At 37.4% G+C, this 115,343-nt stretch carries 105 protein-coding genes, 1 tRNA gene, 3 pseudogenes and 2 riboswitches (2 of these 111 only partly in view); of the genes and pseudogenes, 50 read left to right on the forward strand and 59 right to left on the reverse strand.

All coding sequences use genetic code 11. The features are described from left to right. The 16 genes and pseudogenes from LC419_RS08465 to LC419_RS08540 form a co-directional block, all read left to right on the forward strand. On the forward strand, positions 1-777 hold the 3' portion of the coding sequence (locus tag LC419_RS08465) for an efflux RND transporter periplasmic adaptor subunit (RefSeq protein WP_185116534.1). 309 nt of this gene lie to the left of the window's left edge; only the last 777 of its 1,086 coding nucleotides appear in the window; its start codon lies off the left edge, out of view; it ends in the stop codon at positions 775-777. Between the two features lie 22 nt (positions 778-799). Beyond that, a complete protein-coding gene (locus tag LC419_RS08470) occupies positions 800-3,994 on the forward strand; it encodes an efflux RND transporter permease subunit (RefSeq protein WP_223606929.1) in 3,195 nt (1,064 codons plus the stop codon). After that, a complete protein-coding gene (locus LC419_RS08475; protein ID WP_223606930.1) occupies positions 3,981-5,423 on the forward strand; it encodes a TolC family protein in 1,443 nt (480 codons plus the stop codon). Before LC419_RS08470 ends, LC419_RS08475 begins: the two co-directional genes overlap by 14 nt. 261 nt (positions 5,424-5,684) lie before the next feature. Next, positions 5,685-7,250 carry a T9SS type A sorting domain-containing protein gene (locus LC419_RS08480; RefSeq protein WP_223606931.1) on the forward strand — a complete coding sequence of 522 codons (1,566 nt, stop codon included), beginning with the start codon at positions 5,685-5,687 and terminating at the stop codon, positions 7,248-7,250. 1 nt (position 7,251) lies between these two features. Continuing rightward, positions 7,252-10,779: a hypothetical protein gene (locus LC419_RS08485; protein ID WP_223606932.1), complete on the forward strand. Its 3,528-nt coding sequence runs from the start codon at positions 7,252-7,254 to the stop codon at positions 10,777-10,779. An 11-nt stretch (positions 10,780-10,790) separates the two neighbouring features. Then, positions 10,791-11,915: a hypothetical protein gene (locus LC419_RS08490; RefSeq protein ID WP_223606933.1), complete on the forward strand. Its 1,125-nt coding sequence runs from the start codon at positions 10,791-10,793 to the stop codon at positions 11,913-11,915. Between the two features lie 9 nt (positions 11,916-11,924). After that, the gene (locus LC419_RS08495) at positions 11,925-15,494 is read left to right on the forward strand and encodes a DUF6443 domain-containing protein (protein ID WP_223606934.1); all 3,570 of its coding nucleotides are present in this window, start codon (positions 11,925-11,927) and stop codon (positions 15,492-15,494) included. 12 nt (positions 15,495-15,506) lie between these two features. Continuing rightward, positions 15,507-15,797, forward strand: a complete 291-nt coding sequence (locus LC419_RS08500; protein WP_223606935.1) for a hypothetical protein — start codon at positions 15,507-15,509, stop codon at positions 15,795-15,797. Positions 15,798-15,893: 96 nt separating this feature from the next. Then, positions 15,894-16,337 (forward strand): annotated as a pseudogene (locus LC419_RS08505) (RHS repeat-associated core domain-containing protein); the annotation flags it as partial. A 279-nt stretch (positions 16,338-16,616) separates the two neighbouring features. Then, entirely contained in the window at positions 16,617-16,997 is a 381-nt protein-coding gene (locus LC419_RS08510) for an EndoU domain-containing protein (protein ID WP_223606936.1), read from the forward strand. Positions 16,998-16,999: 2 nt separating this feature from the next. Further along, the gene (locus LC419_RS08515; RefSeq protein ID WP_223606937.1) at positions 17,000-17,440 is read left to right on the forward strand and encodes a hypothetical protein; all 441 of its coding nucleotides are present in this window, start codon (positions 17,000-17,002) and stop codon (positions 17,438-17,440) included. Between the two features lie 239 nt (positions 17,441-17,679). Then, positions 17,680-18,036 carry a hypothetical protein gene (locus LC419_RS08520; RefSeq protein ID WP_223606938.1) on the forward strand — a complete coding sequence of 119 codons (357 nt, stop codon included), beginning with the start codon at positions 17,680-17,682 and terminating at the stop codon, positions 18,034-18,036. A gap of 431 nt (positions 18,037-18,467) precedes the next feature. Further along, positions 18,468-18,956: a hypothetical protein gene (locus tag LC419_RS08525; protein WP_223606939.1), complete on the forward strand. Its 489-nt coding sequence runs from the start codon at positions 18,468-18,470 to the stop codon at positions 18,954-18,956. A gap of 90 nt (positions 18,957-19,046) precedes the next feature. Beyond that, a complete protein-coding gene (locus LC419_RS08530; RefSeq protein ID WP_223606940.1) occupies positions 19,047-19,613 on the forward strand; it encodes a hypothetical protein in 567 nt (188 codons plus the stop codon). Between the two features lie 119 nt (positions 19,614-19,732). Beyond that, entirely contained in the window at positions 19,733-21,265 is a 1,533-nt protein-coding gene (locus tag LC419_RS08535; protein WP_223606941.1) for a M20/M25/M40 family metallo-hydrolase, read from the forward strand. 243 nt (positions 21,266-21,508) lie between these two features. Then, complete coding sequence (locus LC419_RS08540) at positions 21,509-22,210, forward strand: hypothetical protein (protein WP_223606942.1); 702 nt, start codon at positions 21,509-21,511, stop codon at positions 22,208-22,210. Positions 22,211-22,370: 160 nt separating this feature from the next. Here the strand turns inward: LC419_RS08540 and LC419_RS08545 are convergent, their stop codons facing one another. Next, a complete protein-coding gene (locus LC419_RS08545) occupies positions 22,371-23,279 on the reverse strand; it encodes a DUF2490 domain-containing protein (protein ID WP_223606943.1) in 909 nt (302 codons plus the stop codon). Between the two features lie 395 nt (positions 23,280-23,674). After that, positions 23,675-23,779: riboswitch (SAM-I-IV-variant riboswitch) on the forward strand. 104 nt (positions 23,780-23,883) lie between these two features. Between LC419_RS08545 and LC419_RS08550 the strand changes: the two genes are divergently transcribed. Genes LC419_RS08550 through LC419_RS08560 form a run of 3 tightly spaced genes read left to right on the forward strand, consistent with a single transcriptional unit; the run spans position 23,884 to position 26,927 of the window. Further along, positions 23,884-25,194 (forward strand): phage integrase SAM-like domain-containing protein, encoded by a 1,311-nt coding sequence (locus LC419_RS08550; protein WP_223606944.1) that lies wholly within the window; start codon positions 23,884-23,886, stop codon positions 25,192-25,194. A 17-nt stretch (positions 25,195-25,211) separates the two neighbouring features. Next, the gene (locus tag LC419_RS08555) at positions 25,212-25,487 is read left to right on the forward strand and encodes a helix-turn-helix domain-containing protein (protein WP_223606945.1); all 276 of its coding nucleotides are present in this window, start codon (positions 25,212-25,214) and stop codon (positions 25,485-25,487) included. Next, on the forward strand, positions 25,488-26,927 hold the full coding sequence (locus LC419_RS08560) for a hypothetical protein (RefSeq protein ID WP_223606946.1): 1,440 nt from the start codon (positions 25,488-25,490) through the stop codon (positions 26,925-26,927). A 112-nt stretch (positions 26,928-27,039) separates the two neighbouring features. On the opposite strand, the gene LC419_RS08565 is transcribed toward LC419_RS08560, so the two are convergent. Continuing rightward, on the reverse strand, positions 27,040-27,360 hold the full coding sequence (locus LC419_RS08565) for a hypothetical protein (protein WP_223606947.1): 321 nt from the start codon (positions 27,358-27,360) through the stop codon (positions 27,040-27,042). Between the two features lie 314 nt (positions 27,361-27,674). Between LC419_RS08565 and LC419_RS08570 the strand changes: the two genes are divergently transcribed. The 7 genes from LC419_RS08570 (at position 27,675) to LC419_RS08600 (ending at position 32,737) form a co-directional block, all read left to right on the forward strand. Next, the gene (locus tag LC419_RS08570; RefSeq protein WP_223606948.1) at positions 27,675-28,106 is read left to right on the forward strand and encodes a hypothetical protein; all 432 of its coding nucleotides are present in this window, start codon (positions 27,675-27,677) and stop codon (positions 28,104-28,106) included. 147 nt (positions 28,107-28,253) lie between these two features. Beyond that, positions 28,254-28,694 (forward strand): hypothetical protein, encoded by a 441-nt coding sequence (locus tag LC419_RS08575; protein WP_223606949.1) that lies wholly within the window; start codon positions 28,254-28,256, stop codon positions 28,692-28,694. A gap of 633 nt (positions 28,695-29,327) precedes the next feature. Continuing rightward, on the forward strand, positions 29,328-30,842 hold the full coding sequence (locus tag LC419_RS08580; protein WP_223606950.1) for a hypothetical protein: 1,515 nt from the start codon (positions 29,328-29,330) through the stop codon (positions 30,840-30,842). Between the two features lie 24 nt (positions 30,843-30,866). Next, positions 30,867-31,433 (forward strand): hypothetical protein, encoded by a 567-nt coding sequence (locus tag LC419_RS08585; RefSeq protein WP_223606951.1) that lies wholly within the window; start codon positions 30,867-30,869, stop codon positions 31,431-31,433. Between the two features lie 282 nt (positions 31,434-31,715). Then, positions 31,716-31,925: a DUF3606 domain-containing protein gene (locus LC419_RS08590; RefSeq protein WP_223606952.1), complete on the forward strand. Its 210-nt coding sequence runs from the start codon at positions 31,716-31,718 to the stop codon at positions 31,923-31,925. A 43-nt stretch (positions 31,926-31,968) separates the two neighbouring features. Continuing rightward, complete coding sequence (locus LC419_RS08595) at positions 31,969-32,379, forward strand: hypothetical protein (protein WP_223606953.1); 411 nt, start codon at positions 31,969-31,971, stop codon at positions 32,377-32,379. 127 nt (positions 32,380-32,506) lie between these two features. After that, the gene (locus tag LC419_RS08600; protein WP_223606954.1) at positions 32,507-32,737 is read left to right on the forward strand and encodes a hypothetical protein; all 231 of its coding nucleotides are present in this window, start codon (positions 32,507-32,509) and stop codon (positions 32,735-32,737) included. Positions 32,738-33,120: 383 nt separating this feature from the next. On the opposite strand, the gene LC419_RS08605 is transcribed toward LC419_RS08600, so the two are convergent. The 4 genes from LC419_RS08605 to LC419_RS08620 form a co-directional block, all read right to left on the reverse strand. Further along, positions 33,121-34,308 (reverse strand): hypothetical protein, encoded by a 1,188-nt coding sequence (locus LC419_RS08605; protein WP_223606955.1) that lies wholly within the window; start codon positions 34,306-34,308, stop codon positions 33,121-33,123. A gap of 148 nt (positions 34,309-34,456) precedes the next feature. After that, positions 34,457-35,221, reverse strand: coding sequence for a HEPN domain-containing protein (locus LC419_RS08610; RefSeq protein WP_223606956.1), 765 nt, complete (start codon positions 35,219-35,221; stop codon positions 34,457-34,459). A gap of 777 nt (positions 35,222-35,998) precedes the next feature. Beyond that, positions 35,999-36,085, reverse strand: a tRNA-Ser gene (locus tag LC419_RS08615). Positions 36,086-36,140: 55 nt separating this feature from the next. After that, complete coding sequence (locus tag LC419_RS08620) at positions 36,141-37,157, reverse strand: asparaginase (protein WP_223606957.1); 1,017 nt, start codon at positions 37,155-37,157, stop codon at positions 36,141-36,143. Between the two features lie 81 nt (positions 37,158-37,238). Between LC419_RS08620 and LC419_RS08625 the strand changes: the two genes are divergently transcribed. Further along, a complete protein-coding gene (locus LC419_RS08625) occupies positions 37,239-37,910 on the forward strand; it encodes an RNA methyltransferase (RefSeq protein WP_223606958.1) in 672 nt (223 codons plus the stop codon). Then, positions 37,907-38,554, forward strand: coding sequence for a hypothetical protein (locus LC419_RS08630; protein ID WP_223606959.1), 648 nt, complete (start codon positions 37,907-37,909; stop codon positions 38,552-38,554). The genes LC419_RS08625 and LC419_RS08630 overlap by 4 nt, the downstream gene beginning before the upstream one ends. 36 nt (positions 38,555-38,590) lie before the next feature. Here LC419_RS08630 and LC419_RS08635 read toward each other — a convergent pair whose 3' ends face one another. Genes LC419_RS08635 through tsaD form a run of 3 tightly spaced genes read right to left on the reverse strand, consistent with a single transcriptional unit; the run spans position 38,591 to position 40,758 of the window. Further along, positions 38,591-39,289: a 16S rRNA (uracil(1498)-N(3))-methyltransferase gene (locus tag LC419_RS08635; protein ID WP_223606960.1), complete on the reverse strand. Its 699-nt coding sequence runs from the start codon at positions 39,287-39,289 to the stop codon at positions 38,591-38,593. Positions 39,290-39,334: 45 nt separating this feature from the next. Continuing rightward, a complete protein-coding gene (locus LC419_RS08640) occupies positions 39,335-39,745 on the reverse strand; it encodes a hypothetical protein (RefSeq protein ID WP_223606961.1) in 411 nt (136 codons plus the stop codon). Then, a complete protein-coding gene (tsaD, locus tag LC419_RS08645; RefSeq protein ID WP_223606962.1) occupies positions 39,742-40,758 on the reverse strand; it encodes a tRNA (adenosine(37)-N6)-threonylcarbamoyltransferase complex transferase subunit TsaD in 1,017 nt (338 codons plus the stop codon). Before tsaD ends, LC419_RS08640 begins: the two co-directional genes overlap by 4 nt. Positions 40,759-40,762: 4 nt before the next feature. Here tsaD and LC419_RS08650 point away from each other — a divergent pair, with 4 nt between their 5' ends. The 3 genes from LC419_RS08650 to LC419_RS08660 all read left to right on the forward strand — a co-directional run bounded on the left by LC419_RS08650 (position 40,763) and on the right by LC419_RS08660 (position 46,607). Next, positions 40,763-45,553 carry a translocation/assembly module TamB gene (locus LC419_RS08650; protein ID WP_223606963.1) on the forward strand — a complete coding sequence of 1,597 codons (4,791 nt, stop codon included), beginning with the start codon at positions 40,763-40,765 and terminating at the stop codon, positions 45,551-45,553. Positions 45,554-45,687: 134 nt separating this feature from the next. After that, positions 45,688-46,158 carry an Lrp/AsnC family transcriptional regulator gene (locus LC419_RS08655; protein ID WP_034703315.1) on the forward strand — a complete coding sequence of 157 codons (471 nt, stop codon included), beginning with the start codon at positions 45,688-45,690 and terminating at the stop codon, positions 46,156-46,158. Positions 46,159-46,229: 71 nt separating this feature from the next. Next, positions 46,230-46,607 (forward strand): hypothetical protein, encoded by a 378-nt coding sequence (locus LC419_RS08660; RefSeq protein WP_223606964.1) that lies wholly within the window; start codon positions 46,230-46,232, stop codon positions 46,605-46,607. Between the two features lie 17 nt (positions 46,608-46,624). Here the strand turns inward: LC419_RS08660 and gwsS are convergent, their stop codons facing one another. From gwsS to LC419_RS08680, 4 genes are all read right to left on the reverse strand, one after another. Further along, positions 46,625-47,695 carry a grasp-with-spasm system SPASM domain peptide maturase gene (gene gwsS / locus LC419_RS08665; protein WP_223606965.1) on the reverse strand — a complete coding sequence of 357 codons (1,071 nt, stop codon included), beginning with the start codon at positions 47,693-47,695 and terminating at the stop codon, positions 46,625-46,627. Between the two features lie 175 nt (positions 47,696-47,870). Continuing rightward, entirely contained in the window at positions 47,871-48,773 is a 903-nt protein-coding gene (gene gwsG, locus LC419_RS08670) for a grasp-with-spasm system ATP-grasp peptide maturase (RefSeq protein WP_223606966.1), read from the reverse strand. 18 nt (positions 48,774-48,791) lie between these two features. Then, positions 48,792-49,673, reverse strand: coding sequence for a hypothetical protein (locus LC419_RS08675; RefSeq protein ID WP_223606967.1), 882 nt, complete (start codon positions 49,671-49,673; stop codon positions 48,792-48,794). A gap of 53 nt (positions 49,674-49,726) precedes the next feature. Then, positions 49,727-50,056, reverse strand: a complete 330-nt coding sequence (locus LC419_RS08680; protein ID WP_223606968.1) for a hypothetical protein — start codon at positions 50,054-50,056, stop codon at positions 49,727-49,729. 329 nt (positions 50,057-50,385) lie between these two features. Here LC419_RS08680 and LC419_RS08685 point away from each other — a divergent pair, with 329 nt between their 5' ends. Genes LC419_RS08685 through LC419_RS08695 form a run of 3 tightly spaced genes read left to right on the forward strand, consistent with a single transcriptional unit; the run spans position 50,386 to position 51,947 of the window. Then, positions 50,386-50,937, forward strand: a complete 552-nt coding sequence (locus tag LC419_RS08685) for a hypothetical protein (RefSeq protein ID WP_223606969.1) — start codon at positions 50,386-50,388, stop codon at positions 50,935-50,937. A 33-nt stretch (positions 50,938-50,970) separates the two neighbouring features. After that, entirely contained in the window at positions 50,971-51,435 is a 465-nt protein-coding gene (locus LC419_RS08690; protein ID WP_223606970.1) for a hypothetical protein, read from the forward strand. Further along, on the forward strand, positions 51,432-51,947 hold the full coding sequence (locus LC419_RS08695; RefSeq protein WP_223606971.1) for a hypothetical protein: 516 nt from the start codon (positions 51,432-51,434) through the stop codon (positions 51,945-51,947). The genes LC419_RS08690 and LC419_RS08695 overlap by 4 nt, the downstream gene beginning before the upstream one ends. Positions 51,948-52,240: 293 nt before the next feature. On the opposite strand, the gene LC419_RS08700 is transcribed toward LC419_RS08695, so the two are convergent. The 17 genes from LC419_RS08700 to LC419_RS08780 all read right to left on the reverse strand — a co-directional run bounded on the left by LC419_RS08700 (position 52,241) and on the right by LC419_RS08780 (position 68,097). Next, positions 52,241-53,188, reverse strand: coding sequence for a transketolase family protein (locus LC419_RS08700; protein WP_223606972.1), 948 nt, complete (start codon positions 53,186-53,188; stop codon positions 52,241-52,243). An 84-nt stretch (positions 53,189-53,272) separates the two neighbouring features. Beyond that, the gene (locus LC419_RS08705; protein WP_291875108.1) at positions 53,273-54,127 is read right to left on the reverse strand and encodes a transketolase; all 855 of its coding nucleotides are present in this window, start codon (positions 54,125-54,127) and stop codon (positions 53,273-53,275) included. Between the two features lie 106 nt (positions 54,128-54,233). Further along, a complete protein-coding gene (locus tag LC419_RS08710) occupies positions 54,234-54,752 on the reverse strand; it encodes a hypothetical protein (protein WP_223606973.1) in 519 nt (172 codons plus the stop codon). Between the two features lie 111 nt (positions 54,753-54,863). Continuing rightward, complete coding sequence (locus tag LC419_RS08715) at positions 54,864-55,553, reverse strand: SGNH/GDSL hydrolase family protein (RefSeq protein WP_223606974.1); 690 nt, start codon at positions 55,551-55,553, stop codon at positions 54,864-54,866. A 71-nt stretch (positions 55,554-55,624) separates the two neighbouring features. Beyond that, positions 55,625-57,064 (reverse strand): sodium:solute symporter, encoded by a 1,440-nt coding sequence (locus LC419_RS08720; RefSeq protein ID WP_223606975.1) that lies wholly within the window; start codon positions 57,062-57,064, stop codon positions 55,625-55,627. A gap of 112 nt (positions 57,065-57,176) precedes the next feature. Next, complete coding sequence (locus LC419_RS08725) at positions 57,177-57,464, reverse strand: GNAT family N-acetyltransferase (RefSeq protein WP_223606976.1); 288 nt, start codon at positions 57,462-57,464, stop codon at positions 57,177-57,179. Between the two features lies 1 nt (position 57,465). Then, the gene (locus LC419_RS08730) at positions 57,466-57,861 is read right to left on the reverse strand and encodes an OsmC family protein (protein WP_090023949.1); all 396 of its coding nucleotides are present in this window, start codon (positions 57,859-57,861) and stop codon (positions 57,466-57,468) included. After that, a complete protein-coding gene (locus LC419_RS08735; RefSeq protein ID WP_223606977.1) occupies positions 57,861-58,079 on the reverse strand; it encodes a (4Fe-4S)-binding protein in 219 nt (72 codons plus the stop codon). Before LC419_RS08735 ends, LC419_RS08730 begins: the two co-directional genes overlap by 1 nt. A gap of 1 nt (position 58,080) precedes the next feature. After that, positions 58,081-58,659, reverse strand: a complete 579-nt coding sequence (locus tag LC419_RS08740; protein WP_223606978.1) for a TMEM175 family protein — start codon at positions 58,657-58,659, stop codon at positions 58,081-58,083. Then, a complete protein-coding gene (locus LC419_RS08745) occupies positions 58,652-59,191 on the reverse strand; it encodes an NADPH-dependent FMN reductase (RefSeq protein ID WP_223606979.1) in 540 nt (179 codons plus the stop codon). Before LC419_RS08745 ends, LC419_RS08740 begins: the two co-directional genes overlap by 8 nt. Positions 59,192-59,214: 23 nt before the next feature. Beyond that, entirely contained in the window at positions 59,215-60,114 is a 900-nt protein-coding gene (locus LC419_RS08750) for a pirin family protein (protein WP_223606980.1), read from the reverse strand. A gap of 55 nt (positions 60,115-60,169) precedes the next feature. Further along, on the reverse strand, positions 60,170-60,481 hold the full coding sequence (locus LC419_RS08755) for a GNAT family N-acetyltransferase (RefSeq protein WP_223606981.1): 312 nt from the start codon (positions 60,479-60,481) through the stop codon (positions 60,170-60,172). A gap of 230 nt (positions 60,482-60,711) precedes the next feature. After that, positions 60,712-61,587 (reverse strand): pirin family protein, encoded by an 876-nt coding sequence (locus LC419_RS08760; RefSeq protein ID WP_223606982.1) that lies wholly within the window; start codon positions 61,585-61,587, stop codon positions 60,712-60,714. An 88-nt stretch (positions 61,588-61,675) separates the two neighbouring features. Next, on the reverse strand, positions 61,676-63,079 hold the full coding sequence (locus tag LC419_RS08765; protein ID WP_223606983.1) for an MFS transporter: 1,404 nt from the start codon (positions 63,077-63,079) through the stop codon (positions 61,676-61,678). 139 nt (positions 63,080-63,218) lie between these two features. Further along, positions 63,219-64,031, reverse strand: coding sequence for a hypothetical protein (locus tag LC419_RS08770; protein ID WP_223606984.1), 813 nt, complete (start codon positions 64,029-64,031; stop codon positions 63,219-63,221). A gap of 405 nt (positions 64,032-64,436) precedes the next feature. Then, entirely contained in the window at positions 64,437-66,110 is a 1,674-nt protein-coding gene (gene asnB, locus LC419_RS08775) for an asparagine synthase B (protein ID WP_223606985.1), read from the reverse strand. A 319-nt stretch (positions 66,111-66,429) separates the two neighbouring features. Then, the gene (locus LC419_RS08780) at positions 66,430-68,097 is read right to left on the reverse strand and encodes a GLPGLI family protein (protein WP_223606986.1); all 1,668 of its coding nucleotides are present in this window, start codon (positions 68,095-68,097) and stop codon (positions 66,430-66,432) included. Between the two features lie 126 nt (positions 68,098-68,223). Here LC419_RS08780 and LC419_RS08785 point away from each other — a divergent pair, with 126 nt between their 5' ends. Further along, complete coding sequence (locus tag LC419_RS08785; RefSeq protein WP_223606987.1) at positions 68,224-69,174, forward strand: hypothetical protein; 951 nt, start codon at positions 68,224-68,226, stop codon at positions 69,172-69,174. Positions 69,175-69,200: 26 nt separating this feature from the next. Here LC419_RS08785 and LC419_RS08790 read toward each other — a convergent pair whose 3' ends face one another. Further along, positions 69,201-70,406 carry an RsmB/NOP family class I SAM-dependent RNA methyltransferase gene (locus LC419_RS08790; RefSeq protein WP_223606988.1) on the reverse strand — a complete coding sequence of 402 codons (1,206 nt, stop codon included), beginning with the start codon at positions 70,404-70,406 and terminating at the stop codon, positions 69,201-69,203. A gap of 291 nt (positions 70,407-70,697) precedes the next feature. On the opposite strand from LC419_RS08790, the gene LC419_RS08795 reads away from it, so the two are divergent. Further along, entirely contained in the window at positions 70,698-71,042 is a 345-nt protein-coding gene (locus LC419_RS08795) for a zinc ribbon domain-containing protein YjdM (protein ID WP_223606989.1), read from the forward strand. 324 nt (positions 71,043-71,366) lie between these two features. On the opposite strand, the gene LC419_RS08800 is transcribed toward LC419_RS08795, so the two are convergent. Next, positions 71,367-72,302 (reverse strand): sulfate/molybdate ABC transporter ATP-binding protein, encoded by a 936-nt coding sequence (locus LC419_RS08800; RefSeq protein WP_223606990.1) that lies wholly within the window; start codon positions 72,300-72,302, stop codon positions 71,367-71,369. 75 nt (positions 72,303-72,377) lie between these two features. Between LC419_RS08800 and LC419_RS08805 the strand changes: the two genes are divergently transcribed. Both LC419_RS08805 and pheS read left to right on the forward strand, forming a co-directional pair. Then, positions 72,378-73,037 carry a YceI family protein gene (locus LC419_RS08805; RefSeq protein WP_223606991.1) on the forward strand — a complete coding sequence of 220 codons (660 nt, stop codon included), beginning with the start codon at positions 72,378-72,380 and terminating at the stop codon, positions 73,035-73,037. A 126-nt stretch (positions 73,038-73,163) separates the two neighbouring features. Further along, positions 73,164-74,174 (forward strand): phenylalanine--tRNA ligase subunit alpha, encoded by a 1,011-nt coding sequence (gene pheS, locus LC419_RS08810; protein ID WP_223606992.1) that lies wholly within the window; start codon positions 73,164-73,166, stop codon positions 74,172-74,174. Positions 74,175-74,512: 338 nt separating this feature from the next. On the opposite strand, the gene LC419_RS08815 is transcribed toward pheS, so the two are convergent. After that, entirely contained in the window at positions 74,513-75,283 is a 771-nt protein-coding gene (locus LC419_RS08815; protein ID WP_223606993.1) for a DUF3108 domain-containing protein, read from the reverse strand. 157 nt (positions 75,284-75,440) lie between these two features. On the opposite strand from LC419_RS08815, the gene LC419_RS08820 reads away from it, so the two are divergent. Together LC419_RS08820 and LC419_RS08825 are read left to right on the forward strand one after the other, a co-directional pair. Further along, a complete protein-coding gene (locus LC419_RS08820; RefSeq protein WP_034728627.1) occupies positions 75,441-76,496 on the forward strand; it encodes an NAD(P)/FAD-dependent oxidoreductase in 1,056 nt (351 codons plus the stop codon). A gap of 12 nt (positions 76,497-76,508) precedes the next feature. Beyond that, complete coding sequence (locus tag LC419_RS08825; RefSeq protein WP_223606994.1) at positions 76,509-76,838, forward strand: 2Fe-2S iron-sulfur cluster-binding protein; 330 nt, start codon at positions 76,509-76,511, stop codon at positions 76,836-76,838. A gap of 77 nt (positions 76,839-76,915) precedes the next feature. Here the strand turns inward: LC419_RS08825 and LC419_RS08830 are convergent, their stop codons facing one another. The 5 genes from LC419_RS08830 to LC419_RS08850 form a co-directional block, all read right to left on the reverse strand. Beyond that, entirely contained in the window at positions 76,916-77,284 is a 369-nt protein-coding gene (locus tag LC419_RS08830; protein ID WP_223606995.1) for a hypothetical protein, read from the reverse strand. Positions 77,285-77,303: 19 nt separating this feature from the next. After that, positions 77,304-77,885, reverse strand: coding sequence for a TIGR00730 family Rossman fold protein (locus LC419_RS08835; protein ID WP_223606996.1), 582 nt, complete (start codon positions 77,883-77,885; stop codon positions 77,304-77,306). A 204-nt stretch (positions 77,886-78,089) separates the two neighbouring features. Further along, complete coding sequence (locus LC419_RS08840; protein WP_223606997.1) at positions 78,090-79,532, reverse strand: aminoacyl-histidine dipeptidase; 1,443 nt, start codon at positions 79,530-79,532, stop codon at positions 78,090-78,092. 108 nt (positions 79,533-79,640) lie between these two features. Continuing rightward, positions 79,641-80,132, reverse strand: a complete 492-nt coding sequence (locus LC419_RS08845) for a hypothetical protein (RefSeq protein WP_223606998.1) — start codon at positions 80,130-80,132, stop codon at positions 79,641-79,643. A 19-nt stretch (positions 80,133-80,151) separates the two neighbouring features. Further along, the gene (locus LC419_RS08850) at positions 80,152-80,757 is read right to left on the reverse strand and encodes a hypothetical protein (protein WP_223606999.1); all 606 of its coding nucleotides are present in this window, start codon (positions 80,755-80,757) and stop codon (positions 80,152-80,154) included. 348 nt (positions 80,758-81,105) lie between these two features. Between LC419_RS08850 and recR the strand changes: the two genes are divergently transcribed. After that, entirely contained in the window at positions 81,106-81,717 is a 612-nt protein-coding gene (gene recR / locus LC419_RS08855) for a recombination mediator RecR (RefSeq protein WP_034728614.1), read from the forward strand. Positions 81,718-81,719: 2 nt separating this feature from the next. After that, positions 81,720-82,553 (forward strand): glycosyltransferase family 2 protein, encoded by an 834-nt coding sequence (locus tag LC419_RS08860; RefSeq protein ID WP_223607000.1) that lies wholly within the window; start codon positions 81,720-81,722, stop codon positions 82,551-82,553. Positions 82,554-82,604: 51 nt separating this feature from the next. Here the strand turns inward: LC419_RS08860 and secG are convergent, their stop codons facing one another. The 3 genes from secG to LC419_RS08875 all read right to left on the reverse strand — a co-directional run bounded on the left by secG (position 82,605) and on the right by LC419_RS08875 (position 86,497). Next, entirely contained in the window at positions 82,605-82,967 is a 363-nt protein-coding gene (secG, locus tag LC419_RS08865; RefSeq protein ID WP_223607001.1) for a preprotein translocase subunit SecG, read from the reverse strand. Positions 82,968-83,100: 133 nt separating this feature from the next. Continuing rightward, positions 83,101-85,131: a pitrilysin family protein gene (locus tag LC419_RS08870; protein WP_223607002.1), complete on the reverse strand. Its 2,031-nt coding sequence runs from the start codon at positions 85,129-85,131 to the stop codon at positions 83,101-83,103. A gap of 52 nt (positions 85,132-85,183) precedes the next feature. After that, positions 85,184-86,497, reverse strand: a complete 1,314-nt coding sequence (locus LC419_RS08875) for a pitrilysin family protein (protein WP_223607003.1) — start codon at positions 86,495-86,497, stop codon at positions 85,184-85,186. A 232-nt stretch (positions 86,498-86,729) separates the two neighbouring features. Here LC419_RS08875 and LC419_RS08880 point away from each other — a divergent pair. The 3 genes and pseudogenes from LC419_RS08880 to LC419_RS08890 all read left to right on the forward strand — a co-directional run. Further along, a pseudogene (locus tag LC419_RS08880) lies at positions 86,730-86,984 on the forward strand (thrombospondin type 3 repeat-containing protein); the annotation flags it as partial. 823 nt (positions 86,985-87,807) lie between these two features. Then, positions 87,808-90,138 (forward strand): ATP-dependent helicase, encoded by a 2,331-nt coding sequence (locus LC419_RS08885; protein ID WP_223607004.1) that lies wholly within the window; start codon positions 87,808-87,810, stop codon positions 90,136-90,138. Positions 90,139-90,429: 291 nt separating this feature from the next. Further along, positions 90,430-93,156 (forward strand): TonB-dependent siderophore receptor, encoded by a 2,727-nt coding sequence (locus tag LC419_RS08890; protein ID WP_223607005.1) that lies wholly within the window; start codon positions 90,430-90,432, stop codon positions 93,154-93,156. A gap of 49 nt (positions 93,157-93,205) precedes the next feature. Here LC419_RS08890 and tenA read toward each other — a convergent pair whose 3' ends face one another. The 8 genes from tenA to LC419_RS08930 form a co-directional block, all read right to left on the reverse strand. After that, positions 93,206-93,856, reverse strand: coding sequence for a thiaminase II (gene tenA, locus LC419_RS08895; protein WP_223607006.1), 651 nt, complete (start codon positions 93,854-93,856; stop codon positions 93,206-93,208). Then, positions 93,843-94,676, reverse strand: coding sequence for a bifunctional hydroxymethylpyrimidine kinase/phosphomethylpyrimidine kinase (thiD, locus tag LC419_RS08900; protein WP_223607007.1), 834 nt, complete (start codon positions 94,674-94,676; stop codon positions 93,843-93,845). Before thiD ends, tenA begins: the two co-directional genes overlap by 14 nt. Then, entirely contained in the window at positions 94,673-95,308 is a 636-nt protein-coding gene (gene thiE / locus LC419_RS08905; RefSeq protein ID WP_223607008.1) for a thiamine phosphate synthase, read from the reverse strand. The genes thiD and thiE overlap by 4 nt, the downstream gene beginning before the upstream one ends. Next, positions 95,305-96,102, reverse strand: a complete 798-nt coding sequence (thiM, locus tag LC419_RS08910) for a hydroxyethylthiazole kinase (protein WP_223607009.1) — start codon at positions 96,100-96,102, stop codon at positions 95,305-95,307. Before thiM ends, thiE begins: the two co-directional genes overlap by 4 nt. Before the next feature lie 61 nt (positions 96,103-96,163). Continuing rightward, a riboswitch (TPP riboswitch) is annotated at positions 96,164-96,257 on the reverse strand. Between the two features lie 42 nt (positions 96,258-96,299). Then, entirely contained in the window at positions 96,300-98,141 is a 1,842-nt protein-coding gene (locus LC419_RS08915) for a carbon starvation protein A (RefSeq protein ID WP_223607010.1), read from the reverse strand. Positions 98,142-98,352: 211 nt separating this feature from the next. Beyond that, positions 98,353-99,375 (reverse strand): alpha/beta hydrolase, encoded by a 1,023-nt coding sequence (locus LC419_RS08920; protein WP_223607011.1) that lies wholly within the window; start codon positions 99,373-99,375, stop codon positions 98,353-98,355. Between the two features lie 23 nt (positions 99,376-99,398). Next, positions 99,399-99,782, reverse strand: a complete 384-nt coding sequence (locus tag LC419_RS08925) for a DUF3037 domain-containing protein (protein ID WP_047455103.1) — start codon at positions 99,780-99,782, stop codon at positions 99,399-99,401. Next, the gene (locus LC419_RS08930) at positions 99,769-100,542 is read right to left on the reverse strand and encodes a HipA family kinase (protein WP_223607012.1); all 774 of its coding nucleotides are present in this window, start codon (positions 100,540-100,542) and stop codon (positions 99,769-99,771) included. The genes LC419_RS08925 and LC419_RS08930 overlap by 14 nt, the downstream gene beginning before the upstream one ends. 144 nt (positions 100,543-100,686) lie before the next feature. Here LC419_RS08930 and LC419_RS08935 point away from each other — a divergent pair, with 144 nt between their 5' ends. After that, entirely contained in the window at positions 100,687-101,526 is an 840-nt protein-coding gene (locus tag LC419_RS08935; RefSeq protein ID WP_223607013.1) for a S9 family peptidase, read from the forward strand. A gap of 365 nt (positions 101,527-101,891) precedes the next feature. Here the strand turns inward: LC419_RS08935 and LC419_RS08940 are convergent, their stop codons facing one another. From LC419_RS08940 to LC419_RS08970, 7 genes are all read right to left on the reverse strand, one after another. Beyond that, positions 101,892-102,713, reverse strand: coding sequence for a flavin reductase family protein (locus tag LC419_RS08940; RefSeq protein WP_223607014.1), 822 nt, complete (start codon positions 102,711-102,713; stop codon positions 101,892-101,894). A 145-nt stretch (positions 102,714-102,858) separates the two neighbouring features. Continuing rightward, positions 102,859-104,106: a fumarylacetoacetase gene (gene fahA / locus LC419_RS08945; RefSeq protein WP_223607015.1), complete on the reverse strand. Its 1,248-nt coding sequence runs from the start codon at positions 104,104-104,106 to the stop codon at positions 102,859-102,861. Positions 104,107-104,173: 67 nt separating this feature from the next. Next, complete coding sequence (locus LC419_RS08950; protein WP_223607016.1) at positions 104,174-104,632, reverse strand: hypothetical protein; 459 nt, start codon at positions 104,630-104,632, stop codon at positions 104,174-104,176. A 70-nt stretch (positions 104,633-104,702) separates the two neighbouring features. Then, on the reverse strand, positions 104,703-105,833 hold the full coding sequence (hppD, locus tag LC419_RS08955) for a 4-hydroxyphenylpyruvate dioxygenase (protein WP_223607018.1): 1,131 nt from the start codon (positions 105,831-105,833) through the stop codon (positions 104,703-104,705). A gap of 236 nt (positions 105,834-106,069) precedes the next feature. Continuing rightward, the gene (locus LC419_RS08960; RefSeq protein ID WP_223607019.1) at positions 106,070-106,864 is read right to left on the reverse strand and encodes a hypothetical protein; all 795 of its coding nucleotides are present in this window, start codon (positions 106,862-106,864) and stop codon (positions 106,070-106,072) included. Between the two features lie 139 nt (positions 106,865-107,003). After that, entirely contained in the window at positions 107,004-108,278 is a 1,275-nt protein-coding gene (locus LC419_RS08965; protein WP_223607020.1) for an acetyl-CoA hydrolase/transferase family protein, read from the reverse strand. Positions 108,279-108,305: 27 nt separating this feature from the next. After that, entirely contained in the window at positions 108,306-109,493 is a 1,188-nt protein-coding gene (locus tag LC419_RS08970) for a homogentisate 1,2-dioxygenase (protein ID WP_090023979.1), read from the reverse strand. 121 nt (positions 109,494-109,614) lie between these two features. Between LC419_RS08970 and LC419_RS08975 the strand changes: the two genes are divergently transcribed. Both LC419_RS08975 and LC419_RS08980 read left to right on the forward strand, forming a co-directional pair. After that, positions 109,615-111,684, forward strand: a complete 2,070-nt coding sequence (locus tag LC419_RS08975; protein WP_223607021.1) for a TonB-dependent siderophore receptor — start codon at positions 109,615-109,617, stop codon at positions 111,682-111,684. After that, a complete protein-coding gene (locus tag LC419_RS08980; RefSeq protein WP_223607022.1) occupies positions 111,681-112,142 on the forward strand; it encodes a thioredoxin family protein in 462 nt (153 codons plus the stop codon). Before LC419_RS08975 ends, LC419_RS08980 begins: the two co-directional genes overlap by 4 nt. Positions 112,143-112,292: 150 nt before the next feature. Here LC419_RS08980 and LC419_RS08985 read toward each other — a convergent pair whose 3' ends face one another. Next, the gene (locus LC419_RS08985; protein WP_223607023.1) at positions 112,293-112,763 is read right to left on the reverse strand and encodes a cupin domain-containing protein; all 471 of its coding nucleotides are present in this window, start codon (positions 112,761-112,763) and stop codon (positions 112,293-112,295) included. Positions 112,764-112,766: 3 nt separating this feature from the next. After that, positions 112,767-113,756, reverse strand: coding sequence for an NADP-dependent oxidoreductase (locus LC419_RS08990; RefSeq protein ID WP_223607024.1), 990 nt, complete (start codon positions 113,754-113,756; stop codon positions 112,767-112,769). 91 nt (positions 113,757-113,847) lie between these two features. Between LC419_RS08990 and LC419_RS08995 the strand changes: the two genes are divergently transcribed. After that, positions 113,848-114,225 (forward strand): helix-turn-helix domain-containing protein, encoded by a 378-nt coding sequence (locus tag LC419_RS08995; protein WP_223607026.1) that lies wholly within the window; start codon positions 113,848-113,850, stop codon positions 114,223-114,225. 156 nt (positions 114,226-114,381) lie between these two features. Here the strand turns inward: LC419_RS08995 and LC419_RS09000 are convergent. Then, positions 114,382-114,906: pseudogene (locus LC419_RS09000) on the reverse strand (IS982 family transposase); the annotation flags it as partial. Between the two features lie 85 nt (positions 114,907-114,991). Between LC419_RS09000 and LC419_RS09005 the strand changes: the two are divergent. Next, positions 114,992-115,343, forward strand: the 5' portion of a protein-coding gene (locus tag LC419_RS09005; protein WP_223607027.1) for a DUF6624 domain-containing protein. Its footprint extends 242 nt past the window's final position; only the first 352 of its 594 coding nucleotides appear in the window; its start codon is at positions 114,992-114,994; its stop codon lies off the right edge, out of view.

Genomic DNA, 115,343 nt, shown 5'->3' on the forward strand with positions numbered 1-115,343 from the left:
GAAGTAGAGCAGGCGAGCATTGAACTGAAAAATGCCAGCACACTTGCGAGTAACAACATTGTGTCTAAAAACGAAAGAGCAATGGCGAAAGCTAAGCTGGACGCCGCCAATGCCGAAATGAAGCTGGCTCAGATTCATTTATCTTTTACAGATATTAAAGCTCCGTTTTCAGGAGTGATCAACAGGATTCCTTTGAAATTGGGAAGCCTTGTAGACGAAGGAGATCTGCTGACTTCTTTATCAGACAACACCAATGTGTACAGTTATTTTAACGTTTCAGAGCCGGAATATTTAACCTATCAGACCCATGCTGCCGACAGAGGAAGCAAGGAGGTGTCTTTGATTATGGCTAATGGAGAAATGCTTCCGCAGAAAGGAGAAATCCAGACCATAGAAGGCGAATTTGACAACGAAACTGGAAATATTGCCTTCAGAGCAAAATTCCCGAACCCGGATAAACTCCTAAGAAACGGCGAAACCGGAAAAGTACAGATGACGATGCCTGTTCATAATGCGTTGATCATTCCGCAGAAAGCGACGTATGAAATTCAGGATCAGAAATATGTATTCATCATTGATAAAAATGGAAAAGCAAAATCCAGAAACATAAAAGTAGCTTATGAACTGCCGGATCTTTATGTGGTAGGTTCTGGGCTTGCCGAGGGAGATAAAATCCTTTTAGAAGGGGTACAGAAGGTAAAAGATGACCAGAAAATACAGTCCAAATTCCAGGATCCTAAAAAAGTTCTTCAGTCATTGAAACTAAAAGCAGAGTAGTCTACTCGTAAAACGAAGCAGTATGTTTAAGAAATTCATCCGCAGACCTGTTCTGTCTATCGTGATCTCACTGATCATCGTATTTATGGGAGTTCTGTCGCTGGTAAAACTTCCAGTGACCCAGTTTCCCTCCATTTCACCTCCTAAAGTAAATATCACCGCAGAATATCCGGGAGCTAACAACGAGCTATTGATTAAGTCAGTAGTGATTCCCCTCGAAAGAGGTCTGAACGGAGTTCCTGGTATGAAATATATGACGTCCGATGCCGGTAACGACGGAGAAGCATCCATTCAGATCGTATTTGATCTTGGAACAGATCCCAATGTAGCTGCAGTAAACGTTCAGAACCGTGTATCTTCCGTTGTTAACAAACTTCCGCCTCTGGTCGTGCGTGAGGGGGTTAAAATTACCCGTGAAGAACCGAACATGTTGATGTACATTAACCTGTACAGTGACGACCCTAAAGCTGACCAGAAATTCCTTTTCAACTATGCTGATATCAACGTGATGTCCGAATTGAGAAGGGTAAGTGGAGTAGGTTTCGCAGATATCCTCGGAACGCGTGAATATGCGATGCGTATCTGGCTTAAACCGGACAGACTTACCGCTTATAATATTTCCGCAGACGAAGTGATGGAATCCCTGAACCAGCAGAGTTTGGAAGCTTCTCCAGGTAAAACAGGGGAAAGCTCAGGAAAGCGCTCCCAATCCTTTGAATATATTCTGAAATATTCCGGACGTTTCAACAATGAAAAAGATTACGGAAATATTATCCTGAAAGCAAAACCGGGAGGAGAATTTGTAAGATTAAAAGATGTAGCGGATATAGAATTCGGTTCCTCAATGTATGATATCTATTCTACACTGAACGGAAAACCTTCAGCCGCAATTACAGTAAAACAGTCTTACGGTTCCAATGCAAGTGACGTTATCAAAAATGTGAAAGCTTTGATGAAAGATCTTGAGAAGAATAACTTCCCGAAAGGCATGCACTACGACATCAGTTATGACGTTTCAAGATTCCTGGATGCATCTATGGAAAAGGTTATTCATACGTTATTTGAAGCCTTTATTCTGGTGGCAATCGTGGTATTCCTTTTCCTTGGAGACTGGCGTTCGACCTTAATTCCTGCGCTGGCAGTTCCGGTTTCACTGGTGGGAACATTTGCGGTCATGTCCGCATTTGGAATTACGCTGAACATGATCTCCCTCTTTGCATTGGTAATGGCCATCGGGGTTGTCGTCGATGATGCAATTGTCGTGATTGAAGCCGTTCACGCCAAGATGGAAGAAAAAGGACTTTCGCCTTTAAAAGCTACTGAAGAAGCGATGCATGAAATCAGTGGGGCGATTATCGCGATCACGTTGGTAATGGCATCCGTATTCATTCCGATTGCATTTATGTCAGGTCCGGTTGGAGTATTTTACCGCCAGTTCTCTATTACAATGGCTTCAGCGATCATTCTTTCAGGGGTTGTAGCCTTGACACTGACTCCGGCTTTATGTGCTTTGATTTTAAGAAATCACCACGGAAAAGCCAAAAAGAAAACACCGATTACCATTTTCCTGGATAAATTCAATAATTTATTCACAAAAGGAGCCGGAAGATATGAGAAAATGCTTAACAAAACAGTTAAGAAAAAATCCATTACACTTCCTTTATTACTGGCATTCTGTGCCTGTACATTCTTCCTGAGCAACTCACTTCCTTCAGGATTTATTCCGGCGGAAGATCAGGGAATGATTTATGCGATTATCCAGACACCTCCGGGATCTACTCTGGAAAGAACAAATCAGATTGCGAAAGAATTATTAAGAGAATCTGAAGATATCGATGGGGTACAGTCTGTTTCTTCACTTGCGGGTTATGAAATCCTGACAGAAGGTACGGGGTCCAACTCAGGAACCTGTCTGATCAACCTTAAAAGTTGGGAAGAACGTAAAGAATCTGCGGCAGAAATCATTGAAAAGCTCGAGGAAAAAGCCAAGAATATTCCCGGTGCCAATATAGAATTCTTCCAGCCGCCTTCCATTCCTGGTTATGGTGCTGCGGGAGGTTTTGAACTCCGTTTACTGGATAAAGCAGGAAGTGGAGATTATCATAAAATGGAGCAGGTAAGTAATGATTTTGTTAAAGAATTAAAGAAACGTCCCGAACTGGGTTCTGCATTTACCTTCTATTCTGCCAGTTTCCCTCAGTACATGCTGAAGGTAGACAATGATCTTGCCGAACAGAAAGGAGTTACGATACAAAGTGCGATGGATAACCTTTCTACATTGATCGGTTCCAACTATGAGACCAGTTTCATCCGTTTCGACAGACCGTATAAAGTGATTGTACAGGCTGGTCCGCAATACCGTGCACTGCCTACCGATTTGCTGAAACTGTATGTGAAAAACGATAAGGAGCAGATGGTTCCGTACTCAGATTTTATGAAAATGCAGAAAGTATATGGATTGTCAGAGATCACAAGACACAATATGTATAACTCTGCCGAGGTGAGTGGAACTCCCGCGCCGGGATATAGTAGCGGACAGGCCATCAAAGCGATTCAGGAGGTGGCCGATAAAACACTTCCGAGAGGTTTCGGTATCGACTGGGCGGGGATCTCTAAAGACGAGGTGAGCAGAGGAAATGAAGCTGTATTTATTTTCTTGGTCTGTCTTGGATTTGTCTATCTGATCCTTGCAGCGCAGTATGAAAGCTTTATCCTGCCGTTACCGGTGATTTTATCTCTTCCTACCGGTATTTTCGGAGCATTCTTATGTCTGAAATTGCTAGGTCTTGAAAATAACATTTACGCTCAGGTAGCGATGGTCATGTTGATTGGTCTGTTGGGTAAAAATGCCGTATTGATCGTAGAATTTGCTGTTCAGAAGAAAGCTGAAGAAGGAATTCCAGTAGCGCAGGCAGCTATCGAAGGGGCGGCTATCCGTTTCCGTCCGATCCTGATGACTTCATTTGCCTTTATTGCGGGTCTTATTCCGTTGGTAATGGCTACCGGGCCGGGAGCTGTAGGAAACCGAACGATTGGTACGGCCGCAGCAGGAGGAATGCTGATAGGAACTATTTTCGGACTGATGATTATTCCGGGTCTGTATTATATTTTCGGAACCATCGCAGAGAAATCGAGACTGGCAAGATATGAAGAGGAGAATCCTTTAACAGAACAAACTGAACCTTATCAACACGATGACAAACATGAAGATTTATAATAAATATATAGCAGCCATTGCTCTATCGCTTGTGCTCACAGGCTGTAGAGCTCCCATGGCCACGGTGATAAAAGATGAGGTAAAAGAGAACCTGCCTCAGAATTTCAATCAGGAAGAGCAGCAGGATGCCAATGCAAACAGTGGCACAACTCCATGGAGACAGTTTTTTACAGATCCGAATCTGGTAAGCTTAATTGAAACCGCTTTAAAAAACAATCAGGAATTACTAATTACGCTTCAGCAGATCGAAATGGCGAAAAGCAGTGTTTTAGCGAAAAAAGGAAAACTGAGTCCAACCGTTTCAGCCGGAATAGGAGCCGGTCTTAAAAAAGCAGGCCGCTATACCAGCGAAGGTGCCGGTGATGCTACTACGGAGATAGAACCTGGAAGAGAAATGCCGGATCCGCTTGGTAATTTTGAAGGAGGATTGATGGCGAACTGGGAGATTGATATCTGGAAAAAACTCAGAACTGAGAAGGAATCAGCTGTAGCCCATTATCTTTCTACTGTTGAGGGGAAAAACTTCGTTTTGTCCAGCCTTGTTGAAGAAGTAGCAGACAATTATTATGAATTGCTGGCTCTGGATAATCAGCTGGATATTATTCAGCAATATATTAAATTGCAGGAAAGAGCATTGGAAATTTCCAAAATTCAGAAAGAAGCTGCTGCCGCTACGGAACTGGCTGTGAAGAAATTTGAAGCTGAGCTGGCCAAATCCAAGGCTGCAGAATATACCATCCGCCAGGATATCACGGAGAAAGAAAATGAGATCAATGCGCTTCTGGGAAGATATCCGCAACCTATTGTAAGAGCCAAAGAAAGCTTTATGTCTACGATGCCACAGACTGTGTATACGGGAATACCTTCTCAGTTACTGGCTAATCGTCCTGATATCAAACAGGCGGAACTGGAATTAAAGGCGGCAAAACTGGATGTACAGGCTGCAAGAAAGGAGTTTTACCCGTCACTGGAGATTTCTGCAACATTAGGACTGGAAGCTTTCAAGCCTTCTTATTTGGTTAAAATGCCGGAATCTGTTGCCTATAATCTGGCAGGAGAATTGGCAGGACCGCTGATTAATAAAAGTGCGATCAAAGCCAACTTTCAGACTGCGGATGCCAAACAGATCCAGTCGTTGTACGAGTATGACAAAACGATTTTGCATGCGTATCTGGATGTAGCCAATCTAATGTCAAAGGTTAAAAATATTGACCAATATTATCAGATGAAATCGCAAGAAACAAAAGCCTTGGATCAGTCGATTGACATAGCGAACCAATTGTTCAGGAATTCAAGAGCAGATTATCTTGAGGTTCTTCTGAATCAGAGAGATGCTCTGGATGCGAAAATGGAGCTGATCGAAGCCAAACAGCAACAGCTGAGTACCGTTGTAGATATTTACAAAAGTTTAGGCGGTGGCTGGAAATAAGAAATCATAATTCTATCAATATAAACAGTTAATGTTTTGGGCTGATCCTTTCGGGGGTCGGCTCTTTTTATTTTTATACGACGCGTTTTGTCGTGTCATGAGGTTAATTTTGTTCATCAATTAATGGCAAAGTGCTAATAATATATCGCTTAATTAAAAATTTACATTAAATCTCAATTGAGGGACTTGAAATGCGTTAAAAAGTGTTAAATTTGCCGCAAAATTATAAAAGCTAATCTTAAAACTAAAATACACAAACAGATGAAGAGATTCTACTCCGGTGCATTGACATTATGCACGCTTCTGGGATTTTCTGCCCAGCAAGTATTGTGGCAGAAGGATATCAGGTCTTCTACCCAGAATTTTCTAAGCCAGGTGACCACGACTATTGATCAGCAATATCTTATCTCAGGAAGCTCGATTCATCCTTCGACAAGCTCAGGATCCAGCCACACGCCGGCAGCTAATAGCCAAAAGCAAAACAACGGTTACGATTTCCATTTAATTAAACTTAATCAGCAGGGTGAGCAGGTTTGGGAAAAATATTTCTCAGGACAGAACCATGACTATCTCTCAGCTTCTGTAGCTACTCAGGAGGGAGGATTTCTTTTGTCTGGAACTTCTTATTCCGGAAAAGGACTGGATAAAAAAGAAGATTCCAAAGGAGGATCTGATATCTGGCTGATCAGAATCAATGAATTCGGAGATGAGCTTTGGCAGAAAACATTAGGAAGTGCTTCTGATGAGGAAGCCAGGTCAGTTATTCAAACTACAGACCTTGGATTTTTTGTTGCTGGAAATGTTCAAAATTCCTCTAAAGGTTACGGATCAAAAGATGTTTTGATTGTAAAGCTTGATAAGGATGGCAAAACTTTGTCTGAATCCGTATTGGGAGGAAAAGGACTTGATGAAGTTGAGAAAATAATTCCAACCAGAGACGGTGGAGCTTTATTGGGGATCTATTCCAGAAGTGGCTTAGGAGGTTCAAAAAAAACTGAAAACTTCGGTGAAGGAGACTACTGGATCGTCAAGCTCGACAAAACCGGAAAAGTAGAATGGGAAAAGAATTTCGGAGGAAAAGGCGATGATCATATACGAACATTAGCGTTAACATCTTCGGGATTTATTATCGGTGGAGAATCCAGATCAGAAAGGTCAGGAAATAAAACGGTAGGTATTGAAGAAGGTACAGACTTATGGTTGATTTCTTTAAATGAAAGAGGCGAAGAGATCTGGCAGAAATCTTTCAATTTCAAAAACAGAGATATTTTAATGGGAATGAGTGTGCTTCATTCAGCAGATGATAAATCTTCAAAAGGAATTCTTTTAGGTGGCTACACACAGGCAGAAGGAAAAATAGAAACAGATGACGAAACATTCTGGATGCTGTATTTGAATCAGGATGGAAATGAAGAGTGGAGAAAATATGTTAAAGGAGAATCCAGGAAAAAAGAAGAAAGACTTTCAGATATTAAGTTAAACAGAGATGGCTCAATTATCCTTGCAGGCACCAGTGCAGAAGAACTTGGAAAAGAGAACTGGAAGATTGTGAAATTGGGAGACAGCCAGATCAATACATTAATTGAAAAACAGGATATTAAAATTTATCCGAATCCGGTTTCAGACTATGCTTACGTAGAAATAGGCTTTGAATTTAAAGAAGCGGATATTTTGTTGTATGACATGGGTGGAAGACAGCTTCAGAGTTTGAAGACGAAGAATAAAGTGACGAAGATCAATACTCAGAATCTGATTCAGGGGGCTTATCTGGTGACGATAAAGACGGATGGGAATAAAACGGCGAATGCTAAATTAATAAAAAAGTAACATGAGAAAAATATATTTATTATTAACATTTATAATCTGTAATTTATATTTTCCGCAAACTCAAAATACAGTTAATTTTCCAACCTCACCAGAAGTGGCGATGTTTAAAAGATTTGGAGATATACCAGTAAGTCACTATACAGGCGTTTCGGGAACTGAAATATTACTTTATACATTGAATCAATATGGATTTAGTATACCAATATCACTAAATTATCAAGCTTCAGGTATTAAACTGGATGACCAGGCAACTTGGGTTGGACTAGGATGGAATCTTATGCCAGAAGGTATAATTTATCAAGATGTTAAAGGTAAAGCAGATCAATCAGATGGAAGTTATATAAGTCCAAATGATTATGCCGCTTTTTATAATAGATTGGAAGCCTATCCAGGAGGAACTGGTAGATATAAAATAGTAAAACAGAAGGGGTTTGCTGATTACAATTGGTGCATGCCGAGTAGTGGACCAGTCGTTTGCTTTCCGCCATTTGCTCCTACTGGCTCTGATTCTGATGTAATCGTAAATGACCTTGTTTATAGAAATTATGGGGAGGTAGATACTTTCAGATTTAATTTTTATGGACATACTGGAAGCTTCTTTATTAATCTTCAAACAAAGCAAGTATTTATTCTGGATAAAAGTGAAGATATACAGTTTCAAGTTACGGATGGAAAAATAATAGCAACTGATAATAAAGGTATAAAATATACTTTTGGTCAAAGAGAATTATTTACAAGTCATAATGGTAACTCATTATCTCCTGACTATTCAAGTAGAAGCTATAAGATTAGTGAAATTGAGCTTCCAACAAAACAAAAAATTCTTTTTGAATATGATGATGCCAATTACTATTTCCACACATTTACCCAAAGTAGGAATATATATAAATCAGGATATAACATGTCAATGGGAATGTGTGATGGCAAAATTAACTATCAATATCAAAATCCTCAATCAATTATTAATGTTAGTAGTGTCAAAATATTAAGAAGGATAAAGACAGATGACTTGCTTGCCCAGTTTAACCTTGAAGATCGTCAGGATATAAACGTGTATGATGGTAATAATTTAAAAAGATTGAAATCAATAGATGTATTTAACAATAGGAGTAATAAAAAAATAAAATCAATTGATTTTACATATACATATTTTCCTTATATAGATGATTTTCCAAGTGTTGTGTTTCCTGTTAATTCTTTAACCTCAACTCAAAAAGATGCATTAGGAAAAAGATTAAAATTAGATAAAGTATCAATGCATTCATATGATAACTCCAATAATAAAATTGATATTGGAGAAGATTATAATTTTGACTACAATATGACAACTACACTTCCTGCTAAAGTATCATTTGCTAAGGATTTTTGGGGCTTTTATAATGGTCATAGTAGTAATGTTCTTTTGCCAGATTTAAAGTTTTACCTTCAAGCAAATAGCGGTTTACCTATGAATTATGAGGGAAACAATAGATATTCTAATAAAGATTATGTTGATGCGTATATGTTGAGAAAAATTCAATATCCAACAAAAGGTTATACTGAATTTGCTTATGAAGTTAATTCTTTCAAAAATCAATTTATTCCAAGTCATGATCAATTATTTGACTTAACTAAAACAGAATTACTTAACAACACAGGAGTTGGTGGCTATAGTGCTCCTCATAAAGATACTTTATCTATAAAAATAACAACAGCACCAAAAACATTTAGGTTTACGAATATGTTTTCAGGAGGATTTGATGGTGGCCCCTCTGGACCTCAATCAAAACGGTATGATTATTATCAAATGATAAGTGCAGGTGCCTCAATTCAGTTTTTGAAAGTAAAAACTAATTCTAATGGAACTCCAAACATACAAGTTCTGAAGCAATGGAATCTTGCTAATGTTGTTAATGCTTCTACATTTCATCAAACTTACAGTTATCAATGGCAAGAGCTCTACACCGTTGATCTTGTAGATCCAGATCCAACAACTAAATATATGGTTAAGTTAAATCTTAACAATAACATGTATCATCCTGCTGATATTTATCATTCTGCAGGTGTATTTTCTACTGTTAGTTATGTTGATTCTCCAACTGTAGACAGTGATTTTACATCTTTTGGACATGGGCCACGCATAAAATCTGTAAAAAATTATTCAAATCAAGGAATTCTTGCAGATTGGAAAAACTATGAATATGATGAAGGTGTTCTACAGAATAGAATTAATCCTATTAACCAGAAAGATTATTATTGTTTTGATTGTAGTTCGAGTACACCATGTTCGGGGAATGTTAGTTATAATGAATTTTATGTTGTTAATGATAAGATTTCTTCAAGTGAATATGATGCTGTAGGCTATGGAAAGGTTACGGAAAAAATGGTTGACGTTAATAATTCAACCCAATTTAAAGGCAAAACAGAATATCATTATTATAATCTTGAAAATACAACTTCTAATTCTTTTCCTGTTATTAAAAAACAAACAAATGGGCTTTTATCAGCGAAAGTAGTTAAAGATAAAAATGACAACTTATTAAGATCTGAAACTTATAGATATAGTAATTTGATTCCTTTTAATCAATTTTATAGTGTTAGAGCGGAAAAGAAATTTCTTTTAGGTGGAAATGGGAAAGATCCGTATTTAACTACATCAGGAGAATATGATGGACTTTCAAAATATGTATATTATGTAAGTCCAATGATATCAGAATCATATAAACTAGATTCTTTAATAACTAAACAATATTTTGGAGATAAAATTATCACTACCAAAAAATTGGTTAATTATAATACTCAAGGATTAGTTAAAAAAGAAGATTTATTTTATGAAAATAATAATAAACTAATTTCAACAGAATTTAAATATGCTCAAGAAAAGGGTAATCAGCTAATGCTTGATAATAAAATGACAGGTATTCCTCTGGAAACTTCAACCTCTCAAACTATTGGAAGTACTACAAAAACATTATCAAGAACAGAAACCATTTATCCGAAAACTGTTGCAGAAATTACAAACAACAATGCTTCTCTGGTGCTTCCTTTATCATCAGTTTCCTATGACCTTCAAAACAATGCACCATCTACTGAAGCTACTTATGACAGATATGATTCTAAAGGCAACATACAGCAATACACAACAAGAAACGGAATTTCTACAACGGTGATCTGGGGCTACAAGAATAGCCAGCCTATTGTTAAAATTGAAGGCGCGAAACTATCAGATATCAGCCAGTCATTAATCGATAATATCGTTAGTGCTTCAGATAATGATGCCCAGTTGGGTACAGAGGCTTCCGAACAATCATTGGTTGCGGCTTTAGATTTGTTCAGAAACAATTCTGCTTTATCGGCTTATCAGATCAGCACCTATACTTACAATCCATTAATTGGTGTAACCAGCATTACCCCGCCATCCGGAATCAGAGAGGTTTATATCTATGACACCGCTAATCGATTGAAAGAAGTGAAACAACTTGATAAAGATGCTTCCGGAAATCCTGTTTACAAAATCATTAAAGAATTTAAATACAATTATAAACAATAAAAAACTCAATTATGAAAAAGACAATATTCATTGCAGGCCTTTTTGCTGCTCAATTTGCTTCGGCACAGTTATATACCTCTGCAGGTGTTGTAAACCCAACATCTACTCCTACATCCAAAAATGTGGGAATCGGGGTTCATGATCCTCACTCCAATTTAGAAGTTGGTGACCAGAATGGAGGTAAGATAACAATTTCTACCGGTGGATGGAGCGCTTCTTCTGCCAATCCAAAATATCCTACTTTGGAATTCGCTGGATACTTAAGTAATCCTAAAGCAAGAATAACAGCTACTGAAGAATCAGGAAATACGGTTGGGTCAAAATTTTCTATTTTACTTCAGGATAATACAAATAATGTAAACTTAGTTGAAAGATTTTCAATCCTCGAGAACGGAAATATTGGAATGGGAAATACACAGCCAAAGGAAAAACTGGATGTTTCAGGAAATATACTGGTTGGTGGTGGTAGTTCCACCGAGGGAATTAATGCTCTTGCAATACGATACGAAGATGGATCTTTAAGTAACTGGGGATCTTTAAGAAGTTCTGCGGCATCCTATATGAGTTTTGGCGTTAAGGCAGATCCCAATACAGCGGACGGTTGGTTGTCTTCCAATGGAACCTTAAATTTTTCTAAGGTGTCGATGATCATGAATGATGATGGGATCCGCTTTTTAAGTTCACCAAAGCAAATCATTGGAATGAATTCCCCGGTAACAATGCATGAAATCATGAAGATTAATCCAAATGGGAATGCTTTATTACAGGGTAAATTAGAGGCTAAAGAAATTAAAGTGACCCTGACTCCAACTGCAGATTTCGTATTTGAAGAAAACTATGACCTTCCAAAGCTGGAGGAAGTCGCAAAACATATTAAAGAGAAAAAGCATTTACCGGAAATTGCTTCAGCCAAAGTCATGGAAAAAGAAGGGGTCAATGTGGGCGAATTTCAGATTAAACTTTTGCAAAAGATCGAAGAGCTTACTTTGTATGTGATTGAACAAAACAGACAGTTAAAAGATCAGCATGAAAAAATTCAGAAATTAGAAACAGAAAATACGGATTTAGGAAAAGCAGTCTTAGAAATTAAGCAGCTGAAAGAAGAGCTTATTAAGATGAAATCCACCACCCATTAATTAAAAATTATGTATAAAAAATTATATATAAGTATTGGATTGCTATGGGGGATGCATCATTACGGACAGGTGGTGTTAACTTCTCCTCCTGCTCCCAATACAGAAGTGGCAGATCCCCAAAGTATACGGATGCTCCCGGGATTCAAATTTAATTCTGTCAATGGAACTTTTCGCGCCTATATCGGAGGGTCCAATCCTAATAACCCGGGGAATACCTATACCCCTATCACCGTTGATTATTCAGCTAATATCTCAAATACTGAAAATTATGTGTATACCAGACAGTATTTAGTGCCTACTGAAGTTTCAGATGGATCGCTGCAACAGATACAAAGTGTTCAGTTTTTTGACGGTCTTGGAAGACCTAAGCAAGCGGTTAGCATAAAATCTACTCCTACCGGGAAAGATATGGTGACGCATATTCCTTATGATGGATTTGGAAGGCAGATAGACAGCTGGCTTCCGGTTCCGATGTCATCGCAGAGTGGAAATATTCAGACCGGAGTGGAAGGAGCTGTCAATGCGTATTATCAGTCCAACGGGATTAATGATTCCTTTCCTTTCAGCCATAAAAATTTAGAAAACTCTCCGCTTGACAGGATTCTGAGCCAGAAAAATCCAGGGACCGACTGGCAGAGCAAACCTATTGTTTTCGGCTATGATACCAATACAGCAGGCGAGGTGAAAAAATATACCACAACAGCCACGAATTGGGCGGATGGAGTTACTTCTTCCGAATTACTTCTATCCGGGACCTACGGAGAAGCGCAACTGTATAAAAATACCGTTACGGATGAAGACAACAATAAAACCATAGAATTCAGGAATGGTAATGGACAGACTCTATTAGTCAGAAAAGTCATCAGTGCTTCAGAAAATGCAGATACCTATTATGTGTACAATGAGTATGACCAGTTAGCGGTTGTGGTTCCGCCGTTGGCTTCTGCTTCCACATCCGTATCCGCTTCCGCTTTGGAGCATCTGTGTTATCAGTATAAATATGATGGCAGAAGCAGATTGGTAGAAAAGAAGCTTCCGGGAAAAGGCTGGGAACAGATGGTATACAACAAAAAAGACCAGGTGATTCTGTATCGGGATACCGTTCTGAAAAATGGAATCGCCAACTTTACTGCCGACCAGTCATGGAATTTTACCAAATATGATCAGTTTGGAAGAGTTACCTACACCGGGATTTCAAGGGATGGTACTCTGAGACAGAACATCCAGAATTATGTCGATAATCAGGCTGCAAATGTTTCTTACGAAGCCCGTGGAGGCAGTTTTGCCTTAAGTGGAATGAATATAGAGTACGGAAACGTTTCCTATCCTACGAGTATTGATAAAATCCTTACGGTCAGTTATTATGATACCTATCCTCAGGGAGCACCGGCGGTTTCTGCGACCATCTTAGGTCAGGAAGTACTGCCTCAGTCTACCCAGTCCTCGAATGTGAGCACAAAAAGTCTGCCTACAGCTTCTTATGTGAAAAATATTGACAATGACAGTTGGACAAAAGCATATACCTATTATGACAAGAAAGGACGGGCAATATCCACTTATTCTGTGAATCATCTCGGAGGATACACCAAAACAGAAAGCTTCCTGAAATTTTCAGGGGTACCGGAATATACACTTACCGAACATAAAAGAGCTGCAGATGCCACTGAAGTCAACATCAAAGAAACTTTTGAGTACGATCATCAGGAAAGGCTGGTAAGACATTGGAATGAAGTAAATGGCGGTGTTAAGGAACTTCTTGCTGAAAATCTATACAATGATCTCGGACAGGTTCAGACCAAAAATGTAGGAAATACAACCGGCAGTCCGCTCCAAAGTGTCAAATATGCATACAATATCAGAGGATGGCTTACAAAGCTTAATGAACCTTCCAATCTGCAGAATAAACTCTTTGCTTACGAGCTGAGGTACAACAAACCGGACAGCCAGTTTTCAGGTTCTGCAAGGTACAACGGAAATATCTCACAAATGTCCTGGATTACCCAAAGCGATGCGGTACTGAGAAATTACTCCTATGAATATGATGGTCTCAACCGTCTTAAGGAAGGGCGTTTCTGGGATGCCATGAATTTAGACAGAGGAGAATACCATGAGCAGCTTACCTATGACCTGAACGGAAATATTAAATCCCTGCTCAGAAGAGGAAGACAGTTTCCCGGCTATACCGCTCCCGAAGTAATGGATGATCTGGAATACCACTATGAAAATGGTGAACAGAGTAATAAGTTAGCCTATCTTAAAGAAGTGGGAACGGGTAATGCTTTAAGTGGCTATCCGCTTTCATCAGGAAGTACCGGAAGTACGATCAGCTATGACCTGAACGGAAATATGACAGTTCAACAGGATAAAGGGATCTCTATTCAATATAATTATTTAAATTTACCGGGAAAGGTTACCCAGAATACCAAAGTAACAGATTACACGTATAGAGCAGACGGAGTAAAAGTAAGAAAGATCTTCGGTACAGACACCATAGATTATTTAGACGGTTTCCAGTATGAAAACGGGACATTGAAATTCTTCCCTACCGCAGAAGGTTATTTTAATTTTGAAACCGGGAAATATGTGTATAATTATACCGACCATCTTGGAAATACAAGGTTGAGCTACTTTAAAAACGGCTCAGGAGCAGAGATCATTGAGGAGAGTAATTATTATCCGTTTGGATTGAAGCATGAAGGATATAATGCTTTATCTGGAAATCCTGCGTATAAATATAAGTACAATGGAAAGGAGCTTCAGGAGAGTGGTATGTATGATTATGGTGCGAGAATGTATATGCCGGAGATTGGAAGATGGGGTGTACACGATCCTCTATCTGAAACGACTTTACAACCCTATAGTTATGCAGATAATAATCCTATTTTTTATAATGATCCGACAGGTATGATTGCGCAACAACCTGAAGCTATTGCAACAATTTATAAGAATAAAAGAACAGGAGAGGAGGTAAATGTTAACGACGGAGTCAATGAAACTGTTTTGGTCAATGGGTATGACTTTGCAAAAGCAAAAACATATGCTAAATATTATAATTCTGATAATGCTAATTTAAATGATAAGAATACCAATTATGAAGTAAATCAGGGCTATATAGATTTTTATTACAGTACAAGATATGGTGATGGATTTAGCTTTGCTTCTTTATTAGACTCAGGACCAGACAAACGTAGAATGCCTACGAGCGATAGTGATAACATGATATTGCTTGAAATGCCCGATATAAGTAGGGGACCGTTAAAAAGTAGTTTGAGGGCAGTAGGAAAAGCTGTTGGAAAATCACTTGCCAAAAAAGATGCTAAAAAAACTTCAGGCTGGGTAATCAGAAAAGTTTTTGATTCTTTAGATCCTAATATACAAAAAAAAGTTAAAAATGCAATTAGTAACGGAATAGTTGCCCCTGAAGGACAACAAGGTATAATAAGATTGTCAGCAACAGAAGCAGCTGCAACAGGATATAAATACAAATTAAAAGTATTAGGAAAAGGAGGCGATTATAGAATTTATGGTAATCCAAGTGCAAATGGACACATTGTTTTTGATAAAGTAATGGGTCATTAATACATTAAACTTATGAAAATATTAAATAGAAATATAGAAAATTTATTTGTGATTTCCTCAGAGTATATAAATAATGTTTTAAAGGATGAAGATGTTTTAAATGATTTAAAAGAATCTTGTGAAGGAGATTTAAAGCTAATAAACAAAAGTATTGTTTATGTTCTATACGAGAAAAATGAGCTGTATATTAATAGCTTTAAAATTGAAATAGATATAGAATGTAAAGGAAAAAAAATAGGTTTTTATATTCTATATTTAGATGAAGATGAAAATTTTATCGATGAATTTTTTGTTATAAAATGAGATACACTGCTGGCACGAGTGTTCTCGCTCGTGCCTATCAATAAAAATAGACCACTGTTTTTTACAGTGGTTTTATTATTTTAGCTTAGATTAAATAAAAAGACCTTTGGTACAGACACCACAGATTATCTAGACGGTTTCCAGTATGAAAACGGCACATTGAAATTCTTCCCTATCGCAGAAGGTTATTTTAATTTTGAAACCGGAAAATATGTCTATAATTACACCGACCATCTTGGAAATACAAGATTGAGCTACTTTAAAAATGGCTCGGGAGCAGAGATCATAGAAGAGAGTAATTATTATCCTTTTGGGTTAAAGCATGAAGGGTATAATGTTTTATCAGGAAATCATGCGTATAAATATAAATACAATGGAAAGGAGCTTCAGGAGAGTGGGATGTATGATTATGGTGCGAGAATGTATATGCCAGATTTGGGAAGATGGGGTGTACACGATCCTCTATCTGAAACGACTTTACAACCCTATAGTTATGCAGATAATAATCCTATTTTTTATAATGACCCGACAGGTATGATTGCGTAACAACCTGAAGCTATTGCAACAATTTATAAGAATAAAAGAACAGGAGAAGAGGTAAATGTTAACGACGGAGTCAATGAAACTGTTTTAGTCAATGGGTATGACTTTGCAAAAGCAAAAACATATGCTAAATATTATGATTCTAATAAAGCTAGTTTAGAAGGGAATTCTAATTATGAAGTAAATCAGGGCTATATAGATTTTTATTACAGTACAAGATATGGTGATGGATTTAGCTTTGCTTCTTTATTAGATTCAGGACCAGACAAACGTAGAATGCCTACGAGCGATAGTGATAACATGATATTGCTTGAAATGCCCGATATGGGCAGAAAGGGTCCTGCAAAAAGTTTATTAAAAACTCTAAAGACCATTAAACCAGCTAATCTTCCGGCTTGGAAGACTATTGCAGTAGATATTGAACATATTGCCTCTGGACATATGAAAGGAGGTTCACGTGTTAGTTCTATAAAGACTGTTTTTCCAGATAATCTATCAGAAGGACAAGTTGAAAATTTAGTTAGAAGTGCATATAAGAATAGTAAAAAAGTTAAAACACAGGGAGATAGGGTATTGTTAAGAGGAAATGATATAGAAATGTGGGTAAATACTAAGACTAAAACAATTGAAACGGCATATCCAATAATAAAAGAGTAGTTATGAATAAATTTATAATCTATATTGATAAAAATTCCATTTTTAAACATAAGAATAACATTACCGGAAATATATATTTTAATTTTGATGGTTTTTTTTTTCCGGAAAGAAAATGGAATGACTTTATTATTATTATTATCAATAATTGGATAAATTCTTCTTATAATATTTTAAGTGGATGTACCAAGTACGAAGAACTTTACTTTATGGATGGACCATTCCTTATGAAAGTGAGAAAGATTGATTCAGAAGTTTGTGTGATTGAACTTGTTGAAAATCATACTAATATATTGTTGAGTTACAGAATTAGTGCAAAAGATCTCTTTGAAGAGATTTTAAGAAATGTTAATTTATTGAGTAAGTATTGCACAGAGCAAGACTGGGAAACCGATGAGATTAGGAAGCTTCAATATTTAAATACTAAATTTTCTACTATATTTTAATTAGTCTGAATTTACTCGGTATTTAGATCCCTAGTTATTTAGAATTCCGCTAGTATTAATCAATAAAAATAGACCACTGTTTTTCGCAGTGGTTTTATTATTTTAGCTTAGATTAATGTGAAGAATTCCATCCTACCACTCAGGTCATTTTTTAAGATTAGAAGACACGTAAAAGAAATTAGCGCAAGCATAAAAGGAGTGGAAAAAGTACTTTTTTATAAACGACCTAAAACCTCTGTATGGGATTTTTTAAAAAAAATAGTAACAAAATTATTTTATTATTCTTCGGAATTATGTTTTGTGGGATCATTATAAAAAAAATATTTGATCCTAACTTATCCAAATATAAATATTTTGATCAGTCCTGTAATGGGCAAGTTATTTCAAACTCATATGATCTTACAACTCATTTCAATATTGTTAGATCATCAGATGGTAATAAAATTTATTTGGAAAACTTAAAAATAATTTCCTTAATTAAAATAGGAGATTCTATAGTAAAGAATAAAGACGTTACCTATTTTACCGTTTATAAAAAAGACAATACTAAACTAATTTATGATATGTACAATAAAAATTTGAAAATAATAAAATGAAAGCCAAGATGGCACGAGTCTTCCGCTCCTGTCCATCACTAAAAATAAGAGGCTGACTCACTTTTGAGACAGCCTCTTTTATTATTTTCATTTTTTTTTAAACGGCTATATTTGTCGACGATAATAAATATCTATCAAACTACAAATGCCTTTTAACCTAAAATAAGTTCAGTCAATCATATAGAATGATTTTTCCACAAGTGACTTCTCATTTTTCCAGTAAGTAATAATAAATAGATGAAAAAGAATACTAGAATAGTATTGATCGTTTTAAAATTTGTTTGCATTGCCTGCTTTTTATTTTCTATATTTTATCTACTCGTGATATTAGGGAGTAGTCATAAGATTTCCTTTTCAATATATTCTAAAATAATAATTTCAATATTGGTTTTAATGAGTCTTTATTTTTACATTAGTTTTAAGTTAAGAAAATGAAAAAACGAGTTGTAGTTTTAATTGGGATCATATTGGGAAGCATATTCTTATACTATGCTTTTGGAGTTTTTTCTTCATCGGTGGGATGGTATGGATATCAGAAGTGGAAATATAGAGTAGGCACTTCGACCATTGAAAAATCAAAACAAAGAAAAGTTTTCGTCAAGGAATTGAATTATAAAATCATTGATTCTGCTCATTTGAACGGATTTGATTTTAAACCTTATATTGAAAAAGGGTTTAGGTATGGGTATCACTCTATGGAAGATACGAGAATAGATAGGTTTTCACATTATCCATATAATTTAAGTTATGAGAAAAATAAAAAAGATTCTATTGTACTCAATATTTTTCCGGAGGATATCGAAAAATTAGACAGTTCTGATGTAGTGTGGGGGTATTTAAAACAACCTTATTTACGAGACACGATTAGAATTGAAATAGAAGGAGTTGGAAAACAGAAAGGAACCATAAAAATCTGGTAAGATTCATTTTTGCTTGGTCAACCATGCAGTAAAGAATAGAAATTTGAATCTTTAATTTGACATAGAAAAAACTAAATCCAAAAACAATCCATGAAAAAAACAATTTCCCACATCTTCACCATCACGCTCCTTTTCCTCACATTTTCCTGCACAAATTATATTAAACCCATCCACACAGAATCAGTATCGGGCTCCGAAAATATAACCAGAAAATTAGTCTTTCAGGATGGAACGCTGGATATCAATTTCTACGGTGACTATATATTTGATAAGGCAGACAAAAGCCTGATCTTTTTTACCAATAAAGATATCGGTAGCATTCTCAGCAATCTTACCATAAAGCCTTCATCCCAGATCCTTTTCACCTATACCAAATCCAGTATCTACAATAATATGCTGGGATTTTATTATGCCGAAAAAAGCCTGACTGATATAAAGACTAATTTCGCCATTAAAACTCCCGAAAAAGAAATGCAGAGCGGCCTTTTATACACCTATGAATACAAAGGCTACTACATTATGGAATGCTACAGACAGCAGGAGAAAGGAGTAGTCCGTTTCATTTCGGTAAACAATTCTGCAAAACAGGCTGTTGAGAAGTTCAGGCTGGAAAATAACAATGTATTTTTTGATATCAATGCCCAACTTTGGAATTAGGCGTAGTAATTTCCATTGATTTTATATCTGGATTAAGGGAAATACTTGGTTTTTACTGCGGTTATAGCCGTTTTGTTTGCTATATTTGTTAGACCATCACAACACAAAATCTTACCGCCATGAAAAAGTTCCTTTTAGCCGTTCTCGGCATTCTTGTTATTGTAGTTGCTATACTTTTGATTAAGATGTATACGTATCCGTTTAAAAAGAATGCGGAAGGAAGCTCTGAAGGATGGAAACCTGTTAAAAATGATTCAGCAGTACTGCGTCTGTCAGGCGGGATCAAAATCCCTACGGTTTCTACGGGGAGTCTGGGTGAATTCAATTATGCTCCGTTTGATCAGTTTAAAGAATATCTGAAAACATCTTATCCGCTGGTTTATCAATACACCGAAAACAATGAGGTCAACACCCATGCATTGGTATTTCGTCTTAAAGGAAGTGATTCTTCACTGGACCCGATTCTTTTCCTTTCGCACATAGATGTAGTGCCTCCCGGAGATGCAGATGTAAAAAATAAAGAACAGAATATTTTCAGACCCGATGATCAGCCATTGCCACCCGTTTCCAAAGTAGCGGAAGACTGGGATTTCGAACCCTTTTCAGGAACCGTCGCGAACGGAAGAATCTACGGAAGAGGAGCCATCGATATGAAAGGAATGCTCTTTTCCCTCATGGAATCAATGAGTATGATGGTTAAAAGTAAAAAAACTCCTAAACGTGACATCTACCTGGCTTTCGGTTTCGATGAAGAAGTAGGAGGGCAGAAAGGAGCCATACAGATTGCAGACTATTTAAAGAAAAAAGGATTGAAGTTCGATGCAGTCTACGATGAAGGTGGATTGATCATGCAGAAAGGAAACGTGGCAGGAATAGATTCCGATGTCGCTGTAGTAGGTTGTGCCGAAAAAGGCTTCTTATCAGCAAAAATTAAAGTCAAAGGACTTGGTGGACATTCCTCGATGCCACCTATGGAAAGTGCGATAGGAAAAGCTGCAGTCATTATGCAGCGCCTTGAAGACCATCAGATGAAACCTACGATTACCCCATTGATCAAAGAATTTTTTGACAATATCGGAGGAGCTATGCCATTTACGAACAGGCTTGCTATTGCCAACCAGTGGCTTCTAAAACCACTTTTGCTCTCTCAACTGACCAAAAATAATACCACCAATGCTTTGGTACGTACCACAACTGCTCTTACCATGATGAAAGGAAGCGACGGAACCAACGTCCTTTCTCCCGAAGTGGAATTTGTCGTGAATTTCAGACTTCTTCCAGGTGATACAGCAAAAGAAGTCCGTGATCATATTGCAAAAGCTACAGAAGGTTTCGATGTTGAAGTGGAAGAGATCGACAATACCAGAGAGGCTTCCGCAGTTTCTCCTACCAATACAAAGGCATATCAGTTAATAGAAGCCGGAGTCAGAGAGATTAATCCGGGTGCTATTGTGACCCCATACCTTACCATGGCCGGTACCGATGCCTACAAATACCAGATTGTAAGCAAAAATATCTACAGATTCATGCCCATCAAAATCAACAGCTCAGAGCAGCAGAGCATCCACAGCACCAATGAGTACATCAGCATTGAAAACTACATGAAGATGATTCATTATTTTGAGTTTATGATGCTCAACTACGACAAATAGTTTCGGGTTCCGTGATGCGGGGTTTGAGAGTCAGATAGTTTTAGTGTATTAGAGTTTCCGAAACATGTCTGAAATCTGGCATCTGCGATTCACCATTCACTTGCGAAGCAAAATTCACCATTGACATTTTTCTTATCTCATTCTAAGGTCTGATGTCTGTTATCTGAAATCTAAACAAAAAAATAACACGTCAAGTTTTGTCGCATTACCGCTATAGCTTTGTCCTATCAAAATTACAGAGCTATGGAATTGCCGTTTTACTTAACATTTACAGAATTTGAAAGCCATTATTACGATAATCTTGAAAAATGGTTTGAAGAATATCACAACGCCAGCGAGATCGATTATCTTAAGACGCTGGCAGATCTTTACAGCCCTTATCTGTATTACAGTTTTGCGGATGACAGACTGATGGCTGATGCTTCTATGGAGATTAAAGACTGTTTTTTTCCTTATCATGAAAAGATCGGGCTCTCTTTTTGTACAAGCTGTGAAAATGGAAAACATCCTAAAGTATCCAAAGGTATGAACCACATATTTGAGTGGAAAACCATTACGATGATGGAGTATGCGCAGCATATTCTGGACAAGATCAACAGGCATCTCTTAAAAAATAGCAGTTCTCTTGATAATAACAAAACAATTCCTAATTATATCAATGATCGGGACATTATCACTTCAAGAGAAGGGGCCGGATATTGCGTCAATTACAGCAGACATCAGGCGGCGGTTCCGTTTTTAAAGGCTTACCTTCCTTATTACGGACAGACTGTGAATATTGCCGTGTACAGAGACTTTATTTTCTCCATAGCACAGATCGCGGAATACATTGATAAAAAGCTGAGGTCTGTACAGGCTTTTGAACATACCATTTATGCGAAATTAAAATCAGAAGCCAAATTCAAAGTGCAGATGAGTCATCAGTTTCTGACGATCTGCAATTAAAATTTTCACCAACATTCATATCTAAATTATATTAACGGAATACCCTGACCGGTCTTCCAAACAAATCCTGACAGCAATGCCAGGATTTTGTTTAATTTTACCCATTACCCATTACTCATTACTCATTACTCATTACTCATTACTCATTACTCATTACTCATTACTGGACGGGTAAATTCCAAATTACATCCACCGCCAAATAATGTACTCCACCTTTCCTTACACTTCTGCTTCCCCGGATCAGATCATTCACATATCCAATGTCCACAGAGAAAGAAGAGTGGGGAATAGAAAACATATAATAAGCTCCGATACGCATTTCCCGGTATCCGAAAGGTGTCCATTTCTGTTCCGGTTCATTAAGGTAGCTTGTAGAAAACAGACCTTCGGCACTTAAAGCCAGCTTCTGATTGTTTTTGGGAGATAAATTATAGGTTAATTGACTTTTAATCCTTGTTCTCAATTGGAAATTCTCTTCAGCCTGACGGAAACCGGCATCAAAAAACTTTCGAAATTCCTGACGGACTGTACTCTTGAGTTTCCATCTGGTTCCCAGTTTGAAAGTATAAGCATATCTTCCGTAAATCCTGAACTCCTGCTCAGTCGATTCCTTTTCATAAGGCGCAGAGCTTTCATATTTGGGTTGCCGGCGGTAACTGACCGCATAACTATATTGTTGATTGGGCGCAAAAGAATGATACACCTCATGGTTCAGGACAATGATGGCCTGTTTTGAGACTAAATTATAATCATCAGTGCTGCTTTTCCTTCCCAAAGCAATATAACTTAATGCCTGTTTCTTTCCCAGTGAATCCAGTTGACGCCGTACTCCAAAAGCTGACCAGAATGCAGTATTCGCATCTCCAAGGCCCGGCGAACTAATCTGCGCATGTAATGACCCGCATAAGCTTACTAAAAATATCCCGATAATAATTTTTCCTGTTCCGAGCATTCTGTAAAATCTGTTGAATCGTATGTTGAGTATTTGTTCGGTAATAAGATGGAGCTGAACAGTAAGCGATACTGTAAAATGATGATTTGTCGTAGCCAATGTAGGTCCTTTATCCATTAAATAATGATGTAAATGATTTTAATACTGTTGATAAACAGGACAAATTAAATACATGATTTAGGAATGTTTTAGGAATAGAAAGAGTTGTAAAAAGTTTTTAAAGAAAAAAGGACAATAAAAAAAGCCTTAAACAATTAAGTTTAAGACTTTTACATTCTTGCAGAGAGGAAGGTTCTGGTATTGTGACATTTAATGCAATCTAATGAATTGAAATGAAGTGTATTTATTTTATTTACAGGTGTTTATAAGATCATTTATAAATACTATACTTTATAATCAATACATTACATTCTGCTTAGGTTTCATTAATGTGGGGAACATGTGGGGAATGATAATAATTAATTTGGCATCGAATTTGTAAATGTTAAAGTACGTTAATATTCGTTCTTTAATATTTGGATCTATAGAGTTTATTCTTTGAATAACACCAACCTGTCAGACCTTACTGATAAGGTGGTTCAATGATTCGGCTTCAAAGCAAAGCTAATAAGCTAAACAAAGGGTGCAGATATCTTTTCTGTAGAATTTCATACAAAATTGAATAATGTCACCTGTTTATTGAACAAAAAAACGGAGATGTATAATTTAATTAAAATAACGTATGAAAGTAAAATTCATTTTAAAAAATCCTAAAGAGGATAAGAATACAATTTATGTAAGAGTAAGAGTAGGAAGAGCCGTTGATTTAACAATGGCTACAAAGGAAACTGTTGATTTAAGTGATTGGGATATTATCAATGAATGTTTGTTAGAGCAATATGATGAATACAGGAATGGTAAACCTATTCTTAAGAGGGATGCAGAAACAAAACAGAAAATTCATGAAAATAAAATTGTGAATTATCGTTTGATTGAACTAAAGAAGAAAATAGAAGACTCTTATAAATCTACTGATAAATTCATTAATTCGGAATGGCTTAAAGATTTAATTTATCCAAAGATTAATGAACCAGCACCTGAAAATATTTTATTTACAGATTATTGTAATATTTTCTTGAAGTCAAAAGGAACTACAGTCAGTAAAGAGTATGGAACAAAAGTAAACAGCATCAAAGCAATTATTGAAAGATATATAATCAATAGGAAATTAAAGAAATTATTTTTAATTGACATTAATAATGACTTCAAAAATGACTTTGAAAACTACTGTAGAGGAGTGGAGAAATATTCAGTTAACTATTTTGAGAGGAATTTTAAATTTATTAAAACAATACTTTATCACGCTCAACAAAATGGACATCAAATTTATTCAGGCCTGAACAGAATTAAATGCAAGACGGAAAAAACAATGTTTGTATTTCTTTCTCAACAAGAATTAGAAAGAATAGAACGAACAACTTTTCAAGAGGAGCATTTTGAGACTGCTAAAGACTGGTTATTAATTTCCTGTTATAGTGGACAAAGAATTTCAGACTTTATGAGATTCAATACTTCAATGATTCATATAAGAGAAGTAAAAGAGAAAGAAAAATACTTTATTGAATTTACTCAGGAGAAAACTAATAAACAACTTTTGCTCCCTCTGCACGAAAAAATAGTAGAAATTCTTCATAAGAGGAATTGGTGCTTTCCTAGGAAAATGTCAGAACCAAGATATAATGAACATATAAAAAAGGTATGTGAGCAGGTCGGAATAGATGAACCAGTAGATGGAACTTTGGCAGTAAAGGACGAAACAGAACATATTAAGAATAGAAAGAAAAACAACAGAAGAAAAATAAAAGGAAATTTCCCCAAATATATGTTGGTAAGTTCTCATATAGGAAGAAGAACATTTGCATCTAATAACTTTGGAAGAATTCCGACACCTCTTTTAATGGTAGCAACGGGACATTCAAGTCCAAGTATGCTGATGAGATATATAGGGAAAATTGACGAACAACAGTCTTTAACCTTAGCAGAATATTTATAAAATTAAAATTGATTACAATGAACGATATAATAATTACAAATCATAATAATATTAAGGAATTAATTAGAGAAGTAATAAGCGAAGAAGCTTATAAATTCGCAAATTGGTTCAACTCCAAGTTAATTGATCAAGATAAAACGTTAACCAGAAAGCAGGCAGCAGATTATCTTGGTATGAGCACTAGTACACTATACCGCCATACTAAACAAGGTGACATCAAAGCTTATGGACTAGGTAACAGAGTTTATTATAAACTTACAGATATCCAAGATGCCATGCAGGCTATTAATTAAATGAAACCGTTTGCAGTTTTAATACCAGAAAGGATTGACATTGAAGGCATAGTAAATGTCAATCCTTCTCTTTTTGAAGAGGATTACTTACGATATTTGATTAATATGATAGTGATTAAGCAGGGGCGAATGATTGAGAATCATGAGTTAGAGATGGAACTAGTTTTTGATAAAAAACCTTATTATGGGTGTTCTGAAAGGTATGTTAAGATTGAGTCACTAAAAAAAGGAACCCAATACCCAAAACACAAAAAATTGTGTGAATACCTTTGCCGGGATAGCGTTATGGTGAATAGAAGCAGAACGACAACAAAGTTGGTGAGTATATTTGAGAGAATCCCATATATCCCAGAAAAGAACTCTTTTGAATATAGGATTGGGGCATATTATAGGAAAAGCAAGTTAAAAATAGAATTCATTCAGGATCAGCAAATCATTAAAGCAATCAAAGGGAATGAATCAAAGTGTGACAGCGAGTTAAAACGAGGTCATTATAAATTCTTCCAAAAATATTTTGATCAAAACAGGCTACAAATTGATTTACCAAAAGCAGTTGAATTATGTGAGTTGAGACATGAAGGTCATAAGCAGTATGATAAATACGTAAAAGAGATGACCCAAATCACAAACCTTTATAATGGTATTTATAGACTGACTTTTAAAAAGAATTCATTAGGAAGAATTTATACCAACCTTACCCAATTACCTAAAGTTTATAGAAGGTTTGTATCCTATAATGATAAGAAGTTATCCGAAATGGATGTATCTAATTCTGTAATCTTCTTTATGGGGATATTGTTAGAGAATATTCTTGATAAAGATTCTATTAAAGAATTATTTAATAAAGATATATATAATAATATATTAAATGGAGAGAGTTCTTTCCTCCTACTAATGTTTTATAAATCTTTTGAAAACCTTTCACAGAGGGAGGTTCAGCTGATACAACAACTAGGCAGGAATGGTACATTTTATGACGAGTTTGTTTTTTTATTTGATGAGTACTTTACTTTTGAAGAGATGAGAGATCTTTATGAAGAAGATAATGAAGATAGCTATGTAGGAACTGACAAACAAAAAAGAAAGATTAGCAAAAAACAATTATTGGCAATGCTCTTTGCTAAACCAATCCAGTATTTGAAAGAACAAGAGGTTTTTAAAATGAAGTTTCCTGAATTGTTGGACAGGATTAATAAGTTCAAAGATGAGGTTGGGCACGAAAAACTCTCATATCTTCTTTTTCAGATTGAAGCCTGTTTTGTTTTGGATGTTGTAGGTCGAATTTTTAATAAAGAAAACTATAGAAATGCTCCAGTGTTTACTCTGCATTACTGCTTAATCACTACGTCAGATTACGTGGATAAGCTAGAGCAAGTTTTCAATGAAAGTTTTATTGAATATTTTGATTGTTTTCCTAAAACAGAGATTAAGGAATGGTAGATTGAACGTACCACTAATTCCCCCCCCCCTCAAAATATTTTATGATAAGGAAGTACCAGACGAATTCAAATAGGTAAAAAATTAAGGTATGTTTAGAGAATGTAATTAGGTTTTACCTCACCCAATCATTATAATTAGTAAAATGAATAAGAGCAATCACTTTGTTTGCTAATCTCTCTTCGGCAGTATTAGAACTTACATTGGTTGCGAGAGTGATTTTCCCCGTTTCATCAAATATATTCTCATTAGAAAATTTGATGTAAGAACTGTATTTGTTGTTATCAATATTGGTTACGACATTGAAAGAAATAATCCCATAGCTGTGTAAGAATGTATCCAAGAAATTAAAATAATCCATTCCAGCACCAATAAATTTTGAATGGATAAATCTTTTTACATCAGTATCAAGAGACGAAAAATAATCTCTCATCATAGAGTTAAACTTTGAGTTGCTCATAAAACTTGGAATGTTTAATTTTGTGAAAAGTTAAAAATATAAAAATAGGAAAGAAAAATAATTATAACTATTAAATAAATCACGAAGCGTTAAGCTGTTGTTTGCAGGGAAATCGGCAAAATTTCAAGATACAAAACAACAAGTAAAAATGCCTCGTCCATTATGGGCGTTGGGATGTACTTGTTTGTATCTGGGTTTTGCCGAACCTCTCTGCAACAAGGCTTGAAACCTCAACGCTTTTTTGTTACACTAAATTCATTGTTAGGGGTTTTAATGAATCAAATAACATCATGAATAAACACTCAATTACCCTGTTACTACTTATCGGCTTAATGCTTTATGTTTCGGCACACCTATTTACATTTAACCTCAAATGGTATTATTTTATTATAATCTTCATTATCTCTTATGTTTGTGGGAAAGTTATACACTCCACAAAAGAAGGGTTTAATATCAAATCACTAGTTTTTCAAACCAACACGGATTATAAACAGGATTTCACGACTGAAATAATCTCAGATTTTAAGGGAAATACCATCATTTTATTAGGAAACTTTAATAATGAACAAAGACTATCAGAAGATGATTTGAGGGTTTTACTACTCAAGGCAAACAGAACTACTATTATGAAATCTTTAAAACAGGGAAAAGCTATTACAATTTCCTTTTCTTATAATGATTATCCTGTTTTTGTGGAATTTGAAAAAATATTAAGCTTTTAACCGTGCCCTCAATTTTCTTTTTTTATGAAACTTTGGCCTCCTATTAACTTGAAAAGAGAATCGAAAAATCAGGGAGCACACATATAGGTATATCTGACCAATTATTGTACTGTACATAATTTTTAACAATCAATAAAAACAAATACCATGAAAATCAATAAAAACGAAATAATTGCACGCCTATTTATGTTCTTAGTATTCTTTATTCCTTTCGTTGTCGGTGGAGCATCATTAATGTGGATAGGTTATTGCCAAAATAATAGCGTTAATCTGATATTTGGATTAGTTTTAAGTTGTTTAGGTTTATTTCAGGTTTTCCAAAAGTACAAAATCAGTTATGTATTTGTAGCTATACCGATTCTATTAGTTGTAGCGGGTATTGCTGGAACATTACTCTTCATTTTTTTCTACTTACCATTTTTCTATAAAGAGAGTTTGGCTCTTGATTTAGAAATATTAACCTTAAAAGGTTGGTTTGTCAGATTTGTGATAATAATAATTGATGTACTTCTCTTATTTAATGTACTGGTAAATTTTAATAAATGGGCAAAAACTATTGTAAGTAAAGTTAAAAATAGAAAGAAGTGATAATTTCCTCTCTTTTATCAAATTCTGGTTTCCCCCTATCAATTTGAAAAGATCGTCAAAAAAATTAAGGGTAAATATATAAGTACGGTTAACCGTATTTATTTAGTGGCTCATTGTAATAATTTTAACAATCAATAAAACAACTATCAGAAAAAAAATATAATTACAACATTAACAATTATTTCCAGTTCCATCATCTTATCTTGTTAAGGCAGTAATGATGACAACACTGCTCAGTCAGTATTTCTGCATCAGGGTAAATGGAAGGTACTTCAGCAACTGGGACTTGGGTAAATAATTCCACTGGAATGAATAGGAGTTGGATAGGAGATAAAAATTAATTGATTTTTACCTTGACGTATCAGAATTTTAGCCCGTTCTTTCATTTTTGGTATATCAGTATCAAAAATAAATTTGAGGGGCTAAAATCTGGATATGTCAGGAGACTGTTATAATAGGATTTTTAATTAATTTCCACCTCATTAATAACACCAAAATATAATACGACAGGTTCTGTCGCTTCTCATGCTTAAATTTACAGAAGTGATTTAAGGGAAGTTAAAAGCAATTTGATAATTTATTTCCCCCTATAATGATAATAACTTATATTTAACAACTTAAAAAAAACAATCAATGAGAAAAAAAAGTATTCTTTGGCTATTTCTATTAATAGCACTCAGTATTTCGCTGTATTCCTGTAGGAATGATTATTTTCCTGAAAAAGAAACCCTTAGCAACAGCAGTAAATTTCGGCTTACCTCAAAAACTATTTCTTTAGAAGAAACTAAGCATAAGGTAATGCTTGACGGAGAATTGCAGAAAGTTCAAGGCAAACTTGGCAAAAACGGGGATTTAGGAAACGGGGTTTCTGTTGATACAGATCATGTGATCTATATAGAAAACGGGTCTAACTACCATACATACACCTTTAGGATTGTAAAAGAAAACACTTCCGAAAACGAACCTTTAGAGAACTTAGTTTTGTCTCCACTTCCTGACGGGAGTTATAAAAAATTAATCTTTACCTACGATTTTACACTTGCTGAAAAACAAAATCTTCTTAATGGTATTCCTGTTAATACAAAGGGGAAAACGACCATAAGAGATTTGGATGCTTCAATAATTTCTTCCAAAGTTGCAGGTTGTGTGTATGAAGTAGAAACTTTTTGGAATGAATGCAGTGAGGGAATACATAACCAATTCAATGTTTTTGCATGGGGAGAATGTACAGCTGAAATAGCACCATCTGCTTATACTATTGCCTATTGGAAGTGCAGTAATGGTGGTGGTGGAAGCGATGGAACAGGTACGGGTACAGGTGAAGGAGGAAGTACTCCTGGATCAGGAGGATGTGAAGCAGAAGCATTTGAAAACCCAACTGATCCTGTAGGCAGTCCAGGGCTTTGCGGTGGTGGCGTTCCTACACAACCTAATGTAGGAAATAATACCCCTGATGATCCTTGTGAGAAAACAAAATCAATGTTACCAAGAGTTAGTGCAAATATTGAAGATATTAAGAAGCAGGCAAAAAAAGCAATGACCGACCCAAAAGCAGGTGAAATTGGTTTTAAGGAAAAGAAAGATGGAACTGTTGTTCCTGCGGATGTAAACGCAGCTCATCAAGTACAGATTAATAATGTAACAGATGGATATGGTGGCTATCATAACCATACAGGAACAGGTATTCACATGGTGTCTCCACCAGATATTGTCGATACATTATTTGGGTTTGCAGCAGCACAAAGTGTAAATGATGGAGTTGGAAATGCTTACTTTGGGATGATAGCAGCAGAACCTTGTAGTACTTGTCTTCCTGATGGTGTAAAATATGTGCATTATGTGATACGTTTTTCGGGAACAGGATCAGAACTTGGGAATTTTGTATATTCGCCTGCGCAAATGACACAGTTTATAAAAGATTATCGAAAGACAGCTTCAGACTTAAGTGATCCATATATAAGCGGAACTATTTTCAGTGATAGTCTGGGAAATCTAAATGAAAAAGGATTAGAAAAATTATTTTTTGATACTTTGACAAATATAGGATTAGATAACAAGGTTGTTCTTCAACGCGTTGAACCTAACGGAACAGTATATAACTTAAGTAAAAGTAGTACTGGGATTATTACAGCAACACCTTGTCCTTAATGTTAATTTTATAATAATAAAAAAATGAAAACAATATATTTGAAATTTTTAATGATAGGTTTAATGGCTAGCACACTATCATGTTCTGCTCAAAATCTTCCTCTAAACACACCATTTGCTAGTATTCCTAATGGTGCATATATAAAAGATACAAATAATGAATTAATTCCATTTACAGGCACTTACAAAGCTAATTTCGATGGAAAAGAAATTACTTTATTTATAACTAAACAGGAAAATAAGTTAGAACAAAGCGCTCAGAAAACCTATTATATAGACGCTTTAATTGTAAAGTACATTGTTAAAAATTCTTCGGGAGTTATTTTACAAGACACTCAAAATAATGCATCAAATATTGAATTTTACAGTTTCAAAATGAGACCAGCAAAAAATGCTTTACAGTTTATTTATACTGGCACAAATTGCCATGTCGGTTGGGGAGATATTTATTTAAAAAAGATTAATGCAACTCAAATCTCTTGGGAATATCGACCAGATGATATTACAACAACATCTCAAAGTTGCCCGGGTAATCAAGATACTACAATTTATCTTCCTGAAACAAAGGATTTGATTTTTACAAAACAATAATGATATAAACCGCTTTTCAGCGGTTTTTTTATGAGCGGTCTTTAATATTTTTTTAGCATCTTAGTAAAGTTAAATACTTGTAATATATATCAAACTAAGTTTTACTAAGTAGATAGAATTTAGTAAACAGAAAATGACTAAACAATTCTGGGATATTAATAGTATATCTGGTCAGGAGTAAAAATTAATGATTTTTAGTATACCCTATTCTGATTTTAGCCTGTTTCTTTCTTTTTTGGTATATCAGTATTATAAGTAAAAGATAGAGGCTAAAATCTGGATATGTCAGGAGAATCTATTATTTTGTATTTGTGGTTTAAATGTCAAACTGACAGTAGATTAGGTTTGGTTTATTTATTCTTGTTAAAAGGTTACATTTGGGAACTGGAATATTGGTCAATAAAGTTTTGGGTAATTAAAGATCAATTAAAAAAAGCAGTAATCGCAGTAGGTACATCTACAAGTGCTGTTAAAAAACATTTAGGTAAATAAATAAAGCTGTTATATTGACGGCTTTTTATGTAATATTATACTTATGGCAGTAATAAGAATTCGCTCAATGGGAGTTTTAGATGAAAAAAGAGTAATCAACTTAATACTCCAAGTAGTAAGTAGGGAGGGAAGATATGCTCTAAAAATAAAATCTAATCAAACTGATGAAGATTTAATGGCAAATAAGTTAGTGGAATTTAGAGTTTTAACGAGGAATATTTTAAGAGACTCAATAAACGGTGATTCTTTCGAATTTAGTGAAGGAGAAAATTTTGCTTTAGCAAAACTTAAGGGAGCATACGAATTTATTGAGGAAGAGAAAAAGAGATTAAACCCTAAATACACTATGCAAGTTTGGAATAAGTACAGTAACAATGCACTTGTTGCTGGTCTTGTAGGTACTATAATTGGAGGGATTGTTGTCGCAATAGTAACAATGTTATTAACAAAATAAATTAATAATGAGTAAAGAACTTTACACGCAAGCATCGAGATATTAGAATTTAGTTAGTATAGCTTTCAAATGCCCAAAAGGAGCAAAGAACGGTGCAGATTTAAGCTTTATGCAAAATGCAATGACTATGGAAAACGGAGATACTTTTGCAAAGCATTTAGGGAGTTTCGAAAAACAGTTTGATAAGGTTAAAAATTATACTTCTAAAGCATTAATAAAATTATCTAAGACCAAGCCATTTTCTACTGATAAAGAATTTTTCTTGGATTTAGAAAGCAAGATAAATTTTACAGAGATAACTTCACAGTTAATGGATATTGTTAACAAATCAATGGATAAAGTTTTGGAGTTGAGATAATAATTTCCACCAGCTCTCAGAGAGTCATGATGATGCATATATTCAATCTTTGATATTCCTATTATACAAAATAAAGAACTTTATAAATACCTTTAAACCATTACTGGCAAGCTGTTTAATATGACTTTAGAATCAATATCAATCAAAATGATGTATTCAAAATTAATTTTAAAATAAGATTTGTATCTAAAGAACATTTTATACGGTCTTCTACACGACAATAAAAGCTTTTTTACCCCAGCGTTCAAAGATTCTAGCCCTTATCTTTTTTTTCTGGTATATCAGTGTCAAAAAATAATTTGAGGGGCTGGAATATGTAAATGTTAGGAGAATGTATCGAAGTTGTTTCGCTTTGCATTTTGCCAATACAATATCATAGGCAGTCACAATGAACTGAATTTTGGATTTGGTTTTATTAGCATTCTGATAAACAACATAGTTAAACCAAAAATAAATTCTGCTTCATGCCTATTAGAAATACTATCGTCGTGCTTAACATGTTCATTTTGATATGTATTATAGTATTCAAGTGTTTTCTGAAACGTATTTCTAATTTCTTTACTTATTCCCAAATCTTTTTGATATTTACCAATTTCGGTTAATTGGTTTTCAAGACTTTTACTATTACAAAATATATCTTTTAGTAATAATTCTAATGTTAATCTTAAATTATCAACACCATCTCTTAAATCTTCATTTTTGCTATAATGATTTAATGCAATTTCAAATCTTTTTTTAGCTTTTGAAAAATTATTTAACCAATAAAGTGTTTCAGAAATTAAATCTTGTTGAGAGTAATTTTTAGCTGAAAAATCATTCAAAGACTGAAAAGAAGAAAATTGTTCTAAGTTATCAAATGTGAAAGGAGATTGTATATATTTTTGAACAATGGCAATTTCATCAATCTGCTTTTGCTTCCAATTTAGAAAAATTTCTTTTTTCTTTAATGATAGTGAATAGTTATTTACATCCTCGTATTCATATATTTTAGAATTTAGTTTTTGTATTAAAAGCTCGGTAAAAATCTTTTTTCTAAAAAAAATGATTTCTGATGATAATCTTGCCGATATTCCTTCTAATTCAATTTCTAAATTTTCAAATTTTCCTGCATCAACAAAATTTTCAATTCTAAGATTATACTTCTTACAGAATTCATCAATATCTTCATTACTTTTAAATATTGATGGGTTTTTTTGTATTAAAAGTTCTTTTATCGTTTCATCTTGTAGCGTAATTATTAATTGATTTTCCTTATGTTCAATTAATAAATTCCACACTTTTTCTGCCCAAATTTCAGTTATAAAATTTGCAAAATATGAAATTTCACCCAAAGAATAGTCTAATACATTTGTATAATATACTCCATTAAATAAGTCCTTTTCTACAGAAATTCTATTTTGTCCTTTAGTTGTTAAATTGAATTTAATTTTAAGAGGCTCTATTCTTGCCTGAATAGGCTCAATAGAAATTCCTCTAATTTTTTGAATAAAATTTCCATTTTGGGAAATTTCTATTTCATTATAAAAAGCATTGACAGTTAAAGACTGATTATCAAGTTGAAATTTTTTCATTTTTTAAAAAGATGCTGGAAGTAATTGCCTGTACCGGAAAAGCATTGGTGAATTGGGTCTGGATTGAATCCTTAGTTAGATCAAGATTGAGCAAAGGTAAAATCTGTTCCTATTGTCTAAATTAAATAAAGAACGATATTTTATCTATTTATTCAAATTTATTTATTCTATTTATAAGGTTCAAATAAAAATTGTTTATTCTTTCTAAACTACAAATTAACTCATCTCTATTTAAGTTTACTTCATCATCCAAATATCTCGCATTTCTACGTTCATTAGATAATTTGTTGAAGACCCGTCTTAATTCTAATTCATCTTCATGGCTAGAATTTTTATATCTTAAATTAAACGATTGATTAATTGCTTTATGATTTGACTTCACACCGATATTTTTGTTAGCTTCAAATAGAAGATTAGCTTTTACCATCAACTCAAATGCGCTGAAAGCATTATCTATATATGCATTATAAAAATCATTATTTAATGCATAATCGGCTGTTTTTAGAAATTGTATTGAATTATCAAGTAATTTTTTACAAGACTTTTTATTATATATAAAATCAAATTTTAATTGGTAACAATCTGTAAAACGAATTATTATGATGTGTCCACAGTCTAAATATTCTTCTTCATTAATATCAATTGATTCAACATCTTCAGAATTTGGAAAAAAATCTTTTACGGATTTGTCAACTCCTTCTTTTATTTTCACTTTAGCACTAACTTCATCATTAAGTCTAATGATATTTTGTCTTTCATCTGGAAATATTAAAGCTTGTGCAGCATATAGTTCAAAATTTTCATCTAATGTTTTATTTTCTTTTCTTCTTTCAATTTCTGGATTAAAATAGATTTCCATTAAATTTGTGAAAACATTTTCAACAAATATTTCATCCTGATTTTTTTCAATCATTTTCTTTCAATTTCTGGTAACTCCTAAATATACGCATTACGTTAATATTAAATATACAAATTATTTTTACTCTCAGAGCGAGATAATGGTACATATTCTCTATACCTCATTGTCTTATAGAAAAGTATCGATATTCACACATAATTAAGACCACGTAAACAACTTTAACCCTTTTCTGGTAAGCTGTTTGCAAAGTTTTATATTTTGCTTGGTAAATTGTCGATTGAGCAAGATTTTCATTTGAATTTTTAACGTTATACGGTATTTTATTTTAGACCTTATCTCTGTTAAAGTGGTATGAATATACCAGAATTTAGTTAAAAGCGAAAAAAGTGAGGTACGTTCGTAGACCGTTCGAGATTATTCAGCAGCTAACTACTTTAAAAATTTTTAGAAAAAATGGAGAGGTTAAGGTCTGTGTATAAAACCACCCCCTCTTTGTTCAAAAGGAAAGTCGATTTTTTTAAGGGAGGTAGGGGTTCATAAATTTTCATTCTGGAAAATAATTCCCCAAAAAACTTTTCTATAGTCCGAAAAAGATACAATATTTTCGTAGCCGTCTTGCTGATTTCTGTAAGAACCCGCATTGCTATTAATTTATGAGAGTGGTTAAGCAAAGAAATAATTATAGTATTTTAATCAATTAAAAACTTTTTAGCTCATTTTTAAGCAAATTAATATAAAACGTTATAACTTTGCAGTGGGGAAATGGTGGGGAATAAATCTATAGAAAACAAAGAAACCCGTTGGTTTTCAACGGGTTTCAATTAATGCTTGCAGAGAGGAAGGGATTCGAACCCTCGATACAGTTACCCGTATACTACCTTTCCAGGGTAGCTCCTTCAACCACTCGGACACCTCTCTATTTGAGATTGCAAAAATAGAGTAATTTCTGGAATCTGCAAATTATTATTCAAAATTAGTCAGTAATTTCTCCACAAAGACTTCTGGTGAAGTTGTCGGCAAAGGTTCCTGAGTAATTCGGGTTGTCTATAAGGTGCATCGCTTTGGTGATGGCACTTTCAGCCGTCATATCCCTTCCGCTGATCGCTCCGATTCTTGAAAATATATTGCTGTTTTCATACTTCCCGAAAGAAATACCTCCTGAAATACACTGACTTACCACCACGATCTCAGTTCCGTTGCTTCTGATTTCCTCAAGCGTTTCCTGCGTTTTTTCACTGCTGAAAATGGTTCCCGAACCGAAAACCTGAAGGATTAAAACTTTCATTTTTGGGATTTCTTTGAAATAACTCAGATGCATCCCCGGAAAAATACGCCAGAATAAAATATCTTCAGAAATATGTTCGTCTACATGAAATTCAACTTCAGGATCACAACGATAAAGATTGTCCTTAACAATATTTAAATGAACACCTGACTGTCCTAAAATTGGATAATTCGGGCTTGAATAGGCATCAAAATACTCCGCAGAATATTTCAGCGTTCTATTTCCTCTTAATAATTTGTACTCGAAATAAACGGCTACTTCCTGAATGACTGCTTCATCGTTTTCATAAAGACTGGCATAATAAAGACTGGTCAGAAGATTTTCCTTGGCATCTGTTCTCAGATCTCCTATCGGAAGCTGCGAACCCGTCATAATAACAGGTTTTCTAAGACCTTTCAGCATAAAACTTAAAGCAGAAGCCGTATAAGACATAGTGTCAGTTCCGTGAAGGACCAGAAAGCCGTCATACAGCTCGTAATTCTTGAGAATATAGTTCGCGATGGCCTTCCATTCCTCAGGTCCCATATCCGAAGAGTCCAGCGGTTTTGCGAAAGGATGGACAAACACCTCGCATTCCATTAATTTCATCTCAGGCATTTTTTCAAAAATATTTCCAAAATCAAATGCGCGGAGGCTTCCGGTTTCATAATCTTTTTCCATACCGATGGTTCCTCCGGTATAGATGAGCAGGACTTTTCTTTTCATGAATTACTTTTTAGTAAGAAATTGAGCCTCGTTCAGGTTCATAGCTCAAAATTACGTTAATTTGCAAAGATTTGAAAATGAATGGAAGATTTAGCGCAAACTTTTGAATACTTAACACAGTTTTTAACAGAGGAAAGACTCTCAAAAATAGAACATTTCTCTCAGGAAAGTTCCGATTTTGTACTTCCTGTGATGGATGATGTCTACCAGTTCAGAAATGCGGCGGCTATCATAAGATCTGTGGAAGCCTGCGCGTTTCACAAGGTGGTGGCCATGGAAGAGGAGAATGTTTTTGATCCCAACCTTACCGTAACCAAAGGTGCCGAAACCTGGGTGGAAGTAGAGAAAATGGCTAAGAATATAGCTTCCCTGCAGCATATCAAAGATAGAGGCTATAAAATTCTGGCGGTTTCCCTTGAAAAAAATGCAGTGATGCTCCCTGATTATCAGATTACAGAACCTATTGCGCTCGTATTTGGAACCGAGATGGAAGGGGTATCGGAAGAAGTGATAGATTTTGCAGACGAAACCTTGGCCATTCCGATGTACGGCTTAACGAGAAGCTACAATGTTTCCGTAGCCGCAGGAATCTGTATGTACGAACTGAAACAGAAACTGATTAAATCAGGCATCGATTATAAACTCAGCGAAGAAAAAAAGATGAAAATGAAGATCCGTTGGGCCGTGAATTCTATGCGAAGCGGAAAGCAGATCTTTGAAAAATATTTGAGAGACCATAACCTTACCCTATGAACAGAATAGCGGTCTTTATCTTAATCATTTTAAGCAGTTGTGGGAAAAAGGAAGCAACTGAAAAAAATCGTATTCAGGGTAAAGACAGTGTGGTACAAAACATAGAAATACATACCCAGCAGGAAGAAGATACTGTATCAATTCCTTTTTCCCAATCTCTGAAAGAAAATGGATATGTGTATAAACTTAAAGGGCTCGAAAGCTCTAACGGAGCAATCAATTTTAAATGCATCAACATATTTTACAGAAACAAACTTCATCAGAAAATTATTTTTGACACGGTATCTGTTCTGAACGAAAGGGAAGTGGTTTTTAATGTTGATAAAGATGCGAATTTTGACGGGTTTAATGATGTAGAACTCATTAACTGGGCCGGGAATTATGCTTATTCATCAAGCTTTTGGCTTTATAATCAAAAAACAAAAAAATACGATTATTACAAACCCATGGATACGATTCAGAATATTAAGATTGATGCCGGGAAAAGAGAAATTACTTCAGATTATCATATTGGCCCGGCTAATACTTACAGCAAAACCTATCAATGGAAAAATGGAAAACTTTTGATGATGAGCGCCTATATTGAAGAGGAAGGAGAGTTAATCCGTATGTACCGGAAGAATGGAAGAATCATTATAGAATAATGTGTTTTCTCCTTATTTCCTAATCCTTAATCCCTATCATCTCATCATCTTAAAATAATTCCACGCCGCCACAAACACTCCCGCAGTTTCAGTTCTCAGCCTTTGGTTTCCAAGTGAAACAGCTTTTACGTTACTGTCGGATAGAAACTGGATCTCCCTTTCAGAAAAATCTCCTTCAGGACCAATTAAAAACGTAATATTATCTAAATGCGGAATATTTTTTAACTCCATCCTTTCTAAATTTTCATTGCAGTGTGCCACGAAAGTCTTTTCTGGATTAATATTTTTCAGAAAATCAGGAAGTTTAATTAAATCATTAATAACAGGAAAATGAAATCGCAGACTTTGTTTTGAGGCCGCAATAGCTTGTTTTCTAAGTTTGTCTATACTGATATTTTTACGCTCTGTTTTTTCAGTTTGTAAAATGGTAATCTCAGAAATACCCATTTCTACAGCTTTTTCAACAAAAAACTCAATTCGGTCAATATTTTTCGTGGGAGCAATAGCGATATGAAGTTTAGGATTGAAATCCTGAGTATCTGTTTTAATTTCAGAAACCTCGATATTGGCTTTTTTCCCTTCGATCACTAATTTTCCGGAAGCAACATTTCCCTTACCGTCTGTTACGTGAATATCTTCACCATCCTTCATACGAAGAACTTTCACAATGTGTTGTTGTTCTTCGTCATTAATGATTGCTTTTCCGTTATTGATTTCGCCAAAAAAAAGTTTCATATACTGATATTTAGAATGCGTCTGAATTGTATTGAGAAGTGATGATTAAAAGGAGATTTCATTCTCGCTTAAAAATGCCACACCTGTTTTTATCGTGGTATAAACATCACCTTCACAGTCTCTGTATGAACATGCGTAAATTTCTTCAATCCACTTATTATTCATGAAAATTAAATTCAAATATTCGTTTTTTCTTAAATTATTTTTGATGGATAAATAATCTCCTTCTTTGGGCTCGTAAGCAAAACTAAATACATTTTCTGAATTGATTTTCTCTATGATCTCTTCCTTTATATTTTGAACATATCCGATTTCTGAACTGATCATTAAATAATCTTCGTCTTCAGATTGTTCTGTCACTTCGTTTTTTCCTATAATGGTTTCTAAAACCCAGTAATATTTTGAATTTTTTTTAGACTGCGTTCCCAGTACTTTTTCTTCTAAGAGTATTTTCATAAATCATATTTTGCAGTTGCGGACGTTTTCATATCCGTAAATTCTCCTCGCTCGTATTTAAGTTGAGCCACCATCGCAATCATCGCCGCGTTGTCTGTTGTATATTCAAATTTTGGAATGTAAATATTCCAGCCTAATTTTTCATGATTGTCCTCCATTGCCTTTCTCAAAGCAGAATTGGCAGAAACTCCACCTGCGATCGCTACTTCTTTTACATCTAATTCTTTAGCCGCTTTTTCAAGTTTAGCCATCAGAATTTCAATGATTGTTCTCTGAACGGAAGCACACAGATCGTTTAAGTTTTCTTTAATAAAATCCGGATTTTTTCTGACCTCCTTCTGAATGAAATAAAGGACAGACGTTTTAATACCGCTGAACGAATAATCATAATTCTCCATTCTCGGTTTGTTAAACGTAAAAGCATCAGGATTTCCTTCCTTGGCCAGTCGGTCTATAATAGGTCCCGCAGGATAGTCAAGATCGAAAATTTTTCCGATTTTATCAAAAGCTTCTCCTGCGGCATCATCAATTGTTTTCCCGACGATTTCCATATCAAAATAATCCTTCACCAATACGATCATGGTGTGCCCTCCACTTACTGTAAGACACAGAAATGGGAATTGAGGCGGCATAGGATTTGCATCTTCGATGAAATGGGCTAAAATGTGGGCCTGGAGATGGTTAACTTCAATCAACGGAACATTCAGACTCATTGCCAAAGACTTAGCAAATGACGTTCCTACAAGAAGAGATCCTAAAAGTCCGGGGCCGCGTGTAAATCCTATAGCTGAAATAGCATTTTGTTGTATATTTGCTTTAGTAATAGATTTTTCAACAACGGGGATGATATTTTGCTGATGCGCTCGCGATGCCAGTTCCGGGACCACACCTCCATATTCTTTATGGATGGCCTGATTCGCAGCAATATTGGACAGAATACAGTTTCCCTTGATGATAGCTGCTGAGGTGTCGTCGCAGGACGATTCAATACCTAAAATTATAGAGTCGCTCATAATAATGGCAAAGTTAGAGAATAATAACGAGAATGAGAATAAAAAATCTGTAGCTGAGAACCTAGGTGATCAGGTACAGAAGACTGTGGAGAATGTAGAAGGCGCTGTGAAGGAGACCGTTAAAGAAGCATCTGAACTGGCATCAGATGCCATTCATCATCCCGTAGAAACGGCTGAAGAATTTGGAAAGCAGGCGGTCAAAGATGTGACCAGCTACTCCTGGTGGGCCAAACTTCTCCTGATCCTTTTCTGGCTGGGAGTTATTCTTGTTGGAGGAATCCTTACGGCCATTAATCTTCCGGCAACCAAACAGTGGGCAGCAAATCAGGCACTTCAGATCGTTAACAAAGACTTTAAAGCCGGAATGTCTACGGAAAGTGTAGAAGTGGATTATTTCGGAGACGTTATTATAAAAGGCTTAAAAATCAAGGATTACAAAGGCCTTGAATTCATCAAAGCCAGAGAATTTCGTGCGAATTCCGACTGGATGTCCCTTGCCTACAATGCGATTTCAGGGAACAGCAATTCATTAAGTTTTAATTCCCTGACTCTTGTCAATGCCGATGTAAAAGTCATCACGTACAAAGGCGACAGCATTTCCAACTTTATCAGATTTACACAGCTTTTCGACAGCGGAAAGAAGCGGGATCCAAAGAAACCTCCTTTTCAGCTGAATTCCCGTGTGCAGATCATCGATTCAAAAGTTTCGATCGTTAGCCAAAACTCTCCGGGAGAACCGGGAAAATGGCTGACGGCTACAAAATTTAATTTAATAGCGCCTAATGTAAAGGTGAACGGACCCAATATTTCCGCGCTGATCAATAATATGTCCTTCGTCACGGCAAGATGGGGAAAATCTCACTTCGTAGATACCTTTTCTACGGAGCTCTCTTTGACCCATGAATTCCTTTCCTTAAAAGACCTTACGCTGAATACAGATCATTCACTGCTTCAGGGAGATATTAAATTTAATCTTCATGACGGTTCATGGTCCGATTTTGCAGACCGTGTACGCTGGGATATGAATATCAAGCAGGGAAGCCAGTTGAGCGGATATGATATCAGCTACTTTGTGACGAACTGGGATAATTTTAAACCCTTCAATCTGGCCGGGAAAATGACCGGTCCACTGAATAAATTCTACCTGGAAAACTTCCTGATCAGAAATCCTGACGTCAATATTGCCACCAAAACCATGAGAGTCGACAGGCTGCTGAAAGGAAATTTCTCCATTGAAACCAATGACCTATCTGTAGATTTTACCTATAAAGACCTTAAAGCGATGATGCCTTCATTTATTTCCAAAAAGATGAAGAATTTCGCGGACGATTTTGGGAAACTGAAATACAACGGAGCCGCCAAAGTGGACCCCGGGCAAATCTATGTTTCCAGCGGAAATCTGATGACGGGAATAGGGCAGGCGAAGATCACTAAACTTTCATTGACAGGATACAGCACAGCGATACCTAAATATTCGGGATATCTGGAAGTAAAAGACCTGAATACATCTGTCATTACCAAAAATAAAGCGGTCGGTCTTATCTCCGGTAAATTTGATCTTAACGGGCAGAGTTTTGACGTCAATACCATGCGTCTCACCACCAAATCCCAGATCAGCAGCATTGAGATTATGGATAAGCAGATCAGTAATCTGTATCTGGACGGTTTACTAGACCATAAAAAATACAACGGACTTATCACCATCAATGATGAGCAGGCAAAAGCTACTATTAAGGGACTTATTGATTTCAGTACCCCAAGGATTATGATGGATGTGAATGCAGACGTCACCCATCTGAATATGAATTATTTTACCAACAAACCGGGAAGCCAGATTGTGAGCGGCCAGGTGGTAGGTAAAATGTCCATGTCTTCCATTAATGATCTGACCCTGGATGTGGATGCCAATAACCTTAATTTTGCTACAGCAACACAGAAATATATTGTTCCAAAAGCAAAGCTTAAAACCTTTTTAGAAGCTGGCGGACGTGTGATAGAGGTCGATGCACCGGGAGCTGCCAGTGGTAAGATTTCAGGAAGATACAACCTTGGTGATCTTGTGGGAATGATGGAAAACGGTATCGGAAGAATATTGGTAGGACCTCCGCCGAGAAAACTGTACAGAGGTCAGAGCTTCAAGATGAATTTTGATGTTCAGCAGGGGGTTGTGAATTACTTTTTGCCGGATCTTAAACTTCCGCAGGGTGCTGTGGTAGAAGGAGAATATAACGGAGATTCCAATGACCTGATCCTGAATCTGGATGCAGCTTCTCTGAAGTATATCATGACGAAGAAGGAAGAAATCACCGACGCAGACAAAGCTTTGGCAGCAGCTAATCCTGAATATAAGCTAAATGACCGGAATAATATTTCCAGAGACAGTGCGATGATAGACAGTGTGATGGTAAGAATCAATACGGCTAAGCTTGATGAGCAGCTGTATGCAAGGATCAGTAAGCTGGTGTATAATAAAAATATCATCAAAGATTTTGAACTCAGAGGAAAAAATGAAAACAATACGGCACTTCATCTGGCAACAACATTTAAACATGGAAGTCCGGAGGATGAGCTGAGTGAAAGTCTTAAATCATACGCCATTAATGTAGATCAATCTACCAATGCGGCGGGAGATTATGTTTTCAGGTTTGAGCCTACAGAAGTGAAGTTTAATGATGTAACCTGGGCCATAGATACAAGTCCTGAGCTGGATCACTCCATTACCTATAGAAAAAATACAGCTGATTTTGATATCCGTAACCTGCGGGTGTTTTCAGATAAAAGTGCCCTGTTTATTAAAGAAGCCCAATTTAAATCGGCGAAAGACTTTTATATAGATGCGGATATTGAAGAATTTGCCGTGGAAAAGCTGCTTGAAATGCAGTCCGGAGGAAACCCTATGGGAATCAAAGGTCTTGCAAACGGAAGTGTGAAGATCAAAATGGATAAGAGCACGCTGCAGCCATTGGTAGACCTTACGGTAGACAATATCATGATGAACGGAAATGAAATGGGCGACCTTACGATTTCCGCAACTAATGGATTCTCGCTGAATGTTTATGATGTAGATGTCAAAGTAACTTCTGCCGGAGTTCTCGGAAATAATAACCTGCATCTTACAGGTACGGTAAACAATAATACCGCTTCTCCTACGATCGATCTGACCGCGGAAATGCGGGATTTTGACCTCGCTTTTACCCAGCAGTTTGTTCAGACTGTTTTCGGAAATATAAGAGGAAAGGCGACGGGTGACCTTAAGATCAATGGAAAACTAAGTAATCTGGATTACAGCGGAGATATCGCCCTGAAAGGCTTCGGTCTGAAACTGCTTTTCACTGGGGTGGATTATTCATTTGACGATACGGTGATTCCACTTTCCAAAGGACTTGCGATCCTTAACAATATTGAAGTACATGACGGAAGGACGAACTCTAAGGGAACAATCTCAGGGGCGATCCAGTTTGAAACGATTTCTTCTATGGGGGTCAACTTAATTATGAGAGCAGACAATCTTCTGGTACTGAATACCTCACAGAAGGATTTTGACCTGTTCTGGGGAAGAGTGTACGGACAGGGAGATCTCTACGTAGACGGACCTGTTTCCGGACTGAGTATTTCCACTCCTAATATGAAGGCACTGAACGGAAGTACCTTTACCTTTAATTCCAGTTCTACATCCAATGTGGAAGAATTTAAAATGCTGAGGTTCCTGAAAGAAGGAAAAGACGGATTGATCACGCTGGAAGAAAAGAAAAAGACGGGCGCGAATATGAATATCGACTTCAGTCTTGATGTGGATAAAGGAACTACCGTAAACGTACTTGTGGGCGATGACGTAGGAAATATTACCGTAAAAGGAACTGCAGACAGGCTGAGATTCCAGATGGGAAGGCGTGGAGGAATTGCAATGAACGGTACTTATAAAGTAGATAACGGTACGTTTGTTTCTAAAGCGATTCTGAATAAAACCTTCCAGATCCAAAAGAACAGCAGCATCAGATGGGATGGTGATGCGATGAAGCCGGCGCTTGATATTACAGCCAATTATGTAAGAATGGTATCGAATGCTGGTGAATATCTAAGTATGGGGAAACTGCAGCCAATCAGTGTATTGCTTCAAGCGAATATCACCCAATCTTTAATCAACCCGAAAATAGATCTGAATGTGACCGCTCTCGACGTATCCAGCCAGGTAAAGGAAACATTGGCAGCCAAGATGAGCCAGGAAGGAGAGAAAGTACTCCAGTTTGGTTCTGTATTGCTGTTAAGTACCTTTAATGTCTCCAACAGTGGAGGAGTGGATTTTGATGTGGCGGGAGTCGCGGAATCTTCCGGATATAATATGCTTCTTAAACAGTTGGGTTCTGTATTGAATACAATGAGTAACGAGTTCCAGATCGATCTGAATTATGTAAAAGGTGATCAAAATTCCAACACTGGTGACCGGGCTAATGCCGGGGTAAGCGTAGCGGTTTCGCCTAGAATAAATATCAAAACCGGACTGGGTATTCCACTAACAAAAACCGAAGGTGCCCAGAATAATTACCTCTCCGGGGAAGGATCCATTGAATATGATGTTTCTAAAAAGAATGACGGTAGTCTCGTCCTGAGAGGCTATTCCAAACCTACCAATATCGGAATGGTAAGTACGAATGGTTCTGCAAATCAGGCCTATGGTGGGGGAGTTGTGTGGAGTAAAAGCTTCAATTCTCTCTTTAAAAAGAAGAAAAAAGATAAAAAACCCACAGAACCTAAAACGGAAATAAAAACAGATTCTATAAAATCAAATGCTAAATAATCTGAATATTTTAATGATTTTTATCATCCGTGTTAATTATTGTTAATGTTTGATATAATTTTTTTAGTTAAATAATTTTTTATAAATTTGCAAAAAATACATGGATTTTTTAAGAAAATTGTAATTTAACTAATATGAACTATCAACTGGACGAAATAGACAAGAAAATTCTTGATTTCTTAGTAGAAAACACAAGAATGCCTTTTACAGAGATTGCAAAGCAGATGGATGTTTCTGCGGGAACAATTCACGTAAGAGTGAAAAAAATGGAGGATGCAGGTATTATTTTGGGATCATCTCTTAATATCGATTATGGTAAGCTGGACTATCACTTTACAGCTTTCATTGGGATCCTTTTGACAAAATCAAACCGCACTCAAGAGGTATTGAAAGAATTATCAGTACTTCCGAACGTAATCGAAGCGAGCGTTATTTCCGGGAAATATAATATTTTCTGTAAAGTAAGAGCTAAGAATACGGAAGATGCAAAAAGAATTATCTATCAGATAGACGACATTCAAGATGTAATGAGAACCGAGAGTATGATCTCCATGGAAGAGTACTTGAGCGACAAAAACAGATTGATCAACGCTATTTCTATATAATTCAAATTTTAAACGAATAAATATACTGAAGAACTTATGGATTTATTCATAAGTTCTTTATTTTTGTACCTATGGAAGAATACAGTTACTTTGACGAGGATCCGAAGAAAGGATGGGGCTTTATTTTAGCATTTGCAGCATTGATGCTATTTACAATTATGGGGCTTGGAATTGATGTGGATGAATATCTGCAGCACGAGTATCTTCAGATTCCGAGGTGGTATTTTTTCGTTATCTTTTCCATTGATCTTCTGATGATGATTGGGCTTATCCTGATGTTTTTCTACAGGAAAGTGGGTATATTTATGTTTCCGGCGCTGCTGGTTCTGCATTTCTTTATGCACAATTACTACCTGTCTACCTTTTTATACACGGATGTAACCAATCTTTTCCTTTTCACGGGGTTTGGAATGCTGGCTATTATTCCGAAATGGAAGTTTTTCAGATAGAACTTTAAGCTCTACCATTAATTCAGTCCGTAGAATCGAATAGCCTGCTGTTTTAACGGGTTTCTGCTCCATTCCTCCCATTTCCCCGTATACGGATCGTAACCGCATTTAAGGGGCTTTGATGTGTCTGGTCCTTCATGGTTTTGATGGGGGCTTTCTGTGTAAGCCCGGCAATCTGTACAGATATATCTGAATTCACAGTCTTTGCAAACTTCTATCTGATCTTTAGTGATATTCCAGTATTTTTTGAATCCTGGTCTGTTCAGGGCTTCTTCAAGGGTGATGTCATAGATATTTCCAAAACTTTCAGGCATTAAGGGACAGTTTCTGATGTTTCCATGAACGTCTATTCCAATTTTTTTGTGGAGACAGGAATTATAATTCATAGCCTCTGTTACTTTTGAGATATTGGTATTGAAATAGTTCAGATCTACTTTTCCGCAGGAGGAAATTTTCAATGTTTCTTTTGTAAAATGTAAACTGAATCTGAAAATATCCTTTGATGTAAATGGAATTTTTGAACAGCTATGAAATACTAAACTATAAATTCGTTCAACTGTCTGACTAAGAGAGTCAATAAAGTTTTTATCTACCTGATCGTGGAATGGCGAAATAATTTCAATACCGTTTAAAACAGAACCCTTAAATTTTGAGTCGATATCAAGAAAATTTTTAAGCGAAAGTTTTTGATGACTGAATAAAACGAGATGCTTCACTCCCAGATTGTCCACACTTTGTTTGATTTTATCCAGAATCAGATAGCTGTTGATTTCTATGAAAATATTTGAAATTTCATTGGGCTCATAGAATGTATAGGAGAGGCGTGGAAAATTTCTATCCCAGTCTTCTTCTGTTACAAAACCATATTCTTTTTCGAGCAGCAGACTCATATATTCCTGAATGACTCGGGCAGATTCTTCATCATCATTTTTCAGAATATTTTCTATGGATTTCGTCTTCAGTTCCTCTATGATTTCGTACAATTCCAGAGGATACAGCTCTGAAAAATTCCTTTGGAGATCAGAGATCAGGATACGTGTAGAGCCTTTTGTGACGCGGATATTGTTGAATAAGTTAAAGTACGTCATAAAATTCTTGTAAGCGGTTTTAAAGGTTTTTCTCTGACATGATGTTCCGTCTGGTATTTTTTGCTTTGTACAAAATACATCAGGTTACTATGGATTTTGCCGACGTTTTTGGTTTTAAAGATTTCTAGGTATTTAAATGTAAGCGGCAGTTTATTTTTTTCGTTGTACAGCTTTTTCATAGGTATTCGGCTATTTTTTGCTCGAGGAAATAATTGCATGTACCGGACATTCCCATGAACTGGCCAATGGGATTGATCTCCAGGAAATAAAACTTTTCTCCTTTCTTTATAAAATCGATGGAACCTGAGTTAAGATCTAGAGACTGCATAAGCAGATGTATCTTTTCTTCCAGATGAGAGGGAAGATGATAAGAGACATTTCTATTGGGTTTTATTTCGTTGTATTTTCTGAAATCTACTTGAGTCTGTGCATCATTTTGTGAGAATATGGCCATAGACCAGCACTGACCGTTTAAATAAAATGTCCTTACTTCGAAGTCTTTTTCAATTTTCTCCTGAAAAAAAGTGATGAAAAAATCTCCGTCTTCGGTGTCTTTAACCACGGACGTATACATAAAACCACCGGAATTCTTTTTTATTTCATCCAGTGTGACGTTGCCATTCAATGTTTTTATAATCGTCTTTTCTACCTCCACATCGTCAGTATTTTCTGCTAAAAAATAGTCTGGAACATTAAAGCCGAGATCTTTTGCCATGTCCAGGACAATAAGTTTATTGACATCACTGTTACTTTCTTTGTTGATACTTCTTTTGGATTCCAATATCTTCCGGACGTAGCCCTCAAGCCAGAACTGTGTTTCCGTCATATTCAAATGGATGGATCGATTGGCATATTTTAATCTTTTAAATTGTAATCCTCCCCTCCGGTACCAGACACTTTTAATGTCATCAAGAAAGAATGTATTGCGGCTGCTTTCGAGAAAAATTCTCTTGTTCCGGGTTTTGATCTCAAAAATTTCATCCTCATGAATACGGATGAAGGGCTTCTTCATTGCGAGAAGATATTTAATAACTTCAGTGGTTGTAATCTCATTATTTTGAGAGATAATCAGGATCATAATAAATTTAATGATTATTTATTTTCTTTGGAATTCTTTCGTCATTTTTGAAGACTGTTTGAATGTGGGAAATCCTACCGCTTGTCGGTCGCGGTTTACTCTTACAGAATCTTCAGCATTAAAATTCGTGTCATAATGCATATATATACCGTAAATAGGATGTAAATAATGAATGTACTGGTACTTATCTACCATCTCAATATAATCCCTTGGGGCACATTCACCGGATCTTACATATTCCAGTAATTTTGTCTTGAAATAGTTATAGTGCTCTGTTCCTGCCATATGATTAAGAAGGGTTCCCATATGCATAAGCTGTTCATTGTTTCCATAAAGTCCTATTTTTTGTCTTGATGGAAAACCATAATTTTTAAAGGTCCAGATCAGAAGTTCTGCATTTTTTCTGTCATTCATTTCAACAGTTGGTCCGATACGGTGATTATGCTGATCACGATCAAACGCAATGCTGAAGGAGTCAATTAATACTTTATTTAGTCTTTGATTCCACTGAAGAATTTTTCTTTCTAAACTAATGCTGTCAATTCCGTATTTTTTGTAAAGTTCAAAAAATTCTGGTTCCTGCCTTTTGTATTTCCAATTAGGAGCAGCCTGTGCGATGAGCTTTTCAAGACTTCTTTTTCCACCAAAGTTTTTACGATACCGGTCTGCATACCTTATATACGTTTCATATTCCTCCATTCGTTCATTCTGGGCAGGAGGGTATTTCCTGAATAGCCTTTTGTACTTCCTGATCGTTGCTAAAGTATCCCTGTCAACTCTATGAGTACTATCAATTGCATAAATTGTATTGTAATAATTAATAAAGCTAAGCTTTTTACTTGTGCAGGAAATGAAAGTTATGATTGTCAGAAGCAGGAAAACAATTTTTCTATATTTCATCACCAATATATTTTAGGCTTTTAAAGAGAGGGGGGAAGATCCCCCCTTCCTATTTAGTCAACTGTTATAGTAGAATGAACCTTTCCATCATTAATGATTTTGGTGTCACCAGTATTACCAGGGTTACCATTGGCTCCGGTTTCTTGTGTTGTTCTAACATTTGTACCACCTCCGAAAATTACTTTTGAATTTTTCAGCTTCTTGTTTTCCAATGAAGAAAAGTTCTTCATTCCTTGTAATTTTTTCATAATTGAATAATTTTTAATTAATATTTGTGTTGCCATATCATCCCTGGCATTGGGGTTTGTCATTTTGCATTTCAGCCCGTACTGTACACTTACAGGCAGATTTGCCAAATGCTGCATCAACGTTGATGGTTTCAAAACTATAGATTATTAAATCTCTTTTAAGGGATTTAATGTGTGGATTTGTTGTAAATTAGGGAGGGCTTTGTGTACGGTTGTACAGGTTAAAATAAATCACAGGAGATCATAAGGCTGTAAAATTTTGTCAACCGGGGATTGAAAAATGTAAGTCCTGATTTTAGAGATTAAGTAAACAGATAAATAATCCGATATTTCCATGTGTATGCAGTGTGCATACAAAAAAATACAAGAGAAACAAGGCCATGTGGCTATTCGGTACATTTAATTTTTCACCTATTTTTGTACATTGCCCACCAAAGGCAAAACCTAAATCACAAAATCTCGGAATGCAAAATCTTAAACAGCTCAATATTGATTTAAAAAATTACCTTGAAGAAAAGACAGGACAACTTGTTGATGCTCTTGTACAAGTGCTCAAAGGGGAAAGCGCAGAGTATCTGAGCGGAAAGACCAAAACAGATAGGGTAGCTTTTTATTTCGAATATGAATATGATTATCTGGATATCACAACACGGACTGTAGACCAATCCGGAGCGGTCATAATCAACCCCGTTTTTTTATTCCCTCAAAGAGAAAAACGGAGCGATCAGAAAGAAGACTGGAACGCGTTTTTACCGGAACGGATATGGACCGCAGCTACAGATTTTCAGGAAAAGTGTGAAAATGATGAGGACTTCGATGATGCATGGGATGAATACAATGAAGAAAAATATGAGCTATTTGAAAACTGGTTTTTTGATGGGTGGAAAAAAGCTTCAGCACATACGGAAAGCAAGATAGACGCTTATTTTTCAATTCACGATACCTACTTTAAAACAGATCTGAATACCTGGCAGACGATCAGCGATGACGAAATTGCAAAACGGTATACATCATAAAATAAAATACATTAAAATATATCACAATTTATTATGAACACTTATCAATTTTACAAAAGAGACGGAAACCTGTTAATTTTTAAAAACCAGCCAGTATTTGTAGCCGTATTGGCTATTCTTACATTCATTGCTGCAGGATTCTCTTATAAGTATAAAATTCCTTTATTAGCCTTATTTCTTGTTGCTTTTGGAGGTCTTATGATCGCCAATTTCTTTGCGAAAAAGTTTGTGATTGATCCGCAGCAGCAGACCATTACCTGTAAGCCTAGTATTTTTGTTCCTACAAAGATTTATTATTTTCAGGATTTCACTCATTTTGAAGTGTTGGCGATGAAATATCTTGGCTTTATCACAACCAATGTATTCCTGAATATCTATTTTGAGGTGAATGGAAAAGAGAAGAAATTTGCGGTAGGACAGGCCCTTACGCATAAAAGCATACAGAAAATGGTGAACGAAACAGAAGATATTATGCGCTTAAATGAAAATGTACGATGAATAATACCAAAGACCAATATAAATTTGAGAATAATGGCAGTGATATAAGCTTTATGCCTAATTACAACTTCATACACACCTTAAAATGGTGTTTGGGAGCAGGTATTCTTGCCATTCCGGTGCTGTATTATTTCAGAAATATACTGTCTCAGAATGCCTTTACCATTGCTGCTGTTGTATTAGGAATCTACATGATTTATTTTCTGTGGGATCTTCTTTTTAGAATTCCTGTAAAATACATATTCGATAAGCGGGAGAAGTGTATTTACCGAAAACTATTTCTTACCAAAAAGATCATGAGTTTTGATGAAATGACTTATTTCATCAATGAAGACAGCGGAGGATATTATTATGTGATTGGGAAAAAGAGAAATCAGTTTGTTAAAAACTACAGAATCAGTAATTATTTTTCAGGATCTAAAAAATCCCGTCTGAGAGAGGATGAATTCCTTACGAATATATTATACCCCGTACTCGATGCCATAGATGTCCCGATCAACAGACCACATTAACGGCGATGTATAACGCGCGGGTTTGAGAGTCGGAGCGTTTTAGAGTATATGAGTGTAAAAAAAGTTACTGGTTAACGGTTGTTTGTTGGCAGTAATTAAGCTTCACATTCTAATAGTTTAAGTCTAAGTTTAAAACCTGATATCTGGTGGCTGAGGACCTCGAAGCCACCAGCTCATACTATTTAAGATCTGATATCTGATATCTGATGTCTGGCATCTAATATCTTAACTCCAAAAAAAGCTCGGGCTGTTTCGAAGAAACAGCCCGAGCCCGTATATGATAGTCAATCTGACTAGTTAGCTAAAATTCTCTTCACAGCTTCTTTTACAGCCTCTGAATCGATTTTATATTTCTTCATAAGCTCAGCAGGCGTTGCAGACTCTCCGAATGTATCGTTTACGGCTACGAATTCCTGTCTTGTAGGTCTCTTTCTTGCAAGCATACCCGCAACAGATTCTCCTAAACCACCAAGATAGTTGTGCTCTTCAGCTGTAACAATCTTACCTGTTTTTTCTACAGATTTTAAGATGATTTCCTCGTCTAAAGGTTTGATTGTATGGATATTGATCACCTCACAAGAGATTCCTTCTTTTTCAAGCTCGTCTGCAGCTACAAGAGACTCCCAAACAAGGTGTCCGGTTGCAACAATCGTTACATCAGTACCTTCCTGAAGAAGAATTCCTTTTCCGATTTCGAAAGGCATATCTTCCGGAATGAATACAGGAACGGTAGGTCTTCCGAATCTTAAATATACAGGACCTTCAAAGTCAGCAATAGCGATAGTCGCTGCCTTAGTCTGGTTGTAGTCACAAGGGTTGATTACGGTCATACCCGGAAGCATTTTCATCATTCCGATATCTTCCAGAACCTGGTGCGTAGCACCATCTTCACCTAAAGTAAGACCGGCATGAGATGCACAGATCTTTACATTTTTTCCTGAATAAGCGATAGACTGACGGATCTGGTCATACACTCTTGAAGTAGAGAAGTTCGCGAAAGTTCCGGTAAAAGGAATTTTTCCTGTGATGCTCAAACCTGCAGCAATTCCCATCATATTAGCCTCTGCGATACCTATCTGAAAGAATCTTTCCGGTGCTTTTTCAATGAATTTCTCCATTTTCAAAGAACCGATAAGGTCTGCACAAAGTGCCACTACGTTAGGGTTTTTGTCGGCAAGTTCTGCTAATCCGGCTCCGAATCCTGAACGCGTATCCTTTTTTTCTGTATATGTATATTTCATTTTTTTTACTAAAGTTTTTAATAATGGATAAATGATATTTCTAAGGATGTCAAAACACCATCACTTATCGTGGATTATTGATGATTAATAATCAGCGGGAGCTTCCAGATATAATTGTTTGAATGCGGTTTCAAGCTGCTCATCATTAGGAGCTTTTCCATGCCATGCATGAGAACCCATCATATAATCTACACCGTAGCCCATTTCTGTATGAAGAATGATTACTACAGGTTTTCCTTTTCCTGTCTCAGTTTTTGCTTTTTCAAGAATAGCAATTACCGCTTCAAGATCATTACCGTTTTTCTCTTCCAGAACAGTCCATCCGAATGCTTCAAGTTTAGCATGAAGATTTCCCAAGCTCAATACATCATCCGTATCCCCATCAATCTGACGTCCATTGTAGTCAATCGTTGAAATAATATTGTCAACTTTCTTCGCTGCAGCATACATCAAAGCTTCCCAAACTTGACCTTCCTGAAGTTCACCATCACCGTGAAGCGTGTAAACAAGAGAAGTATCTCCGTCAAGTTTTTTACCCTGAGCTACACCAAGCGCTACAGAAAGTCCCTGACCAAGAGATCCGGAAGCGATTCTGATACCCGGAAGACCCTCATGAGTAGTAGGATGACCCTGAAGTCTTGAATCCAGCTTTCTGAAAGTTTTAAGTTCTTCTACCGGAAAAAAGCCAAATCTCGCTAATGTAGAATAGAAAACCGGTGAAATATGCCCGTTTGAAAGATAAAAATGATCCTCATTCTTACCCTCCATTGTAAAAGGTAGCTTATAATTCATCACCTTTCCATACAGCGCTGTGAAGAATTCCGTACAACCTAAACTTCCGCCCGGGTGTCCTGAATTCACAGCGTGAACCATTCTTAAAATGTCTCTTCTGATCTGCGTAGTAAGAGATTTTAACTCTTCAATACTTTTACTCATTATATCTGATTTATTTGCACGCGAATTTACAATTTTTTCACGGCTTACGGAAATGCAAAAACCCGGACTTGTGATCCGGATTTAGAATTATTTCAGAGAAATACTGGTTTTAACAGCCTTCGTTAAGGTATACCGATATTTCTGTAATAATATTGTTAACAAATTTAAAAGTGAGTTGAGTTCCGGCGTCAAGGTCTTCTAAGGTGAAGTATCCGGTATCTTTCAATCGTTTTTCACCCTTGTCATCCCAGGCAGGATGTACCGTAAAGCTGGGGTGATTTCTGTAGGCATTAATAAGGTCATCTTTTGTATTTCCAATGCCGATACCGCTTTTTGTTTTAAATTTTTTACTGGTAGTGGTAAGTCCCATAATGCTTGCCGCATTGGGTTTTGCTTCACTGATATAAGTTTCATAAAGATCGATCTGGATCAGTTCACCATTGTATTTTACATTGTTTTTGAACTGTCCGTCCGTTATTTTTAATTTTGTACCGGCTATTTTTTCTCCTTCTGCTTTTTCCATAAAGACTTTGTAAGGTCCCATTCTTAAAGTGGAAACCTCAAAATCCTGCGCAGTCATAAGGCCGAATGTGAGCACGAATACGAAAAGTGAAATAATTTTTTTCATGGTTGATAATAGATTGTATAGGGGTTTGAGAGGTTTAGAGTTAATAGGTTTTTGGGAATATTACTGGCTGACATTCGTTGGTTCGTAGGGTCTGATGTCTAATGTCTCATCTTAATTCTTTCCCAATGCTTTATCAATAGCCTTTTTAGCAATAGTTTCCATAATAGTATAACCTGCCGGATCGGGATGAATTCCGTCACCTGAAAGACCTTCACGCATACCGCCCTTGTCATTACGCATGGGTGTATTATAATCGATGAAAGTGATTTTGCTGCTGTGAGAATATTGTTTGAGTCTTGTATTTAAGGCATCTACTTTTTGAGCTACATCGGTGATTTCCTTACGCCACGGAAATGCAGCTGCAGGCAGTGCAGAGGCAATAATTACCTTTATCCCGTTGCTTCGGGCAATATCTGTCATGGCTTTAATATTATTGAATGTAAAATCCGGATCATAGGCTCCTGAGTTTTGAGCAATATCGTTGGTACCGGCATTGATGATCACCAGTTTCGGTTTTAAAGCCACCACATCATTTTGAAATCGTAAAAGCATTTGTGAAGAGGTTTGTCCACTGATCCCCCTGCCTACATAGTTATTGTCAGAAAAAAATGCAGAATGACTTTTTACCCAGCCTTCCGTAATGGAATTGCCCATAAAGACCACATCCACTTTTTTCTTCACATTTAAAATGGCTGTATTGTCTTCTCTGTACCTGGCCAGATTAGCAAAATCAACAGCACTTTGTGCATGTACCAACTCGCCTACAAGTAAGCCAATAGCTATGAATAGGGATAATTTCATATCGAATGTTATCTGTTATAAAATCTAATTTTCAATAGGAACGGGCTTTAACCCATTTACAAAATTAAATATTATTTCTTTCTGATCAGCCAAAGTCCTATGAAAGTCAACAATCCGTTGATGATCAGTAATTCAAGCCCGATCTTGAAATCTCCGAATAGGTTTTCCTGGTATTTATCAATAAAGAATGAGATCACCGGTGCTGCAATACATACGTAAGGAACCAGTTTGTCATTCACTTTGTATTTTGTGAAAATTCCGAAGGCGAAAAGTCCCAGAAGAGGTCCGTAGGTGAATCCTGCAAGCTTTAGAATAAGCCCGATCATGGAATTGTCATTGATCATTTTAAAAATAACCACCATAATCAGGAAAGAAAGGGCCACAATTAAGTGGATATTTTTTCTGAATTTTTCTTTTTTGGAATCATCCCAGTCTTTCTTTTCTTTCATGCCAAAAATATCGATGCATAAAGAAGAGGTAAGAGCGGTCATAGCACCATCTGCACTTGGAAATAACGCTGAAATCAACGCAATAATGAAGATGATGGAAATAAAACCTGGCATATGATTCAAAGCTACATCAGGGAAAAGCTGATCTCCTGCACTCGTTACATGTTCCTGTGCTCCGTAAAGGTGAAGAAGTCCGCCCATATAAAGGAATAATGAGATAACCCCAAGAAGAATAAATCCTAATGTCACCATGTTTTTCTGCGAATCCTTCAGTCTCGTTACCGATAAACTTTTCTGCATCATTTCCTGATCGATTCCCGTCATTGTAATCGTGATGAAAGCTCCGGCCAGGATCTGTTTCACAAAGAAACTTTTCTGGTTCGGGTCAAAATCAAAAATTCTGGTGTAGCCTTTATCCTGCATCGCCGTAAAACTTTCGCCAAAGCTTAAGCCCAGATGATTCAGCATATATACCGTACAGATGATTAATCCCAAAAGCATACATGAAGTTTGTAAGGTATCCGTCCAGACAATGGTTTTTACCCCTCCTTCATAAGTATACAGAATGATCATCGCTAAAATAATCAGTGTCGTTACAATAAACGGAATACCTAAACTGTCCAGAATCGTAAGCTGAAGAATATTCACCACCAGATACAGTCTTGCAGTGGCACCTACCAGTCGGGAAACAATAAAGATCCACGCTCCCGATTTATAAGACAGCTGACCCATTCTCTGCTGAAGATATCCATAAATAGAAGTCAGTTTCAGACGGTAATACAAGGGAAGAAGAACATAAGCCACCACCATATAGCCGATAAGATATCCCAGTGTGATCTGCAGATACCCGAATTTATCATTTCCTACTGCTCCCGGAACACTCACAAACGTAACACCGGACAGCGAGGTCCCAATCATCCCGAAAGCTACCAGCATCCAATTACTCTTACGGTTTCCGATAAAGAAACTCTCATTATCACTTCCTTTCCCTGTTTTGTAGGCTACCCACAGCAGGAGTGCGAAGTAGACGATAATAATAGACAGTAATATAATTGGAGACATAGTTTTTTCAATTAAAATTTTACAAATATAGTTTTTTTCTGTTCTGGTAAAAGAAAAAGCCTTTCAGATGTTAAACTCTGAAAGGCCTGTATCTCAAGGACGGAAATTAGGATCAGTTCACCAATACATCCTGCAGCTCCTCACTTTTCTGAAAACTTGCTTTGGCAAACGGACAGAGAGGAATGATTTTTTTATTGTTTTTCCTGGCAAAATCTACTGCTGCCAGAAGCATTTCTTTTCCTACGCCTTTTCCGTTGTAGGCTTCTTCCACCTCCGTGTGGTCAATGATGAATCTTTCTTCTCCGGCCCAGGTATACGTCATGAGCCCTGCGTGTTTTCCATCTATGAAAGCCTCAAAACTTCCGTGTTTCTCGTCGTTGTTTTGTTTTACTTCGATCATGTTATGAGAATTTTGTTAGTATTTCTATATCGTTAGTTAATATCTTGTGTACAGGGCAGGCATCGGCGATGGTATGCAGTCTTTTCAGCTGTTCGTCATCCAGAATACCTTCAAAGCTGATGTCTCTTTTGAAAATCGCTCTTTTCGTTAAAGGAAAATTTTCGAGTTCTACTTCTACATTGATGTTTTCCACATCCCATTCCTTTCTTTCGATGTACATTCTTAAGGTAGCTGCCGTACAGCTTGCCAGAGAGGTCGCTAAGATTTCCATGGGATTGAAACCTTTATTCTGACCTCCCTTATCGATGGGTTCATCTGTAATGATCTGGTTTTCGCCGGCCGTTACCTCAGTATAATATTTTGTTTTTCCTAAACTTGCTTTTACGGTTACCGCCATTATTGTTCTGTATTGAATTTATAACTTAATGCACCTGACGGGCATTGGTCTATCTGATTTTTAAGTTCTTGCGGACTTGCGTTTTCCGCTTTTATCCAGGGTCTGTCTTTGGGATTATAGACTTTGGGAAGCAGTTTTACGCAGACAGCCGAGTGGATACACTTCTGGGGCTGCCAGATGACAGTGATACTGCCGTTGAGATATTCGTGTGTTTCCATATCAATTTTCTTTTAGTGATTTTTCGATTCTTCGGTCCGGAATCAGCCATATGAGAGCCACGATATAATAAAAACCTATGGCAATATAAGGATAAAAAAATGAAACGGCGATTCCGAGAACGTAAAATATAATCGAGATATATTCTTTAAACTTTGAATGTATAGCCTCTTTCAGCATAGAACTTTCACCTTCGCACCGGACAATTACATGCTCCAAAATAGTGTAGGCTACAGCAGCCATGATAAGACAGATTCCATACGCCGCCACCGGATTTTTTGCAAAATGCGTAGTTCCTATCCATTCCGTAGCGATCGGCATCAGGGAAAGCCAGAACAAAAGATGAAGATTGGCCCACAAAATACTTCCGTTGACTTTTTTCACTGCCTGAAACAGATGATGATGATTGTTCCAGTAGATTCCTACATAAATAAAACTGAAAATATATGCGAGAACTCTTGGAATGAGCGGCTTGAGACTGGTCCAGCTGCTTCCTTCCGGAACTTTCAGTTCAAGTACCATAATGGTAATGATGATGGCTAAAACACCATCACTGAAAGCTTCCAGTCTTCCTTTAGTCATTGGTTTTAACCGCTTTTTTAAAGTTTCCTATCTTATCTTTAAGTTCTTTAAGCATCTCAGGATTAATAACACCGCTTTCCAGATCAAAATTTTCATAAAACTTGGGAAGCGAGAACGTATCCTTAATATCTGCTGCAAACTGAGGAAAAAACGTTTTGGCTGTATTCATCACATTCCCGCCGCCATAACCTCCCGGAGAAGTGCTCATCAGAAGCATCGGTTTGTTTTGAAATACCTTGACGTTGATCCTTGATGACCAGTCGAAAACATTTTTAAAAGCCGAGCTGTAAGATCTGTTGTGTTCTGCAAGCGAGCAGATGATCACGTCACAATCTCCGATCTCCTTTAAAAAGTTGTGGGCTTCCTCAGGAAATCCTTTCTTCTCAAGATCTACGGAAAAAACAGGCATGGTGAAGTCGTTGAGGTCAATCAGATTGATCTCTTCATCCTGAAAATCTTTCAGAACAAATTTTACCAGTTCCCTGTTAATCGAAGTGGAAGACGTACTTCCGGCAAATGCTAATATTTTCATGGTTGATGAATATGTTCTGATTGTTATTTTCTGTTCAAAATAGCCTTAGGAAGCGGAACGTATTCTTTGTCGTCGCCGGGTACCAAAGGAAATGCATTGTGGTTCTGATCATTCCAGTTGACTTTGGCCTGATCAAGCAATTCTTTATCTGAATTTACGAAATTCCAGAATATAAAACGCTCTTCATCAAAAGGTTCGCCTCCGAAAAGATAGGCAGTGCCGTTTTCACTCATATCAAATTCACATAGTTTAGTGTCTTTAGCGATCATCAGCTGTTTTGAACCGTAGGTATTTCCTTCTGTTGAAACTGTTCCGTCCAGTACATACATTGCTGCTTCACCGTAAAGGTCTTTTCCGATGCTGACTTTCTTCGCTTCTTTGGTTTTGATTTCGATGAAAAATAACTTGCTGTGAACAGGAACTGAAGAAGTTCTGCCGAAAGCTTCACCAGCAATAAGTTTATACTGAATTCCGTCTTCTTCCCATGTAGGAATTTCATCCGCTTCGATGTGATGAAAACTAGGTTCCGTCTGCTCCAGATGTTTTGGAAGACCTACCCATATCTGGAATCCGTGAAGTCTTTTATCGCTGTGTCTTAAATATTCAGGTGTTCTCTCTGAATGCACCACGCCTTTTCCGGCAGTCATCCAGTTCACAGCACCCGGTTTTATTTCAACCGCACTGCCAATGCTGTCTCTGTGAAAAATAGATCCTTCCAAAAGGTAAGTTAAAGTAGACAAGCCGATATGTGGATGTGGGGGAACATCCAGGTTTTGGTAGTCCTTCAGTTCTGAAGGTCCCATATGATCGATGAAAACAAAAGGTCCCACCGCTCGTTTTTCACGGAAAGGAAGAAGTCTTCCCACCAGGAAATTTCCTATATCTGCTGCTTTTTCTTCTATGATAAGTCCGATATTTGACATAATAAAGTAAATGTTTTTGAATTCTGTTTAAGCTGATTAATTTTTGAATCTGAGGTTAAAGTTTGTCGTAGCCTTCAAATTTTTCATCAACAATGCGTTTCCACTCAGGATGCTTCTTGATATAGGCAAAAACATAAGGGCAGAAAGGAAGAAGCTTTTTTTCATTCTCTTCAATATAAGCCAGTGTTTTTTCAACCACAGCAACGGCTGCACCCGTTCCCGCCAATTCAGGATCCGCTTCCGTATGAACCAAAGCGATCTGGTGACCCATTTCACGGTAATCAATAAATGCAAAATGTCCGTCGATTTCTATTTCAAATCTTGTTCCTGCTTTTACAAGCGGTATATTTTCAAATTCTGGTTTCATAAATTGTATAGAATAAATGTGCTGGCGGATCGCAAAAACAAAAAAAATCGACTGTTATAATGCTTTCAGTATTTCACTAAACCTTATAGGTTTCAAAAACCTATAAGGTTTGATGAATTAATTAAAACATCATATTTCAATTGAGCTTTGAGTCTTTGCGTTTCACCAAACACCATTATATAAAGTTACTAAAAAAGGGATAATGCAAGATTAAGAGAAATTTAAATCTGTTAATCTTCCAGATAACCGAACTTTCCGGTATTGAAATCTTCAAAAGCCTGCATGATTTCTTCCCTTGAATTCATCACAAAAGGGCCGTGAGGATAGATAGGCTCGTTGATAGGTTCTCCACTGATGATCAGAACTATTGAGTCTTCATGAGCTTCAATGCTGAACGTTTCGCCTTCATTTTTAAATAAGATAAGATGATCTGCTGCTGCTTTTTCCTCCCCGTTTACGATAATGCCTCCCTCGATAACCAATGCTGCCGTATTAAAGTTGGCCGGGAAACTGAACTCAGCTTTTCCGCCTGCTTTTAATTTAGCATTCATCATATGCAATGGGGTGAATGTCTCTGCCGGACCTTTGTGTCCGTTATATTCTCCGGCAATAATTTCCACTAACCCGTTTTCACCTAGATCAACACGTTCCATTGCTGAATTTTCAATCGCCTGATATTTCGGGCAGCTCATTTTATTTTTTGCGGGAAGATTGACCCATAGCTGGACCATCTGAAAAATACCGCCTTTTTTAGACCATTCGGTTTCGTGATATTCTTTGTGAAGAACTCCTTTTGCAGCGGTCATCCACTGTACGTCGCCTTCGCCTATGATTCCGCCGCCGCCGCCGCTGTCATGATGTTCTACTTTCCCCTGATAAGCTATTGTTACTGTTTCAAAACCTCTGTGAGGATGAACGCCTACACCTCTTGGTCTTTCCGAACCGTTGAAGTGGAATTTTGAATTGTAATCCAGCATAATGAACGGGTCCATTCTTTTCATATCCAATCCGTGTACCCCTGGTATAAAATTATGAACCCTAAAACCGTCCCCTACAAAATGGGCTGGCTTTGGAGATACTACGATTTCTACTTGTTTCGCTGTCATAATATTGTGAATTTTATATAACAAAAATACGATAGCGGGAAATCAGATACATTGATCTGTGTTAAGTTCGATGAAGGCTTGTCTGTTCTTATTCTTCCTTAGATTTCATATTCTTCCCATCCGAAATGTGAAGTCTTCTGAAAACAAAACCTGAGATAATGGTTAATATTCCTACAGTAAGGAAAGTATAGCGGAAAGCGTTGTGAGTTTCCCCTTTGATGAGGTCTGAGCTTTCAAATAATTTTAATACAATCAGTCCGAAAGCAATTCCGAAACCGATGGCCAGCTGCTGATTAACGGAAATTAATGAATTCCCGCTGCTGGTCTGGAAGTTTCTAAGATCCGCAATGGATATGGTATTCATCGACGTGAACTGGATGGAGTTGAAAAATCCTAATATGGCAATAATGGGGACAAACCAATATAAAGAGGTATGGATATCGGGAATGGCAAGAAGACAGATCAGGGTTCCGATGATGAAGGTATTCACCATCAATGTCTGTCTGTAGCCGTATTTATCTAAAATTTTGATCACCGATGATTTCCCGAATATAGCGGTCAGTGCCATCGGAGCAATAATCCATCCGGAAGTTACTGCCGACTGTTTGTAAGCGATCTGAATCATTAAAGGAAGTAAAAGCGGAACCGAGCTGATCCCTAATCTGGTAGCCAGGTTTCCGACAATTCCTACCCGGAAAGTTCTCACCTGGAAAAGGTCCAGCGGGAAAATAGGATTTCCTCCTCTTCTGGCATGTTTGTAATAGTAGTAAAGGAATAAAAAGCCCAAAATGAATACAAAAAGGACCGGACTTATATTTTGCATATCGCCGAATAGTTCCAGTGAAATAGAGAGCAGAAGCGATGCTGCCGCGAAGATTAAGAATCCTTTTAAATCAAAATCCACATCGGTGGATTTGTAATCCGGCATATATTTTAACCCTAAAACAATTCCTAAAATTCCAATGGGAATATTGATCAGGAAGATCCAGTGCCATGATAGATAGTCCACCATATATCCGCCGACCAATGGACCGAGTACAGGACCGATCAGTGCTGGAATAATGGCGAAGTTCATGGCTTTCAGTAATTCACTTTTATCAAAAGTTTTAATCAGTGCGAGTTTTCCTACCGGTGTCATCAAACTTCCCCCGACACCTTGAATGACCCTCGAAATAACGAGATGGGTAAGATTCTGTGACATGGAACAGAACAATGAGCCTAAGCTGAAGAGAATCAGTGAAAAGATAAATACTTTTTTTGTTCCGAACCGATCCGCCAGGAAGCCGCTGGCAGGCATGAAAACGGCCAGTGTCAGTACATAACTGATGATGGCATTCTGCATATTGAGCGGAGATTCATGAAGGTCCTTGGCGATGGAGGGCAGGGAAGTGTTCAGGATCGTGGAGTCCAGCATCTGCATAAAGATCGCAGTCGCCAGGATGAGCGGAAGTATTTTTTTTAAAGAGATCTGTTGCGGGTTTGTTTCTGTCATTCGGTGTAGACTGAAAATCTAATGATTTCCAGATTTGTTTTTATTGAAAAGAATACTGTTTTAAAGCAGTCTGATCCTTAGATAAAGAATTTCATATAAAATTAAAAAAGTCCTGTGAATTTTCACAGGACTTTTCAATTTATTTTCTAGGTTTTTCTACTCCTTTCCATTCGTTGCCGGCTTTTCTGTACTGGCTTAAGATGTAAGTTTTGAAATCTTTTGTTTTATACTCGATGTTATCGGTGTTCTGTTCGAACGGCATGATATAGTAGTAATCGATATCTGTTTTGTCTGATTTGTTTCCTTTTTTCACAGTCGGAACATATTTGGAAAACTTATAGCTTGGAAGATACTGTTTTAATCTTACGTAGAAATCTTTGTCTTCTTTTTCGCTAGGGATGATGTCTACAATATTTAAGTCATCTTTTTTCTTATCGATCCACAGGTAATAGGTTTTTTCTTCCCCTAAGTTTCTGTTTAAAGAGTTGAACGCAAACAATTCTTTAGGAACAAGCTCCTTGATCTTCTCAGGATCTACCCTTGTGTAGAATTGTCCTTTGGAAGGATCTACATACGTTTCAAGATTGTACATCAAAACCGAATTGTTCTCGAATTTTTTGTTCTTAAAGTATTGGTTTAAAGATAATTCAGCCGTTGCTCTAAGCTCTTTTCCTCTGTCGTCCAGTTTTTTGGTAGGATTCTGCGGATTTACTTTTTTCACGAACTCATATAAAACGATAGGTTTTACATCTTTAAGGTGAGGATACGTTTTAAGCTGCTCTGCTTTTACCAGCCAGTAGAACTGCTGATAATAGTCATCCTTATCCTGATCTTTTACAGTCTTATAAGATAAAGCAAGCTTTTTTGAATTTAAGTATTTGCCATATTTTCCCTGTCCAAAAGCAAAACTGATGGATAGTAAGGCAAATAAAACAGTAAGATTTCTTCTCATTTTTTTATAATTGATATTTTCGTTGTCCAAATATAATTATTTCTTAGATATTATTTTTGATTGTCAGTTAAATTATATTATATTATTAACGTTTATTCAAAAGAAAATCCCGTATTGCTACAGGATTGATAAAATATCGAAATCAGAAGTTAGAGATTAGAGGTTAGAAGTTAGAAGGAGACACGAGATTTCAGACCAGATTGAAATGGTCAATTGTGAATTTTGCTTCGCAAGTGAATGGTGAATGCTGGAGTCGAGAACCAAAAGCCAAGATGCTAGACTTTAGACATGTTTCGGGATACGAACTCCTAGATTCGAACCAGCAACTGTCAACTAGCAACCAGCAACTCCCTTACTCTCAAACCCTAAAACTCTCCGACACTTAAACTCTCCAACTACAACTCATCACGAACCATAACTCGTCTCATGCACTTTCACCGCTCTTCCGCTCGGGTCGTTCATCTTTTTGAAAGCTTCGTCCCATTCTAAAGCGATAGGCGTGGAGCAGGCTACCGAAGGTACGGAAGGTACAGTTGCTGCTGCCGTTTCACTTGGGAAATGCTCTTCGAAGATGGTTCTGTAACGGTATTCTTCTTTGTTCTGAGGGGTGTTGAGCGGGAATCTGAATCTAGCGTTGACCATCATTTCGTCAGTAACTTCTTTTTCTGCAACTTCTTTCAAGGTATCGATCCATGAATAGCCTACACCGTCTGAAAACTGTTCTTTCTGTCTCCATACAATAGAATCGGGAAGGACGTCTTCAAAGGCTTTTCTTAATACCCATTTCTCTATTTTTCCTTCTGCTACGTTGATCATTTTGTCTTTTGGGTTCACGGCCATGGCAATGTCCATGAATTCTTTATCCAGGAAAGGAACCCTTCCTTCAATTCCCCAGCTCATCAAAGCTTTGTTGGCTCTTAGGCAGTCATATAAATGAAGCTTGCTCAGTTTTCTTACCGTTTCATCATGGAATTCTTTTGCGTTGGGTGCTTTGTGGAAATACAGATAGCCTCCGAAAAGTTCATCTGCGCCTTCTCCTGAAAGAACCATTTTGATTCCCATGGATTTGATGACTCTTGCCAGAAGATACATCGGCGTGGAGGCTCTGATGGTGGTTACATCATAAGTTTCAAGATGGTAAATTACATCACGCACTGCATCGAGTCCTTCCTGAACGGTGAAATTTACTTCATGGTGTACGGATCCGATATGGTCAGCTGCTTTTCTTGCAGCGGCCAGGTCGGGAGATCCTACCAATCCTACAGCAAAACTGTGAAGTCTCGGGTACCAGGCTTCCTGAGTATCACCGCTTTCAACCCTCTGTCTTGCAAATTTTGCGGTAACGGCTGAAATAACGGATGAATCTAATCCTCCGGAAAGCAGTACACCGTAAGGAACATCGCTCATCAGTTGTCTGTGAACGGCGTCTTCAAGGCCTTTTCTTATTTTTGAAATATCGGTTTCGTTATCTTTTACGCTGTCAAAGCTTTCCCAATCTCTTTTATACCACTGCTGAAGATCTGTGCCGTCCGGACTGTATAAAAGATGTCCCGGCAGGAATGTTTCTATGGTTTTGCAGATGCCTTCCAATGCTTTTAATTCAGAAGCTACATAATAGTTTCCATTTTTGTCCCATCCCTGATAAAGAGGGCAGATTCCCATATGATCGCGGGCGATCAGATAGATTCCCTTTTCTATATCATAAAGGGCGAATGCGAAGATTCCGTTTAGTTTCTCGATAAAATCTTTTCCGTATTTCCCATAAAGTGCCAGGATCACTTCACAATCCGACTGGGTCTGAAATTCGAAATCAGGAAATTCTTCTTTTAATTCTCTATGGTTATAGATCTCCCCGTTCACTGCAAGAACTACTTTCCCGTCTTTGGTGAATAAGGGCTGCTTTCCTGAAGTAGGATCTACGATAGCAAGCCTCTCATGAGAAAATACGACTTTTTCATCCTGAAACACACCGCTCCAGTCCGGGCCGCGGTGACGGATCTTTTTTGACATTTCCAAGACCTGAGGTCTCAGTATTTCGGTCTTTTGTTTGGCATCAAACAAACATACTATTCCACACATATTGTTACTTATTTGAAACAAAATTAGCTTTGATGTTTAAAAATAACAATAAAAAATAGATAAAAGTTAATATTTTTAACTTAATAATTTATTTAAACGAAAAATATTAACTATTTGAGTCAGTTATCGCGTATTTAATTAATTTTTTTCGCTGTGGGAAAATAGGAGATATATCCTATACAAAATTAAAATGAAATAATTAATAATATATGGTAATTTATTATATGAATTTTAGCCCTTACTTTGTGGCTCGAAATAATTTTTTTTCATCATTTGTGTTTTTACCTTCTTGCAATTCTCTTTGCAAGAAGGTTTTGTTTTATTGGGATCCTAACAGAACTCCTGATACATTCCATGAACTGAAACTTTTGCCTTCTGAGGCTCCCTGAGGGATTTTTACCTGTATGGTGTGCGTTCCCGCTTTCAGATCTCCGAGTGGGATGAAATTTGGATTCGTAACCGTTCCGGGACACCAGTTGGATCGGCTGAGGTCTGATGAGGAAAGTCCGTCCGGAAAATTCCCCGATGCAGGGTTGTACAGGCGATAAGAACCACAATCTGACCTCCATGGAATAAAAGAAAACGTCATTTTTCCGTCTAAGAATACAGAATTTGTTTTCGGAACAAATTCATCTCCGTTTTCCCAGCCTCCGTGTCCGGTAGTGATGTATCTCAGTTGGGCATTTTTCAGATCCTTTTTTAAGGTGAATTCTACAAAAAGTCCTTTATCCTTATCGAACATGGTTGAATAATCCTGACCCGCCATTTCCATGATATTTAAAGTATTGAAAAGAGGAATGGCCGTATTGTTTTTATACACCGTCTGATCACTTTTATGAATGGTGATGTCCAGACTTATTGTATGGCCGCCTTTATCATAATTGCCGATAAAAGCTCCCACCCAAAGTTCTTTTTCGGAAAGAGACGGTTTTAATTCCGTGATATCCTGACGGTAAGGGCTCACCGTCTGCCAGTCTTTTCCTTTCAACTGAATATGATTGAATTTCTGGATTCCGAAAGCGGTAAAAAATCTCATCATTTCTACTGCAGGGCTGTAGTTTTCAGTAGCTGTTACTCCGAAATACTGCTTTCCGTTTCCATTGTCGTAAACAGGAAGCGTTTTAGCTCCTTTTTCCAGTCCGTCAAAAAAGGATGATGTTTTATCCTGAGGGATAAAAAATACGGTTCCCGTTCTGTCGTAAGCGTCACCATTGGATTGCTGCTTAACTTCTACAAAAATATTTTCCCCTTCCTTGATGGCAGGAAATTTTATTTTTTTAAGGATAATGGTTCCGTTGGCGAATTTTTTTACGTTTTCATTGGATTTTGATTGGTCTGAAAAATTGATTGTTTCATTCTCGAAAACCTTCAATGTGGTAAAACGACTTTTCCAAAGCAGGTCCTTATATCCTAAAAGATCGGTAGATGGTACGGATCCTTTTATAATGGTATCAATGTCGGTTTTCTTTATTTTCTTAATCGATGTTGCGGTGATCAGTGAATTTTTATTTCTTTCAATTTCTAATACAAAACCTAAATTTTGTCCTAAAACAGACGGACCGCCACTGATCTTTAAATCTTGAGTGTACCAAACTTCGATCGTATTGGAATTGATCTTTGTAACCGCTTTTTTACAGGTATAACCCAGTATTTTTTTTGTTTCATTGGTTAGTTCGAAGGATTGTTTTCCGATGGATTCTGCATCTGAAGAGGATATGATTTCTCCCGGTTTCAGGAAAGCATAGGATACAACGGTATTGGAAGGTTTTTCGACTTTGATGATTTCATAAGGATAATCGTTTTTCTGCTCCCGGATCTTATTATTCAGAATAAAATTTTCCTTCGCATCTGCCCAGACAAGGGTAGGGGACTGTTCCGTAAGAATTTTTCCATTGGAAGAGCTGGTGTATTGAATCTCATAAGTTTGTGCATACGCCATACAGCATAAGAATAAGGCGAAGAAATTGAATAGCGTTTTTTTATACATAATGACGGGGTTTCTGCAGAAATAATTCTAATATTTATGCTAAGTTCTACTGAGTTTTAAACGGTTCTATGTATAATATGTAGGTAATAAAGAGACAAATGTTACGTTGAGGTTAAAATAATATATATGAGGCACTATTTAATGCTTTTGATTTTTATTCTTTTTTCAAACTTTTTTTCGGCACATAAACCGAAGGTAAAAGTGGAGAATTTTGGAAATGTAAAAACTTACTATGTATCTGAATTTAATTTCAGTGATGCAGTAAGCAGTGAAGAATTGAAAATTCAAATTTTAGGAAAGCTTTCTGAAGATATTGCTAAAAGGTTAGGATATAAGGATACTCTTTTGATTGAATATAAGGTTAGGTTTAATGAACGAATGGATAAGTTAGCTATACTCGAAAGTGAAAATTCACATTATAAGATTCCAGGATTGGTGGAGGGGAATATTCTAAAAAGCAACGGATCGGGTTTGGCAGTCAGAATTATAGATACAAAAATCAATGTTGATGAAATATTAAAACTAGTAGAGTATACGATCATTAATAGAAAACAAATAAATAAGTATCTCAACAATGTTAAGTTTTCATATGATGAAGAGAATAGTATTGATGTCTGGGCTAATTCTGAAGAATTTATCAACACAATTACTAGAAGGAAGTCAAAACTGGTTGAAGAGGTAATGGATAAAGCTATTGTTCTATTGGCTAATCGATATCTACAGACAGAATTATTCTGGAAAAATAATGAATTTGTTTTCGGAATAAATACTGTTCCATCCTCTGACCGAAACTATATGAGTTTTGTAAGAGAACAGTATAAAGTTAAAGATTTTAAGTATTTTGTAGATTCTCCTTTATCAGGTTTCTTTGTGATTTCTGATGAAAAAGATAGATTAATACATTTTGATGGGATAGAAGAAAATACAGGAATGATTTTGGAAATTGGAGAAAAAGACAGAACTTATCCTTTTAATATATCGAAAGACAGATTTAAAGGAAAAGTTATTTTATTTAATAATGGATATTATTTTTACGTATATGACATCAATAAAAAAACTACCCTAAAAATAGAGTAGTTTATATGTTTTATTTTGATCTTAAATTAAGAAATTCTCTCGATCAACGCCATATAGAATCCATCGTAACCATGACTAGGCATTACTTTGTCATCTTTAACCATTTTGTATCCCGGGTTGCTTTTCAAAAATTCTTCTACTTGCAAATTATTCTCAGATGGTAAGATAGAACATGTGGCATACACCATTTTTCCACCTACTTTAAGCATTTTGGAATAATCCTGAAGGATTTGCTGCTGTTCTTTTTTGATTCTGTCGATAAAATCCTGATCAATTTTCCATTTACTGTCCGGGTTTCTTTTTAAAACACCAAGTCCTGAACAAGGTGCATCAATAAGAAGTCGGTCCACTTTATCATGAAGACGCTTGATCACTTTATTGTCAGAGATCATACGGGTTTCGATATTGTGTGCGCCCGCTCTTTTTGCACGACGTTTCAGTTCAGCCAGTTTCCACTCGAAAATATCTAAAGCCACGATCTGACCTTTATTTCCCATCAATGCAGCTAAGTGAAGTGTTTTTCCACCTGCACCCGCACACGCATCTACCACTCTCTGTCCTTCTTTTACATCAAGGAAATACCCGATTTTCTGTGAAGAAGCATCCTGAACTTCAAATAAACCTTCTTTGAAAGCAGTGGTAAGAAAAACATTCTTCTTTTCTTCAAGCTGTACAGCATCAGGGTAATTTTTTACCGTATACGCTACAACACCTTCGTCAGAAAGGTCAGAGATCAATTCTTTGGGAGTTGTTTTTAAACTGTTTGCTCTTAATACTGTTGGAGCCTGCTCATTTAAAGCGTGCATTTCTTTTTCCCATCCCGGACCTAATTCTTTTTCCAGAGTTTCAGCCAGCCATTCAGGAATGGAATGCTCGATAGCTTTTGTAGGAACGGTATTCTTTTTAAGCTTAGTAAGAATATCTGCGATTTTGATACCGTCAAATTCCTCAAATTTTTTGTAATTGGTCTTGCTCCAAAGCAGGTACGCAATCATCAGTTTATAGATGTTGGTAGGTTTTACACCCTCACCCATATAATATTCAAGACGTTTTTTCCAGCGGATAATATTATAGAAAATCTCAGAAACAACGGCTCTGTCCTGGCTTCCCCATTTTCTGTGGGCTTTTAATAGTCTTTCGATAACCTTATCGGCGTATTTATTTTTCTCGAAAAATGTTTCCTGTAAAGCATCGTGAATTCCGATCGCTAAGTTTCTGTGAATAAGTTCCATAAATTTGCTTCGCTGTTTGAATCTGCAAAAGTACGAATTATAGTTGAGAGTTGAGGATCGGGTTGATGAGTTTGAAAGTAACCTAGTTGCTGGTTGAAGGTTGCTGGTTCAAAACTCGAAACTCGTATCCCGAAACATGTATAAAATCTGGCATCTACCATTAACAATTCACTTACGAAGCAAAATTCACCATTGACGTCTTCATCTCTCAGTCTGATGTCTCGTGTCTGAAATCTCAAGTCTAAAATTTCTTTTTATCTCAAAAATCCTACCTTTGCAAAAATCAAAAATATGAGTGATACTGTACTTTGTCCGAAATGCGGCTCTGAATTTACCTATCCAACAGATAATATGATGACCTGTTCACAATGCTTTTATGAATGGAGTCCTGAAGAGACGGTAGCTGAAACAGCCGGTGAAGGAAAAATTCTGGATTCGAACGGAAATGAGCTTCATGACGGAGATTCTGTAGTAGTAATCAAAGATCTTCCTGTGAAAGGTGCTCCAAAACCGGTAAAAGCAGGAACTAAGGTTAAAAATATTCGTTTAAGACCGGATAGTGACCATAATATCGACTGTAAAATTGATGGTTTCGGGTCTATGGCTCTGAAATCTGAGTTTGTAAAGAAAGCGTAGGCTTATTGCAAAAAATAAAAAAAGGAAAAGATTGGACAGTGTAATCTTTCAAAAAGACTTGATTGCAGGGAGGTGCTAATGTCCGTCTCAAGGCAGAAAGAGAATTAACCAAAAATTTCCTTATGCTGTGGAAATACAAATGTAAGAAAAAGTTTTAAACGGCTTCTTAGATTTGTATTTTTTTTATCCACATATTAACAATAAGTGTAAGAAAATGTAGGAGTTATGAGTTTTTAATGATGGGTTTTGAGTAATCAGAAGGGTGAAAAAACTGATCATACATTGGCTCATAATCAGCTCAGCCACTGCTGTGGTTTCCTGCTTTTAAACAAATGAAATCTTACTATTTCCTTCTAATTTCTCATCCGTATAGACAATAAGTTCTTTACTGTAAACTTTCACTTTATTCCAGTAATGATTTCCGGCAAATCTGCTCTCCACAAGATCGGCTTCAATACCATATTCAGAAATTTTTATTTCTTTTGGATAATATGAAAATTTAGAAAGCTGAAATTCTGCTTTTTCCTCCTCAGTGAAAATATTGACTTCCCCAAAAAGTTTGGCGACATAAGAATTGTAAGGATGTTTGTACGTTTCTTCCGGACTGTCGTTCTGGATCAGTCTTCCGTCTTTCAGAATAACAATCTGGTCTAGCCATGGCATGATGTCCTGAAGTTCATGGGTGGAAATAATCAGGGAAATCTGATGCTGTTTCACGTATCTGAAGAGTCTTTCGCGAAGCTCTATTTTTCTTGGAAAATCCAGATTACTGAAAGGTTCATCTAAAATAAGCAGTTTCGGAAGTACGGAAAGGGCTCTGGCAATGGCAACCCGCTGCTGCTGGCCACCGCTTAGATACTTAGGAAGAACGTGAGCGAATTCCTGAAGGCCTACCACTTCCAGAAGTTCCATCACGGTTTCTTTTTTCTGAGTTAAATTGATATTGGAAATAAATTTACCTACATTTTCGGCAACGGTAGCGTAGGGCATCAGGTCAAAATTCTGGGCGACCAGTTTCATCTCGGCTTCTCCGGGAACAAGATTTCCTTTAGGTCCTAAAAGTTGCTTTCCGTTAAAAATAATTTCGCCGCTTTCCCAGTCCAGAAGGCCATAAATCAGGTTGAGCAATGTAGACTTTCCACATCCGCTTTCGCCTGCAAGAGCAATGATTCTGCCTTCTTCAAAACCCAGATTAAGGTTCTGAAACAGGGGATTATCTTTAGTATGGGAAAAGTATAAATTGTTTATTTCTAATAGCATAATACAAATGTAAGGTTTTTATGAAAAAATAAAATTTTTTATTATATTAGCGGAAGTAATAAAAATATATCAAAAATGATAAAAAAGCTGTTTTCTTTAGCTATTCCTGCTTTATTTGTGGCGGCTGTAGTGGTTTCTTGTAAAAAAGATAAACCGGTTACAAGCGAAAGCAATGAAGTGGTAACTACCAAAGACGGAAACCAGTATACGCTGGATACATTAAACAGTAAAGTGGAGTGGAAAGGATATAAAGTATTCAAGTCTGAAAGCACAAGCCATTTCGGAACCATCAAGTTTGAAAGTGGGGATGTGACGGTAAAAGAAGGTAAGCTTGAAAGTGGAAAATTTGTTGCTGATATGGCTTCTCTGACGTCTGTAGATCTGAAAGACGATGCTGAACAGTTAGGAAAACTGAACGGTCATCTGAAGAGCGGAGATTTCTTTGAAGTGGAAAAATTCCCGACGGCTTCATTTGAAATTACAAAAGTGACTCCGTCTACAGAAGGAGATTACAATACGCTTCTTGATGGTAATTTAACGATCAAAGGCATTTCAAAACCGGTTCAGTTTAAGGCTAATGTTTCTGTAAAAGACGGAGAAGTAAGTGTAGCTACCGAGCCTAAGGATATTAAAAGAGAAGAGTTTGGCGTGAAGTTCCAGGCTCCTGCTGAAAACGGGGTGATCAAGGATGAGGTAACTCTTCAGATCAGCGTTAAAGCTTTAGAAAAGAAATAATTTTTTTATTTAAGTGAAATAAGTGATTGAAGTCTGCCTCCCATAAAGGGGCAGATTTTTTTATCACAGATTCATTATTAAACTTAAAAAACGTATTTTTGCAAAACATTTTGAAAGGGTAAAACAATGATAGAAAAGATAGAAGAACTACTTACCGAAGTAAACAGCTTCAATGCTACGTCTAAAGAGGAAATTGAAAACTTCCGAATTAAGTATAATGGTAAAAAAGGTGTTCTGAATGATTTTTTTGAAAAATTTAAAGAAGTTCCAAACGACCAGAAAAAAGAATTCGGACAGAAGATCAATTCTTTGAAACAGGCTGTTGCAGGAAAACTGGAAGATCTTAAAGATTCTTCCCAATCTGCTATTATCACAGAAAAAGAAGATCTTACAAGACCTGCTTTTCCATTGGATCTTGGGTCCAGACATCCGATCAATCTGGTGAAAAACAGAATTATTGAAATTTTCAAATCAATTGGTTTCGCAGTAGCCGACGGTCCTGAAATAGAGGATGACTGGCATAATTTTACCGCGCTGAACCTTCCTGAGTACCATCCGGCAAGAGATATGCAGGACACTTTCTTCATTGAGCAGAATCCTGATGTCCTTTTAAGAACGCATACGTCTTCCGTACAGATCCGTTATATGGAAGAAAATCAGCCGCCAATCAGAATTCTTTCTCCGGGAAGAGTATTCAGAAATGAGGCTATTTCTTCACGTTCACACTGTATATTCCATCAGATCGAAGGTTTGTATATAGATGAGAATGTAAGTTTCGCAGATCTTAAGCAGACGATCCAGTTCTTTACGACTGAGCTTTTCGGAAAATCTAAGATCAGAATGAGACCTTCTTATTTCCCGTTTACGGAACCTAGTGCCGAGATCGATGTATATTGGGGATTAAACTCTGAAACCGATTACAGAATCACAAAAGGAACAGGCTGGCTGGAAATCATGGGTTGCGGAATGGTAGATCCTGCCGTTCTGAAAAACGTGAATATCGATGCTGAGAAATATTCAGGATACGCTTTCGGAATGGGTATTGAAAGAATCACCATGCTTCTTTACCAGATGAGCGATATCAGAATGTTCTTCGAAAATGATATCAGAACTTTAGAACAGTTTAAATCACTATAAAAAATAAACCTCCGGAACTTCCGGAGGTTTTTGTTTTTAATTACTGACCTAAGAAACAAAACGTAATTAAAAACGATTTTATTGAAAATTTACAACGTGTATTGTATTATTCATGGGCAGAGAAGTATAAATATGGATTCTTATTTTTCTGAAACTCTGTTACGCTGAGTGGAGTCGAAGCGTTTCATTATATTTCGGATTCATCTGTATAAATTCTTATATCTGCTGTTATTAATAAGACAACCGGAAGTTGACAAGTATTACATTACTCAACATAAAAAATACCGGTAAAATTACTTTACCGGCATTTTTATATTTTTGAAAATTGATTTTATCTTTTATTTAAGGTACTTTAAAGGGTATTTCACATTTTTAAGATCATCAATACTTGCTTTCAGGGATCCTACAGCCAGTTCGGCTTTCAGAAGCATTGGGATATGGTTCGCATCATTGGTCACCCACATCGTTACCCCTTCTTTTTCCTTGAAAACCCTTCCGCTTTTTACGGACGGAATAATTTTCAGGCAGTTGATCGTCCCGAATTTTGTTTTCAGATCTTCATTGCCCGTTACTTTCAGCTGAAACGGAAACATTTCATCATCAATCCAGACATTCATGTTGATCACGGTTCCTACTTTCAGCTCGCTTGTACTTTTACTTCTCAGATAATAAAAGCAGGAAAGCATATCCTGAACTCCTTTGACGGATTTCAAGACCTTTGAGCCGTTGGCAGGTGTCTTTTTATCCGTTAATATTAAAGTATGGTTATCGTGGTTAAAAACAGTCTCAAAATGCTGGCGATAGCTGCCTTCACGTACATTTCTCACATAAAAGCTGGGAAGCCCGGTATCTGTATTGATAAAACTTTCATAAAGATCTTCTACTTTAAAGAAGGCTTTTACAGCTCCCGTAGTCTGTCCTGTGCCTTTAACGTAGAGATGGGGTGCCCCCATATAAGTTGTTTTTTTGGCGGTTAGGTTAGCGGTTCCGGCGTTCAGTATTCCGTAGTGGATTCTGAATGTAATAGACTCACCGTCAGCAATATTATCGATCTGAGCATAACTCAGGAGGAACGTAAATACTGCAAAAAAACTTAAAATTTTCTTCATGATATGACATTTAACAAAAACACTGCCAAATTTAAGATTCCTATGCATTGACCGGGATTTGATAAATCTCAGGTTTTTATTTAGAATCAATTAAATATGCTTCGCATTAAAATTAGTAAATTTGCAGTTACATGTATAATTAAATTATCTTATTATTATGATAACCACTGATATATTGATCATAGGTGCCGGACCTACCGGGCTTTTCGCTGTTTTTGAAGCAGGTTTATTAAAAATGAAGTGCCATATTATTGATGCACTTCCACAGCCGGGAGGGCAGCTAGCTGAGCTTTATCCTAAAAAACCTATTTTCGATATTCCGGGATATCCTTCTGTGAATGCAGGAGAATTAGTAGATAATTTGATGGAGCAGATCAAGCAGTTCCAGCCGGGATTCACTTTGGGAGAAACTGCGGTTTCTTATACTAAGGTAGATGATGAATGGTTTGAAGTGATCACCAACAAAGGAACGGTTCATAGATGTAAAGCGATTGCTATTGCCGGTGGATTGGGAACTTTTGAGCCTAGAAAACCTACTTTCGAGAATGTGGCTGACTATGAAGAAAAAGGTCTTGAATATTTCGTGAAAGAACCTGAGCATTTCAGAAACAAAAAAGTAGTGATCGCCGGAGGTGGAGATTCTGCTTTGGACTGGAGTGTTTTCCTTTCCAATGTTGCAAGTGAAGTGACTTTGATCCACAGAAGAAATGAGTTCAGAGGAGCTTTGGATTCTGTAGAAAAAGTTCAGGATCTTAAGAACCAGGGGAAAATCAAGTTAATTACGCCTGCAGAAGTGACCGGTATCAAAGGTGACGGAAAAGTAGAAGCCATTACGGTAGAAATTGAAGGGCAGGACGCTTACGATATTGAAACAGATTATTTCATTCCTTTATTCGGACTGACTCCAAAATTGGGTGAGATCGGAAACTGGGGACTGAATATTGAGAAAAATGCAATCGTTGTCAACAATGCGCTTGATTATCAAACCAACATCGATGGAATCTACGCAATCGGAGATATCAATACCTATCCGGGTAAACTGAAGCTGATCCTTTGCGGTTTCCACGAAGCGACTCTGATGTGTCAGAGTGTTTACAACAGACTGAATCCAGGTAAGAAATTTGTACTTAAATATACGACAGTAAGCGGTGTAGACGGATTTGACGGTAGCCGTAAAGAAGCAGAAAAGGCAGTTGTGAAAAAAATTGACTAATTTTGCACTATTATGTCAGATATTAATATAAAGATCACCGATCGGGAGGGGATCACCCATGATGTTGTAGCACCTACAGATATGTCTATGAACCTGATGGAGATCATCCGTTCTTATGAATTGGCGGAAGAAGGAACTATCGGAGTTTGTGGCGGAATGGCGATGTGCGCCTCTTGTCAGGTATATGTGATCAATGATCCGGGCCTGGAAACTATGGGAGATGAAGAAGATGCCATGCTGGCGGAAGCTTACCACGTAAAAGAAAACAGCAGACTGGGATGCCAGCTGCATATGATGGATTCCATGGAAGGTCTTGAGGTGGCGATTGCTCCTTATCCTTAGAATATATTTTTTAATCTTAATATAGAACCCGTACGAAAAATTCGTACGGGTTTTGTTTTACAGTATTAATTATTATTTTATTTTGAATAACATTTCTCTTCGTGAATGATTATTGTATCTTTTTTTATGATTTTAAAATAAGGTTCTCCATTATTTTTTATGAAATAATCACCAGGCTCAATTTCTTTTTTATAGAAAGACCACCACCTATTACCATCAGAGCATTCACAATGTTGAAAAGTTTCAGGATCAGTTCCTATTAATTTAAATGTTCCTGTATGTTCAATTTTTTCTACCTTAATTCTGCATTTTTCCTTTTTGATCCTTTTAATCCTAATTTTGCAATCTTCCGTAAAGTAACGAGAGAGGGTTGGAAGAATAAAGACAAAGGTTATAAATACAAGAGCAACTCCTATCATTTCCTTATTAACGTTGTAGTTATTCATGTAAAAAAATATAAAAGAGCTAAACTTCATCCTTAGAAATCCATTTCCCTACTGTCGGCGCCTCATAATTCCTCATTTTCTCCAAAAGCTCATCAATGTTATCACTTATCAAAAGCATATCACGATTCACCAGCTTTAAAAATCCCTTATCTACCATTGTCTGAACCAGTTTTATCAGATCATCATAAAATCCGTCAATATTCAGAATCCCAATCGGTTTTTTATGGAGTCCAAGCTGCGCCCAGGTGATCATCTCAAAAAACTCTTCCAGAGTTCCGTAGCCGCCGGGAAGAACGATGACACCCTCACACAGATCATTCATCTTTGTTTTTCTTTCGTGCATGGTTTCCACAATGATCAGCTCGGTGAGGTTTTTATGGGCGATTTCTTTGGATTGCAGGAAGTGGGGGAGAATTCCCGTAACCTTTCCTCCTGCGTTTAAGGTTCCGTCTGCTACAGCTCCCATCAGACCTGTGTCTGCACCGCCGTAGATCAATTGTATGTGCTGTTTAGCCAGTGTTTCACCAAGCAGGAAGGCCTGTTCTCTAAAAATATCATCTGTGCCAAAACTTGAGCCGCAGAATACAGTTATACTTTTCATTGTTGTAAATCTTGTTGAATAATTTTTTGAACCATTAAGACCAATGAAGTTATTAAGGAAAGTTAAGTAAAATATCAAAGATATTTTAAGCCTAATATCTGTAAATTCTTAATCGTCTTAACGACTAAAAAAAACTTAATGGTTCAAATTAAAAATATCCAAAATCATACGACTTTGGATATTCAATATAGTAATTTTATCTTCTTATTTTAAAGGAATATTCGCTAAAATGTCTTTAGTGAAACTCCAGAATTTCTGAGCCGAAGGAATATTTGCTTTCTCATCCGGAGAGTGTGCTCCTCTGATCGTTGGTCCAAAGCTTACCATTTCCATTTCAGGATAATTGGCTCCGATGATTCCACATTCCAGTCCTGCGTGACAAGCAACCACGTGAGGCTTTTCTCCAAACTTTTCGGTGTAGATTTTCTCCATCAATTGTACAATCTCAGAACCAGGTTTTGGTTTCCATCCAGGATAAGAACCACTGAATTCTACCTTCATTCCTGCTAATTCTGCTACAGATTTTAACTGTTCTGCCACAGAATATTTAGATGAATCTACCGATGATCTGGTAAGGTTTAAAATTTTAAGCTCACCGCCTTTTAATTCCACTCTCGCAACATTGTTAGATGCTTCTACAAGATCTTTTACATCCGGACTCATTCTGTAAACCCCATTGTGAAGAGATTTTAAAGTAAGAATGATCTTCTTTGAATCTTCCTCGGAGATGGCTAAGTCAGACGTTGTAGAGTTTTCAATATTGATATGGAGACCAGGTTCTACCGTAGCAAATTCTTCTAAAATATCTTTTTTAAGAGCAGTTGCCGCTTCGATGAATTCCTGGGCATTTCGTACGGAAATAAGTGTTGCACCTTCTCTTGGAATGGCATTTCTCAATCCTCCTCCGTCTACAGAGATCAACTGGATATTTTGATTAGCTAAACCGCTGTAAAGAAGTCTTCCCAAAATAATATTGGAGTTTCCGAAACCTTTGTGGATATCCATTCCTGAATGTCCTCCCTGAAGGCCTTTCACTTCAAGTCTTACAATCTGTCCTTTTGCGGCTTCTGTTGTGTAGTTTTGAGTAATCGTTACGTCTACACCTCCAGCACAGCCGATATCGATCTCATCATCCTCTTCCGTATCAAGATTTAACAGGATTTCTCCAGTCAATTGTCCAGGCTTTAAACCTAAAGCACCTGTCATTCCCGTTTCTTCATCAATTGTAAAAAGCGCTTCCAAAGCAGGATGTGGAATATCTGAACTTTCCAGGATAGACATGATCGTCGCTACTCCTAAACCGTTATCAGCACCTAAAGTTGTTCCTTTTGCTTTTACCCAGTCACCGTCAACTTCCATTTTGATCCCTTCCGTATCGAAGTCAAAATTGGTATCGCTGTTTTTCTGGCATACCATATCCAGGTGAGACTGAAGAACAATAGACTTACGGTTTTCCATACCTGCCGTAGCCGGCTTTCTTATGATCACGTTTCCTACTTCATCTACGGTAGTTTCCAACCCTAAATCTTCACCAAATCCTTTGATGAAAGCAATCACTCTTTCTTCTTTTTTAGACGGTCTTGGAACTGCATTTAGCTTGGAGAAATTTTTCCAGATAATCTGCGGTTCTATATTAGATAATTCCATGAAATTTTATTTTTATCAAAATTACAAAATAAAAAATGCTTCCGTGAATCCGAAAGCATTTTTATAAAGAGTATAAGGGTAAATTTATTTTTCAGCCCTTTCGTTTTTCTAGCATCCACATTCTCCATAAATAGGCATCGTTTCTACAGTACCATCCGGTTTTTCAATCGTGAGTGTACCTTCGAATAGTAAAGCTTCTTCGTGCTTTATTTTTTTACCTTTTACAGAGATCTTGTAATTGTCGCTTTCAATTTCTTTGGTCAATTCCTCATCCACTTCCATGTCGCTGGAGGAAATAAGATTCATCGCGAGTCTTTTTCCATCCAGTTTCATATAGGCTGTTTTTCCGGCATCATCTGCGTAGATGTACTTTTCTGCTTCAAATTCGGCTTTATTTCTTGCAAAATAGCACGAGCATTCTTTGATCTCTTTCGGAAAAGGAATAATGTCTACCTGCACCTTTCCTGATGCAGCATTGGTTTGAGCAGAATCCTTAACAATGTTCAAAGAATCTGTTGAAGCTTTGTCTTTAACGGTTTCTTTATCTTTTTTACATGCGGTCAAAAGGAGCGCTGAAAAGAAAATGATTAGATATTTCATTGTCTGGGGTTTTGTTGTTTTAGCCTCTTGCTCTTTCCAGGAGAACCATCATCAGTAACGATAGGATCACTAAACTTTCGTCTTCGTCATCAATATCAATGACTCTGTCAAGCTGGAATCTTCTTCCGAAGAATGAAGGCATTTTTTTTAGTTTAAAATATTCCTTTCCATCCATACCTCTTACCGTATAAGCCGGATTAAGAAAGTATCCTGTAAACATTCCTATGATTGGAATCTCGCTTACCATTCCGTCAAAGAATTTTGTCCATCCATTATCCTCTGTAACGATGAATTTAGGTTGGTCGTTTGAATCCAGAATGTCATAGGTAGATTTCCAGAGAGAACGCATTCCTTTTCTGGCCAGTCTTCCGTAGTTTTTGTTATCAGTAAGATCATTTAAAGAATAAGAAGCATTGAAATCAATCCATTGGTTGGCTTTGATTCTGAAAAGCTCCTTAGTTTTGCTTTCGTCATTGAAAACAATCACATCTTCCTTCAGTTTGAACATTTTCTGACGTACATAAGCAACATAGTTCCCGTTTTTGTCAGTAATATTGAAGTCACTCGATAGAGTGGAGATCTTAAATTTGAAATCCAGAGGATAGTTTAGATTTTTAAGTGCCATTTAGTTTATTTTTTTCATATTAGAACCCCAAAGATAGAGGTTTTTTTAGAATGTTGGGGGAGATTTTAGACATGAGATTTCAGACACAAGAAATAAGACTTTAGGTAAGGTTGAGATTTTGGTTGGAAAATATGAATGGTGAATTTTGCTTCGCAAGTGAATTGTTAATTGCAAATGCCAGATTTCGAACCTCAAATGTGTTTCGGGATACGGGTTCTGAGATTCGAACCAGCAACTGTCAACTAGCAACTCTCTTACTCTCAAACCCTCAAACTCAAACTCGAACCCCGCAACCATATCACCCTCAAACTCCTACCAACTCTCAACAATATTCCTTATTTTTGTCCTATGGATTACCCTAGTAAAGTTTTAGCAAAAGCCGTAGACGAAATTTCAGGGCTGCCCGGCATCGGCAGGAAAACAGCTTTGAGATTAGCGCTGCACCTGTTAAAACAGCCCAGTTCCAGAGCGGTAAGTCTTGGAAACTCATTAATCAACCTTGTTAACGAAATAAAATACTGCAAAGAATGTCACAATTTTTCAGATTTTGAAGTATGTGAGATCTGCAGTAATGAAAAGAGAAACAGCGAAGTGATCTGCATCGTTGAAGATGTACGTGATGTCATTGCGATCGAAAACACGGGAAAGTTTACAGGGAAATATCTGATCTTAGGCGGCAAGATATCACCGATGGAAGGAGTAGGGCCCAATCAGCTGAATATTCCAAGTATTGAAAGAAAAGTGAATGAGGGCGGAGTAAAAGAATTTATTTTCGCATTAAGCGCTACGATGGAAGGTGATACTACAGCTTATTATATTTACAAGAAATTTAAAAACTCCAATGTTAATTTTTCAAGTATTGCGAGAGGAATTTCAGTAGGAGATGAATTGGAATATGCAGATGAAGTATCTTTGGGAAGATCTATTATGAACAGATTGCCCTACAACGAAAAGGATTAAATATGAAGCTGTCGATAATTATTGTTAATTATAATGTCACCAGGCTGTTGAGAAACTGCCTTTTGTCTATTCAGAAATATACGGAAGGGGAGAATTATGAAGTGATCGTTATAGATAATGCGTCTACAGATGCTTCCTGGGGTGATCTTATCCCGGAATTTCCCAAAGTACGTTTTATATCTTCCGAACATAATGACGGTTTCGCAATAGCCAACAATAAAGCGATCCATACCGCAGCAGGAGAGTATGTTCTGCTTCTCAATCCGGATACTGAACTGGAAGGGTATTATATGAAAGATCTTCTGGATTTTGCTGATTCTAAAGCAAATTTCGGATGTCTGGGCGTAAGAATGCATGATGCAGAAGGGGTTTTTCTTCCTGAAAGCAAGCGTTCTGTACCTGATATGTTCAATTCCTTTGAAAAACTGTTTACAAATTTTAAAAGAAGCAATTCTAAATCTTACTACAGAAGTGATATTGAGGAAACTGCCGTTGCAGAAGTAGATGTGGTGACCGGAGCATTTCTATTGGTCAAAAAAGATATTTACAAAAAAATCGGGGGGTTGGATGAAACCTATTTTATGTACGGGGAAGATATTGACCTCTGTTATACATTGTTGAGAAACGGCTACAAAAATTATTACTACGGAAAAGCTTCTCTTCTTCATCATAAAGGGGAGAGTACGATTAAAGATGAAGTGTATCTTAACCGGTTTTATGGAGCGATGCAGATATTTATTGATAAATACTACAGAGAATCCAAACCGATGCAGTATTCGTTCTTAAAAGCGGGTCTGAAGCTTAGACATAAGATTGAGAAAATCAAGCTAAAATAAAAAAAGCAGTTCAATTGAACTGCTTTTATTGTATATAAGATGGGTCTGTTATTATTTAGCTGGAGCTACAGGTGTTGTCTGAGCCGGAGTAGTAGTCGTAGCTGCCGGAGCAGTTTGCTTAGCCGGAGCTGTAGTTTCTTTCTTCAATGGCTGCTGCTGTGCAGGAGCTGCTGTTGTAGGTTTACCTGTGATCACAACGCTTATAAGAATAAGAACGATGATTACTGCGCCCAGAGTCCATGTTGATTTTTCCATGAAATCATTGGTTCTCTGTACTCCAAACTGTGCAGGTGATGCACCTCCGAAAGTACTGGAAAGACCTCCTCCTTTAGGATTTTGAGCCATAACGATGATTACCAATAAGATGCTGGCGATCATAATAAGAACCATCAATAGTATAAATATAGTATCCATTAATTTTGATATCTTTTTGAATGGGCAAATTTAATCTTTTTTTACCGAATGACAAAGAAGATCGCGGTAAATGTTAGTAAAAATAAAAACGGCAGCCGACGCTGCCATTTTTTCTATAATAAAAAGACGGTTCTTATTTAAAATCGGAATCTTTAGCCTGATTCACCTCGCGGGATTTTACCGTCAGGTTGATATCCATTCCACCCATATTCTGGATGATCGTGAATGGAAACTTTACACCTGAAACATCTTTGTAATCTGCAAAGCTTGTAGGAATAGAACCTCCTTCGCTGGATTTTGTTTCCCCCGTTTTAAGTCCTGTTTTTACACTGTAATAATAGGTGTCTTTTGGTCCTTTTACGACGTAAGAATCTTCGTTGTTGTACTTTTCGATTCCTGTTACTTTGTAGTCGGCAGATTTAGCAAAAGCAAGTTCCGGGAACAATTCCGGATCAGTCATATCAGCCTTCTGCTTGTCGTTTAAAGGTATTTTCTTGCCCTGTCCTTCCATGTAGCCTTCTTTACCATCAAAAACAATCTTTTGTACCGTATTACCCATCATTTTCATATCCATTAGCATTTTTCCGCCTTTGGCCTGAACCAGTTTCATATCCATTTCCATTCCCTGAACCTTTGTAGAAGCATCAGTAGTAATGGAAGTGATTTTCTGAACCGCTGCCAAACCTCCGATGGCATTGATGTATTTATCAGCAACAGAGGCCGTGGTTACCGCTGCATCTACTTTCTGTGCAGTAGCTTTTGCTACAGGATTAGCCTGTTTGTCGAAATATTTTACTGGATAGCCTAATTTTTCAAGTCCTTCAGAAATATCAGACGCTTTACCGGCGATGAAAATTCTGCTCTGGTTAGGAAGGATATTCGCTTTTACTGCATTGGAAATATCAGCAGCCGTTACTTTATCTATTGACTTTAAATAGTTGGTATAGAAATCAGAAGGAAGATCCTGAACCTTTTGATTTAATGCAAATTTAGCAATCGTTTCAGGCTTTTCTAAGGACATGATGAAAGAACCTTTCAGTTTAGCTTTCGCATTTTCAAGTTCTTCAGGCTTTACTGTAGAAATAGCATTAAGTTCATTCATGAATTCCTTAACTGCTTTATCAGTAACTTCATTTCTTACGCTGGCATCAGCCGAGAATTCGGAAGAATATTTATCGGCACTGATGCTTGAGTAAGCTCCGTAAGTGAATCCGTTTTTCTCACGAAGGTTCATGAAAAGTCTCGCTTCACCACCACCACCTAAAATGTAGTTGGCCATAGTAGCCGCGAAGTAATTAGGATCCTTCATTTTAAGGTTGTTCAGGTTGCTTACTGAAACCACAGACTGTACCGCTGAAGGTACATCTACAATATTAATTTCCGTTTTGGCAACATTGGCTGTAGGCTCCAAAGGAACGATAGTTGTGTTCGCTTTCTTCCATCCGCTGAATGCTTTTTCCACCAAAGGTTTGATCTGATCAAATTTCACATCTCCTACAATCACTAAATAAGCATTGTCTGGAGCGTAATATTTTTTATAGACATTTTGTACGTCAGCCAGCTGAATTTTGTTGATAGATTCTTCAGTTTCAAACTCACCTCTTGATGTATTTTTACCATACATTAAGGCGTTGGAAACTTTTGAAGCGATGGCGGAAGCGTTTTTTTCTTCAGCTTTTAATCCTTCCAAAGCTCTTTCTTTTGAATTTTGAATTTCTTCAGCAGAGAATTTAGGATTAATGATCGCATCGGCCATTAAGCCCAATACTTCAGGAAAATATTTGGAAAGAGAATTCGAAGCTGCACCATTGGAAGAAAAGTTCAGGTTAGCGCCCAGATAATCTACTTTTTTATTGAAATCGTCTTTGCTTAAATTAGTGGTTCCGTTTTCAAACTGTTCAGCCATGATAGAGCTTACTCCGGTTACACTTCCTTCGTTGAAGGGAGGTCTGTCCATAGAAAGCGTCGTGTTTACTCTTGGTAGTTTGTTGTTTTCCACTACCATTACCGTTAGACCGTTGCTCAGTTGAAACGTTTTTGGTTTTGCAATGTTGATCGCAGGAGTAGGTCCCGGTTTCGGCATTACGTTAAGGTCAATTTTTTGTGCTGAAATCGTTCCTGCGAAAAAAAACGCTGCAGCTATATATGTTAATTGCTTTTTCATTTGTAAAAATTTAATTTTTAATAATCATTTTAAACCTGAAAGTTTTCAATGATTACTTTTTTTCAGGAACGTAATTAATGATGACTCTTTGATTGGAATTCAAATACTTCTTAGCCGCGTTCTGCAGATCCTGTCTGGTGATCGATCTGTAGATGTCAATTTCCTTATTGATCAGATTGGTATTTCCCATCAATACGTGGTTCGTTGCCAGTGAAGCAGCAATTCCCTGAATACTTGAATTGGCATTCACAAACTGATTCTCATACTGATTCTGAAGTTTCTGATAATCTTCCTCTGAGATCAGACCTGTCTGCAGTTTTTTGATTTCAGCATCAATGTCAGCTTGTAAAGTCTGTTTTGTAGTCTGTCCCATCGGGATTGCAAAGAATGCGAAAATACTGTAATCTTCAAGCCCCTGGTTGAAAGCCTGTACAGCAAGTGCTTTTTTATCCTGATCAACTAATTTTTTGTATAAAACTGAAGATTTACCGTTGCTCAGATAAGACGAAAGCATATCAAGAACGTAAGCGTCTTTCTCTTTGTTAGCCGGAGTTCTGTACGCGAAAATATACGCAGGAAGCTGAATATTCGGATCCGTAGCCGTTACTTCTTTTTCCTGAGTGATAGGAGCATCTTTCGGGAAGTCTTTTGGATAAAGAGTTCCTTTCTGAATGCCTCCGTAATATTCCTGAATCCACTTTTTAGTCTGCTCAGGCTTGATATCTCCTGCAACCACTAGTGTAGCGTTGTTCGGAACATAGTATTTTTTATAGAAAGCTTGGAATTCTTCAAGTTTTGCAGAGTTAAGATCTTCCATAGAACCGATGGTAGGCCAGTTGTATGGGTGATTGGTAAATAAGTTTTTCTGAATCGTAGGGAAAAGATTTCCATAAGGCTGGTTGTCCATTCTTAATCTCTTCTCTTCTTTTACAACCTCTCTCTGAGTATCTACTCCCACCTGGTTGATAACTGCGTGACGCATTCTTTCAGATTCCATCCAAAGACCAAGCTGTTCGTTGTTGGAAGGGAACGTTTCATAATAGTATGTTCGGTCATTCGTCGTGTTAGCGTTATTTTGACCTCCGTTTGAAGAAACGATTTTGAACCATTCACCTCTTTTGATGTTGGGGGTTCCTTCAAATAAAAGATGTTCGAAGAAGTGGGCAAAACCTGTTCTTCCCTTTACTTCATCCTTCGCACCTACGTGGTACATTACCCCTGTAGTAACTACCGGCGCAGAATTGTCCTGATGAAGAATTACGTGAAGGCCGTTTGGCAGGTCATACTCTTCGAATTTAATTTGCTGTGCATTCAGGATCATTCCGAAGAAAGATGCTGCTGCCACAGAAAGAAGTCGCTTTTTCATAAAGTAGAAATTGTTTTGTATCAATTAGTAGGACAAATACGGTATTTGTTACATAATTACTCTACTTTTTTTTATTTTTTTGTTTATTTGTAAACCCTTTAACTTCACTATGAGAATTTACTATACTCTACTTTTTCTTTTCTCCTTTTTTCTGATGCAGGCACAGGAAATCATCAATAAGGATGCATTGAAAAAATGCAGAAAAGAATGGAATAAAAAGATCTGCCTTTCCGATGAAGACGGGGATGGAATACTTTTTTATCTGGATCTGTGTCCTAAAGAGCTGGGATCCCCTGAGAATAAAGGCTGTCCATGGCCGGATGAAGATAAGGATGGAGTTCTTGACAAAGATGATCAATGTCGGGAGGTCGCAGGACCCATTGAAAATAATGGCTGTCCGTGGCTTGATACCGACGGAGATGGAATTTTCGATAAAGATGATGCCTGTCCTACGTTGCCGGGAATGGTGGAAAATCAGGGTTGCCCTCCGCGTAAAAGAGACTGCGGAAAACTGTATGAGGAAGAAAAAATACGCTACGAAAAAAACGTTGAACACCTTAGTGAAATGAATTTCGATAGTCTTTTTGATATGATCTGTCAGGATCCGGATTTTAAAATATTCTTTTTAAAGCCTAAAAAAGTTCTTTTTCTGAGAAAAACCCTCAGTGGTGGCGGACCTGAATGTGGAAATGATCCTTACTACGACTGTAAACACTACGAAAAAAGAATAGAGTGGGAAATTTTTAATAAACTTTGGAACAGGAATAATTTCGCCAAATTCAGAAAGAAAACAGGAAACGGGATTATTATTCCCGTATCGGCCGTGTTTGGAGGTGAAAAGTTTTTTTTGGGCTGGGGAAAAGAAGAAAATGATTTTTTCGTCACTACAGGAAGTCTACCTTTTTATAAAGGAAAAATAACTGATGACGGAAAGGAAAGCAATTTTTACTATGTAGCACCTCAAAAGCCACTCAAAGAATTATCGATCGTCAGAAAAGATAATAAATTTTTTGATCTGCAGGAAGTTAGTTTTGGAATTTCTATGGTGGCACAATATGATAAGGATTTAAAATTAGGTTTGCTTATTATGCTTAGTTTCTCGAATCCTAAATCCGGATACTTTTCACAACCTGTAAAATATTATCAATACAAAAACGGAAAATGGACGGTCACGAAAAACTTTAATGATTAAACTCATTCTGATCCGGCAGATTGCCCATCTTAATTTTTTTACTTTCTATAAATTAAACTCATAATTTGAATTGTCCTTTGAATACATTAATTTTGTGTTCCCAAAATTTTTTTGCAGTATGGATTATCTGAAAGGACTCAATGAATCACAATATGAAGCCGTTACCTCTCTACAGGGACCTTTGATGGTACTTGCAGGAGCCGGTTCCGGAAAAACACGTGTGCTGACCATGCGTATTGCCCACCTGATCCACAACGGTGTGGATCCTTTCAATATCCTGGCCCTGACGTTTACCAATAAAGCCGCCCGCGAAATGAAAGACCGTATCGCCAAAGTGGTGGGAGACAGCAATGCAAGAAGTTTATGGATGGGAACTTTTCACTCCGTATTTGCAAGAATCCTGAGAATTGAAGGTCATTATCTGGGCTATCCGTCCAATTTTACGATCTATGATATGCAGGATGCCCTGAATGTCATCAGAAAAGTATTGAAAGACATGAACATCGATGCCGATCTTTATAAACCTAAAAAAGTTCAGGCAAGAATTTCAACCTACAAAAACAACCTGATTACGGTAAAAGCTTATTTCAACAATCCTGAGTTGATGGAAGCTGATGAAAAAGCGAATATGAAATTCATCGGACAGATCTACCAGAGATATGTAGATGCCTGTTTCAAAAACGGAGCGATGGATTTTGATGATTTATTGTTAAAAACCAACGAATTGCTGACCCGTTTTCCGGAAGTGCTGGCCAAATATCAGGACAGATTCAGATACATCATGGTAGATGAGTACCAGGATACCAACCATTCCCAGTACCTTATTGTAAAAGCGTTAGCTTCGAAATTTGAAAATATCTGCGTGGTAGGAGATGATGCACAGTCTATTTATTCCTTCCGTGGGGCCAATATCTATAACATCTTAAACTTTAAGAAAGATTATCCTGATGCGATCACGGTTTCTTTGGAGCAGAATTACCGTTCCACCCAGAATATTGTGAATGCAGCCAATGTGGTCATTTCAAAAAACCTTCAGCAGTTCAAGAAAAATGTTTTCAGTGACAACGAAGAAGGCGATAAGATCAAAATATACCGTTCTCTTTCCGATGCCGATGAAGCCAATTTCGTGGCCGGAAATATCTGGGAGCTTAGAAATACGGACCAGAGAAAGTACAGTGATTTTGCCATTTTATACAGAACAAACTCACAGACCAGAGCATTTGAAGATGCGCTGAGACGTAAAAATATTCCGTACAAGGTTTACGGAGGACTTTCTTTCTACCAGAGAAAAGAAGTAAAAGACCTTATCGCTTATCTGCGTCTTCTGATCAATGAAAATGACTCGGAAGCCCTGATGAGAATTATCAATTATCCTACAAGAGGAATCGGTGAAACGACCCAGAATAAGCTGATTGTTTTTGCAGATTCTCATAATGTGACCATTTCACAGGTATTGAGTAATTTACCAATGTATGCGCCTCAATTGGGACTGAACAATGGTGTTTTAACCAAACTGAATGACTTCTGGTCCATGATCAAAGCGTTTCAGGTATTACTGAAAACCGATACGGCGTATAGCGTTGCGATGGAAGTAGCCAAACGAAGCGGTCTGATCAAGTTTTTAAAAGACGACCAGACTCCGGAAGGAATTTCCCGTGTAGAAAACGTGCAGGAATTAATGAACTCTATGCAGGGATTCATTGAAGAACAGATTCAGCTTGAAGACGGTGATCCGAGCCTTCCGAATTTCCTTGAGAATATTGCCCTTTCTGCAGATACTCAGGATAAAAATTTAGAGGAAGATATGGTTTCGTTAATGACGATTCACCTGTCAAAAGGTCTGGAATTCCCTGTTGTACATCTGGTAGGGCTTGAAGAAAACCTTTTCCCGAGCTTTATGAGCTCTGCAACCAGAGAAGATCTGGAGGAAGAAAGACGTCTGTTTTATGTAGCACTGACGAGAGCCGAAAAGCAGGTCTTTTTCTCTTATGCAGTTTCCCGTTTCCAATGGGGAAAAATTACAGATGCGGAACCTTCAAGATTCTTAAGTGAAATTGATGACCAGTATATTGAGTTCTTAAACCCGGCTCTGGAAAAGAGATTCATCAATAACACCGGAATCAAATCCAATATCTTTGATGAACATCCTTCAGAACAGAAAGCATTCAGAAGAGTTGAAAAGAAAACCATTGATAAAGGTGACAGCTCAAAACCTGTACCGGAAGTCAGAAAACTAAAACCGGTAAGTACCGCGAAAATTATCAATCCAAGCGGAGCTTCTTCACAGGACATTGAGGTAGGGGATAAGGTGAGACACGACCGTTTCGGAATCGGGGAAGTTTCTTTCCTCGATGGTACGGATCCTCAGAATATCAAAGCCAAAGTGGTTTTCATTCATGAAGGAGAGAAAAACCTTATCCTGAAGTATGCGAAGCTTACGAAAATATAATAATTAATTGTTCAGCGGAAAAGCTGAAGATAATATTTTAAAACGGATTCTATTTGGAGTCCGTTTTTTTTATTTAAACACAAATGACACGAATTTTTTTCACGGATAACACGAATATCTTTGGCGGCCTTAGTTCCATTTGTGAAAGTATTTGTGTCATTCGTGTTTAAAGTAATAGACCAAAACTATCTTAAATTTTCATAAAATTAAAGTCTATTAATTTTGTAGACTAATGAATTAGTTTTACATTTGCCACTCAAAAAAACATAAACTATAAATTGATGTAAGGGTATGAAAAATAAAACGACTATCGTATCAGCTTCTGTTCTTTTTTTCCTCGGAACCTATGCGTTCGGGCAGGAAAAAGAAAAAGACAGCGTGAAAACCAATAATGTAGAAGAAGTTGTGGTATTGGGCTCAAGAGCCGGTGCACGATCTAAAACTGACAGCCCGGTTCCTGTGGATGTCTTCAATATAAGAGAATCCTCAGTAGTTCTTCCACAGTCCAGTATAGGACAGATTTTAAATGCGGTAGCCCCGTCTTTCACTTCTACTATCCAGACGAATTCAGACGGAACGGATCATTTGGATCCTGCTCAGCTGAGAGGATTGGGACCGGATCAGGTATTGGTTCTGGTTAACGGAAAAAGAAGACATACCTCAGCATTAGTGAATGTGAACGGAACTCCGGGAAGAGGAACCGTAGGAACGGATTTGAACTCAATTCCTTCCTTTGCTTTAAACAGAATTGAAGTCCTGCGTGACGGTGCTTCAGCTCAGTATGGATCTGATGCTATCGCCGGAGTGATCAATCTTGAACTGAAAAAAGACATCGGAAAACTAACCGGACAGGTAAGCTATGGTGGGAATTTAACACCAACTGCCAATGACCATACCGGAAATTTCGACGGACAGAATATTCAGGTTGACCTTAATTACGGAAATAGAATCGGGAATAAAGGAGGCTTCTATAACATCACCTGGTCTTCGCAGTTCAGAAACCCGACCTCAAGAGCCGGAGCTGAAAGCGGAACCATTTACAATGCCTACAATGCCATTGAAAGACGTGCTCTGAATGATGGAATCAATTTATCTTCCCTTTTTTCAAATATTAATAATGTACCGAATTCCCAGCAGCTTATCAATTACATACACCAATATGCCCAAGGCGTAAGCTATTTTTCTCAGGATCTGCAGAACCAGATTCAAGGGGCAAACAGCATTGGTGTTTTGCAGGGACTTTTGAAAGGTGATTTTACCGATCAGGAGCTTGCATACAGAGGGCAGGAAAGAAGAGATTTCAACATGCAGGTGGGACAGTCGAAACTGAACAACCATCAGCTTTTTGCTAATATCGAAGTGCCTATCAATGATAACTGGAAAGTATATTCTTTCGGTGGTTACAGCTTCAGACACGGAACTTCAGGAGGGTTTTACAGAAAACCAAATCAGAGCAGGACGTTTACGGGACTGTATTCAGATGGTTACCTGCCTCAGATCGGAACTGATATCCAGGATCTGTCGCTTTCCGCAGGAATTAAAGGAAACTGGGAGGGCTGGAATATTGATTTAAGCAATACATTCGGACAGAATTCATTCAGTTATAATATTCAGAACACAGGAAATACGTCTTTACGTTTTGCTTCCCCAAAAGAATTTAATGCAGGCGGTTTAAGATTCTCCCAAAACACAATCAATTTAGATTTTTCTAAAAAATATGACGTCTGGAGCGGAATCAATGTAGCTTTTGGAGCGGAACATCGTTATGAGAATTTTAAAATAACCCAGGGTGATGAAGCTTCGTACACCACTTATGATGCCGCAGGAAATGTGTGGAATAATAACACACCGAGAGCTACGGATTTCTTTGGAAATGCACTGCCGGGAGGATCGCAGGTTTTCGGAGGATTTAAGCCGGTGAATGCGATCGATAAAAACAGACAGGCAGTAGCCGCTTACGCAGATGTTGAATTTAATTTCACCAACTGGTTATTAGTGGATGCGGCGGCGAGATATGAAAATTATTCAGATTTCGGATCTACTTTTAATTATAAATTAGCTTCAAGAATCAAAGTAGCTCCCAATTTTAATGTAAGATTGGCAGGTTCTACCGGATTCAGAGCACCTTCTATTCACCAGATCTATTACAATGTGACCTCTACTTTGTTTACCAACAGCCAGCTTCTGGAAGTGGGAACATTCAGTAATGATTCACAAATTGCAGGACTGCTGGGAATGCCGAAACTGAAGCAGGAAACTTCTAAATCTGCCAGCGTAGGATTTACGTACAGAATTCCTTCTGCGAGTCTGACCTTCACCGCAGATGGATATTTTACCAGGATCAACAACAGGATTATCCTTACCGATCAGTTCTTAAGAGCCGACGTACCTGCCTCTGCACAGGCCGCTTTTGATGCACAGGGTATTAACGGAGCTCAGTTTTTCACCAATGCCATTGATACCGAAACAAGAGGTGTAGACGTTGTGATTTCCCATAATGCAAGATTTTCAGGGATAAAACTGGATAACAATTTTGCAATTAACGTAAGTGAAACCAGAAAAGTGGGAAATACCCACTCTTCAGGACTTTTACAGTCTCCTAATCTTGAGAAAATCTATTTTTCAGAAAAGTCAAGAGTATACCTGGAAGAAGCGGTTCCCAAGGTGAAAGCCAGCTTATCCCATACGCTTTCATGGAAAAATGCAAGTGTGTACCTTAGAAATACCTATTTCGGAAAAGTGACGGGTGCAGATGTAATTGATGCGAACGGTGACGGAATCATAGGGTTTAATGAGCACCAGCAGATCGGAGACAAGATCATTACCGATCTTTCACTGGCGTATCAGTTTACAAAGAATGTAGGACTGACCATTGGGGTCAATAATCTGTTTGATATTTATCCTGATAAAAACCTTCCGGCATCTACCAATAATGACCAGTTCGTTTATTCACGTTCTACGTCTCAGTTTGGACAGAATGGAAGATATGTATTCTCACGACTCAATTTTAATTTTTAAGTGATATCAAAAGCGGATTCAAATTTTTGAATCCGCTTTTATTTTTAATTTATTTCCATGTTTTCAGCTCATAGGCGCCTTCCCAGAAATGGAATTCCATTCTCGTGGACATGATAAAAGCTTCGGTCATTTTCTCTCTTGTTTCCTTTGTGCTGTTCTCAGCCAGTCGGTCACAAATCGCAATAGCCTGATCTACGGCAACAGAAAATTCCTCGCCTCCATACGTATCAATCCACTTTTGATAAGGATTGTTGATCGTGTTTTGATTGCTGTAAATATAATCTCCGACCTCTCTGTAGATCCAGAAGCAGGGAAGGACTGCTGCCACTGCAACTTCTACAGATTCCAAAGCTGCCGTACTTCTCAGGAAGTGAATATAATGATGACAGGCAGGTTCCGCTACACCTTTATCTGAAACTCCAAAATCTACAAAATAAGATTCGTGCAGTGCATTTTCCACGACAATGGCATTTTCAGCAAACCGCATAAACGCAAGTACATCCTGAAGATCCTGAATTTTGGCAGCGATCAGCGAAAGCGTTCTCCCAAAATGTTCAAGATATAAAGAATCCTGAGCCATATAAAACCTAAATTTCTCCTGCGCTAAAGTTCCGTCTGATAATTCTTTGATAAACGGCATGTCCAGAATAGACTGATAACGTTGTTCTATAGCTTGCCAGGTGTGTTCAGACCATTTCATTTTTAATGAGTTTTTGAGGATTAAAAAAGTGATTGAGCGGACCGTTTCCATGTCCTGTTTGTACATCTTTTCCGTTTTCTATAGCTTGATAAACGTAGTCTTGTCCCAAAGAAACGGCATCGTATAAAGTGTTACCCTGAGCCAGATAGGATGCAATGGCAGAAGAAAGCGTGCAGCCTGAGCCGTGGGTGTTGTTGGTGTTAAATTTCACTGTCTCGAAAGAATAAAATTTTTCATTTTCATCATAGAATAAAGACGTGATCGTTGAGGTTTCCTGATGTCCGCCTTTCAAAAGAATGCTTCTGCAGCCCAGTTTTTTGATTTCTTTTCCGGCAGCATAAAGATCTTCAAGAGTCTCGACTTTCATCTTTGCTAAAATGGCAGCTTCGTCCATATTAGGGGTAATCACATCAGCAATCGGGAAAAGTTTCTCCGTAATGGCTGCTATCGTGTCTTCTTCAATCAGTCGATGACCACTTGTGGCGACCATGACTGGATCAAATACAAGCGGTATTTTTTTATACTTTCCTAAAGTTGAAACAATGGTTTCGACCAGTTGTGGGGTATGAACCATCCCGATTTTTATAGCATCCGGAAAAATATCATCCAGAATAGCTTCGATCTGATCGGCTACAGCTTCTACCGGAATAGGATATATTGTTCTTACACCCTGCGTATTCTGTACAGGTAAAGCCGTTAATACAGACGTCGAGAAACATCCTAAAGCAGAAGCCGTTTTAATATCTGCCTGAATGCCTGCACCGCCGCTTCCGTCAAACCCGGCGATCGTTAATACCGATGGATAGGTGTATTTTTTCATTTTAAAATTTCATTTTTTAATTGATAGGCTGCTTTTTGAGGATCAGGAGCACCACAGATCGCGGAAACTACGGCAAGACAATCTGCCCCTGCCTTCATGACCTCCTTTGCATTTCCTAAATGAATATGACCGATGGCTACCAAAGGTTTCTCCGTAAGCTGTCTGATCGTTTTAATTCCTTCAAGTCCCCATTCTGTTATGGTATCGGTTTTTGTATCGGTTCTGAAAACGGGACTGATTCCGAGATAATCGGAAACGGTTGTCTGTTCATTGTCTAGCTGAGAAATATATTCAATGGAGTAACCAATGATTTTATGGTGGAGAAGAGGCTGTTGTCTTAAATAAACGGGCGAAGCATCGCTATTGCCCACATGAATGCCTGCTGCATTGACCTTTTCTGCAACCTCTGTATTATCGTTAATGATGAGTGGAACTGAATATTTATCTGTCAATTCAATAAGCTGTTGAGCTTTTGCAAGAAAGGAATCTGTACTGCTGTTTTTTTCTCTCAGCTGAATCATATCAACTCCTCCGAGAATAGCCTGTTCGGCAACCTGCAGGAAATTTCTACCAGCACAATCAGCCTCAGAAATGACCAGATAAAGCTGATATGGAAAAGGATTTAAACTCATCTTCGCTCTATCTTTAAACGGGTGGAAAATTCCTGTTCAGTGATTGTATACAGATTATCGATGAGGTTCACCTGAAGACTTCCCGGACCTTTGCTTTCCTCAGCAGCCAGTTCTCCTGCAATCCCTATGAATGCCATGGCAGCAGCTACAGCCATTACTTTATCTCCTGTAATTCCTATAAATGCACCGATTAAAGCTGTGGCAGAACATCCCAAACCGGTTACTTTCTTCATAAGCGGATGTCCATTTTTAATGAAAATTTCCTGTTGGATATCCAGAATAATATCAGTCTCACCGGAAATACAGACAATTGTATCATATTGATTGACGAGACTTCGTGCGGCATCTATAGCTTCATTACTCTGTGCAGTGCTGTCTACTCCTTTGGTAACGGTGGTATTGGCTTTGGCCAGCGCAATAATCTCAGAAGCGTTTCCTCTGATAACGGTAGGCTGATATTGTAAAAGCTGATGTAAAACTTCATCCCGGAAAGAAGTAGCTCCGGCGCCTACAGGATCTAAAACCCACGGTTTTCCAGTTGAATGTGTCGTTTTAGCTGCCAAGATCATAGATTCCGACCAGTATTCATCCAGCGTACCAATATTAATCACTACGGAATGGGCGATGCCAATCATTTCCTGAATTTCAGATTTTGCGTGCGCCATAATAGGAGAGGCTCCTGCAGCCAAAAGGGCATTGGCGGTATTGTTCATCACCACATAATTGGTGATATTATGAACCAAAGGAGACTGTTGTCTGACAAGCTGTACCTGTTCCCAAAGAATTTTTTCCATGATTATCATTTAAAATAAAAATAGCTTCAGGAAAAATCCAAAACAAAAAGTACACTGTCAACAATGTCATTTTGCTTTTCCCTACGTCGGTGTTAGCCGTATCAGGTTCAAAGGGACTCTCTCAATTCATTTTCAGAATACCCCTAAAGCAAAACAAATGTATAAAAATTATCAGAGCAGGCAAAAACTCATAAGGATTATCTTTCTACAAGCTCTTTTACAGGCTCTCCGTAATAATCCGTCACGGTGGTTTTGATCTGCAGAAGCTGATACCATTTGATAAATGCCCCAATGAATACAATCAACATCAGAACCATAGCTGTTACGGCTAAAGCTGCCAGCAAATACTGTTCTTTGGGAAGATAAATAGCAGTGACCTGGATATAACCTGCCCAGAAAGTAATCCCGGCCATAAAAACTCCCGGAATGGCTGAACATAAGGCATATTTCCCCCTGTTCATCCGGATCAGCATCGTTGTACAGACAATAAGTCCGCAAGCAGCCAATAGCTGGTTACTGATTCCAAAGAGCGGCCAGATACTGCTGACATTCCCCGTAAATACCAGATAACCCCATGCGAAAGTAAATAAAAGACTGCTGATAATAATTCCCGGAATCCAGTTCTTATCGTTAAATTTAGGAATTACAGAACCCAGCATTTCCTGTAAAAAGAAACGGCCCACTCTTGTTCCTGCATCAATGGCAGTGAGGATAAACACGGCTTCAAACATGATGGCAAAATTATACCAGTAAGCCGTCAGCTGATCCATGTACGGGATTTTATTGAAAATATGAGCCATTCCAACAGCTAAGGAGACCGCACCACCCGTTCTTCCGTGAAGCTCAATACCTATTTTCTGTGAATAATAATCGATGTCTACACCGTGAAGGGAAGGATGTGCTGCCAGGAAAGCATCATAAGATTCCTTCGGAGTATTGATGGCAAAATAATCACCGGGCATTAACGTACAAGCTGCGATCAAAGCCATTAAAGCTACAAAACCTTCTACCAGCATCGCTCCGTACCCTACAAAAAGAATTTCTTTTTCTTTGTTAAGCATCTTCGGGGTTGTTCCCGTTGCAATCACAGCATGGAAGCCGGAAATAGCTCCACAGGCGATCACAATGAAAATAAAAGGAAGTACAGGCCCACCAATGACAGGCCCACCACCGTTTACAAACTCTGTAAGGGCCGGCATCTGAATCGTAGGGTGAATCACAATCACACCGACAGCAAGCATAATGATGGTTCCTATTTTTAAGTAGGTTGAAAGATAATCTCTCGGTACCAGAAGCAGCCAAACCGGAAGTACAGAAGCCAGGAAACCATACAGCGGAATAGCAATAGAAATGGTTTTTATATCCCATGTAAACAGGTTATTCATCGTTTCGTTTTGCATTAAACTATGTCCCCCGATAATTCCTGCCACTAAAAGAATACCTCCTAAAATACTAGCGAAAAGTACACTGTTTTTTCTGTATCTCATGATCAATCCCATGATCACCGCAATGGGCATTGTAATCACAACGGTAAAGAGTGACCACGAAGCTTCGTGCATCGCGTTGATACAGGCTAGTGATAAACCGGCCAGCGTAAGAATCAATATAAATAAAATGGCAAAACCGGCCACCGTTCCGGTAGTTTTTCCGATTTCCTTGGAGGCAATGGTAGCAAGACTTTGTCCTTTATGTCGTACAGAAGCAAATAAAACGACCATATCATGCACACCGCCACCCAATACACATCCTATCAGGATCCATAAGGCACCGGGAAGATACCCAAACTGGGCAGCCAGAACAGGTCCTACCAAAGGTCCTGCGGCAGCAATAGCAGCAAAATGGTGTCCGAAAAGAACATTTTTATTGGTGGCCACATAATCCTTACCGTCTGCAAATTCTACTGCGGGCGTTGTGTTTTTATCATTAAGACGAAGTACTTTATTGGCAATGAAAATACCATAAAATCGATAGGCGATTGCAAAAATCAAAACTGACACGAAGATCAGAGTAAGTGCATTGGTGTTATTCAGAAAATCCATACCATTTGTTTTTTAAGAATGAATAATTAAAAATATTGTACATTTTGTTAAGAATAATTTAAACAAAAGCCAAGTTAATTATTTTACGCATAAAAAATGATGATATGTATACTAATATAGCAAATTTATATTTTGCACTTGTGTTTTAAAATATATAACATTGAATTACAATGTGTTGAGTTATATTTTTTATTGAAATGTATATCTGGTGTTATTTTCTCTGAGAATCGATAAATTCCACCATCTGATCCGTCAGCTTATCCATATAAGCTTTATCCGTGGTTCCGAAACCATGAGTACCATCTTCCACAATAATCAGGCTGTTCTGAACATTTTCCCGATTGAGTTTTCTGTGCAGTTTTTTAGACTGCTGCATCGGAACTACTTTGTCTTTATTTCCCTGCATAATCAAAGTAGGGACACCGCCTGAAACATAGGTCAGCGGAGAAATCGTTTTGAAGTAGTCAATTGTTTTTCTTTTTTCCTTTTTAATGTCATATCCGGAGAGTCCTCTTACAAGGTCTGTTCTGAGGTCAACAATTTTTTGAGCTGCCAGACCAAAAAAGAAAACCGGAACTTTTCCAAGTCGTGTATGAAGAAGTTTATTAAGATCTGAAGGTCCGTAGTGATCTACCACATAATTGACCTTTGCGGAATAGGAAGAAAGTTCCGGGCTTCCGGGAAATTCATTATCCGGAGTATAAGCCGCAAGCATGGAAAGATGAGCTCCAGATGAAGCTCCGAAGAATCCGATATTATCAGGATCAAAATGATAGGCTGCTGCATTTTTTCGGACCCATCTCACCGCATCTTTGGTATCCTGCAAAGGAAGCGGAAAGTGAATGCTGTCATTCAGGAGGGTATAGTCGATGCTGATAACCGCATATTTTTTATCAAGAAGTTTAGAAATGAATGTTTCAATATAATTTCCGTCTCTTACCGTTTTGTCTCCTTTTACCCATGCACCTCCGTGCACATAGATGACCACAGGTATTTTTTCGCCGGAAACATTTTTCGGACTGTAGACGTCAAGTGAAAGAGGGCTTCCTTTTTCATTGGTTTTGTAGACTATATTTTCTGTGACTGATGATAGGGTTGGGAGTAGGGTGCTTTTCCCGGTTTTGGGCTCGAGCTGGTTTTGTGAATAACCTAAATTAAATAAACTTAAAGAGAAAACAAAAAACAGGTTTGTGAAAAACCTGTAGATTGATATGTTGTTCGTTAATGATTTCATAGGATACTTTTTGTAGTGGAGTGTTATTTTACTAACTCCTCAAAAAGTTTACCAAAAGTCTTTTCCAGGTCTTTAGATTTTCCCGGATGAGGTCTTGAAGTCTGAACGACGGAGCTTCTTACAGCCGTAAGCCAGCGGAACCGTTCAGGAATATCCATCAGAGCGATAGGGCCTCCTTCTTTGTCGCCGTTTGCAATTTTCTGGAAGCTTTCAAGATTCTGGATAATGTCGTCGTAATCAATTTTATTATGCATCAACTTAAATTTATCCGGACACAGATGAAATTCCACGCGAATAAACTTCTCTTTTTTGGAGAACATCACGAGTCCGATGTTGAAAAACTCTTCTCTTTCAACTTTCGGTACCAGGCGGATGACGGCGTATTCATATATTTTATCCTCTTGCATTTTTCGCTTCGTTTAAAAAGATTTGAGAATTTTCTAACCTGGTTTTCATGAACTGGAAATAGATCTCACGAATCTCTTCCGGTGTCTCATCTGCGTCATTCCATTGGAGCCAGTCTTCAGGAATTAAATTGACGATATCCCTGAATAACGCATCATCCAATACTTCGTGGGCGAATTGATCTGCTTCATCCAGCTTGTTGGCTTTCGGAAGTAATACGTGATCTTTCACATATTTGAAAGGTGTTTTGGCTGCTGCATCAAAATTCTGCCATGAATGATGGAAATAAAACGATGCTCCGTTGTCGATGACCCAAAGTTCTTTATGCCACATCAGAAGATTCGTGTTCCTGAAAGTACGGTCGATGTTGGTGATGAAAGCATCCAGCCATACAATCTTTGAAGCCAGAAGAGGATCAACCTTTACGCCCGGATCATAGGTGATAGAACCTGAAAGATAGTGAAGTCCCAGATTCAGTCCTTCCGAAAATTTCAGCAATTCCTGAATTTCCTCATCAGCTTCAGTTCGTCCGAAGTCAACATCAAGGTTCACAAAGACCAGCTCAGGGATCTTCAGTCCTAAAGCTTCCGTGATCTTACCGCCCAAAAGTTCGGAGATCAGCATTTTTACTCCGTGGCCAGCGCCGCGAAATTTCAGTACATATTTAAAATCATCATCAGCTTCTGCCAAAGCAGGAAGAGATCCTCCTTCTCTCAGAGGCAGGATGTAACGCATGACGGTTACCGTTCTTAAATCCAGCATACCGCAAAATTAAGGTTATTTTTTGATAACTTGTGGTCTCTGCGAATGGGAACGAAAATAAGATGAAAAGAAAAGGGCTACGGATTTTTTCAGTAATTTAGATTCGGATGAAATACCACAAACAGTAAATAAAAGTTTAATTGTATGAAATTGATAAAAGATATTAACATAAATCTTCAAAACCCCGAGACCAGAGATTTTCTGGCGGATGCATTTTATCCCGAAACCGATCAAAAATTGCCACTGGTGATTTTTGTTCATGGTTACAAAGGTTATAAAGACTGGGGTGCCTGGAATCTGATGGCGGAAAAGTTTGCGAAAGCCGGCTTTTTCTTTGTGAAATTCAATGCTTCCCATAACGGAACCACGGTGGAAGATCCCCATAATTTTGCTGATCTGGAAGCTTTTGGGAACAATAATTATTCGAAAGAACTTTCAGACCTTAGTGTGGTGATTGATCATTTTGTGAAATATCCTACTGCGGATGATCAGAGGATTGTTCTGATCGGACACAGCCGTGGCGGAGGGATTTCCATCATCAAAACTTTTGAGGATGAAAGAATCAACGGGCTGATCACACTGGCGAGTGTAGATACCCTGGAACGTTTCCCAAAAAATGAAGCGCTGGAAAATTGGAAAAGGGAAGGCGTATACTATGTGCTGAACGGGCGTACAAAACAGGAAATGCCACATTACTATCAGTTTTATGAAGATTTTGAAAATAACGTACACCGTTTTGATGTGGAAAGAGCCACAGAAATGGCCAAAGCGTATGTGCTAATCGTTCATGGAACGAATGATGAAAGTGTAAGCGTAAAGAATGCAGAACATCTTCATATTCTGAACCCCAATTCAGAATTGTTCTTAGTTGAAAATGCAGATCACACCTTCGGTTCAAAGGAACCATGGACTGAAAAAGAACTTCCCGAAAACTTAAAAATCGTGACTGAAAAGTGCATTGATTTTATCAAACAAAATATTTAATATTTATTGTTAAAACTATTGTTGATCTCATTAAATTTCATACTTTAGTGAAATACTAATACCATTAAATAAAAATTTTCATGAAAAAGTCAAATTTAAAGAATGCTCAAAAATTAAGCAGAGAAGCTCAAAAACAAATTTCAGGAGGAGACAAGGTTTTACTATGTAACCTGAGTGGTTGTTTTAGTGATTATTTTAGCGACGGGAGAGGTGGGTGTGTAGTGCCTCCATGCGCTCCACCTAACTTGGGTACTGAAGTTGTAGACGCTAATGGACGCTATAAATGCTGTTACTAGACATTACATTTTAAACATAAAAAAGGAGTGAAATTTTCACTCCTTTTTATTTTAACTTCAATTTGAAAATTATTTAACTAAAACTTTCCAGGCTTCTTCGATTTTACTTTCCAGTAAAAATTGCTGAGCTTCCAGATGGATATTCTCATCTGCATGGAATTCCCCTGCAGGAAGTATTTCTACATTGGCGAGCATTCCCAGATCGTTTCCTGTAAATGTTTTACTGTATTTGATAGAATCTGGCAGTAGATCAAACCCGATTCCTTTTGTGATTAAAGGTTTCGGAACTTCAAAAATACTGTTCTCATTGCTTCTTGAGTAAAAGTTTCCTCCTAATCGGGCCACAATATCCAGTTTTTGCTGATCTAAATTCCCGGTTTCATTCAGATATTCTTCTCTGATATGAATTTTCTGAACCTCACAGATCACCAGATTTCCTGCACCTCCCTGATCTCCCAGAGATTTCACTTCTAAAACTTTACATTCAAAGTTGACCGGGCATTCTTCAATCAGTTTAGGCTGTACCAGATCTGCATCTTTCATGGTCAGTCCGGATTTAATGAATTCATTAATTCCGGTTTCATATTCTGTGGAAGCTAGAGAAATCTGCTGTACGATTGGAAAATTTACGGTTCCGATTACTACTTCGGGAACTTCCAGAACATTTTCCAAGGTATGTTTCGTCGTATTGTCACGTACTCTCCTTGATGGTGAAAAAATCAATATCGGAGGAACCGTACTGAACATATTAAAAAAACTGAATGGGGATAAATTGATAGTTCCGTTCTTATCTACCGTAGAAGCCAAAGCAATAGGACGTGGAGACACGGCGGTCTGCATGATGGTCTGAAGCTGTACGGGGGATAATTCGGATGGGATAACTGTTTTCATTTTTTATTTTTAACCACAAAAGTCACAAAAGCTTTAAAACCACATAGGTTTCGAAACCTATGTGGTTTAATGATCTATTCGTTGATTAAGTTTTATTTTTCATTTAACTTAATAAACTTAAGTGTTTCAATTAAAGATTAAATTATTAAACCGTTGGAATAATTTTACCGGAAACGTCACCGAAACCTACTCTAATTCCATCTTTTTCAGCCCAGGCTTTCATGGTAACGGTATCGTTATCTTCTATGAATTTTCTTTCCTGTCCGTCTTTTAGCTGTAAAGGATTTTGTCCTCTCCATGTCAGTTCCAGCATAGATCCGAAAGATTTTGGATCGCTTCCTGAGATGGTTCCGCTGGCGTAAAGATCTCCAACTTCTACGTTACATCCGTTTACTGTATGGTGAGCCAGTTGCTGAGTCATATTCCAGTACATGAATTTATAGTTACTTTCTGAAATCAGGTTTTCTTCACCATTTTCAGGTTGTAAATACACTTCAAGATTGATATCGTAATTTTTATCGCCTTCAAATTTTAAATAGTCTAAAACTTCAGGCTCCTGTTTTGGAGAAGCTGTTCTGAAGGGTTCCAGTGCTTCAAGGGTAACCACCCATGGAGAAATAGATGATCCGAAGTTTTTACCAAGGAAAGGCCCTAGTGGAACATATTCCCAAGCTTGGATATCTCTCGCTGACCAGTCGTTGAATACCACCATTCCGAAGATAGCTTCTTCAGCGTCTTTAGTTGAAATACTCTCACCCATTTCTGAGTTTCTGTTCAGGATAAAGGCCATTTCCAGTTCGAAATCCAGCTGCTTGCTTGGTCCGAAAAGTGGTTTTTCTGCATCTGCAGGCTTTGTCTGACCTTTTGGACGGTTGATTTCCGTTCCTGAAACCACGATAGAAGAAGCTCTTCCGTGATATCCTACGGGAAGGTGTTTCCAGTTAGGAAGCAATGCATTTTCAGGATCGCGGAACATTTTTCCTACGTTGGTTGCGTGCTCGATGCTGCTGTAAAAATCCGTGTAATTAGGGATGTGTACCGGCATCATCATTTTTACCTGATCCAGGTCGTAGAATGCGTCTGCAATTGTTTTTTCGTCTTTTGATAAGATAGAACCTTCCTGCAGAAGTTCCTGGATTCTCACGCGCACTGCATTGGTAATAGGTTTTCCCAGCTCGATAAACTCGTTGATGGTATAGGCTTCAAAAATATTGTCGTCTAATCCCTGAATACCTTCAAAATACCCAAGATCGTAAAGGGTCGCAAGATCTACTACCTGATCTCCGATCCTTGTACAGCATCCGATATATTCTTTATTAAAAACTGCTACTCCGAAAGGAATATTATGTATAGAAAAGTCTGAATCCGAAGAATACTCTACAAATGATTTCATAATTTTTTTGGAATTAAATTAAGGTGTAAGATAACAAATCTCTCAGGATTTGCTGTCTGAAAAGAATTTATTTCTTTTTGGAATAAGAGGCTTCATCGATCCATCTGTCTTTTGTATTGACATCGATAAGATAGAGAATGTCTTTCTGCCTGGTGAGCAGTAAAGTTTTGGTCACAGGAAGCGGAACTTTTTTATTCTCAAGCTTGTCTGCGCGCAGGGAAATGATGTTTTTTCTTCTGACGATATCACCGGTAAAAACGTTTGAACTGCTTTCGCCGGTAGCTTTGTCATCAAAAACCTCTACGTAGGTAGCGTCATTTCCTTTGATAATGATAAAATCTCTTTCCGTGTGGTCTTCCGCATCTTTAATGAAGACAAACTTCTTGTTGTCGATATTGACACTTTCAAGATTTTGGTTAATGCCCTTTCTTTCTTCCAGTCGGTTAAGGATTTCATTCAGGGTTCCATATTGAGCCTGAAGCCCTAATGTTCCGAAAAATAAAATCCCAATAAAAAATTTTCTCATACGATGTGTTTTTATAAAAAAGTTTTGTCAAGACTTTTCATCCTGACAAAACTTAATATTTATTGTAAAATTAAAGATTTCCTCTTCTGTCCTGCTCTCTTTCAAGTGCTTCGAACAATGCTTTGAAGTTTCCGGCACCAAAGCTCTGTGCACCGTGTCTTTCAATGATTTCGAAGAACAGGGTAGGACGGTCTTCTACAGGCTTCGTAAAGATCTGAAGCAGATATCCTTCCTCATCATGATCAATAAGGATGCCTAAGTCCTGTAATTTTTTAAGATCTTCGTCAATATGACCCACTCTTTCAGGAACCATGTCATAATAAGCTTCCGGCGGAGCAGATAAAAATTCTACACCACGCTTCTTCAGTTCAGTTACAGTGTGAATAATATCCTTTGTAGCGACAGCGATGTGCTGTACGCCTTCTCCTTCGTAGAAATCAAGGTATTCTTCTACCTGAGATTTCTTTTTACCTTCTGCAGGCTCGTTGATCGGGAATTTGGCAAATCCGTTTCCATTAGACATTACTTTAGACATCAAGGCAGAATATTCCGTATTGATCTGTTTGTCATCAAAAGAAAGAATGTTCACAAAGCCCATTACTTTTTCGTACCATTCTACGGTAGGGATCATTCTGTTCCAGTCTACGTTTCCTACACAGTGGTCTACGTATAATAAACCTGCATCTTCAGGGTTGTAAGCACTTTCCCATTTTTCGTAGCCAGGCATGAACGCTCCTTTGTAATTTTTTCTTTCGATGAACATGTGGATCGTTTCTCCGTAAGTATAAATTCCGGACATTCTTACCTCACCATGCTCGTCTGTTAAAGTGACAGGCTCCATGTATGGTTTTCCGCCTCTTTTAGTAGTTTCTTCAAAAGCTTCATAAGCGTCATCTACCCAAAGTGCCAGAATTTTCACTCCATCACCGTGTTTTTTTACGTGTTCGCTGATCGGTGAATCGGATTTAAGCCCTGTTGTTAATACCAATCTTATCTTCCCCTGTTGAAGAACATAAGAAGCACGGTCTCTTACTCCTGTTTCAGGACCCGCGTATGCTACAGACTGAAAACCGAATGCGGTTTTGTAATAATGGGCAGCCTGTTTAGCATTTCCTACATAAAACTCAATGTAATCTGTACCGTTGATCGGTAAAAAATTCTCAGCTTGAGCAATTTTTTCGGCAAATGTAAGTGTTGACATATTTCTATTTTTACTTTTATTTTAATGGTATGCAAATTACAAAAATCTTATAAATAGCGAAAACATTCAAGTGGATTCCTTGAATATACTTAACATAAAATTAAAGAAGTGTTCATTTAAGTATATTTAAGTTTATTTATAATGAAATGGGATGTCTACATTTGTTATTACAAAGAACAAGTGAAAAAGAAAAATATTTTCGAAACAGGAAAGCCGTAGAAATTCTACGGCTTTCTTTATTTTTCTACGTCTACTAATCTGTTCAGTCTTCCTGCATCAGGATTATAGTTGTCCCAGATCTTCCATACATTGTCTATTTTACGGATAAAATAAATTTGTGTATTCAGTTGGTTGACAAAATGTTCCTCGCCTGTTTCGCCTACTTTGAACAGCAGATTCCAAAATTCCTGGGTTTCCAGTATTTTTTTATCAGGTTCATCTGTAACGAGGTGAATATCAAAAACTTCATAGTTTGAACGGTTGTTTTTGGTGACCAGCTGAAAATCTCTTTCACACAATTCTCTGCTGAACTGTGAGGTTCTTTCCAGAAATGGTGAACCATCGAATACTAGGCCTTTAAAAATATCCGTTTTGTGTTCCGGAAAATGTTTGTAAAATTCAAATGCGGTTGCACAATAATCATACACCATTTTCGTAAGAAATTCCACACCATCTCCTGGTTCTTTCTCGTTGTTTTTTAGCTTTACAGACTGTATGTAGTCGTTTAAATCTTTGTAACCGAGGAAAATACAAATTTTATCAAGTGTTTTCAGGAAACGAAGATCGTTATGGGTCTTGTCCTGATAATCATTTTCGAAAAAACGCTGTAAAGTAACGTGCGATATCGTATTTCCTATTTCAAATTTTTTTCCGCCTTGCAGTTCTTCAGAGTCAGATAATTCATCTTTTATAATTTCGGAAAGAATAATATAATGGCTTCTTTTCCATTCACTCACATTCCCCAAAACAGAATTCCTTACTTTCGAATGCTTTTCAACTTCTTCCCGTATCGAATTATATATAGTTTTCAATTTCCCTTGGTTTTGAATGAGTTTATCAAAAACGCTGCCAAAATGTTAAAGCTTTTTTAAGATTCATCTTGTTTTTGTTGCTAATATCTTGTTTCCGCTCACCAAGATAATTCATGGTAAAAACGAAGCATTCTTATTTTTATTGTTTAAAGCGTTCGTACGCAGCTCTTTCCAGCATTTCCCTGTCATCCGGGTGTGCGATGCTGATCAGCTCCTGAGCTCTCTGACGTAGATTTTTACCATATAAATAAGCAGTACCATATTCTGTCACAACATAGTGAATGTGTCCTCTTGTTGTCACCACTCCGGCGCCCTGTTTAAGGAAAGGAACAATTCTTGAGATTCCTTTTTTGGTTCTGGATGTGATCGCGATGATAGGTTTTCCGTCTTCACTCAACGCAGCACCTCTCATAAAGTCCATCTGACCACCGATTCCGCTGTATTGTAAGGTTCCGATAGAATCTGCACAAACCTGTCCTGTAAGGTCAATTTCAATGGCTGAATTGATGGCAACCATCTTTTTGTTTCGCATGATATTGATCGGGAAGTTCACATCGCTTACATCTTTAAAATCAAAAACAGTATTATCATCTACGTAGTCATAGAGTTTTCTGGTTCCAAAACAGAAACTTGTGATCGTTTTATTATCATGGTAGCCTTTGTACTTATTGTTAATGACATCACTTTGGATCAGATCAATTACTCCATCACTCAACATTTCGGTGTGTACACCAAGGTCCTTGTGATTGGTCAAGCATTTCAAAACAGCATCAGGAATCGTTCCGATGCCCATTTGAAGTGTTGATCTGTCATCAATCAGTTCAGCCACATTTTTACCAACAAGCATTTCTACTTCTCCTACTTTTGAACCATAGTCTACTGTAGGAAGTTCCTCTTCATGCCAGACTAACTTGTGGATTCTGCTGATGTGGATCATTCCGTCTCCGTGAGTTCTCGGCATCAAAGGGTTGACGATAGCCACAATAAGTTTTGCGGTATCTACGGCTGCTCTTGCGATATCTACAGAGGTTCCCAAAGTACAGAAACCATGTTTGTCCGGTGGGGAAACGGTCACTAATGCCACATCAAGTGGCAGTATGTTTTTTCTGAATAAAATAGGGATTTCGCTTAAGAAAACAGGAACAAAATCTCCGCGTTCAGAATTCACAGCTTCCCTCACAGGGGTTGATACGAATAGAGAATTGACAAAAAAACTCTTCTTGTATTCAGGTTTTGCAATTTCCACATTTCCCTGTTGGGTAATGGAAACCATTTCTACATTTTCCAGACGGTGAGACTGTCTTGCCAGCTCGTCAATAAGATAATTCGGAGTACAGGCACTTCCGTGAAAAAATACGCGGTTTCCGCTTTTTACAGTGTATATAGCTTCTTCTGCACTAATATAATTGTACATAATGAAATTTTTTTATGAATGATTTTTTTATTCCTGAGAACGGTCTTCGATGGTTTTGTCTGATTCTTCCAGCCATGAAGTTTTATAGGATGGATCCTCTACTTTTAAAGCTTCTTCAGTAATTTTCAACGGACGGAACGGGTCTACCATTACTGCATATTCTTCAGTGAATTTTTTACCGATACTTCTTTCCATAGCTCCCGGGTGAGGCCCGTGTACGATTCCTCCAGGGTGTAAGGTGAAGTCCATCAGGTCGATGTGGTTACGGCTCATGAAATCTCCTTCCGTGTAGAACAGAACCTCATCAGAATCGATGTTGGAGTGATTGTAAGGAGCCGGAATAGCCATTGGATGGTAGTCATACATTCTTGCACAGAACGAGCAGACTACGAAATTATGGCCTTCAAAATTCTGGTGTACCGGTGGCGGTTGGTGAATTCTTCCTGTAATCGGCTCAAAGTTTTTGATATTGAATTTATAAGGATAAAAATATCCATCCCATCCTACGACATCAAACGGATGTGTAGCGTAGATGAAATCTGTGATCTGGTTTTCTTTTTTTACTTTAATTAAAAATTCCCCTTTTTCGTCTTTCGGCTCTTTAAAAACCGGTGCGATCATGTCTCTTTCGCAGAACGGAGAATGTTCAAGAAGCTGTCCGAATTCATTTCTGTAACGTTTCGGAGTATAAATAGGAGAGTGGCTTTCAAGTACAAAAAATACAGTGTCCTCTGAGTTCACTTCCACCTGATAGATGGTTCCCCTTGGAATAATAAGATAATCACCTGTGACAAATTCCAGGTCTCCTACAAAAGTTTTCAGAATCCCGGTTCCGTTGTGAACGTATAAAAGTTCGTCACATTCCGCATTTTTGTAGAAATAATCCATAGACTTTCTGGGTTTCGCCAATCCCATTTTCAGGTCATTGTTCATCAGAAGGATCTTTCTGCTGTCCATGAAATCATCTTCCGGCGTTACATTCATACCCTTAAACATTCTCGGAGCAATATTCTTTTCTACCGCTATTTTAGGGGTCACATCTTTCGGTTCCCCGATAGATTTGATCTGTGTAGGACGGTGGGTATGATAAAGCAGTGATGAAATTCCGTGAAAACCTTCCGTTCCGAAAAGCTGTTCATAGTAAAATTTATCTTCCGGTGATTTGAAAATCGTATGTCTTTTTTGTGGGATGTTTCCCGCCTGATGATATCTCATAGTACTTTTATATCTAGTTTCTCAAATTTAATCATTTTTCGTGAATTGATTCTAACAACATTTGTCATGGTGTTTTGTAATTCAAAAATAATTGTTAGATTTGTCTAACAATTTTAATTTCATGAAGCGAATACTATTTTCTACTATCCTTTTATCCTCTTATTGTTTTTCTCAGGAGACCGACAGCCTGAGTTTACAATCCCAAATAAAACAGGACTCATCTGCCGTTTCCCCACCGAAAATCAAGATGAGTGCTATTGATGATGTGGTCTTAACCGGAACGATAAAACCTTTCAGCAGATCGAAAAGTCCTGTAGCCGTAGAGGTTTACAGCCAGAAATTTTTCCAAAAGAATCCCACTCCGAGTATTTTTGAAGCCATTGCCATGGTGAATGGGGTAAAACCTCAGCTGAACTGTTCGGTTTGTAACACCGGAGATATTCATATCAACGGCCTGGAAGGTCCTTATACGATGATCCTGATCGATGGAATGCCCATTGTAAGTTCACTTTCTACAGTATACGGACTGAGCGGAATTCCCAACAGTCTTGTCGACAGAATTGAAGTGGTAAAAGGTCCGGCTTCTTCTATTTACGGCTCTGAAGCGATGGGTGGAGTGATCAATATCATCACCAAAAATGCCCTGACCGCACCGAAGTTGAGTGTTGATATGATGACCAGCACCTGGAGTGAAAATAATCTTGATGTTTCAACAAAATTTAATATTGGGAAGAATGCAGCGTCTTTGTTAAGCTTAAATTATTTCAGCTTTAAGGAAAAGATAGACCAGAACAAAGATAATTTCACGGATTCAGCTTTGCAGAGCAGAGTTTCTGTTTTTAATAAGTGGAATTTTCAGCGAAAGGAAAACCGCCAGGCGAGCTTTGCTTTGAGATACTTATATGAAGACCGTTTTGGCGGAGAAATGCAGTGGGACAGATCTCACCGGGGAAGTGGCGATGTGTACGGTGAAAGTATTTACACCAACAGGGCTGAAGTTTTCGGGCTTTATCAATGGCCTTTAAAAGAATATATCGTTACTCAGTTCTCCTATAATTATCATGATCAGAATTCTTTTTATGGGAGCAATCCTTACGACGCCCTTCAGAAAGTAGCTTTTGCCCAGACTTATTGGAGTAAAAAACTTGGAAAACATGATCTGACGGGAGGTGTGACTTTCAAAAGAACATTTTATGACGACAACACACCCGGAACGTTATCTTCAGACGGAATCACCAATGCACCGATGAAATCGCCGATCTGGGGAGCTTTTGTTCAGGATCAGTGGGAAATCAGTGATCAGCATACTTTACTGGTAGGTTACCGTTTTGATTATGACAAAATCCATCATGAAGTGCATTCGCCGAGGTTTGCATGGAAATTTTCTCCCAACCCTTATCATACCCTTCGATTCAATTTCGGAACGGGATTCAGGGTGGTGAATCTGTTTACGGAAGATCATGCAGCATTGACAGGTTCCAGAGAAGTTCTGATCAAATCTGATCTTAAACCTGAAAAATCCGTCAACGGAAATTTAAACTACATCTGGAAAATTCCGGTGGGAAACCGTTTGTTACAGCTTGATGCTTCTGCGTTTTACACGTATTTCAGCAATAAAATTGTAGGAGATTTTGATACTGATCCCGATAAAATTATTTACGATAATCTTCACGGATATGGAATTTCAAGGGGAGCTTCTATGAATGTGGATTTCAGTTTTAGCTTTCCTTTGAGCGTTAATTTAGGAGTGACCTACCTTGACGTTTATCAGAAATTTGATGGCGATAACAAAAAATCACAGCAGCTGCATGCCCCGAAATGGAGTGGAACCTACAATCTTTCATATAAGTTCGCCAATGATCTGACCGTAGATTTTACCGGACAATTCTATGGACCAATGAGACTTCCCGTACTGCCGAATGACTACCGCCCGGAATATTCACCGTTCTATTCTTTAGCGAATATTCAGGTTTCAAAAAGTTTCAAATCCGGTTTTGAGGTGTATTGCGGGATTAAAAACCTGTTCAATTTTACACCGAAAGATCCTTTGATGAGACCGTTTGACCCGTTTGATAAATATGCAGACGACCCGATAAGCAACCCGAACCATTACACTTTTGACACTGCTTACGGTTATGCGCCGATGCAGAGAATCAGAGGTTTTCTGGGAGTAAAATATACTTTGAAATGAAAACTTTTATTTTATTTTTAATGTTAGTGCCCTGTTTTTATCTGTCTCAGATGAAGACAGGCACTTTTTCCGATCTTGAAACATCGATGAAAAAAGATCCGAAACCCACGATCATCCATCTCTATACAGACTGGTGCTCGGTCTGTAAAATGGAAAAGCATGCCTTAAATAAAGATCAGGCCACTGTAGATCTTATCAATGAACATTTTTATATGGTCAATTTTGAAGCTGAAAAAACAAAAGAAAAAATCAGGTTCCAAGGCAGAGAATTCGGTTATCTTCCCAATGGAAGTTCCGGAATTCATGAATTAGCTCTGGCTCTTTCCAAAAATAAAAATCAGCCTGTTTATCCTTTGTGGATTGTTCTTGATAAGAACCAAAAATTGGTGTATTATCATGAAGGGTTATTGACGCCCGAAACCATGAAGCAAAAACTTTTGGAGATTTCTGCTTTGTAATGGCTTACGGTCATTGCGAGGACTGAATGGACGAAGCAATCTCATAAAAATATCTCCCGCAGATCGCACAGATGACACAGATTTTTCATTATGTGAAAGATCTAAACTGCCTGAAAATCTTTAATTCTTTAAATTCTTCAATTTTTAAATCTAAATCTCTGCATCAATTAAAACGGCTAACTGAATACATGGCTCATCCGATCTGTTGCTCCACGCATGATTGGTGCCTCTTTGAATCACAATATCTCCGGGTTTGAGAAGGGTTTCTCCTTCTTCCATCATCAGATAAAGCGTTCCTGAAAGAATAATAATATAGTCCAGGGTCTGGGTCTGGTGCATCATCGGGTGAGGTTCTCCGGCTTTGAATTCTACTCCCAGGTCCTTATCCGGTGGAATGACCACGTAACGGAAATAGGTTCCGTTTTTGGGAGTTTGCGGGAATCCGGTATTGGGAATCCGGATTTCAGGATCCAATCCTGCCGGCATTTTCTGAGTATTCCAGATATCTGAAATAATGAGTCCGGGAAGATGTTCCACTGCATTTTCTGTCTGCTGATCTTCTATAATGACAGATTTTCCATCTTTAATTCCTGTTACGACGCGTCTGGGTATTGTGTTCATATATTAATGTTTCATGATCAGTTTATGACCTTGGGTCTGATTGTTTTTAAGAAGGGAATGGGCTTTTAAAACCGTATCCAGAGAAAGATTTCCTATTGTTTTATAATTGGGCGCACTGATTTTTCCTTGTTCAATAAGTTTTGAAATTTCCTCCAGGTTTCCTTTGTAGTATTGATAGTCTTTGTTCATGCTGTAGGAATAGTTAGAAATATTCATAATCACCGTTCCTTTGTTGAAAAGGGTTTCGTGGGCATCTTTCGAAATTAGGGCAGTTACATCCACATAAGTACCATTGATTTTCAAAACATCTGCAGTGATTTCAGACATATAATTCCCTACAAGATCAATCCCGAAATCGAAAAGCTGGCCATTATTCGCTTTTAAAAGATTAGCCGCAAGGTTTTCTTCTTTATAATTAATGATCTGATGATTTTTAAGGCCCAATCCAAGGAGAATCTGTCTGTTTTCTTCACTTCCGACCGTCGCTGTAACTTTTTGAAATTGATTCGAGATTAAAAACTTAATGACAAAAGAACCGACTCCACCTGTTGCTCCGGTTACTAAAACAGTATCATTATTGTTTAGTTTTAAGCGGTTGACGGTCTGCAGTCCTGTAAGCCCTGCTGAAGGGATAGCAGCAGCCTGTTCGAAAGAAATACTTTTAGGTTTAAATGCAACAATAGCCTCAGGAACAGCAATGTATTCAGCGTAGGAGCCGTTACTTCCCATTGAGCCGCTTCCGCAGAATACTTCGTCTCCAACGTTGAACTGATGGGCATCCGCACCTTTTTCGACAATAATTCCTGACATTTCACGGCCTAAAACGGGTGATTTGAGCAGTTTCCGTTCCAGTTCGTTTTCGATCATCTGATAATCGATAGGATTAAAACCACTGGCTTTGATTTGGATCAAAACTTCATGACTTTTCGGTGTGGGTTTTTCTATCTCCGCCTCTCCGAGCTGGAAATTTTCATTTAATATAATGGCTTTCATAAGAGTAATTTGATAGACAAATGTAAAAAGAGAATAGTTTATATTTGCTACCAGTTAACTATTGGTAACTAGTTACCTTAATGAAACTATTATGGCAAAAATCATAGAAAACGGAATAGAAAGAGAGGCTAGCTGCACGGAAGAATTATTTGCAATGCGTGACAGTCTGGATGTTTTGGGTGGAAAATGGAAACTGATGATTATCCGGTATCTGACCAACAGAACGGATCAGCAGATCCATTTCAAAAAACTGCAGCGGGGTATTACCGGAATCTCTGCTAAAATGCTCAGCAAAGAACTGAAAGAACTGGAAATGAATCTTCTCATCACAAGAACCATTCAGGATACAAAACCCATTACAGTTGCTTATGCAGTTACAGAATATGGAAAATCAGTTTTCCCGGTGACGGAAACTCTGGTGAATTGGGGAATTATTCATCGGGAGAAGATCAAGGAATCGATGGCGTAGCTTGATTTAAAGAATGAAAGGGGTTTACACATTATAAATATTTCACAAAAAAAAGATCTGTATCATCAGGAAGTATGATTTTAAGTTAGATCTACGCAGAGATGTAGGTTTTATTAAAAGTGTATTTAAAATGTATTGGATAATCCGTTGTGCATTTTAAAATATACTTGATTTTAGATTGTTGATTTTTTTGTTTAAATAGTTTTTATTAATAAATTGAACTATTGTAAGAGCTGTAATCTTTGCTAAAACTCTTGTTTTGAATCCTTCAAATGTTTTTGCATAATTCCTTCTTATTATAAATTGGTCACATAGCTGAGAGAATAATGTTTCAATTCTTCTTCTGTGCTTTTTAAAAAAGCAAAACTGTGGTTTGTAGTCTTTTTGGTTGATTCTTTTCGGAGTTTCCAAGGTAATATTAGCATAATTAAACAAATCTACCTGTGCCTCTGATGAGAGATGCCCTTTATCACCAAGCAAGATGCAATCAGACAACTGTTCTTTAATGTCCTTCAAAAAGTGAATATCATGAATAGATGCCGGACTTAGGTCTATACTTTGAAAAACACCGTTCACAGAACAAACCGTTTGAAGTTTGTAGCCATAAAAAGACATTTGCTGTGATGCGAAAAAACCTCTGTTTGGATAACAATACTGTTCATCTTTACATATTTTAGAGCGTGCGCTTAAAAATAATTCCTATTTTTACAATTAATTTTTAACCAAAAATGGTCAATCTATTTTGGAATATGACACAAAAATAGAAATGAAAATAAAAAAAATATTATTCAGCATATTAACCGCTCTTGTTTTAATGATATCAATATTCCTTTATATGAATAAGGATAAATTTGTCTATGTAGGTTCAGTAGATATTATTGAAGTCGATTGCAGCAAAAAACGACAAATCCTCAGCGAAGTTTTAGAAAGTGACCAAAGGATTAGAAAATCAAATGAACTCATCAAATACGCTAAAGAAGATCACAGGAATCAGGAATTAGTGATTAGCATTATTGAAAAGTGTGGTATGCCGACATTAAAGGAGGTGGATCAAAAACACATGGATGCAATCTGGTTGGGACTGCAACATAGTACTGAAGAAATCAGAAAAAAGTATT

Origin of the sequence: Chryseobacterium sp. OSA05B (assembly GCF_019970065.1) — a bacterium.
Classification (GTDB): Bacteria; Bacteroidota; Bacteroidia; order Flavobacteriales; family Weeksellaceae; genus Chryseobacterium.

What these genes read in the sequence shown, in the direction of transcription:
- LC419_RS08470 (WP_223606929.1), top strand. Translation starts at nt 800, where the DNA reads ATGTTTAAGAAATTCATCCGCAGACCTGTTCTGTCTATCGTGATCTCA.
- LC419_RS08475 (WP_223606930.1), top strand. Translation starts at nt 3,981, where the DNA reads ATGAAGATTTATAATAAATATATAGCAGCCATTGCTCTATCGCTTGTG.
- LC419_RS08480 (WP_223606931.1), top strand. Translation starts at nt 5,685, where the DNA reads ATGAAGAGATTCTACTCCGGTGCATTGACATTATGCACGCTTCTGGGA.
- LC419_RS08485 (WP_223606932.1), top strand. Translation starts at nt 7,252, where the DNA reads ATGAGAAAAATATATTTATTATTAACATTTATAATCTGTAATTTATAT.
- LC419_RS08490 (WP_223606933.1), top strand. Translation starts at nt 10,791, where the DNA reads ATGAAAAAGACAATATTCATTGCAGGCCTTTTTGCTGCTCAATTTGCT.
- LC419_RS08495 (WP_223606934.1), top strand. Translation starts at nt 11,925, where the DNA reads ATGTATAAAAAATTATATATAAGTATTGGATTGCTATGGGGGATGCAT.
- LC419_RS08500 (WP_223606935.1), top strand. Translation starts at nt 15,507, where the DNA reads ATGAAAATATTAAATAGAAATATAGAAAATTTATTTGTGATTTCCTCA.
- LC419_RS08510 (WP_223606936.1), top strand. Translation starts at nt 16,617, where the DNA reads ATGCCTACGAGCGATAGTGATAACATGATATTGCTTGAAATGCCCGAT.
- LC419_RS08515 (WP_223606937.1), top strand. Translation starts at nt 17,000, where the DNA reads ATGAATAAATTTATAATCTATATTGATAAAAATTCCATTTTTAAACAT.
- LC419_RS08520 (WP_223606938.1), top strand. Translation starts at nt 17,680, where the DNA reads ATGGGATTTTTTAAAAAAAATAGTAACAAAATTATTTTATTATTCTTC.
- LC419_RS08525 (WP_223606939.1), top strand. Translation starts at nt 18,468, where the DNA reads ATGAAAAAACGAGTTGTAGTTTTAATTGGGATCATATTGGGAAGCATA.
- LC419_RS08530 (WP_223606940.1), top strand. Translation starts at nt 19,047, where the DNA reads ATGAAAAAAACAATTTCCCACATCTTCACCATCACGCTCCTTTTCCTC.
- LC419_RS08535 (WP_223606941.1), top strand. Translation starts at nt 19,733, where the DNA reads ATGAAAAAGTTCCTTTTAGCCGTTCTCGGCATTCTTGTTATTGTAGTT.
- LC419_RS08540 (WP_223606942.1), top strand. Translation starts at nt 21,509, where the DNA reads ATGGAATTGCCGTTTTACTTAACATTTACAGAATTTGAAAGCCATTAT.
- LC419_RS08545 (WP_223606943.1), bottom strand. Translation starts at nt 23,279, where the DNA reads ATGGATAAAGGACCTACATTGGCTACGACAAATCATCATTTTACAGTA.
- LC419_RS08550 (WP_223606944.1), top strand. Translation starts at nt 23,884, where the DNA reads ATGAAAGTAAAATTCATTTTAAAAAATCCTAAAGAGGATAAGAATACA.
- LC419_RS08555 (WP_223606945.1), top strand. Translation starts at nt 25,212, where the DNA reads ATGAACGATATAATAATTACAAATCATAATAATATTAAGGAATTAATT.
- LC419_RS08560 (WP_223606946.1), top strand. Translation starts at nt 25,488, where the DNA reads ATGAAACCGTTTGCAGTTTTAATACCAGAAAGGATTGACATTGAAGGC.
- LC419_RS08565 (WP_223606947.1), bottom strand. Translation starts at nt 27,360, where the DNA reads ATGATGAGAGATTATTTTTCGTCTCTTGATACTGATGTAAAAAGATTT.
- LC419_RS08570 (WP_223606948.1), top strand. Translation starts at nt 27,675, where the DNA reads ATGAATAAACACTCAATTACCCTGTTACTACTTATCGGCTTAATGCTT.
- LC419_RS08575 (WP_223606949.1), top strand. Translation starts at nt 28,254, where the DNA reads ATGAAAATCAATAAAAACGAAATAATTGCACGCCTATTTATGTTCTTA.
- LC419_RS08580 (WP_223606950.1), top strand. Translation starts at nt 29,328, where the DNA reads ATGAGAAAAAAAAGTATTCTTTGGCTATTTCTATTAATAGCACTCAGT.
- LC419_RS08585 (WP_223606951.1), top strand. Translation starts at nt 30,867, where the DNA reads ATGAAAACAATATATTTGAAATTTTTAATGATAGGTTTAATGGCTAGC.
- LC419_RS08590 (WP_223606952.1), top strand. Translation starts at nt 31,716, where the DNA reads ATGTCAGGAGAATCTATTATTTTGTATTTGTGGTTTAAATGTCAAACT.
- LC419_RS08595 (WP_223606953.1), top strand. Translation starts at nt 31,969, where the DNA reads ATGGCAGTAATAAGAATTCGCTCAATGGGAGTTTTAGATGAAAAAAGA.
- LC419_RS08600 (WP_223606954.1), top strand. Translation starts at nt 32,507, where the DNA reads ATGGAAAACGGAGATACTTTTGCAAAGCATTTAGGGAGTTTCGAAAAA.
- LC419_RS08605 (WP_223606955.1), bottom strand. Translation starts at nt 34,308, where the DNA reads ATGAAAAAATTTCAACTTGATAATCAGTCTTTAACTGTCAATGCTTTT.
- LC419_RS08610 (WP_223606956.1), bottom strand. Translation starts at nt 35,221, where the DNA reads ATGATTGAAAAAAATCAGGATGAAATATTTGTTGAAAATGTTTTCACA.
- LC419_RS08620 (WP_223606957.1), bottom strand. Translation starts at nt 37,157, where the DNA reads ATGAAAAGAAAAGTCCTGCTCATCTATACCGGAGGAACCATCGGTATG.
- LC419_RS08625 (WP_223606958.1), top strand. Translation starts at nt 37,239, where the DNA reads ATGGAAGATTTAGCGCAAACTTTTGAATACTTAACACAGTTTTTAACA.
- LC419_RS08630 (WP_223606959.1), top strand. Translation starts at nt 37,907, where the DNA reads ATGAACAGAATAGCGGTCTTTATCTTAATCATTTTAAGCAGTTGTGGG.
- LC419_RS08635 (WP_223606960.1), bottom strand. Translation starts at nt 39,289, where the DNA reads ATGAAACTTTTTTTTGGCGAAATCAATAACGGAAAAGCAATCATTAAT.
- LC419_RS08640 (WP_223606961.1), bottom strand. Translation starts at nt 39,745, where the DNA reads ATGAAAATACTCTTAGAAGAAAAAGTACTGGGAACGCAGTCTAAAAAA.
- tsaD (WP_223606962.1), bottom strand. Translation starts at nt 40,758, where the DNA reads ATGAGCGACTCTATAATTTTAGGTATTGAATCGTCCTGCGACGACACC.
- LC419_RS08650 (WP_223606963.1), top strand. Translation starts at nt 40,763, where the DNA reads ATGGCAAAGTTAGAGAATAATAACGAGAATGAGAATAAAAAATCTGTA.
- LC419_RS08655 (WP_034703315.1), top strand. Translation starts at nt 45,688, where the DNA reads ATGAACTATCAACTGGACGAAATAGACAAGAAAATTCTTGATTTCTTA.
- LC419_RS08660 (WP_223606964.1), top strand. Translation starts at nt 46,230, where the DNA reads ATGGAAGAATACAGTTACTTTGACGAGGATCCGAAGAAAGGATGGGGC.
- gwsS (WP_223606965.1), bottom strand. Translation starts at nt 47,695, where the DNA reads ATGACGTACTTTAACTTATTCAACAATATCCGCGTCACAAAAGGCTCT.
- gwsG (WP_223606966.1), bottom strand. Translation starts at nt 48,773, where the DNA reads ATGATCCTGATTATCTCTCAAAATAATGAGATTACAACCACTGAAGTT.
- LC419_RS08675 (WP_223606967.1), bottom strand. Translation starts at nt 49,673, where the DNA reads ATGAAATATAGAAAAATTGTTTTCCTGCTTCTGACAATCATAACTTTC.
- LC419_RS08685 (WP_223606969.1), top strand. Translation starts at nt 50,386, where the DNA reads ATGCAAAATCTTAAACAGCTCAATATTGATTTAAAAAATTACCTTGAA.
- LC419_RS08690 (WP_223606970.1), top strand. Translation starts at nt 50,971, where the DNA reads ATGAACACTTATCAATTTTACAAAAGAGACGGAAACCTGTTAATTTTT.
- LC419_RS08695 (WP_223606971.1), top strand. Translation starts at nt 51,432, where the DNA reads ATGAATAATACCAAAGACCAATATAAATTTGAGAATAATGGCAGTGAT.
- LC419_RS08700 (WP_223606972.1), bottom strand. Translation starts at nt 53,188, where the DNA reads ATGAAATATACATATACAGAAAAAAAGGATACGCGTTCAGGATTCGGA.
- LC419_RS08710 (WP_223606973.1), bottom strand. Translation starts at nt 54,752, where the DNA reads ATGAAAAAAATTATTTCACTTTTCGTATTCGTGCTCACATTCGGCCTT.
- LC419_RS08715 (WP_223606974.1), bottom strand. Translation starts at nt 55,553, where the DNA reads ATGAAATTATCCCTATTCATAGCTATTGGCTTACTTGTAGGCGAGTTG.
- LC419_RS08720 (WP_223606975.1), bottom strand. Translation starts at nt 57,064, where the DNA reads ATGTCTCCAATTATATTACTGTCTATTATTATCGTCTACTTCGCACTC.
- LC419_RS08725 (WP_223606976.1), bottom strand. Translation starts at nt 57,464, where the DNA reads ATGATCGAAGTAAAACAAAACAACGACGAGAAACACGGAAGTTTTGAG.
- LC419_RS08730 (WP_090023949.1), bottom strand. Translation starts at nt 57,861, where the DNA reads ATGGCGGTAACCGTAAAAGCAAGTTTAGGAAAAACAAAATATTATACT.
- LC419_RS08735 (WP_223606977.1), bottom strand. Translation starts at nt 58,079, where the DNA reads ATGGAAACACACGAATATCTCAACGGCAGTATCACTGTCATCTGGCAG.
- LC419_RS08740 (WP_223606978.1), bottom strand. Translation starts at nt 58,659, where the DNA reads ATGACTAAAGGAAGACTGGAAGCTTTCAGTGATGGTGTTTTAGCCATC.
- LC419_RS08745 (WP_223606979.1), bottom strand. Translation starts at nt 59,191, where the DNA reads ATGAAAATATTAGCATTTGCCGGAAGTACGTCTTCCACTTCGATTAAC.
- LC419_RS08750 (WP_223606980.1), bottom strand. Translation starts at nt 60,114, where the DNA reads ATGTCAAATATCGGACTTATCATAGAAGAAAAAGCAGCAGATATAGGA.
- LC419_RS08755 (WP_223606981.1), bottom strand. Translation starts at nt 60,481, where the DNA reads ATGAAACCAGAATTTGAAAATATACCGCTTGTAAAAGCAGGAACAAGA.
- LC419_RS08760 (WP_223606982.1), bottom strand. Translation starts at nt 61,587, where the DNA reads ATGACAGCGAAACAAGTAGAAATCGTAGTATCTCCAAAGCCAGCCCAT.
- LC419_RS08765 (WP_223606983.1), bottom strand. Translation starts at nt 63,079, where the DNA reads ATGACAGAAACAAACCCGCAACAGATCTCTTTAAAAAAAATACTTCCG.
- LC419_RS08770 (WP_223606984.1), bottom strand. Translation starts at nt 64,031, where the DNA reads ATGAGAAGAAATCTTACTGTTTTATTTGCCTTACTATCCATCAGTTTT.
- asnB (WP_223606985.1), bottom strand. Translation starts at nt 66,110, where the DNA reads ATGTGTGGAATAGTATGTTTGTTTGATGCCAAACAAAAGACCGAAATA.
- LC419_RS08780 (WP_223606986.1), bottom strand. Translation starts at nt 68,097, where the DNA reads ATGTATAAAAAAACGCTATTCAATTTCTTCGCCTTATTCTTATGCTGT.
- LC419_RS08785 (WP_223606987.1), top strand. Translation starts at nt 68,224, where the DNA reads ATGAGGCACTATTTAATGCTTTTGATTTTTATTCTTTTTTCAAACTTT.
- LC419_RS08790 (WP_223606988.1), bottom strand. Translation starts at nt 70,406, where the DNA reads ATGGAACTTATTCACAGAAACTTAGCGATCGGAATTCACGATGCTTTA.
- LC419_RS08795 (WP_223606989.1), top strand. Translation starts at nt 70,698, where the DNA reads ATGAGTGATACTGTACTTTGTCCGAAATGCGGCTCTGAATTTACCTAT.
- LC419_RS08800 (WP_223606990.1), bottom strand. Translation starts at nt 72,302, where the DNA reads ATGCTATTAGAAATAAACAATTTATACTTTTCCCATACTAAAGATAAT.
- LC419_RS08805 (WP_223606991.1), top strand. Translation starts at nt 72,378, where the DNA reads ATGATAAAAAAGCTGTTTTCTTTAGCTATTCCTGCTTTATTTGTGGCG.
- pheS (WP_223606992.1), top strand. Translation starts at nt 73,164, where the DNA reads ATGATAGAAAAGATAGAAGAACTACTTACCGAAGTAAACAGCTTCAAT.
- LC419_RS08815 (WP_223606993.1), bottom strand. Translation starts at nt 75,283, where the DNA reads ATGAAGAAAATTTTAAGTTTTTTTGCAGTATTTACGTTCCTCCTGAGT.
- LC419_RS08820 (WP_034728627.1), top strand. Translation starts at nt 75,441, where the DNA reads ATGATAACCACTGATATATTGATCATAGGTGCCGGACCTACCGGGCTT.
- LC419_RS08825 (WP_223606994.1), top strand. Translation starts at nt 76,509, where the DNA reads ATGTCAGATATTAATATAAAGATCACCGATCGGGAGGGGATCACCCAT.
- LC419_RS08830 (WP_223606995.1), bottom strand. Translation starts at nt 77,284, where the DNA reads ATGAATAACTACAACGTTAATAAGGAAATGATAGGAGTTGCTCTTGTA.
- LC419_RS08835 (WP_223606996.1), bottom strand. Translation starts at nt 77,885, where the DNA reads ATGAAAAGTATAACTGTATTCTGCGGCTCAAGTTTTGGCACAGATGAT.
- LC419_RS08840 (WP_223606997.1), bottom strand. Translation starts at nt 79,532, where the DNA reads ATGGAATTATCTAATATAGAACCGCAGATTATCTGGAAAAATTTCTCC.
- LC419_RS08845 (WP_223606998.1), bottom strand. Translation starts at nt 80,132, where the DNA reads ATGAAATATCTAATCATTTTCTTTTCAGCGCTCCTTTTGACCGCATGT.
- LC419_RS08850 (WP_223606999.1), bottom strand. Translation starts at nt 80,757, where the DNA reads ATGGCACTTAAAAATCTAAACTATCCTCTGGATTTCAAATTTAAGATC.
- recR (WP_034728614.1), top strand. Translation starts at nt 81,106, where the DNA reads ATGGATTACCCTAGTAAAGTTTTAGCAAAAGCCGTAGACGAAATTTCA.
- LC419_RS08860 (WP_223607000.1), top strand. Translation starts at nt 81,720, where the DNA reads ATGAAGCTGTCGATAATTATTGTTAATTATAATGTCACCAGGCTGTTG.
- secG (WP_223607001.1), bottom strand. Translation starts at nt 82,967, where the DNA reads ATGGATACTATATTTATACTATTGATGGTTCTTATTATGATCGCCAGC.
- LC419_RS08870 (WP_223607002.1), bottom strand. Translation starts at nt 85,131, where the DNA reads ATGAAAAAGCAATTAACATATATAGCTGCAGCGTTTTTTTTCGCAGGA.
- LC419_RS08875 (WP_223607003.1), bottom strand. Translation starts at nt 86,497, where the DNA reads ATGAAAAAGCGACTTCTTTCTGTGGCAGCAGCATCTTTCTTCGGAATG.
- LC419_RS08885 (WP_223607004.1), top strand. Translation starts at nt 87,808, where the DNA reads ATGGATTATCTGAAAGGACTCAATGAATCACAATATGAAGCCGTTACC.
- LC419_RS08890 (WP_223607005.1), top strand. Translation starts at nt 90,430, where the DNA reads ATGAAAAATAAAACGACTATCGTATCAGCTTCTGTTCTTTTTTTCCTC.
- tenA (WP_223607006.1), bottom strand. Translation starts at nt 93,856, where the DNA reads ATGAAATGGTCTGAACACACCTGGCAAGCTATAGAACAACGTTATCAG.
- thiD (WP_223607007.1), bottom strand. Translation starts at nt 94,676, where the DNA reads ATGAAAAAATACACCTATCCATCGGTATTAACGATCGCCGGGTTTGAC.
- thiE (WP_223607008.1), bottom strand. Translation starts at nt 95,308, where the DNA reads ATGAGTTTAAATCCTTTTCCATATCAGCTTTATCTGGTCATTTCTGAG.
- thiM (WP_223607009.1), bottom strand. Translation starts at nt 96,102, where the DNA reads ATGGAAAAAATTCTTTGGGAACAGGTACAGCTTGTCAGACAACAGTCT.
- LC419_RS08915 (WP_223607010.1), bottom strand. Translation starts at nt 98,141, where the DNA reads ATGGATTTTCTGAATAACACCAATGCACTTACTCTGATCTTCGTGTCA.
- LC419_RS08920 (WP_223607011.1), bottom strand. Translation starts at nt 99,375, where the DNA reads ATGAAATCATTAACGAACAACATATCAATCTACAGGTTTTTCACAAAC.
- LC419_RS08925 (WP_047455103.1), bottom strand. Translation starts at nt 99,782, where the DNA reads ATGCAAGAGGATAAAATATATGAATACGCCGTCATCCGCCTGGTACCG.
- LC419_RS08930 (WP_223607012.1), bottom strand. Translation starts at nt 100,542, where the DNA reads ATGCTGGATTTAAGAACGGTAACCGTCATGCGTTACATCCTGCCTCTG.
- LC419_RS08935 (WP_223607013.1), top strand. Translation starts at nt 100,687, where the DNA reads ATGAAATTGATAAAAGATATTAACATAAATCTTCAAAACCCCGAGACC.
- LC419_RS08940 (WP_223607014.1), bottom strand. Translation starts at nt 102,713, where the DNA reads ATGAAAACAGTTATCCCATCCGAATTATCCCCCGTACAGCTTCAGACC.
- fahA (WP_223607015.1), bottom strand. Translation starts at nt 104,106, where the DNA reads ATGAAATCATTTGTAGAGTATTCTTCGGATTCAGACTTTTCTATACAT.
- LC419_RS08950 (WP_223607016.1), bottom strand. Translation starts at nt 104,632, where the DNA reads ATGAGAAAATTTTTTATTGGGATTTTATTTTTCGGAACATTAGGGCTT.
- hppD (WP_223607018.1), bottom strand. Translation starts at nt 105,833, where the DNA reads ATGTCAACACTTACATTTGCCGAAAAAATTGCTCAAGCTGAGAATTTT.
- LC419_RS08965 (WP_223607020.1), bottom strand. Translation starts at nt 108,278, where the DNA reads ATGTACAATTATATTAGTGCAGAAGAAGCTATATACACTGTAAAAAGC.
- LC419_RS08970 (WP_090023979.1), bottom strand. Translation starts at nt 109,493, where the DNA reads ATGAGATATCATCAGGCGGGAAACATCCCACAAAAAAGACATACGATT.
- LC419_RS08975 (WP_223607021.1), top strand. Translation starts at nt 109,615, where the DNA reads ATGAAGCGAATACTATTTTCTACTATCCTTTTATCCTCTTATTGTTTT.
- LC419_RS08980 (WP_223607022.1), top strand. Translation starts at nt 111,681, where the DNA reads ATGAAAACTTTTATTTTATTTTTAATGTTAGTGCCCTGTTTTTATCTG.
- LC419_RS08985 (WP_223607023.1), bottom strand. Translation starts at nt 112,763, where the DNA reads ATGAACACAATACCCAGACGCGTCGTAACAGGAATTAAAGATGGAAAA.
- LC419_RS08990 (WP_223607024.1), bottom strand. Translation starts at nt 113,756, where the DNA reads ATGAAAGCCATTATATTAAATGAAAATTTCCAGCTCGGAGAGGCGGAG.
- LC419_RS08995 (WP_223607026.1), top strand. Translation starts at nt 113,848, where the DNA reads ATGGCAAAAATCATAGAAAACGGAATAGAAAGAGAGGCTAGCTGCACG.